The following is a 114,928-nucleotide window of genomic DNA, read 5'->3' on the forward strand; positions in this document are numbered from 1 at the left end:
GAATGGTCAGTATATGGTCATTGCCCCCCGCAAGGCAACATGGTGCAATGCGGAAATATAGTAGCGATTTCCGGGTTCTGCTCAATTTGGGCACAATTTACGGAAGGGGGCCTGCGAGATCGGGCACTTACGCCTCCCCAGGATTTTGCTGAAACCTCGGACAACCGTCCCGGGCGACCCGGAAACGATCCTGGTCCGCACACCACCCCGTATCGGCGCGCACCGACCCATGGGCCGAAGACAGGATCGCCAGCCCGCCGATCAGTTTTTCCAGGGCTTGCGGCTCTCCGACAAAATGGCGGCACTGGGCGCAGCACGCCTCCGGCGTCGCGGTCACAGCCGCGACCAGTAGTCGCCGAATATCCATACGGACAGAATGAACCCGGCAATCACATTGACCACCACGCCGATGCTGAAGGCGCTGAAGGTGCCGAAATTGACCGCATGCAGGTCGCGGAAGCGCGTGGTCAGCCCGATGGACAGGAAACAGAAAATAAAGGCCCAACTGCGCAGGGAGTTGATTGGGGCCAACAGGTTGGGTTTGACCACCTGCTCGAATTCTGCCGCCGAAAAGCCGCTGGTCAACAGGGTGACCAGAATCGAAGCGACGAAAAAGCCGAACACGAACTTCGGAAAGCGTCGCCAGATCTCGCCCGGGTCCAACTTGCGCTGGCCCTTTTCCGCCTTGTCCCAGACCGTGGTGGCGACCAGCGCCCAGACCATGGCCCAGATGCCGATCCACAAATCGCGCCCGATGACCTTCATCAGGGTGAAGGCCTTCAGCGCCGCTTCCTCGTTGCCCGCCATCTTGCCATAGGAGGCGGCGGCGGCAAATCCGGCGGCGTCGGCGAATTCCGAAGTACCGATCCAGGCCCCGGCGACCCCCGGATGCAGTCCCAGGGCCTGGGAGACAAACGGCAGAGCTATGATCATCACCAGCGCCCAGCCGACCACCAGGGTCACCGAGGCATAGACATGATCCTTGGTCGCCCCGACCGCCGCCGCGATGGCCATGGAAGCCGACACGCCGCAGACCGAGCCGCCGACACTGATCACCGCCGCCAGCCGCCGATCCAGCCCGAACCAGCGGGTGGCGGCGAAATAGATGGTCAGACAACTGAGCAATGAAATCACCGTGGCCTGCCCGATGGCCACCGGCCCGGCGGTCATCACCAGGGTGATGGGGAAGGTCGCCCCGAGCAGCACGATGCCCAGTTTGACGAAATATTCGACCCGGAAGGCCGCATCCATCCAGGCGGGCAGACGCACCGTATTGGCCAGAATCAACCCGACGATCAGCGCCACCAGCGGCGGCTCCAGATTGAACTGTGTGGCACTGACCCAGCCGCCGACGGCGAAAATAGCCATGGACAGCAGATAGAGAAAGCTGAACCCGGCGATGAAACGCCCGAAGGGAATGCCCATCACCCGACAGGACACCCCGAGAAAGGTCACCCAGACGCCAAACTGCATCATATACAGAGCGGCATTCTCGGCGAAATGGGCGCCCAGTTCAGCCGACGTCCGCCATTTCAGGCCGCCCGGGTTGACCGTGATCGCCTTCAGAAAATCGCCATGGGTCGTATAGGTGGCCAGCGCATACAGCACGAAGGTCAAGCCCAGCCAGACCGCCCACCAGTCCTCCTTGCGAAACAGCGGCGAGACGGGGGAGTCGGCCCCATTGACCGAGGCCAGCGGAATCCGCTTGAGCCCGCTGGCCACCGCCAACAGCCCGAACAGCAACAGCCCCAACGGCACAACCCCGCGCAGCAACTCCTGCACCGACCATTGCCAGTTGACCAGACCGGTCAGGCCCAGCACGAACAAAATGGCTCCAACAATGACCGTCGGCATCCCCGCTCCCCTCGAATACGGGCCGGATGTTAGCAAAACATGGGGAGCTGGGAAAGGGGCACGGCACGGCAGCGTTGTCGTGGGGGGACGGGAAATGCTAGGAGAGGGCACCGATTCCTTATTTGGGCCTTCGACTATGACCGAGATCGACGATACGGAACTGCGCGCCCGGGTGCGGCTGTTCGGAAATTTGCTGGGCGAGGTGCTTCTGGAGCAGGAGGACCCACAGGTCCTCAAGACGGTGGAAATCCTGCGCAAAGGGTTTGTTGATCTTCGGCAGGAGGAAGATCCTGAGGCCCGCAAACGGCTGACCGACCTGATTGCCGGGCTGGAACCGGAGGTGCTGTCCCATGTGCTGCGCGCTTTCAGTATCTATTTCCTGCTGTCCAACATCGCCGAGGAGGAATGGTCGCAGCTGCAACGGGTGCGGCGGATCAATCGCGGGGAACGGCTGTGGCATGGCTCCTTCGACGACACCCTGCAGGGCCTGCGCGAAGAGGGGGTGACCCTGGAACAGCTTCAAGACATGCTCGATGTGTTGACTTATCAACCCGTGTTCACCGCCCACCCCACCGAGACCAAGCGCCGCACCACGTTGGCCATTCAGGGCCGCCTGCGTGCCCTGGCTAAGGGGTTGGACGATCCCATGCTGGCCCCCTATCAGCGCCGGGCCATCGAATACCGCATTCGCAACCAGATTCAGTCCCTATGGAAAACCGACGAGGTGCGCCCCGACAAACCGCAGGTGATCGACGAGGTGCGGGCCGGCCTGTATTACTTCCGCGAGACCCTGTTCGACACCGTGCCCCGGGTCTATCGCAATTTTGAACGCTGCGTAAATAATGTCTATGGCGATCAGGGCGGGGCACAATCCCTGCACACCCCCACCTTTTTGCGCTTTGGCTCCTGGATCGGCGGCGACCGGGACGGCAATCCCTTCGTGACCCACGCCATTACCCGCACCACCGTGCGGCTGCAGGCTCGCGAGGTGCTGGTGGAATATCAGCGCCGCCTGCAAGACCTGATCAAGCTGCTCACCCATTCCTATAGCCTGGTCACCCCATCGGCGGCCTTCGAGGCCAGTCTGGTAGCCGATGAACCGCTCATCGAGGCCGCCTTCAAGGAACGGCCCCGGCAATATGTTCACGAGCCCTACCGGCGCAAATTGATGCTCATGCACCATCGGCTGGGCTGCCAGTTGAACCGTCTGGAAACCCTTCTGGCCGGACGCCCCGATCCTGGACGCGGTTGTGGTTACGACAACGCGCAGGCCTTCCTGGACGAAATCAAAATGATCCGCGAGTCCCTGATCGGTCATGGCGACCGCAATCTGGCCGACGCGGAACTGAAGGATCTGGACATTCTGGTCCAGACCTTCGGCTTCCATCTGGTACAGTTGGATGTGCGCCAGGAATCCACCCGTCACACGGACGCGGTGGCCGAACTGTTCGACAAGGCCCCCAACCTGCCCGACTACAGGTTGCTGTCCGAGGCCGAGCGGCTGCATGAACTCAATGAGTTGCTATCGCACGGCGGGACTCCCCTGCTCTATTGCGACGATATGAGCGATGAGACCCGGGAAACCCTCGACGTGCTCAAAACCATGGTCGCAGCCCGGAAAGAAATTGGCCCGGAAACCTTTGGCGCCTACGTCATTTCCATGACCCATCAGGCCAGCCATGTGCTGGAGGTCATGTTCCTGGCCAGCTTCGCTGGTTTGTGCGGACGCCGGCGCGATGGCAGTTGGCACAACGATCTGCTGGTGACGCCCTTGTTCGAGACCATCGACGATCTGGCCCGTATTGAGCCGGTTCTCGAAGCGTTGATGCAGCAACCGTCCTACCTGGCTCTGTTGGCCGAGACCGGCAACGTCCAGGAAGTAATGCTCGGCTATTCGGATTCCTGCAAGGACGGCGGCATCCTGGCCTCCAGTTGGGGACTCTACAAGGCCCAAAAGACCATTGCCCGGGTAACCGGCAAGCGCCACATCGGCTGCCGCATCTTCCATGGCCGTGGCGGCACGGTGGGGCGCGGCGGCGGACCGACCCATGACGCCATCCTGGCCCAGCCGCCGGGCACGGTGAACGGCACCATCAAGTTCACCGAACAGGGCGAGGTGCTGTCGGCCAAATATGCCGATACGGATAACGCGGTTTATGAATTGACCATGGGCATTTCCGGTCTGCTCAAGGCCAGCCGTTGCCTGACCGTGGCCTGCACCCCCGACCCGGCGGAATACGTGGCGACCATGGACAGCTTGGCCCAAGCGGGCGAGGCCCACTACCGGGCCTTGACCGACGACGACCCGGCCTTCATCGACTATTTCTACGAGGCGACCCCGGTTTCAGAAATCGCTTTGCTGAATCTGGGCTCCCGCCCGTCCCATCGCAAGAAATCAGACCGTTCCAAGGGATCGGTGCGGGCCATCCCCTGGGTTTTCGCCTGGGCCCAGGCACGTCATACCCTGCCCGCCTGGTACGGCATCGGTCATGCCTTGCAGCAGTGTTGTGCCGACAACCCCCGTGGCCGTGACATTTTGTTGCGGATGTATCGGGATTGGCCGTTTTTCCGCGCTCTGTTGTCGAACAGCCAGATGGCCCTGAGCAAGGCCGAGTTCTCCATCGCGCGGGCCTATGCCAATCTATGCGAGACCCCGGGCATTACTGATCGGGTGTTTCCAGTCATCGAGGCCGAGTTCAAGGCGACACTGGAAGGGATTCTGGAAGTGGCACAGTTGGAGACTTTGTTGGCCGACAATCCGGCGCTCAAACACTCCCTGGCCTATCGCGATCCCAACCTTGATCCGATCAACCATATTCAGGTTGCGGTGCTGAAACGCTATCGCGCAGCCCAGGAGGGCGGGGAGGCCGAACGCTGGCGACTGCCCCTGTTGCGCTCGGTCAATGCCCTGGCCACCGGCATGCGCAATACCGGATAATTTTTTTTCGCTTGTTATTCCTTTTGCTTCGTGCTTATTTTACAAAAAATAGGTGGACTCATGAACAAATTAACATATTCTATAAGTCAAATAAGCAACGATGTCCTGCCGGTCAGCCGGGAGGATGTGACGCCCCTGGTCGATGTGTCCTGGGTGGTCGATCACATCGGGGAGCCGGACCTGCTGTTCCTCGATTTGCGTCCGGCGCCGATTTTCCGCAAATCCCATGTGCCGGGGGCGGTCCCCACTGATTATGGGGAAGACGGCTGGCGGGTGATGATCGACGGGGTGGCCGGACTGCTGCCCGACATCCCCGACCTGGAGGCTTTGCTGGGGCGGCTGGGGATCAGCAATCAGACCCATGTGGTCTTGCTACCGCCGGGCAATACCGCCTGGGACATGGGCATGGGGACGCGCCTCTACTGGACCCTCAAGGTGTTGGGGCATGATCGGATTTCCCTGCTCAACGGCGGCATGAGGGCCTATTTCCTCACCCCGGACACGCCGCGCGAAGAAGGTGACGCCGTGTTTGCGCCCAGCCGGTTCGTGGCTTCTCCGCGCCTGCATCTGGTGGCGGACGGCGGGTGGGTGCGCAAGGCGCTGGATCGGGGCGTTCTGATGCTCGACAGCCGCCCGACGGATCAGTATCTGGGCCTCAACAAAACCGCCGACGTGGCCCGCTACGGCACCCTGCCCGGCGCGGTGAGCCTGCCGGGGCAATGGCTGACCCATGACGGCGGCGGTCTGTTTCGTGAGCCGGACACCCTGCGGCGACTATACGACGTGGTGGGCATCCCGCTTGAGCGGGAAACCATCACCTTCTGCAACACCGGCCATTGGTCAACGGTCGGCTGGTTCGTCCATTCGGAACTGCTGGGCCACCCGGCCACCCGCATGTACGACGCCTCCATGGCCGAATGGAGCCAATTGGACGAATCCCATCATCCGATGGAAATCAAGGTGCCGGTGGGGTAAAAGCGGGGAGCCCTTCACCGCGAAAGTCTGCCCCATGCCGCTTGAAATCTATATCGACGCCGACGCCTGTCCGGTCCGCAAGGAAGTGCTGCGGGTGGCCGAACGTCATCTTCTGACCGTGCATCTGGTCAGCAATCGCGGCTTTCGACCCTCGCAAAGCCCGCTGATTCACAATGTTATGGTCCCGGCCACACCCGACGCCGCCGACGACTGGATCGCCGAACAAATCGGCGCCGAGGATATTTGCGTCACCGGGGATATTCCGCTCGCCGCGCGCTGCCTGGAAAAGGGGGCAAGGGTGCTCGATTCCAAGGGCAAGATGTTCACCGAAGACAGCATCGGCATGGCCCTGGCCATGCGCGATTTGATGTCGCATTTGCGGGAAACCGGCGAGGTGGGCGGAGGTGGACCGGGGTTTACGCAAGCCGACCGGTCGCGCTTTCTCCAGGCCCTGGAGACCGCCGTGCAGGCGGCCGGGCGCTAATACCTATTCGGCGAGGACCTGGGTCTTTTCGCGCAGCACCTTGATCAGCCCGGCCACCGAACGTCCGTTGGCGGAAATCACTGAGCCAAATTCTGAACGCTGCGTCAGGGCCATGCTGACACCATTGACCATCACATCATAGATGCGCAGGCTGCCGTTGCCGGAATCCCGCACCCGCCAGTCGACCCGCACCGGCTGACTGCTGCCCGGCTGGGCGAGCAGGGAATGCACCAGATTATCGGTGGCATCCAGGGCTTCGGTGTCGACGATGTTGAGCTGTTCCCCAGCGTATTCGGCAAAACGGTCCACATAGGTGGCGACGATGAGGTCCTCGAACAGCGACAGATATTCCGCCTTTTCTTCCGGGGTGGCCAGATTCCAGTAACGGCTGAGAGCGTAGCGCCCGATGGCCTCGACGGCGAAATTGTCCTTCAAGATATCGCGGAAGGCGGTGATTCTTTCGGGGCGCGGCAAATTCTTGTCGGTCAGTGTTTCAATGGCGCGCTGGGCCATGGCCTCGATGAATTGCTTGGCCGCCATTGTATCCGCTGCGGCGGCCCGGGAGTCGAAGCTCCAAGGGGCCATCACCATCACGGCGACCAGCAGGTTCAGAACGTATCGTCGCGTCATCATCTTGGTGTAACCTTTGGTTGCTTATCGTTTGTTTTGCGAAACTTCATCATTCAGGATCAGGGGAATCGGAATCTCCAGCGAACTGGTGCCCGGACCGCTTCCCTTATGAGTGGCTCCATTGCGGATTTCGTCGTCACGCCGCTGGCGATAAAGACTGCGCAGGGTGGCATAATAATCCAGCGACGAGCGTTCCAGATCCTGCAACACGTCGAAGTTGCGCGCCCGGTAGTCCACCGCCCGCATGGCATTGCGGCCCCAGATGGCCCCCGGCTGATCGGCCGACTGCATGGCCCAGTTGAACGGGTCGAGGAAGAAATCCACCGCCATGCCCGCCGCATCGCGCGGATTGGAGGGGCCAAGCAGCGGCAGCATCAGGAACGGTCCCTCGTCGACGCCCCAAGTGGCCAGGGTCTGGCCGAAGTCCTCGGTGTGGGTGGCATAGCCCATGTCGGTCGCCTGATCGACGATTCCGGCAATGCCCAGGGTGCTGTTGATAAGGAAGCGCACGAAGGTTTCCCAGGCACGCTCGAATTCCCCCTGCAACAGCTCATTGACCAGGGTTACCGGGGCCTGCACGTTGCTCAACATGTTATGCACGCCTTCCTGAATCGGCGGCGGCGTAAGCGCCCGATACCAGCCGGAGGCCGGTTTGTAGAGCAGGGTATCAAATCCGGTATTGAAGAAATGAATGGCCCGGTTGGCCGGTTCCAGCGGATCGTTCATGGCCTGAAATTCGGCCAGGGATTCCGGGTCGTCGGCGGGGGGGGGCGTGGCGCAGCCGACCATCAGCACCCCAACGACGGCGAGACTGCCCAGTCGAGTAATGAGTGATTGCATCAGCACGCGGTGACCTCCCAAAAATTATTCTTTTTTGACCCGATGGCGACGCAACCACGCCAATGAACGACGGACCGATGGTCAACAGGAGAGGGGTATCATATGGTGCGCTGAATTGCCAGATGGCACCCGGGACTTACCGTTCCGGAAGCCACACCGTGTTGCAATATTGCAACATAACCTGTGGGTCTTTTCACGGCACAATGAGGCCCCCCGTTGCGGTCTATTGCCAGGGTCTTTATATCCCCTAGTTCGCCACAGGAGAACGCACCGTGACTGACCCTTCGCCCGCGCCCCGTCCCCCGGTTACCTTGGCCGTGGCCTCCCCGCTGCCCCGGGACGTGCGCGTCTCTTTCGAGTTCTTTCCACCCAAGTCGGATAAAATGGAAGCGACCCTGTGGGACTCGTTGACCCGGTTGGCCCCGCTGTCCCCGTCGTTCGTCTCGGTGACCTACGGGGCCGGGGGATCAACCCGCGAACGCACCCATGCCACGGTGACCCGCATCCTGCGCGAAACAGAGATCAAACCGGCAGCCCACCTGACCTGCGTCAGCGCCTCCCGCGAAGAAGTAGACGACATCGCCCGCCACTATTGGCGGGATGGGGTGCAGCATATCGTCGCCCTGCGCGGCGATCCGCCGGAAGGGGAGAGCGCCTACAGCCCGCACCCCGAGGGCTATGCCTATGCGGTGGACCTGGTACGCGGGCTGAAGAACGTTGCCGATTTTCAGATCAGCGTTGCCGCCTATCCAGAAACCCACCCGGAAGCGGCCAGCGCCCAGGCCGACCTGGACAATCTGAAAGCCAAGATCGACGCCGGGGCCAGCCGCGCCATCACCCAGGCTTTTTTCGATCCGGAAGTGTTTCTGCGTTTCCGGGATCGGTGCGCTTCGGCAGGTATTACCGTGCCCATCGTGCCGGGCATCCTGCCTGTGACCAATTTCGTGCAGGTGAGCAAATTTTCAGGCAAATGCGGCATGGCGGTGCCGTCGTGGATGGGCGATCTGTTCAACGGCCTGGAAGAGGACCCCGAGACCCGCAAGCTGGTCGCCGCCACCCTGGCCGCCGAGCAATGCCGGGTGCTATCCGCCGAAGGGGTTGGGGATTTCCACTTCTACACCCTCAACCGGGCCGACCTGACCTACGCCATTTGTCATATGCTGGGTGTACGCCCGACTTAGGCGCTGAGTTGATCCACCAACACCCGCACCGCCCGGGCGACCGGCGGCGACAGCCCCTCGCCCTGGGCAAAATCCGTTGCCTCAATGCCATAGACCGTCAGCCGCTCCGGCAGCAGGCCGAGAATACGCGCCATCTCCACCGCTTCGGCAACGCCCAGAACATGGCTGGTATGGGGAAAATGATCGCGCGGCATTTCCCGGTCCTGGGCCTCGAAACACAGGCAGGTTCCCGGGGCCGCGCCGGAGCGCATGGCATCAATCAGCACCACCCACACCCGGCCCTGCCAAAGGTTGATCAGGGTCATGCCGTCCCCCGCATGCTCCAGGGTATCGAAGCCCCGTTGTGCCAACAACCGCACGGCCTCGGCCCCCACGCCATCGTCCCGGCGCATGATATTGCCGATGCCGATAAAAAGGGGGCGCGCGGCACTCACTCGCGGGTGATATCCAGCTTCAGAAAATGGGTGGCGCAGGAGATGCATGGGTCATAGTTGCGGATGGTCTGTTCGCAGCGCCAGGTCAGGGCCTCGTCATCCAGATGCAGGTTGCCCTGGACCACCTGACGCAGATCCTCCTCGATCTGTTTTTGGTTTTGTGCCGTTGGCGGCACGATGATGGCGCGGGTGATATGGCCTTGCTTGTCCAAGCTATAACTGTGGAAGCAGATGCCGCGCGGCGCCTCGGTGCAGCCGTATCCGGTGCCGGGGCCTGGGGTGACTTCAACGCAGGAACGATCCGGCATCTCATAGGTTTCGATCAGCCGCAAGGCTTCCTCGCAGGCATAGAGGGTCTCGACCATGCGCACCAGGATCGACTTGTAGGGGTTGGTGACCTTCGCCCCCAGTCCGCAGTCCTTGGCCAGCGCCTTGGATCGTTCCGAAAGCTGGTGGCCGTTGTTGTTGTAGCGGGCCCAGGGGCCGACCAGATAGCGCCCCCGGGGGCCAACCCCATGCAGGGCATTGGAGTGGGCCACATGCTCTTCGCCGTAGGGGCCGAGGAAGGCGTCCAGATCCAGATACTCGCCGGTGGAGGACAAGATACCGCCCTCGCAAATGGCATATTCATCCGGATGGGTCAGCGACACGCATTCATAGTCAATGTCCAAGTCGGGGAAATCGAACCCGGCAAACGCGCGGGCGATGTCCTCGCTGGCCTCCATGCCCCATTGCAGCCGATCCTTGAGCGGAGCCAAATCCAACGGCGTCGGGAGCTTGTAGAACCCGCCGACCTTCAGGTTGACCGGATGCACCGCCCGCCCGCCGATGGCTTCCAGGAGCTGGTTGCCGAGCTTTTTCAGTTGCAGCGCCTTGCCGACCAGTTCCGGGTGCGCCTTGGCGATCAGCAGCGCATCGTCGAGCCCGAGAAAATCCGGGGCGTGCAGCATGGCCGCGTGCAGCACATGGCTCTCGATCCATTCGCCGCAATAGATGATCCGGCGCAGGTCGCGCAGCGGGCCGGTGACCTTGACCCCCAGGGCATCCTCCATGGCCTGGGAGGCGCCCATCATGTAGGCCAACGGGCAGATCCCGCAGATGCGCGCCGTGATGTCCGGGGCCTCGCTGAAGATGCGCCCGCGCAACAGGGCCTCGAAAAAGCGCGGCGGTTCATAGATGCGGAATTGCAGATCCTTGATCACCCCGTTCTTGACGCGGACGTTCAGCGCCCCTTCGCCTTCGACGCGGGCCAGGGCGCTGACTTTGATAGTGCGGGTTTGTGAGGGGCTATTCATGGGCCTCGCTCTCCTTGCGGAACGGCTCGGCATAGGCGGTGAAGGCACGATATTGATGCTTCACCTGCCGCCGGTTCCGGCCCAACCGGTCACCGGTCCAGGCGGCGAGGCTGGCCGTGTTGGGGGTCTCCTTGGGGCCGAAACAGCCGTAGCAGCCCCGATTGTGCGACGGGCAGAGATTGCCGCAGCCCGCCTGGGTGACCGGCCCGAGGCAGGGGGTGCCCTGGGCCACCATGACGCAGACCGAGCCGCTCAACTTGCATTCCACGCATTGCGAATGGTTGGGGATGATCGGCTTGCGGCCATTGAGCGTGGCATTGAGGACTTCCAGCAACTGCCCCTTGTCGATGGGGCAGCCGTGCAGGGCGAAATCCACCGCCACATGATCATGGATCGGCGTCGATTTGGCCAGCACGTCGATATATTCCGGATGGGCGTAGACGCAGCGGGTGAAATCCTCCACGTCGTAAAAATTGCGCAGCGCCTGAATGCCGCCCGCCGTGGCGCAGGCCCCGATGGTGATCAGCAATTTCGACTGGCGGCGCACCTTGTGGATGCGTTCCGCGTCATGGGGGGTGGATATGGACCCCTCCACAAGGGAGATGTCATACGGCCCCTTGACCTCGGCCCGGGTGGCTTCGAGGAAATAGGCAATCTCCACCGCCTCGGCCACCTGCAACAGCTCGTCCTCGCAATCGAGCAGCGACAGTTGGCAGCCGTCGCAGGACGAGAACTTCCACACCGCCAACTTGGGTCTTGCCCGCACAACCGCCATGATCACAACTCCCGGACCGGGAAAAGATCCCGGATTTTGTCAAAGGGGAAAACCGGGCCGTCCTTGCAGACGAACTGACCGCCCAATTGGCAATGGCCACAAAAACCGACGGCGCATTTCATGTTGCGCTCCATGGAAACGTACATCCGATCCTCGGAAACGCCGCGCATTTGCAGCGCCTGAATGGCGAACCGCATCATGACTTCCGGTCCGCAGAGCATGGCCACCGCCTCGTGCGGATCGAACCCGGCTCGCTCGATGAGCTTGGTCACCACGCCGACCCGACCGCCCCACTTGCCGGTCGCCCGGTCCACCGTGACCTCCACCGACAGATCGAAGCGCGAGCGCCATTTCTCCAGTTCCTTGAGATACAGCACGTCTTCCGGGGTGCGCGCGCCGTACAGAATGACCACCTTGCCGTAGCGGCTGCGATGGGCCAGCACATGGTAGATGGTCGGTCGCAAGGGTGCCAGACCGATGCCACCGGCGATCAGCAGCAGGTCGCGACCTTCCGCCGCCTTGACCGGCCAGGCGGTGCCGAACGGACCGCGCACGCCCACGTGATCGCCCGTATTGAGATGCCGCAGCGCCTCGGAGACGGTGCCCACGGCGCGGATGGTATGGATCAATTTCCCGGTGTCGGCGGGATCGCCGCTGATGCTGATCGGGATTTCACCCACGCCGAACACATAAAGCATGTTGAACTGGCCCGGATCGAACAGGAACCGCCCGCCCTTCGGCCGCAATTCGAGGGTGAAGGTATCGCTCAGTTCCTTGCGCCGCCGCTCAACCCGAAAGGGCACGGTCAGCATGGGATCCTTGGGCAGGGCATTGGCCGTCATGGCGGAGCTTTCCCTTACTTGGAGGTACCATACATATCGAGCAACCGCATGCGCGCCGCACTCAGACGCGCGGCCATGATGGGAATGAAGCGTTTGTAAAGCTCATAGCCCAGGGCCGGGTCGTTCTCGCATTTGCCGCGCAGGCATTCGGCATCCAGGCTGATCAGGCGGCACAGGGACTTGGCCCGCAGGTCGTAGGCCCAAACATGCGGTGGAATGAGCCAAGACCAGCCGAAAATGTCTCCTTCCTCCAGCGTTTCGAGAATCAGCGGCCCCTGCCCCGGGGCATGAATTTCCAGCGATACCTGGCCGTGGCGGATCAGATAGAACTTGTTGGCCGATTCCCCTTCGCGACCGATGTATTCGCCCTCGTCGAAGCGTTCGTTGGCGGCGCACCCGGTCATCAGCGTCCGATAGTCATCGCTCAACCCCGTGAAAAAGGGGTGTTCTTCGAGCAGCTTGCCCAATCCGTCGATGCTCACCATGTGCCGTTCTCCCCTATTTGGTCGCAGGTGCCATAAGGTTGCGGATGGCCCGCGCCTCTTCTGTGATATCTATGCCCACCGGACACCAGGTCAGGCAGCGCCCGCACCCGGTGCAGCCGGAGGTCCCGAACTGCTCATGCCAGTGAGTCAGTTTATGGGTGATCCATTGCCGATAGCGGGACTCGCCGCTCTGCCGCACATTGCCGCCATGGATGTAGCTGTAATCCAGCGTGAAACAGGAATCCCAGCGGCGCACCCGTTGGGCCTGGACACCGCTCAGGTCGGTCACATCCTCGACCGTCGAGCAGAAGCAGGTCGGGCAAACCATGGTGCAGTTGGCGCAGTTGAGGCAGCGCTTGGCCACGACGGCCCAGTGGTCACTTTCCAGATTGGCGGCCAGAACCTCGGCCGCATCGGGAATCATTTTGCGTTCCAGGGCGTCCTCGGCGGCGGCCATACGGGTTTCCGCAGCGGCCAGATCCCCCGCCTTGGCCTGCAAGATCGGCAGGCCTTCCAGCAGTGCCGCGCCCTGCGGACTGCCGACGGTGACCAGAAAGGTGTGGCGATCCTCCTCCGCCAGTTCGGTCAGGGCCAGATCGAACCCCTGCTCGACGCGCGGCCCACAGTTCATGGAGGCACAGAAACAGGTCCCCGCCGGACGCCCGCAGTTGACGGCGATGATGAAACTGCGCTGCCGCCGCAGGCTGTAGCCGGGATCGGGTGTCGCGCCACTCATGAAGACTTTGTCCTGGATGGCCAGGGCGGCCAGATCGCAGGCCCGCACCCCAAGGAAGGCATAGCGCGGCACCTCTTCAGTGGCCGCCTCGACCTTGAAACCGTCCCGCGTCCGTTCGGCGGACCACAAGGTCTGCACCGGCGGAAACAGATAACGCTTCATGCTGTGCGGACCGACCACATGGTCGAACAGGGCGTCATTGCCCGGATGTTCGAGCACGTAGCCTCCCGGTTCCTGACGATCAACGACCCCCGACGGGAGATCGGCCACCCCGTTGACCGGCGCAAAGACGATCGCGCTGTCCTGGACCGTCGGGCCGATCATCTGATGCCCGGCCTGAATCAGGCTAAACATCAACTTGTCGAGGCCGTCGAGATCAATCAGACAGTGGGATCTTTCCGATGCGTGGTTCGTCATCGTGAATCCCCCAATTCCATTATGGGGCGATGATAGCCCAAATCACGACTCATTAGTATCGCCATTCGGGGATGGCTGATATCTAAAAATGGTGGTCTTTCAATATATTAGATACATCTAATGGGCCAAAAGCACAACGCCCGGGGCAGTGCCGCCGGGCGTTGGTCGTCGGGGGGAGCAGAACGGCGATCAGTCGACGATGGTCCAGTCGCCGTTGCGGATTTCGAGCATCCGGAAAGCCGTGAGGTCGAGGCCCATATGATCCTCGGGCGACATGTTGACCACGCCCGCTGTGCCCATGAAGCCGTGGGTTTTCTCGATTTCGTCGCGCACCTTTTCCTTGTCCGTGCCGCCGGCCCGCTGAATGGCCGCCAGGGCCATCATCAGACCGTCATAGGCATGACCGCCAAAGGTCGAAACGTCGGAGCCGGTGGCGCTCTCGTAACGGGTCTTGTAGCCCATGACCACGGCCTTTTGCGGATCGTCCTCGGCCAGTTTCTCGGCCACGATCAGCGCCGCCGCCGGAAGACGCACGCCCTCCGCCGCTGCACCCGCCAACTCGATGTATTTTTTCGAGGCGACGCCGTGGGACTGGTACAGGGGCAGGTTGGTCATGCCCAACTGACCATAGTTCTTGGTGACGATGGCCGGACCCTGGCCGAAGTCGGCATTGAGCACCGCCTGCACGCCCTCGGTGTTCTTGATCTTGGTGAGCTGGGCGGTCATGTCGGAATCCTTGGGACCATAGGTCTCGTCGGCCACCACCTCGATGCCATAGGCTGGGGCCAGGGCCAGACATTGGCCCTGCATGGATTTGCCGAAGCCGCCGGTGCCGGAGATCAGGCCGATCTTTTTCAGGTCGCGCTTGTTCATGTCCTCGAAGATCTTGGCGCAGGCCATCTTGTCCGTGTGCGGGGTCTTGAAGGTCCATTTCTGCACCGGATCAACGATCACCACCGCTCCGGCCAGGGAAATAAAGGGCAGGCCCTCTTTTTCGATCAGCGGACGCACCGCCATGGTGCCGCCGGAGGTGGAACCGCCGATAATCAGATCAACCTTGTCCTGGTGGATCAGGCGCTTGACCGCAGTCTGGCCCTTCTGGGGATCACCGCCGGTATCATAATGGATCAACTCCAGCGGGCGACCCAGCACGCCGCCTTCCTTGTTGATGTCATCAATATAGAGTTGCAGGGTCTTCAACTCGGGATCACCGAGGAATGACGCCCCGCCGGTGACGGCCAGGAAGGTGCCGATCTTGATCGGTTCGGCGGCCTGCGCAGCAAAAGTCAGGCCGAGGGCCGCAACGCCAGCGACGGCACCCGTGAGCAGCTTATTGAACATTGAGTTCTCCCCTAAATTCTGTTTAGGGGTGAGAGCCTAGGACAAGGGTCTGCCATTCGTCAACGACCACTCGGGCTATCAGGTGCAATCCCCGTGACCGATAGGCCGCCAGAACCCAGTTGGCGTCGCGGCACAGGAATCCGGCAAGCACCACCCGCCCCCCCGGTGCCAGCACGTGCGCCAGGTCTCCAGCCATGGCCCGCAACGGTCGGGCCAGAATATTGGCGAGGATCAGGTCATAGGGGCCATTGCGGCCAATGACCGGATTGCGGGTGCCCACCGACTCGCAGGCGGTAACGAAGCTCTTCAGGCCGTTGCGTTGGGCGTTTTCCCGGGCCACCAGGACCGAACGCGGATCAATGTCGCAGGCCAGTACCGGCACCGCCCAGCGCCGCGCCGCCGCCATGGCCAGGATGGCCGAGCCGCAACCCATGTCGAGCACCCGGCGCGGCGGCCGCCCGGTCATGCGGTCGAGCGCCGTCAGACAGCCCCGGGTCGAGGCATGTTCCCCGGTGCCAAAAGCCATCGAGGCATCGACCCACAAAGGCAGGCAGTTGGGCGGCACCGAGTCCCGGTGATGGGCTCCATGCACAAAGAAACGCCCGGTGGAAATGGGTTTGAAGGAGGCCAGATTCTCGGCCACCCAATCGCGCGGGTCCTGGCGATGGATGGTCACTTCCGGCACATCCGCGTTGAGGCCGTTGGCGGTCAGCGCCAGCGAGGCCACCACAGCGGCCCGGTCCGGTGTCTGGCTCACCCAACCCTGGATGCTCCAGATCGGGTCCTCGTCCAGCCCCATCACCAGCACCGTGTCGCACAGGCATTCAAACAGCTCGGTGAACGGCCCGGCAAAGGCCTGCGGCACGGTCATGCTGAGGTGCCAGAGGGGGGGGATGTCGGTCATGCTTTCTCCACAAATGAATCGACAACTTTTTTGATGCCCGAGCGACCGAAATCAATCAGCAGCTTTTCGCCGTCGGCGGAGACAACCGTACCCTCGCCGAAACGGCGATGCGTCACCCGGTCGCCCGAGGTGTAGCGGCTGCTCTTGGCTGGGGGGCTGTCGACGACCGTCTCGGCGCGGGCTTCGAGAACCAGCGGATCACGCCGTCGTTGGGCCGCGTAGCCGCCGCCGCTTTGACGGCTCCAGGCATCGCTGAAGCCCCATTGCCGACTGTGGGTGGGGGTGGTCTGGTCGTCCAGGTCCACATGGGCGCTGGGCAACTCGCCGATGAAGCGCGAGGGCAGGCTGGACTGCCACTGATTATAGATCCGTCGGTTGGCGGCATGGGAAATGCGCGCCCGCTGCCGCGCCCGGGTCAACCCCACGTAGGCCAGTCGGCGTTCTTCTTCCAGGCCGTTGAGGCCGCTGTCGTCGAGCGCCCGCTGGTGCGGAAACAGCCCCTCCTCCCAGCCGGGCAGGAATACCGTGTCGAACTCCAACCCCTTGGCCCCATGCAGGGTCATCAGGGAGACCTTTTCCGTATCGTCGCGACTGTCGTTTTCCATCACCAGGGAAACATGCTCCATGAACTCGGGCAGGGACTCGAACTGGGCCATCCCGGCCACCAGTTCCTTCAGGTTATCCAGCCGCCCCGCCGCATCGGGCTTGGTGCTCTGTTTCCACATATCCGTATAGCCGGACTCGTCGAGGATCACGCCCATCAACTGTGGATGGGGCAGGGCAGAAATCTGCCCCCGCCAGCGCTCAAAATCTGCCAACAAGCCGCGCAGGGTCTGGCGGACCTTGGGCCGCAGCTCGTCGGTGCCCACCAGATCGCGGGCCACCCGATGGAGGGACAACCGTTGCGCCCGCCCATGACCGTGCAGGGTCTGCAACACCGCCGGACCAATGCCGCGCTTGGGATTGTTGACGATGCGCTCGAAGGCCAAATCATCGTCCGGCTGCACCAGCACCCGCAGATAGGCTAAGGCATCGCGAATTTCCGCCCGCTCATAAAAACGCGGCCCGCCGACCACCCGATAAGGGATACCGAGGGTAATCAGCCGTTCCTCGAACTCCCGAGTCTGGAACCCGGCCCGCACCAACACGGCGATTTGTTCCAGGGAATGGCCCTGACGGTGCAGGTCCTCGATTTCCTGACCCACCCGGCGGGCTTCCGTCTCACCGTCCCAGACCGAGGTGACGCGCACCTTCTCGCCGCTGTTTTCCTCTGTCCACAGGGTCTTACCGAGGCGGCCGTCGTTATGGGCAATGAGCCCCGAGGCGGCGCCGAGAATATGCGACGTGGAGCGGTAATTGCGTTCCAGCCGGATGATCGCCGCGCCGGGAAAATCCTCCTCGAAGCGCAGGATGTTGCCGACCTCGGCCCCGCGCCAGGAATAGATCGACTGGTCGTCGTCGCCGACGCAGCAGATATTGCGGTGCCCCTGGGCCAGCAATCGCAGCCACAGATACTGGGCGACGTTGGTATCCTGATATTCGTCCACCAGCAGATAGCGGAACTGTTGCTGATAGCGGCGCAGGATCTCCGGCTTGTCCTGAAACAGAGTCAGATTGCGCAGCAGCAGGTCGCCAAAGTCGGCAGCATTTATATCGGTCAGCCGTTGTTGGTAATCCCGGTAGATGGCCACCAGCCGCCCTTCGGCCAGATCGGCCCCTTCGGCATCGCTGACCTGATCGGGGGTCAGGCCGCGATCCTTCCAGCGCTGGATGGCTCCCAGCAGCACCCGCGCCGGCCAGCGTTTGTCGTCCACCGGATGCAGCTCCAGCACCTGCTTGAGCAGCCTCACCTGATCGTCGTCGTCGAGAATGGTGAAATTGGGCCGCAATCCGGCGGCCTCGGCGTGCGTGCGCAGAATACGCGCGCCGAGGGCATGAAAGGTGCCAACCCACCAGCCTTCCACTGGGGTGCCGAGCAGCGCCGCCACCCGGTCGCGCATTTCCCGCGCCGCCTTGTTGGTGAAGGTCACGGCTAACATTTCAGAGGGCCGCGCCCGATGCCGGGTCAGAATATTGGCCAGCCGGGTGGTCAGGGCGCGGGTCTTGCCCGTCCCCGCCCCGGCGAGCACCAGCACCGGCCCGTCGAGAGTCTCCACCGCGTCGCGCTGGGCATCGTTGAGGCCGCGCAGGAACGGCGGTTCCGGCACCGCCGCAGCGGGCGGTTTCGGGGTCTCGGAAAGGTCGAACGGATCATCCATGGCAGGTTTATAGCATTGGAGAATGGGGGGGGGAATTGTTGTTCCAGACGCCGCCTTGCCCTCCAGGCCCCTGTTGACCTGAGCTGAAATGCGCGCATACTTTGACAATAAGAAAAGGTCGGACAGAAAATGGCCGATCAGGGGGGGATGACATTTTGCAGATTAAGGGCACCAACGCCTTTTTGGTCCTGGGCTTTGCTGCGGTTCTGCTCTGCATGGCAGGAAGCATTTTCATCGGCTTCCAACATCTGGACAGCACCCGGACCGCTTGGCTGCGAGATGCCGCCTTCAGGGAGAAGGTAAGGGCGGCTTTCTTGATGCGCGAAGCAATCCGCGAGCGCTCCTTCCGCCTGACCTATGCCGCGACCTTGAAGGATTACTTCGCCCGGGACGAACAACAGGAATTATTTCAGGCCGAGGCGGCGCACTTTCTGTCGGCGCTGGAGATGCTGCATCAAATCCAGGTGACTCCACCGGAGGAAAAGGCTCTGAAGGCGTTACAGGAACGGATCCAGACGATCCGTCCGGTGGTGGAGAAATCCATGGCGGACATTGTCGAGATGGAGCCAAAGGACCGCCCCCCGGAAGTGCTGGAATTGGGATTGGAGGCACAGGCAGCGCTGATTCAAGAACTGAACGGCTTTGTGAACACCTTCGAAAAAATTTCGATCCATGAGGCATCGACGGCGTCCTCGGCCATCCAAAAAACCCAGAACAACATGATCCTGTTGAGCGTCGGGGCCCTCGTCCTGGCGTTTGCCATCGGTATCGCCGTGTCGCTCCGCGAGGGCTACCAGAAACGGCGTCTGCGCGAAAACCGCGACCAGTTGGCCAAAATGTCGAGCACCGACGCGCTGACCGGCATCGCCAACCGCCGCCGCTTCGACCAATTCTTTGATTTCGCCTGGCATCAGATGACCCGCTCTTGTCTGCCCCTGTCGCTGATTCTGATCGATATCGACCATTTCAAGCTGTACAACGATGAATATGGGCACGCGCAGGGGGATGACTGTCTGATCGCCGTGGCTCGCACCATTGATAAGGTGGTCACCCGCTCGACCGATCTGGCGGCACGCTTCGGCGGCGAGGAATTCGCCTGCGTGCTGACCGACACCGACATCAATGGCGCATTGGTGATCGCCGAGGAAATCCGGGCCACCGTGGAAGGCATGGCGATGCAGCACCGCAAATCCCTGACCTCCGCCCATGTGACCATCAGCCTGGGACTGGCCACCTGCATCCCCGACAAAAATGGCTCCCCGGCGCAATTCTTCAAGGCGGCGGATGCCTACCTCTATGCGGCCAAGCACCAGGGCCGCAACCGGGTCGTGTTCGGCAGTTGCGAGTCCACTGCCCCCGCCGCCTGATCAGCCCTCGGGCCAGAACGGCTTGGCTTTGACAAAGGCCTCCCAGGCGGAGATCATGTCTTTCTCGTGGGTGCGGAAGACATGTTCGTGCCAGCCGATCACCGCCCCCGAGGCCAGGGCCACATCGGTGGCGTCGGTGCCTTTGGCCGACCCGGCCAGGCCGCCGAGCAGATCGCGCATGACCGAAATATCGTTCATCAGGCCCAGGCCATCCTGCATGGTCTTCAGGGCGCCCACATAAGGCCCCACATCGTCCTTGGGGTATAGCGAGGACAGGAATTCGGTGGCATAGCGCAGCTTCTTCATGGCAATGCGCACCTCATGGCGGGCCTCGGTGCTCAGGCCTTCGAAACCCTTGCCAATCTTAAGGACATTTCGGTAGCGCTTGTGCAGCAGCCTGTTGGCGATCTTGCCGACGCGGAAGAACAGTTGCGCAGAAAGGGGGCTCAACTTCTGATCCTGCCAGCCCCGGACCTGTATCCATTCTCCCAGATCAATCAGCAGATCCGTGTAGCGTTTGCTGAGGATCGCCGCATTGGCCCGCGCATAGGCCTTGTCGCGCTGCGTCCCGGCGCTGCGGGAAAGCGCCGCCAGGGCCGCGTCGTCATTCATCCCCTTGGCCACCGGCGGCAGAGTTTCGTCCAGGAACACATCCCAATCCCGGGCCGGTCCCATTTCATTGATCAGCCATTTCAGTTCGCCGTTGAAATGCGCCACCTGCTCCGGCGGCAACAGCTTCTTGAACAGGGACAAAGCCGAGCGCAGCCGCCGGGTGGCGACCCGCATCTGATGCACCCCCTCGATATGGGAACGGTCGAGCACGCAGGCCTCGTTGGCCAACAGATGATCGGTGCAGGAATGCAAAATGGTGGTCAGCGATTCCTCGACCGTCATATGCGGATCGAGACTGGGAATCCCGCTTTTGGTCCAGGCGGCCCCCTGACCGCTGGACAGGGCGTAGCCGCGCGCCGCCTTGGACTGGCTGGACAGGCGGATGGGCGCGATGTGCAGCAAATGGCGGGCGATGACGAACAACTGCGCCGGATCGCCGGACACCACTTCCAGTTCCACTTCCGAAACCGGCGTCTGGCTGTCCCCGGCGATAATGGTCCCCACATCCATATCCATGTCCAACTCGGTCCCATCGTCCAGCAGCAGGCGACGGCTGGTGCGTCGGATATCGGTCTCGAAGGCCGGGGCCAGAGTACCGACCAGTTCCATGGGCAGAATGTCGCGCAAATCGGAATCGGCGAGCAGGCTGAGGTCGAAGGTCGAGCGCGGCACGATGGTCTCGTGTTCGCGGCGGGAACTGAGGCCGCCCTGGCTTTTCCCGGCGCTTTTGATGCACTGGACCCATTGCCGCCCCTCGCGGCGCACCCGCAGGGCGACCCCGGCGGCACGCAGGGCCTGATCGGGGGTATCGAAATAGATCGCCCGCAGTTGCTGGGTCCGGGCCTTGCCCTGCACGTGTTTGCGAACGATCGCCGCGCGCGCCACCCGCGCCGCGTCCTCGGGAGCCAGAGCCAATTTCAGTTCGACTTCCTGGCCATCTTTCAACAAGGTCATGGGGGTCTCCGGAAGAAAAGACGGGGGCCATGCCCCCGCCGGTCGTTATTTTTTGCTCTTGCCGCTCTTGCCGGGGGCGGTCAGCGCCTTTTCCAGATGATGACAGAGGGTTTCGATCACCTTGATGCGGGCGAACCGCTTGTCGTTGCCTTCGACCAACACCCAGGGGGCCGAATGGGGGCTGGTTTGTTCAACGATGTCATTGACCGCTTCGTCATAGAGGTCCCACTTTTCGCGATTGCGCCAATCCTCGTCGGTCAGCTTCCAGCTCTTGAACGGGGTCTCCTCGCGTAGTTTGAAACGACGGAGCTGTTCGTCCTTGGTAATATGAATCCAGTATTTGACCAGCACGACCCCGTGTTCCACCAACTGCGCCTCGAAATCGTTGATCTCGGCATAGGCGCGCCGCCATTCCTCCTCGCGGGCGAATCCTTCCACCCGCTCCACCAGCACCCGACCGTACCAGGAGCGGTCGAAAACGATCAGTCGTCCGGCCCGTGGCAGATGCCGCCAGAATCGCCATAGATAATGTTGGGCAAATTCTTCCTCGGTCGGCGCGGCGATGGGAATGACCTGCCAGTCGCGGGCATCAAGGGCAGACACCATGCGGCGGATTGACCCACCCTTACCCGCCGCGTCGGCACCTTCGAACACCAAGGCGGTGGTGATGCCGCGATCTCGGGCCTCGACGAACAGATGGGCCAGGCGCGCCCGGGCCTTTTTCAGCCGGTCGGAATAGACCTTCTTGTCCAGGGGTTCTCCCATGACCAGGGCATCGAGCACCGACGTGGTTTGCTCCAGGGCATCCTCGGCGGCGTCCTTGGATGCTTCCTTCTTGGCCGTCGCCGCCGTGCTTTTCTTGGCCGCCTTGGCCTTCTGACCGGCTTCATACTGGTCGATCCGCTCACGCAGGGCGTCGCGCAGCCGGGTCAGCACGGTCAGGCTGCGATAGCGACTGTCGGTCCCTTCGACAATCATCCAAGGCGCGTTGCCGGTACTGGTCCGCATGATGGTTTTTTCGGCTGCCGCAATGAACGAATCGTAGTGCTTCAGATTGTTCCATTGCGTCTTGAGCACACTGGGGGCCATCAGTTGCTTTTTTTCGAGCTTTTTCAGGCGTGCTTTTTGGGCATCCTTGCTCATATGCATCCAGAACTTGAGGATCAGCGCCCCGTCATCGGCCAGTGTCTGTTCGAACTGGGCGATGCGCTCCAACCGCCGGTCGAAGGCCAAGTCACCGACCGTCGCATGAACATGCTCCAGGATGGGATCGGAATACCAGGAACTGAGAAACAGTCCGATCTTGCCCTTGGGCGGCAGATCGCGCCAGAACCGCCAGTATTCGGGTCGCTCCCGCTCCTCATCGGAGGGTTTCTTGTAGGCCCGGGTGACGATCCAGCGGGGGTCCATCCATTCGTTGATCAGGTTCATGCTGGCCGCCTTGCCGGCCCCGTCCACGCCGGCGAAGACCAAAATGACCGGCACGTCGGTCGCCCGCAGTCGCTGCTGCAAATCGAGCATCTCGGTGCGCAGATCGACGGCAATGGCTTCGAAGTCCACCTTCGACACGGTGCGTCCCAGTTCCGCAGTCCTGAACATTTCGACTTTCCTCCCCAATGATCGGGCGTCCACGCTGAGCCGCCCCCCAACGGATCGGTTTTCCACCGATCACGAGGTAAAATTGTATCAATTCGTCGCAAAACTGTCACAATAAAAATTATGATGATTTCCGCCCCTGGATATTAAAGGGACACTTTATACATTTACCTCATATCAGGCAGGCTGAGCACAAGCCTCCGGCGGACGCCTTGGCTTGTTTTTTGAGAACCCCGAAGTAGGCCACGAGATCATCCACTGAAGGTCGGTCGCGCCCTGCGGGGACCTGGAGAACAGCGGCGCTGACCGAAAGCAGGGGATAGCAGGTTGGCCTGCCTTCCCGGTTGCGGGCTTCAATGCAGCCTTTTTCCCGGTCGGTCGGATTGTAGAAGCTTTCCAAGTCGTGGGCGAAGGTCTGGCAGAGAAGGGTAACCCGTTCGGTCACCTCGGCCACCGATAGCCCCACATGGCCGCTGAAAAAATCATCGCCGCCCACATGGCCCAGAAAATCTCCCGAAGCGGCCAGTTTTTTGCGCATCAGATCCCCGAACAGCAGAATCGCCCGATCCCCCTGACGGAACCCATAGGTATCGTTAAAGGGTTTGAAGTTGTCGAAATCAAAATAAACCAAGACACATTCCTGCTGCCGATCAGCCAGAGCCGTCACCAGATAATTCTGGATGGTGGCGTTACCCGGAAGTTGGGTGAGGGGATTCTGATCGCGCGCCTGGGCCAGATTTTTTTCATTGATGACCAACAGCAACGCGCCGGTGCTGAGGAAGCCGCGATAAAAGGAATCCTCGACGATCAGGATGCCCTCGGGGAAGCTATGCTGGCTGAAGGTCGCCAGGATGCTCTCGGCCTCGGCATTGATATCGGCCCGGGGACAGGAGACGATGAAGTCCCTGGGGCGCTTGCCGAACGCCCGGTTGGTGATCAGATCCCGCCCATAGAGGGAGTAGGTATACTCTTTCAAGTCCTTCTCGCGCAGAATACCCAGTGGGCGGTTCTGCGCATCGACCACCGGACAAAACGTTAATTGTTTGTGCTCGCGGAACAGGTTGAACAGCAACTGCATGTCGCCATCGGCAGGCAGGGTGGGCAGCACGTCCATATGATCGTCGATGAAGCGACGGTCGGAGCGCGCGTTGCGGTGCCGCAGGGGGGCGAGAATCTTCTGGCCCAGGCTCTCCAACGACAGGTCGGTCGGACGAAGAGTCGGAGGGGCGATCACGTAGCCTTGCCCCATATCGCACCCGACCTCCTTACAGACCGTCAATTCCAGTTTTGTTTCGATCCCTTCGGCAATGACCTGAATACCCAAGGCATGGGCCAGACTGACCATCTGCGCGACGAACAGCCGCTTGTGGGCATCGGTGTCGATCCCGGAAATATAACATCGGTCGATTTTCAGATATTCGGGGGCCAGATCAAACAGCAGCTTGATACCCGCCGCCCCGATACCAAAATCGTCGATGGCCAGGGCATAGCCCTGCTGACGGCAGCCTGCGAGAACATGCAGGGCTTCAGAAGCTCCTGGCAGGTGCTGCTCGGAGAGATCGAAACAGACCGACGCAGGTTGCAGGTCATGACGTCGCAGAATCCCTGCCGTCTCTGTTTTCCCAAACCCGGGAAAAGTCAACAGACGGGGATCGAGATTGAGGAACAACTGCATACCGGTCGGAAATCCGCAGGCGGCGAATTTCGCCACCGCCTTTTGGCGCAAATTCAATTCCAGTTCGGGCAGGCGGTTGTTCTTGCAGGCCAGATCAAACAGGGTGGACACACTATGGCATTCCGCCGTCCGGAAATGGCGCAACAGGGCTTCCATGCCCAGGCAGCGGCCCGTTTGCAGGCTGATGATCGGTTGCAAGGCGTAATCGAGGGTTTCCATGGGAATATCCTGTCCCCGTTCAGGGACAGCCAACTGATGACGGAGGCAGTCCATTTTGGTCTTCCTCTCCGTCCCCCCTTCGCACCCGAGTCGTAATCTGCCGAGGATGCGGCACAAGATCAACTCCAGAGCGTTGGCGTCATGAAACGATCATCCCTCGGACATATTTCTGATGCTCCGTTGCCCGACTGCGAATTTCGGGACATAGTAGCGACCATGGATACGACCCTGAAAACCGAGGCGGCGGACGTCGCCGTGAGTGAGCCCATGACGGACCCGCTGGAATTGCTGGCGGCGCTGAGCGAGGACTTTGCCGCCACCCAGGATCTGGACGGGGCCATGGCGCGCGGTCTGGAGCATATTGTGCGCAACCTGGGGGCCGAAGCAGGCTCGCTGTTTCTGGTCGATGCGCAAACCAGGGAACTGGTCTGTGCCGCCTGCATCGGGCCGGTGGATATTTCCGGTCTGCGGTTAAAGAGCGGTCAGGGCATCGTCGGGCAGTGCATCGACCGCAATGTTGGCGAAATCGTCCGCAACGTGGATGGCGATCCGCGCTTTCACCGGGCCGTGGATCAGAAAACCGGCTTCAAGACCCTGTCGGTGCTCTGTGCGCCGATGGTCGTGCAAGACGAGCGAATCGGCGCGGTGCAGGTGCTCAACAAGCTGCATGGCGGGGGGCTGTTCGGTTTTCAGGATCTGAATCTGCTGAAGGTGCTGACCTCTTCCATGGGGCTGGCCATCCGCAATGCCCGGCTGGCGGCGCAATTGGTCGAGCAGGAACGGATCAAACGGGAACTGGAACTGGCCTCGGAGATTCAGCGCAGTCTGTTGCCGGTCGATCCCGGCGACGACTATCCGGTCAGTGGGCTCAATGTCCCGGCGCTGGAAATGTCGGGGGATTTCTACAACTTCTTTTCGTTTGACGACGGGCGCATCTATTTCTGTCTCGGCGACGTCTCCGGCAAGGGCATGGACGCGGCCCTGCTGATGGCCAAGGCATCGAGCCTGTTCCGTGCCCTGGGCAAGGCCTGGCAGGAACCCGGTCGGCTGATGGGCCGACTGAACGAGGAAATTTGTGAAACCGCCTCACGCGGGCGTTTCATCACCATGGTCGTCGGACTGTACGATCCGCGCACCGGCATGGTGCGTCTGTCCAATGCCGGGCACGAGCCGCCGCTGATCTTTCACCGGGACGGCCGGATGGAGGACTTTCCCGCCGACGCCCCGCCGCTGGGCATCTCGCCGCATGTGGTGGACGAGCACGGGGCCTTTCCCGAGATAGAGTTCAATCTCGACGGCGGCACGCTCTATGTCTTCACCGACGGGGTGACCGAGGGTCGGCTGGCCGATGGCTCCATGCTCGACATCAAGGGAGTGACGCGCATTCTGGGGCGCACCACCGAGGAGCCGGTGGCGGCCATTCTCAGCACGGTGCGCGAGATCCTGTGCCGCGATGGCGAGGGCCTGCGCGACGATCTGACCCTGCTGGCGGTGGATGATGGCGCGGCGCGGGCGCGGCGGGGCGATGACATGCCCTCCCTGCCCCGTCGGCAAAGCGATTCCGAGCCCGGAGATCTGCTGCTCAGTCTCCGCCTGCCGGCGCGTGCCAGCCGCCTGAAACTGGTGCGGGCGGCGGTCAGCGAGGCGGCCAAGGCCAGCGGCTGTGATTCCAGGATGATCCATGACGTGGTGATGGCCGTCGACGAAGCCTGTCAGAACGTGGTACGTCATGCATATCCGGAGGGGGTTTCCGGGGCCATGCGGCTGGACGTCTATCACGACGGTCCTTCGATGGTCTTTCATGTCAGGGACTTTTCACCCCTGCCGGTGAACGTGGACAAGGTGCGCCCGCGCGATCTGGACGACCTGCGGCCCGGCGGCCTGGGGACTCATTTGATCCGCGAGGTCATGGACGAGGTGGAATTCTTGCAGCCCGCCAAGGGCAGCGGCAATCTTTTGCGTTTGGTCAAAACCATCGGGTAAGGCAATCGGGCATGGAACATGTGATTTCACAACAGGACAAGGCGGTCATCGTCGCCTTTCAAGGGGATGTGGACCTGGAAAGCTCGCCAGAAGCGCGCAAGATCCTGCTGGCGCATCTGGATAAGGGCGAGTTGCTGCTGGTCGACATGTCGGGGGTCAACTACATCGACAGTTCGGGCATCGCTTCGCTGGTGGAATCCTTTCAGACCGGACGCAGCAAGGGCCGTCGGTTCGCCCTGGTGTCGGTCAGCGAACCGGCCATGCGGGTGCTGCAACTGGCTCGGCTGGACAAGGTGTTCGACATTCATGACAGCGTCGAGGCGGCGCTGGGCAAGATCTAGGACGGGACATGGCGGCGGGGGAACGCATCAGCGCCGGAGCGCGCACCAGGGCCTTGCTCGAAAAGGTTGGTCGGTCCACCTGTGCCGGAATCGAGGAACTCGGTCACGGCGGGGCATTGCTCGGCGAATCCCTGTTCTGGCTGGTCATGGGACCGAAGCGCAAACAGCCGGTGCGCCCGGACGCCATCATCGTGCAGATGGTCGAGGTGGGTATCGGGGCCATTCCCATCGTCGCTGTGCTGACCGCCACCATTGGCGTCATGCTGGCCATTCAAGGCATCTATACCCTGCGGGTGTTCGGGGCCGAATCAAAGGTCACCATCGGCGTCGCCTATTCCATGGTGCGTGAATTCTCGCCGTTGATCACCGGCATTCTGATCGCCGGACGTTCCGGGTCGGCCCTGGCGGCGCGCATCGGCATCATGAAAATCAGTCAGGAACTGGACGCCCTGCGGGTCATGGGAATCGAACCGGTGCGTTTCATGGTGGTTCCGGCGCTGGTCGCCATGCTGGTCATGCTGCCCGCCCTGACTTTCTTTGGTGACATGATTGGATTGCTCGCTGCCGGTCTCTATATCTCCGCCGATCTGGGCATCTCCCTGTCGGCTTATGCGGACGATCTGATCTCCATTCTGTCGCCCAACGATGTCTGGCATGGCCTGGGCAAGAGCGCCATTTTCGCCGTGCTCGTGACCCTGGTCGGCGTGGTCAACGGGGCCGCCGTGGCGGGCGGTGCCGAGGGTGTCGGGCGCTACACCACCCGTTCGGTGGTCCATGCCATCTCGGCCATCGTGGTCACCGACATGCTGTTTGCCTTCATGGTGACCCGATGAAAATGACCGCCGAACAGATTCAGCAATTGCCCAAGGTGATCGAGGTGGAAAACCTGGTCACCCATTACGGGGAACGGCAGATTCTCAAGGGCGTCGACATGGATGTGCGCCAGGGCGAGATCATGGTCATCATGGGCGGTTCGGGTTCCGGCAAGAGCACCCTGCTGCGCTATCTGATGGCCCTGGAAACCAAGACCTCCGGCACCATCCGCCTGCTCGGCCAGGATATTGACCAGCTGACGCCGCTGGAATTCCAGGAACTGCGCAAAAAGATGGGCGTCGCCTTCCAATCGGGGGCCTTGTTCAGCTCCATGACGGTGGGCGAGAACATCATGCTGCCGCTCTACGAACATACCAAGCTCGACCGCAGCACCATGGAGATCATGGCCCGCATGAAGCTCGAAGTGGTCAGTCTGGCCGGGTTCGAGAACCTGATGCCGTCCGAACTGTCCGGCGGCATGATCAAGCGGGCCGCCGTGGCCCGGGCCATCATCATGGACCCCAAGCTGCTATTCTTCGATGAGCCCTCTGCCGGGCTTGATCCGGTGGTTTCCTCGGCCCTGGACGATTTGATCCTGACCCTGCGCGATGCCATGCGCATGACCATTGTGGTGGTGACCCATGAGCTGGAGAGCGCGTTCAAGATCGCCGACCGGGTGACCGTGCTGGACAAGGGTCATATTCTGTTCATCGGCACGGTGGAGGAATTGCACAATCATCCCAGTGAACGTATTCAAAATCTGTTGAACCGGCGCACGGAAGAAGAGGTGCTCGATATCGACGCCTATCTGCATCGTCTGACCGGAATGGACGTGGAGACCGAGGCCGACCGGGGGGGAAGCACGCCGCTATGAGGAACAACAAAGTCAATTATCTGCTGGTGGGGGGATTCGTCCTGATCATTCTGGTCGGCCTGATCGCCTCCCTGGCCCTGCTGACCGGACGCACCGGATCTGTGGATAGCTATTACACCATGCTGGGCAACGTCAACGGCATCAAGTTCGGCACCCAGGTGCTCTATGAGGGCTACATCATCGGCCAGGTGGAGGATGTGACCCCGGTCGAGGAAGACGGACGGATGCGTTTCAAGGTCGATCTGTCAGTGATCGAGGGTTGGAAAATTCCCGATGACAGTTTCATCCGCCCCCAGGCGTCCGGGCTGCTGGCCGCCAAGAGTCTGGGCATCACGGCCGGGGTGAAACAGGAAAATCATAAACCGGGCGCGCAGATCCTCAGTGCCGAGTCGGCGGACATGTTCGCCGTCATGGCGGACATGGCGACCACCGTCGGCGATCTGGCCGAAAACAGCCTCAAGCCACTGCTTGTTTCGTTGCAGGAGACGGTGCTTGGGGTCAACGAACTGGTGCACGGCGACGGCAAGGCCATGATCAAGGATTTCCGGGAAGTGGCCCTGCAGGTCAATACGTCCCTTCCGGCCATGGTCAGCGACCTGCAAAACATCGTCTCCAACATCAAGGCCGCCTCGGCCGATGTGCGCACTATGGCGGGCAGCGCCGATGGCATGCTGGGCAATGTGGACCAGGGGGTGACCGATTTCCGCAAAATGGCGCGCAACATGGCGGCGCTGTCCGACGAGTTGCGCGGCACTCGGGTCAAGCTCGACCATGTGCTCGAAGAGGCGGGGTTGGCGGTGGCCGACAATCGCACGGCCTTGAACGAGACCGTCGAGGACCTGCGCTATTCCATGGATTCCGTGTCGCGGCATATCGATTCAGTGAATCAAAATCTGGAGGGCGCGGCCCGCAACATGAACGAATTCAGCCGCCAGATCCGTCAGAATCCGGGTCTGCTGCTGGGCGGCAAACCACCGACGGACGAGGCGGCCAAGTAGGCGCGAGCGAATGAGAAGGGGGATATTTCCATGCGGAGACTGACAGCCTGGTGGGCGGTCCTGGGCCTAACGGTGCTTTTCACCGCCTGTGCACAACCGGACGTGCCCCGTGACCATTTCTATCGCCTGGACCCAGGCCAGCCCGTTGCCTTGTCCGCACCGCTGTTGGACGGCACCTTGGAGGTGGAACGCTTCACCGCCGTCGGTCTGGCCGCCCAGCGACCCATCGTCTACAGCGACAGCAATGATGCCAGTCAGGCCCATGCCTATCACTACCATTTCTGGGAAGAAAGCCCCGGCGCGATGTTGCAGGATCGCATGGTTGATTTCCTGCGCGCCGCCCAACTGGCCAAGCTGGTGGTCACCCCGGAATTGCGGGCCGATGCGGATTTCGTAATCACCGGGCGCATTCAGCGGCTGGAACAGGTGCTCGGCAGCACCACAAAGGGCGTCCTGCAAATCGAGTTGATCCTGCGCCGGGCCAACAACGACGAACTGCTGCATCACGGCATTTACAGCCAGGAAATTTCAGCCAGCGGCGAGTCGGTGCCCGAGGTGGTCAGCGCCCTGAACGAGAGCCTGTCCCGGGCCTATGCGCAGTTCCTGGAGGACGTGAAAAGCAAGTGAAACATCGGCCCGCGCCCCGCAAGCAACCGCTGGCCGCTCCGGTCATTGTGACCGTGTCCGGCTTAGGGGGGCGCGGCGACGGTTTGGCCGATGATCCACAGGGACGCCGCCTCTTCATTCCCCTGACTCTACCCGGTGATGAAGTGGAAGCCCGCCCGGGGGCCAAGCGCGGGGACGGTTGGGCGGCAGAACTGCTGCGCATCCTCACCCCCGGCCCGCATCGGGTCGTGCCACCCTGCCCCCATTTCGGCACCTGTGGCGGCTGTGCCCTGCAACATTGGCGGGCCGACGCCTTTGCCGCCTGGAAGCGCGATATGCTCATCCAGGCCTTTTCCCGACGCGGCCTCCCTGTGACACCGGAGCCGACCCGCTCGGTCGGACCGGGGACCCGCCGCCGGGCCAGTCTGCGTTTCGTCCGCGCCGGGGGTAAAATTCTACTCGGGTTTCACGGGAGGGGCAGTGACCGGGTAGTGGATTTGACGGTCTGCCCCTTGTTGTTGCCGCAACTGCAAGCCCTACTTGATCCGTTGCGCCAGTTGATCAGCCAACTGACCGGTCAACCCAAACAGGGCACCGTGCAGATGACCGCCTGCGACAATGGGGCAGATGTGAGCTTGTTCTGGGATACCTCCCCCGGCATGGCCGACCGCGAGTCCCTGGCGGTGTTTGCCGATCAACAGAACTTGGCCCGACTCAACTGGGGGCGCTCCGATGACAGCCCGCCGGAGCCGGTGGTGCAGCGGCGGGTGCCGTTGATCACCCTTGGCGGCGTGGCGCTCCCGTTGACGGCCGGGGCCTTTCTCCAGCCGTCAAGGGAAGGCGAGGTGTTGTTGCAGGAACTGGTGCTGCAAGGGGTCGGCAACGCCCGCCGGGTGGCTGACCTTTATGCCGGTTTCGGCACTTTCGCCCTTGCCCTCACTCAGGCCAAGGGGCGGGTGGTCGAAGCCTTCGAATCCGATCCGCTGGCCGTTTCCACCGCTCAGACGGCAGCAGGACGCGCCGACCGGGGCGGCAATCTGCGTGCCGTGGTGCGCGATCTGGAGCGCCAGCCGCTCACCGGCCCGGAACTGGAGGGTTTGGAGGCGCTGGTGTTCGACCCGCCGCGCGCCGGAGCGGCGGCCCAGGTGGCCGAAATCGCCCCTTCCGCCATTCCCCGAGTGGTCGCGGTATCCTGCAATCCGGCGACCTTGGCCCGCGATGCCCGGATTTTGATCGACGGCGGCTATCGACTTGAATGGCTGGTGCCGGTTGACCAGTTCACCTGGTCGGCCCATGTGGAAGCCGTGGCTCTGTTTCAGCGTGAAGGAATGAGCTCATGAGGGATGCCTATAATCAACTGGCCGAGCGGTTCCGCCGCATTCTGGTGCTGGGTGAGGCCGAAGCGGTGTTGCGCTGGGACCAGTCGGTGATGATGCCCGCAGGCGGGGCGGCGGGGCGGGCCGAGCAATTGGCGGTGCTGGAAACTACCCAGCACGGCCTGTTGGCGTCGCCCGACATGGAAGACTTGCTCAATGAGGCCGCGACCGAGGAACTGGACGACTGGCGCGCTGCCAATCTGGCCGGCATGCGGCGCATGTGGGTGCACGCCGCCGCGTTGCCGAGCGATCTGGTGGCGGCCAAGAGCCATGCCGCCTCGGCCTGTGAGCGGGTCTGGCGCACGGCCCGTGCCGAGTCGGATTTCAAGATGGTGTTGCCGTTGTTGCGTGAACTCCTCGCCGTGGTGCGACAGGTGGCGCAGGCCAAATCCGACCATCTCGGCGTCGGGCTCTATGATTCCCTGTTGGACGAATACGAACCCGATGCCCGTTCGGTCCATATCGACGAATTGTTCACCGATCTGGGATCTTTTTTACCCGATTTTCTGGGCCAGGTGCTGGAGCGACAGAACGCCGCCCCCGCCCCGCTGTTCCCCGAAGGCCCGTTTCCGGTGGAACGTCAGGAAGCCCTTGGGCGACGGTTGATGCGGCAACTGGGGTTTGATTTCGAACATGGCCGACTGGACATTTCCCTGCACCCCTTTTGCAGCGGCACCACTGGCGATGTGCGGCTGACCACCCGCTACGACCCGGCGGATTTCACCTCTTCCTTGATGGGGGTGCTGCACGAGACCGGCCACGCGCTTTATGACATGGGCCTGCCGGAGACCTGGGCCCATCAGCCGGTCGGCGGGGCCATGGGCATGAGTATCCATGAAAGCCAGTCGCTGCTGATCGAGATGCAAGTCTGCCGCTCGTCGGAATTCCTGCGCTATGCCGCGCCGTTGATCGCCGAGGAACTGGGCGGCTCCGGCCCGGCCTGGGACGCCGACAATCTGGCCCGGCTCTATACCCGGGTCGAGCCGGGCTTCATTCGCGTCGATGCGGACGAGGTGACCTATCCGGCCCATGTAATCCTGCGCTACGAACTGGAAAAGGCGCTGATTTCCGGCCAGATGGAAGTGGAAGATCTGCCCGGCGCCTGGAACGACGGTCTGGACCGTCTGCTCGGCATCCGCCCGCCCAGCGACCGGGAGGGCTGTTTGCAGGACATTCACTGGTACGACGGGGCCTGGGGCTATTTCCCCACCTATACCCTGGGCGCGATGACGGCGGCCCAACTGTTCGCCAGCGCCAAGGCCGCCGATTCGGAATTGCAGATCGCCCTTTCCGAGGGCGACTTCATTCCGTTGCTGACCTGGTTGCGCACCCATGTGCACAGCAAGGGCTGCCTGCTGTCGGCCCCGGACCTGCTGCGCCAAGCCACCGGCGCGACGCTCTCCACAGCCCCCTTCAAGCAACACCTGCAAGAGCGCTATTTGTCCTCAAAGGACCGGTAACGAGCCTTGCCTGAGGGGGGCGGAGGCCTCATCCGAGGGAGACCTGGATCTGTCCCTTGTCGCGGCCCTGCATCAGGCCGGACATACGTTGCAGCCGGGTGCCGACGGCGTAGTTGAGGGAGTCCAGCGGGTAGTCGCCCTGGGCATCGGGCTCCCCAGCCGGAACGCCGGTCAACAGTTCGATGCCTTCATCGACGGTCTCCACCGGATAGATATGGAACTGTCCGGCCCTCGCGGCGGCCACCACGTCGTGACGCAGCATCAGGTGTTTGACGTTGGCGGCCGGGATCAGCACCCCCTGATCACCGGTCAGCCCCTTGGCCCGGCAGACATCGAAAAAGCCCTCGATCTTCTCGTTGACGCCGCCGATGGCCTGAATCCGCCCGAAGGAATCCACCGATCCAGTGACCGCCAATCCCTGCTTGATGGGGATCTCGGCGATGGCTGAGAGCAGCACGTAAAGCTCGGTCGAAGAGGCGGAATCCCCCTCGATGCCGCCATAGGATTGCTCAAACACCAGGGTCGCGGCCAGCGACAGCGGGCGGTCGGACCCATAGCGGTGATTGAGGAAGGAGGCGAGAATCAGCACGCCCTTGGAATGCAGCGGCCCGCCTAGCGCCACTTCCCGTTCGATGTCGATGACTTCGCCGCGCCCGGGGCGCACCCGACCGGAAATCCGCGACGGCTTGCCGAACACGAAATCATGCATCTGCAATACTGCCAGACCGTTGACCTGCCCGACCCGCGCCCCTGCGGTCTCCACCAGAAGGGTGCCGCGGGCGATTTCCTCCTGGATCCGGTCGCGGATGCGGTCGGAACGGAACTCGCGGGCGTCGATGGCCTGTTGCACATGGTCGGCGCCGACCGTCCCGCGCCCCTCGTGGTGGGACCAATAGGCGGCCTCGCGGACCAGATCGACGATGCTGCTCATATGGGCGGTCAGCCGTTCCGCGTCATCGGCCAGCCGGGAGCAATGCTCAATCACCCGGGCCACGGCGGCAGCATCCAGATGGGCCAGATTTTCCTTTTCGCAGACCCCGGCAATGAGCCGCGCATAATATAGTATGTAGTCGTCGCTGCGTGGCATACGATCATCGAAATCCGCCGCCACCTTGAACAGCTCGCCAAATTCTGGATCGTTTTCACTGAGCAGATAATGCAGCATCGGATCGCCGACCAGCACCACCTTGACCTCCAGCGGAATGGGCTCCGGTTCGAGGGTCACCGCGCCGCTGAATCCCCAGGCCTCAGCAGAACTTTCGATGCGGATTCGGTGGCTGCGCAAGGCCCGTTTCAGGGCTTCCCAGGCCAGGGGTTGCATCAATAGACGGCGGGCATCGAGAATCAAAAAGCCGCCGTTGGCCCGATGCAAGGCCCCCGGCTTGATCATGTTGAAGTCGGTCATCAAGGTGCCCATGTGCGACACCTGATCGACTCTTCCGAGAAGGTTGCCAAGCGTCGGATGCTCCTCTTCGAGCACCGGCGCGCCGCGCCGAGGGCCGCTGTTGTCAACCAGCAGATTGACCTTGAAGCGCCGCACAGAGGGTCCGCCGCGTCCTTCCGTCTCTCCCGGCCCGTCGGACGTCGGCAGGAAGTCCAGCGGATTGTCCGCCACCTCGCCCCGCACCGCCTCCAGATGGGCGAGCACGGTCGGCAGATCGGCCCATTTCTCGCGCAGGGCGTCAATGAGGTGACCGACAGCAAGCTGGGTGGTTTCCATGTTCAGTTCGCGGAGTTTTTCCCGCTGCTGTTTTTCCCAGCGCGGCATCTCCGAGATCATCTCTTCCAGTTCCTCCTGGAATTTTTCCAGCCGTTCCCGATATGCCGCCTGTTGCGCTTCCGACAGTTTCTTGAAGTCCTCGGCACTCAGGACCTCGCCGTCCTGCATCGGGGCCAGGGCCAGACCCATGGGGGTGCGCATCAGGGCGACCTCCCGTTCGGCGGCTTTTTTCTGAAAGTCGCCGAACCGCTTCTCATGCTGTTCCTTGTACTGGTTTTCGATGGCCTCCTTGCGATGCTGATAGCTTTCGCTTTCAAAGGCGGCAGGCAGCGCGGCGCGCAGGTCCTCGATCAGGTGGTCCATGTCGCGCGCCAACCCCTGGCCGCGCCCCACCGGCAGGGCCAGCGCCCGCGGCTTGTGCGGATCATCGAAGTTGTGCACATAGCACCAGTCGCCGGGCACCGGGCGTTCCTCGGCGGCCTGTTCCAGATAGCGGCGCACCAGACTCTGTTTGCCGGTGCCTTGCGGACCGAGGGCGAACAGGTTGTAGCCATGGTGGTCCATATGGATGGCGAAGCGCACCGCCGCCACCGCCCGTTCCTGGCCGACGAATTCGTTCAACGGTTCCAGGTCGCTGGTGGTGGTGAAATCGAAGCGTGCCGGATCGCAGATCGTATAGAGCTTGTCCGCCGTCAGGGGGGCCGGGGCGATGGGAAGGGCACGGGTCATGGCTGTTCCTCGATTCGTTCCATATCGTCGTCGCTCAGTCCGAAATGATGACCGATTTCATGTATCAGCACATGTCGCACCAGATGCTTTAAATTCTCGCCGCTTTCGCACCAATAATCGAGCAGCGGGCGGCGATAGAGGAAGATCATGTCATTCCCATAGGGCAGATCGGCAACGCTTTTCTGATCCAGCGAAACTCCGTGATAGAGTCCCAGCAGGTCAAACGGGCTCTCCAACTGCATTTCCTGCTCAATATCGGGCGTCGGAAAGTCTTCGACCCGTAGAACGACGTCACCCAACTGATGTCGAAATGTCTCGGGCAGGGTCGCCAAGGCCGCGCGAGCCAAGGTTTCGATGTCGTCCAGAGTCGGTGCCGTCCTAGAAAGCTTTTTCATCCCATAAGTTTATACCAATATGGGGGAAAGGGTCATCCATCATAGGAGTATGCCATGAGCAAAATTCTTTCCGATCAGGCCCGGGCCGACGCCTTGGCCGATCTGCCCGGTTGGTCCGCGGTTGAAGGGCGCGACGCCCTCACCAAGACCTACACTTTCGCCGACTTCAATGCAGCCTTTGGATTCATGAGCCGGGTCGCCCTGGCGGCGGAAAAGGCCGACCATCATCCGGAATGGTTCAATGTCTATAACCGGGTCCGGGTCATCCTCAGCACCCACGATGCCGGAGGGGTCACGGAAAAGGATATCGCCCTGGCCCGGTTCATGGAGTCTGTTTCAGACGGCTGATCATGCGCCCGATCAACTCGTAACTGAGCTCGCCGGTAACCGTGATGCGCTGCTGACTCTGAAAGGCCCGGATGGCGGTGGCAAGGTCACCGCCGGGGGAATGACCAAGACGGGTCAACAGCAACGCCGCCGTTTCCTCGGCCCGCACCGGCCCCGGCGGCGGTCCGTCCTCCCCATGGCCGGGGATGGATCGGGCGAAGGTCTTGCCGGGCACCGCCAGCCCCACCGATTCACCTTTTTTGCGTTTCCAGGTCGCCACATGAATAGCCGCCACCTGAAAGCGTTTGCCGTCGAACAGAAACACCGGCGAGCCCGAATCCCCATGCACCGCGTCGCAGCGGTGATGCAGAATCGGACGCCCGTAAGAAAAGCCCTCCAGTTGGCAGCCCAAATGCACCGACAGCACATGGGCCTTGTCCTGGGAATAGCCCGCCTGGATGAACACCGCGCCGCCTTTTTGCAGGTCCTCGAACATTGTCCGGTCCAAGGCCGCGATCCCCATGAACCCGGCCTTCGCCGACAGGTCCTGGTCGAGGGTCAACAAGGCCCAATCCTGACCGGTTTTGCGCCAGGTGTTCTTGTCCCGGTAATTGTAGCCCTTGGCTACCGTCAAGGCGGTAACCTTGGCGTGGGCCAGATACTCGGACCGCGAATATCCGGCCAGGAAATCCAGCGATACCGGCGGCAGATAATCCAGCGTGCGGCTGTTCCACAGGCAATGGGCGGCGGTGAGAACGGTTTTCGGACCGACCAGCACACCGGTGCAAAAGCCCCCCGTGCGCTTGTTCAGACGACCGATGGTGCTCCAGGGATATTCTCTGTTCGGCGGATAGACCCGGTCATCGGCCCCCTTGATGCCCGGCAATAGCGGGTTGCCGGCCTCAACGGGCAGCGCCAGGAGGCAGATCAACCCCACTAAAATTCCCAGTCGTCCCATGCTCTCGACTCCTCTTGGTATCCGGGTGGCGGAAACCCTGTCTGCCCCCCTATTATTAGAATTTTTGAATATTAGAGGCATCTTTAATATCCTGAAGAGTCTTGTTTCTTTAATTCTTATATTGACTTGCAATAATTATGATATTCCGCCAAAATAATTGAAGATAAAAAATAAAAAAACGCTTCAACTTTGTGCCTCGGGAGATTTTTGAGATGAGCACCCTTTTTGATTTAAAGCGGGGAAGCCAGGATATCCTGGAAATGATGGATGTTCTACAGGTGCTGATCCGCAGTGATCATGTGCGCCATACAGCAACAGTTCAGAACATGTTTATCAACATGGGTGACATGGTCAACGCCCATTTCGCCATGGAAGAGGGCCGACTGTTCCGCAGCCTGTTGATCCATGAAGACCCGAATGTGCAGGCGACCGCCCGTCGCTTCCTGGACGGCAAGCGGGAACTGAAAAAGTTTTTCCAGAGTTACCTGCATCGCTGGTGCGAACGGGGCATGACCGAGGACGATTGCGAGGATTTCATCGTCGAGACCGATCGCCTGTTCGCCATGTTGCGCCGCTGGGTGGCCGATGTGGAGAGCCGCATTCATCCGTTGGTCGATCAAGCCGCCTGAGGGGTCTCCCACAAGGCCTGGCGGGCAGGACCACGATAAACGGTTGAACGGGCGTCCTTCGGGGCGCCCGAATTCATTGCGGAATCGCTGAAAATCCGCTAGGTCTGCCTTTTCTGCACCAAATTCAGGACGACCCATGGACAAGTTCACCAAGCTGACCGGCGTTGCGGCTCCCCTGCCGCTGATCAATATCGACACGGATATGATCATTCCCAAGCTGTTCCTGAAAACCATCAAACGGACCGGACTTGGCGTCAATCTGTTCAACGAGATGCGCTATGACGACCAGGGCCACGAGATCGCCGATTTCGTGCTCAACAAGCCCGCCTATCGCAAGGCCAGTATCTTGGTGGCAGGTGAGAATTTCGGCTGCGGCTCGTCGCGCGAACATGCCCCCTGGGCGTTGCTGGATTTCGGTATCCGGGTGATCATCGCCCCGTCGTTCGCCGATATATTCTATAATAACTGTTTCAAGAACGGCATTCTACCGATCCGCCTGCCCAGGGAAGATGTGGACAAGCTGATGGAGGATGCCGAACGCGGGGCCAATGCCACGGTCACCGTCGATCTGGAAAACCAAGTCATTAGCGGCCCCGACGGCGGCTCGATCGCGTTCGAGGTCGATCCGTTCCGCAAGCATTGCCTGCTCGAAGGGCTCGACGATATCGGCCTCACTCTGCAAAAGGCCGACAAGATCTCCGGCTTCGAACAGGGACGCCAGACCGCCCAGCCCTGGCTTTAATACCAAGAAGCATTGAGAAAAGGCCGGAGGCGTTTCCGCTTCCGGCCTTTTTTTGTCAACATTCAATCTGCGGATCAGGCAACCTTACGCGCCTTGCGACGGGCCAGACCCAGGCCCATCAGGCCGACGCCCATCAGGGCCAGGGAAGCGGGCTCGGGCACCGCCGTGGCGTTGGTGTTGACCTGATGCACGATAGTCAGCGAATACAGGTGGCCGTTGGCCAATTCCACATTGGTGGACGTCGCAAAGGACGTGGTCGGCAAGCTGTAGGTGGCCAGCGGGTTGGTCCAGACCGTGGCCAGCACCGGCAAGCTGCCGCCGGTTCCGCGGTTCAACGCACTCGGAGCGTAGTTCAGCAGAGTCTGTCCCGTGGTGTAATCCACCAGCGAGATGGCAAACCGGGTGGTCACCCGCGCCAATTCACCGGGAAGGGCGTGGGCACCGGTAATGTCGGCGACCAGCGTCATGGCCGCATCGAAGGAGAAGGTCAGCGTCCCCGGAAATTGCGAGTAGAACACCATCTGCGAGGTATTGCCGGTGTCCGCATTGGCGGAGCCGGTCAAGGCCGGCAACCGGGCGGCCAGCGAGGTCTCACTGACGACTTGGCTGGTGACCGAACTCGGAACACCGAACGAAGAGATCAAGCTCCCGCTCAGGTTGGTATCGGCGCGACTGAAAGTCGGGCTCACCGCCGCCTGGGTAAAGGTATTCTGGGCGATCCCGGCACAGGAGCCAACACAGGCCATGGTGCCGTTGCTGGAGGACGCGGACGCCCCGGAAACACTCCCCGCCGCTTCGGTGGAGTTGTTCAACAGGGTCGGGATGACGTCGAGGAAGTCCAACTGCCGAGGCCCGGATGTCGTATTCAGGGTCAACTGGGCATTGGAAATGGAAAAGGACCCGTAGGCCAGGGCATTGGCTTGGGCATCGGTGGTCGCGGCGCTCAGGGCACAAAGGCCAAGCAAGCCAGCGATCAGGCTCTTATTCGCGATGTTCATCTTGATAGTCTCCGAAACCAGATCACCCGATCCCGTTGGAAAGGGGGCCTAGAAACTCTAGACAGAAAGAAATATGCATCAGGTGTGCCAAAATTTTTTTTCTATATTTATCAGATACTTATAAGCATGCTAGCTCAAGGATGCGGTTTCACGGTGTTTTAAATGTAAAAAAATATGACTCTATGGGATTGGAAATCTTGAAAACTTTACAGACACAAAAAAGGCCGGAGACACCATCGCCTCCGGCCCTGAATGACTCAAAAAAGAAAGATTGGTCAGGCCGCCAGATGGATCTTGCGACGGGCCAGGCCCAGGCCGACCAGACCGACGCCCAGCAGGGCCAGGGAGGCGGGCTCGGGAACGCTCGAAGCGTAACTTTCCACTTGCTGGGTCATGACCAGTTCATACAGATGACCGGTGACCAGTTCGGCGGTAGAGACCTCGACGATCTCGGTGGTCGGCAGGCTGTAGACATCTTCCGGATTGGACGGATCCGCGACGACGATTTCCTCGTTCGGCGCGCCATCGGTGTTCCCGTCCGTGCCACCGCTTCCCACATTCAACTGACTCGGCGAGACGCTGAGAATGGTTTCGTCCGTGGTCCTGTCGACCAGGGAGATATTGAAACGAGAGCGAACGCCCGCCACTTCGCCGGTACGGGCATTGCCGTCGGCGACGCTGGCCGAAAGGTCCAGGGATGCACTAAAGGAAAGAGTCACCGTTGCCGGGGTCGAGGCCGTGAAGATGAACTGGGCAAGACTGTTCATATCGGCTGATGACGAGGCGGAGGCGTTTCCGGCCTCGGACGGCAGCTTGGTTTCAGCAACCAGGGTGCTGGAGAAGGACCCCAGAGATTCCTGGATGGGAAGGATCTGACCGCGCGCGCTTGTGTCGGCGCGGGTGAAATTGGTCGCGCTCGCCGCCTGGGTAAACTGGTCCTCGCTAATGGTGGCGCAGGAACTCAGGAAAACGGGAATGCCGACGCAGGTTCGGTAGCCGTTGGCATCGGACTCCTGGGCACCGGGCGCATTGCTGTTGGACTGGCTTGTGGTGTTTTCCGTCCGATTGGAGCTGTTCGACTCATCAAGCGCCTGCGGTCCAGCCACCGTGTTGAGGATCAGAAGGACATCGGAGACGCTCATGCTGCCGAAGGACGTCGGGTCCGCCTTGGCCGTCGGGACCAAAACGCCCAGGGCGCCACAGCCGAGCAGGCCGATGATCAGGGGCTTCTTGAAATCAAACATTTTCTCACCTCCGTCCCCATTCTAAAAACAACGCAGGAATGGGGCATCCACGTCACAACCTGGAATAAGCTTAGCATATATCATGCCAAAATAAAGTTATCATTTGCAATCAGCGCATTAAATGCGCCGCCTCGGCCGAATTTCCCGATACTGCGTCACAATGATGTAAAAAATTCCGACTCATGGGGGGCAAGAGTCTGATGATTCTTACACCTTCGAAACGGATGGGTCGCTCCCCTGGACCGCAGCCCCGAGATCGGGTATCAGAGGACCTTCGTCGAAGAGAAAGGATATCCAACATGACCGCCAACAAGACCCTTTTGATGCTGCCGGGCGATGGGATCGGCCCCGAGGTGATGGCCCAGGTGCGCCGGGTGATCGACTGGATGGACAAGCGCCGCAGCGTCACCTTCGACGTCAAGAACGGACTGGTCGGCGGGGCCGCCTATGACGCCCACGGGGTGGCCATTTCCGACCACGACATGCAGCAGGCCATGGAAGCCGACGCGGTGCTGCTGGGGGCCGTCGGCGGCCCCAAGTGGGACAACGTGGCGCGCGAGCATCGCCCGGAAGCCGGGTTGCTGCGCCTGCGCAAGGAAATGGACCTGTTCGCCAACCTGCGACCGGCGATGGTCTTTCCGCCGCTGGTCGGGGCCTCGACCCTGAAGCCGGAGATCGTCTCCGGGCTCGATATCATGATCGTCCGCGAACTGACCGCCGGGGTCTATTTCGGCCAGCCGCGCGGCGAGGAAACCCTGCCTGACGGCACCCGGCGCGGCTTCGACACCCAGGTCTATACGGACAAGGAAATCGCCCGGGTGTCCGAGGTCGCCTTCGAACTGGCCCGCAAGCGCGGCAACAAGGTGCATTCGGTGGAAAAAGCCAACGTCATGGAAAGCGGCATTTTCTGGCGCAAGGAAGTCACGGCCCTGCATGCCGCCCATTATGCCGACGTGGAACTGCATCACATGTATGCCGACAACTGCGCCATGCAGCTGGTCCGCTGGCCCAAGCAATTCGATGTCATCCTCACCGACAACCTGTTCGGCGACCTGCTGTCCGATTGCGCCGCCATGCTCACCGGATCGCTGGGCATGCTGCCCTCGGCCAGCCTCGGCGGAGCCGACGAAAGCGGGCGCCGCCGGGCCATGTACGAACCGGTGCACGGCTCGGCCCCGGACATCGCGGGCAAGGATCTGGCCAACCCGCTGGCCACCCTGCTCAGCTTCTCCATGATGCTGCGATATTCCTTCGACCTGGCCGAAGATGCCGACATGATTGATCAGGCGGTCACCAACCTGCTCGATAGCGGCCTGCGCACCGCCGATATCATGCAGGACGGCATGGCCAAGGTTTCGACCAGTGTCATGGGTGAATCGCTGATTCGGGAACTGGACAAAATGGCCGCCTGAGTCGAGCTATAAATTTCATAAAGTTCAACGAGATAAGTTGTTTCTTGAAATGTCTCTTGAATTCAATCTCTGCGATGTTATATAATTACATATAGAGCAGATCCCCTCCTTGAAGGGGTCTGCCGATCCGGCGGCGGCGCTTCTTTTTCGATCCATGGAAGAAGGGACGTCCCGGTTCACGAGACTGGAGGAGGCGGTTACCCCCGACCGCCTCCTTTTCGTTTCATCTTCCGGCGACCGCCTGCATATGGTCGAGCAGCAACACGGTGATGACGTTGCCCAGCACCAGCGTGAGCATCAAGACGGCCAGAATGATATAGCGGTGGATATTGCCTTCCAGCCGTGACTTGGCCTTGCGCACCTTGGTCCAGGCGGTGGACATGCGCGGTGACAGGGCGGCGATCTTGCAGTTCTCGTTATGCTGCCAGATCTGGAACAGGACCAGCAGGAAGATGCTCACCGAGACGGCGAAAATGGCCGCGCCGGTCAGCTGATTGGCGAGCAGGGCGTTGGCCTTGCCCATGCCCGGCCCCACCGCGCTTTGGTAAAAGTGAACCAGGGCGGCATCGCCGAGCAGGGTGCCCCAGACGGTGACCCACTGCATGATCTTCCCGAAGCGGATGCTGCGCGCCGCCTCTTCGTACAGGGCGATCATTTCGCGATGGGTCGCCTCGTCCAGTTCGGATGCCCGATCGGGCTCCTCCTCGCGAACCGGCTCTTCCTTGGGCGGCGGCTTGGCGGCGGGCGGCTTGGCTTTTTTGGGCTCGGCCACGACGTCACCCGTTCATCTGGCGCAGCACATAGCGCAGGATGCCGCCGTGCTTGTAGTAATCGACCTCGTTGGCGGTGTCGATGCGGCAGAGCACCGATATCTCCTCCGAGGCACCATTGGCGCGGGTGATCCTTACTGCAACATTCTGGCGCGGCGTGATGCCGTCGCCGGTGCCCAGAATGTCGAAGGTCTCGGTGCCGTCCAGCTTCAGGGTCTTGCGGTCCATGCCGTCGGGGAACTGCAACGGCAACACGCCCATGCAGACCAGATTGGTCCGGTGGATGCGTTCGAAGCTCTCCACCAGCACCGCCTTGACGCCCAGCAGGTACGGCCCCTTGGCCGCCCAGTCGCGGGACGAGCCGGTGCCGTATTCCTTGCCGCCGACAACCACCGTCGGGGTGCCCTCGGCGTTGTACTTCATGGCCGCGTCATAGACCGACATCTGTTCCCCGGAGGGCTGATGCCTGGTCCAGCCGCCTTCGGTGCCCGGGGCCATCTCGTTGCGGATGCGGATGTTGGCGAAGGTGCCGCGCATCATGACTTGATGATTGCCGCGCCGCGCCCCGTAGCTGTTGAAGTCCGCCGGAGCAACGCCATTCTCGATCAAATAGCTGCCGGCCGGGGTGTCCGGCTTGAAGCCGCCCGCCGGGGAGATGTGATCGGTGGTCACCGAATCGGCGAGAATCAACAACGGACGCGCCCCCCGAATCTCGGCCAGATCGTCAGGGGTCATGGTCATGCCCTCGAAATAGGGCGGGTTCTGCACATAGGTGCTGTCATCGTCCCAGCCATAGGTCTGACCCGGGGTGGTGGCGATGGCCTGCCACTGGGGCGGACCGGCGAACACATCCGCATAGCGGGTCTGGAACATCTGCCGGGTGACGTTGGCGGCGACGGCGGACTTGATCTCTTCGTTGGTCGGCCAGATGTCCTTCAGGTACACCGGCTGCCCGTCCGATCCTTTGCCCAGCGGTTCGGTGGTGATATCGCGGGTCATCGACCCGGCCAGGGCATAGGCGACCACCAGCGGCGGCGAGGCCAGATAGTTGGCCTTCACATGCGGGCTGACCCGGCCCTCGAAATTGCGATTGCCCGACAGCACCGAGGTGACCACCATGTCGTTGCCATCCACCGCCGCCGCGATGGGCGCATTCAGCGGCCCGGAATTGCCGATACAGGTGGTGCAGCCGAAACCCGCAATGGTGAATCCCAGCTTGTCCAGATCATCCTGCAATCCGGCCTTTTGCAGATAGTCGGCGACCACCTGCGAGCCCGGAGCCAGCGAGGTCTTGACCCAGGGCTTGGATTGCAGACCCTTTGCCACCGCCTTCTTGGCCAATAGCCCAGCGGCCATCAGCACCCCCGGATTGGAGGTGTTGGTGCAAGAGGTGATGGCGGCAATGACCACATCGCCGTCGCGCAGTTCGTAGTCGGTCCCCGCCACCGCCACCCGGCGCGTCGGGTCCATATTCAAGCTGTCCAGCAACGTCCCAAAGGAGCCCGCCGCCTTGGACAGGGCCACCCGGTCCTGCGGCCGTTTCGGCCCGGCTAGCGACGGCTCGATGGTCGAGATATCCAATTCCAGGGTATCGGTGAACAGCGGCTCCGGGCTATTGGCATCGCGCCACATACCCTGTGCCTTGGCATAGGCTTCGGTCAGGGCGATGGTCTCTTCGGGCCGCCCGGACAGTTCCAGATAGCGCAGAGTCTCGGCGTCGATGGGGAAAATGCCGCAGGTGGCGCCATATTCCGGGGCCATGTTGGCGATGGTCGCCCGGTCGGCCAGGGTCAGGTTATCGAGGCCGGGGCCGAAGAATTCGACGAACTTGCCGACCACGCCACGGGCCCGCAGCATCTGAACAATGGTCAATACCAGATCGGTGGCGGTCAGCCCCTCTTTCATCGCCCCGGTCAGCTTGAAGCCGACCACTTCCGGCACCAGCATGGAAATGGGCTGGCCGAGCATCGCCGCTTCGGCCTCAATGCCGCCGACGCCCCAGCCCAGCACCGCCAGACCGTTGACCATGGTGGTATGACTGTCGGTGCCGACCAGGGTGTCGGGATAGGCCACCGTCGCTCCGTCGCTCTCGGCGGTCCAGACCACCCGGGCCAGATGCTCGGTATTGATCTGGTGGCAGATGCCCGCGCCGGGCGGCACCACGCGGAAATTATCGAACGCCGTCTGACCCCAGCGCAGGAAGGCATAGCGTTCGCCGTTGCGCTCGAATTCCTTGGCGATGTTCTGGCCCAGGGAGTCCTTGGTGCCGTAGTAATCAATCATCACCGAATGGTCGATGACCAGATCCACCGGCGACAGAGGGTTGATCTTTTCCGGGTCGCCGCCCAGGGCGACCATGGCATCGCGCATGGCGGCCAGATCGACCACCGCCGGAACACCGGTGAAATCCTGCATCAGCACCCGCGCCGGACGATAGGCAATCTCGGCGTCGCTGCGCCGCTGTTTCTGCCAGTCGGCGACTGCCTGCACATCTGCGACGGAGACCGTGTAGCCGTCATCCTCGTAGCGCAGCAGATTCTCCAGCAGCACCTTCATGGAATAGGGCAGACGGCTGACATCGCCCAACCCCGCCTCGGCGGCGGCGGACAGGCTGAAATAGTCGTAACGTTTTCCGGCAACATCCAGGCTGCGACGGACCTTGAGGGTATCTCGACCGAATTGGGCCAAACCAACCTCCTCTTTCGGGTAGGGAACAGGGCTGCATTGGGTTAGCGCGTCTACAGATGGAAGTCCAGACTCCTTGCACTGGAAAAAACGCCCATTCCCCATGCTCCCCCCGTACAAAATTCCAAAAATACTTGTATTTCAAAAACTAAGGCGGGGTATCGCGGAACTTCTCGGTGCGCGAATAGCGACCCCCGAAGCGATGTTCCGGCAGCGATTCGGTGGGACCACCCGAACGCACGGGGCGCGGTGCAAAACGCTGGGTGCTCAACAGCCGATCATACATCACCAACGCCCCGGCCAATCCCACATTGAGACAGAAGCGGGTGGGGATTTTCAGAATATGGTCACAACGGGCGACCAGGGCTGGCGACAGGCTGGCCCGCTCCGCCCCCAGCACATAGGCCGCGTTGGCCGGATGATGAAAGCTCGGCAGGTCGATGGCGTCATCGAGCAGTTCCACCCCGACCAGGGCGCAATTTTGCGGCAGCAGCACCGAGTCGAGATCGGGGAAGCTGTAGAACGGTAACTGGGTATGGGCCTTCGAGGTATCCGTCTTACTGCCCTTGGGACGGCTGTAGGCGGCGGCGATGGTGAACACGAAACTGGCCTCGAAGGCATGGGCGCTGCGCATCAAGGCCCCCACGTTCTGGGCCTTGTGGATGCCCTCCACGCCGATTCCGAAATAGCCGCGCATGTGATGATCCTGTTTCCCTGGCCTTGAAAGCTGGTTAGGGTGGCGAAAGAACCCGTCGAAATCAAGTCACGGAGCCCCTCTCCATGCGCGCCATGATCTGCCGCGAACTGGGATCGTATGAAAAGGTCCTCCATTTGGCCGAGGTGCCGGAGCCAGCCTTGCCCGCCGGTCATCTGCGCATCGGGGTGCGCGCCGCCGGATTGAATTTCGCCGACAGCCTGATCACCCAGGGTCGCTATCAGCACCGCCCCCCGCCGCCCTTCGTCCCCGGATTCGAGATCGCCGGAGAGATCCTGGAGGTGGCCCCGGATGTGACCGGCTGGAGCGTCGGGGAACGGGTCGTGGCGATGCTTGATGACGGCGGCTGGGCGGAACAGGCCGTTGCCCCGGTGGGCCAGGTCCATCGGCTCCCGGAGTCCTTGAGTTTCAATGAAGGGGCGGCCTTTCCGGTGGCTTATGGCACCTCTCACCTGGCGCTGACCGACCGGGCCCGTTTGCAGGCGGGCGAGGTGCTGCTGGTGCATGGGGCGGCGGGCGGCGTCGGGCTGACGGCGGTGGAAATCGGCAAGCGGGCCGGAGCCATGGTCATCGCCACCGCCGGAGGGCCGGAGAAGCTGGCCGTCGCCCAGGCGGCGGGGGCCGATCACCTGATTGATTATCGGACAGAGGACATTCGCGAGCGGGTCAAGGCGCTGACCGACGGGCGCGGGGCCGATGTGGTCTATGACCCGGTGGGCGGCCAGACCTGGGAAACCTCCCTGCGCTGCGTCGCCCCGGGGGCGCGGCTGCTGATCATCGGATTCGCCGCCGGGGAGGTGCAGCAAATTCCGGCCAACCATCTGTTGGTCAAGAATCTGACCGCTATCGGGTTCACCTGGACCGGTTGGCGCAAGCATGACCCGGAAGCCGTCCGCCGCTCGCTTGACGAAGTATTGGGCTGGAACCTGCGCCCCCATGTGGCCCGGACCTTTCCGCTGGCCGAGGCGGTGAGCGCGCTGGAGACCCTGCTGTCGCGCCGTGAGAGCGGCAAGATCGTGTTGGAGATGTGAGCCGTTCATGAAAGTCCGCGCCAAACTGCTGATTCTCTTATTGAGCCTCGCCGTGGTGCCGCTGCTGCTGTCGGCCTGGATCGAGATGCGGACGCTTGAAAAGCTGGCCGACGGGTTGACCGGTCGGGCCGAAATCGCCCTGCGCGACCGGATGACCCAGGAGATGAAACAGACCGTCACCCTGGCCGCCCTCAACATGGCCCGGGAAAAGGACCTGCTGGAAACCGGCCTGCACCTGATGGCCCGGGAGACCCGACGTCTGCTGTCGCAACCCGTTGCCGAGAGCGACAGCGGCCTGATCCGCCCGCTCGCCGACTTCGAAGGGGAAGCGGCGACGGCCCCGGGATTGCGCCGTCTGGGAGGGCCTGGCACGGGGTCCCCCCTGCGCGTCAGTTCCCATGTGGCCTCCCTGCAACGCCCTGCCTCCACCGACGTGGCGAGCGACATTCGCGCCCGGCTGGCACAGCTGGTGCCGCAGTTGCGCGACCTCAAGGCGCGCCGTCCGGACTTGATCCAATGGCTGCATGTGACCACTTCGGACGGGGCGCATCTGGCGTTTCCCGGTCATGGCGGCTATCCCCCCGACTACGACGCCCGCGACCGAAGTTGGTATCGCGAGGCCCTGGCCCAGCAGGGCGATGTCTGGACCGGGCCGATGGTCGATGCCAGCAGCCGTTCCCTGCTGCTCACCGTGGCCCGGCGGGTGCTCGGCCCGCAGGACCAGCCGCAGGCCGTGGTCGCCATTGATGTGCCGATTCTGCATATCCTGTCGAAGCTGCGCGAACGGCTGGAGTTGGCCGAGGGCACGGAAGCCTATCTGGTCGATCTGTCGCCGCGCGCCGACGGCACCAACGGGGTCCGCATTCTGGCCCATCGGGCCTATGAATCCGACGACTGGCGGCAGATCATCCAACTGGGCTGGATGACCGGCCCCGAGGGCGGCGAATTCACCGCCCTGCGCGATGACATGGTGTTCGGACGGGTTGGCACCCGTCGTCTCGCCTATCAGGGCCGGGACTCCCTATGGGCCTATGCGCCGGTGCGGGGGCTGGATACCTATCTGCTGCTGGTGGTGCCGTTCACCGATCTGGTGGCCGAGACCAACCGGGCCAGGGATATGGTGCAACAGGAAATTTCCGATCTGGTGATCTGGATCGCCGCTCTGTCGCTGGGCATTCTGCTGTTGGCGGTCCTCATCTCACTGGTCGGAGCCCGGGTCATCACGGTGCCGGTGCGGGCCCTCAGTCGGGCGGCGGCGCAGGTGGCGGCGGGAGATTTTTCCGTCCGCGCCCGAGTCCACTCGAACGACGAACTGGGCGACTTGGCACGCGCCTTTAATCACATGGTGCCCCGACTGGCCGATCATCTGCGTTTGCAGCGCGACCTGGGATTGGCCGAACAGGTGCAGCGCAATCTTTTGCCCAAGGTGGCCCCCGTCCTGCCGGGCCTGGAAATCGCCGGACGTAGTCTCTATTGCGACGAAACCGGCGGTGACTATTACGACTTCCTCGGCCCCGAGGAACTGGGCCCGGGACGGCTGGCGGTGAGTGTCGGCGATGTGTCCGGGCACGGCATTCCCGCCGCTTTGCTGATGACCACCACCCGGGCCTTGTTGCGCGCCCAGGCGGAGGAGGCGAGCGGCCCGGCGGACCTGCTCGGGCGGGTCAATCGGCAACTGTGCAAGGATGCCAGCAATGGGCGCTTCGTCACCCTGTTTCATCTGGAGGCCCTGACCGCCGAGGGCGCGGCTCCGGTGCTGCGCTGGTCCTCGGCGGGGCATGGCGGAGCATTCCTGTACAACCCGCGCGACGATGCCTTTTTGGACCTGGAGGGCAAAGGGGTGCCGCTGGGCGTCATCCCCGAGGCCACCTGTCGCGACCAGGGACCCCGGGTGCTCGACCCGGGCTGTCTCGTGGTCATTGGCACCGACGGTATCTGGGAAAACCTCAATCCACAGGGCGAGCCCTTCGGTTTGGCGCGGCTGCGTGAGTTGGTGCGACGCCATGCCGAATTGACGGCCACAGATTTGTTGGAACGGGTGCTGGCCGAGACCACCCACTTCCGTCAAGGCAAGCCACAGAAGGATGATGTCACACTGGTAATAATAAAGGGACAGGATAGTTAATTATCTCATGATCCGCAGGGTCGCCGTCAGGAGCGCCGAACCCGGCTCGGCCAGGGCCTCCAAGGTCTCGAAATGGTTGGCACCGGGCACGATGAGCGTCTCCATCTTGCCCCAGGCCTTTTGCAATTCCGCCATCTGCCAGGCAAAACCGTCGCTTTCCGCCCCCCCGTAGGCCAACAGCAGCGGCGCGGCATGGATCGGTTGGTGATGAACGGGGCTCAAACGGGCTGCGGATTCCGCGTCCAGGCCGACCCGGTCATTGATCGTCGTCTGGCGCAGCGGCTCCAGATCAAACAGCCCGGACAGGGCCAGCCCGCCCCGAATCATCGCAAACTGGGTCATCAGCATGGCCGTGAGATGGCCGCCCGCTGAATGCCCGGCGACGAACAGCCGGTCGGGATCGCCCCCCAGCTCCATGGCATGATCGTGCAGCCAGACCAGCGCCCGCCCCACTTGCGCCACGATATATTCAAGGGACACGATAGGTGTTAGCGCATAGTTGACCACCGCCACATGAACCCCGGCGGCGACCAGCGCCTCAGCGACGAAGGCGTTATCGGCCTTGTCCATGGCCTGCCAATAGCCGCCGTGCAGAAACATCATCAACGGGGCATTGGGAGCCGCAGCGGGAAACAGATCCAGGGTTTCTTGGGGGCCGTCCCCATAGGCCAGATCCAGCCGCGCTCCGGGATGGCTTTGCTTGAAGGCGTCGGAGCGTTGCCGCCAACGGGCAAAGACCTGGACATGTTCGGGCACCGCCGCACGGACGTTATAGAGCCGTTCCTGTACGGGATCGACGGCCATCCTCAGACCCCCAAATAGCGATGTTGCAGGTCTTCGTCGGCCAGCAACTGTTGCGAAGTCCCGGTCCAGACGATCCGGCCCTTTTCCATGATGAAATGGCGGTCGGCGATGCGCGCCATGTCCTTGGGATGTTTGTCGATGACCAGGATCGCCTGCCCCGATTCCTTGAGATTGTATTCCAGCACCCACCAGATCTCATCGCGGATCAACGGGGCCAGCCCCTCTGTCGCCTCGTCGAGAATCATCAAGGATGGATTGGTCATCAAGGCCCGCCCGATGGCCAGCATCTGCTGTTCGCCCCCCGAGAGACTGCGTGCGTATTGGTTGGCCCGCTCGGCCAATCGGGGGAACAGATCCATCACCCGGGCCGTGGTCCAGGGGTCGGCGGTCCCGGCATGATTGCCCGCCGTGGCCTCCAGGTTTTCGCGCACGGTCAGATTGGGAAAGACCTGCCGTCCCTCGGGCACATAGCCGATGCCGCGTCGGGCGATACGATGGGCGGGCAGGCCGCTGATCTCATGATCATGGAAACGGATGCTGCCACGTTTCGGCGGGGTCAGGCCCATGATCGAACGCAGGGTGGTGGTCTTGCCCATGCCGTTGCGGCCCATCAGGGTCACCACCTCGCCCAGCCCGATGGTGAAATCGACCCCGAACAGCACCTGGCTCGGGCCATAGAAGGTTTCCACCCCATGCAGTTCCAATGCGTTCAAGTCACCCATCCCCCAGGTAGGCCCGGCGCACTTCGGGGTCGGCGCGCACTTGATCGGGCGTGCCGGTCATCAGCACCGCCCCCTTGACCAGCACCGTCACCACATCGGCCAGGGCGAACACCACATCCATGTCATGCTCGACCAGCAGAATCGTGATATCGCCTTTTAGGGGCCGCAGAATCTCCATCATGCGGCGGCTTTCGCCCTGCCCCATGCCGGCCATCGGCTCGTCGAGCAGCAATAAGGTGGGCGCGGTGGCCAGGGCCATGGCCAGTTCCAACTGCCGCTGTTCCCCATGCGCCAGTTCGGTCACCCTCAGGTCCGCCTGCGCTTCCATCCCCAGACGCTTCAAAGTGAGCCGGGCCGGGGCGCGCAATCGCGGGTCTTCGCGGGCGGGTTGCCAGAACTGGAAGCTGTGGCCCTGTTGCGCCTGGATGGCCAAGGCCACATTGTCCAGGGCGGTAAACTCCGGGAATAGGCTGGTGATCTGATAGGAGCGCTGCAAGCCCCGTTGCGCCCGCTTGTGGGTCGGCAGGCGGGTGATGTCCCGTCCCTCGAACCGCACCCGCCCGCTGTCGGGACGGATCTCGCCGGTCAATTGACCGATGGTGGTGGTCTTGCCCGCGCCGTTGGGGCCAATCAGCGCATGAATCTGGCCCCGCTTGACCGAGAACGTCAGGCCGTCGGAAGCGGTCACCGCGCCGAAACACTTTGTCAGGCCGAGGACTTCCAAAATCGTGTCAGCCATCATCGGACCCCTTGCCGACCAACCCGCCATAAAGCCCCCGGCGGGCGAACAGCACGACGAAGATCAAAAACGGCCCCAGCACCACCATCCAATGTTCGGTGAAACCGGACAGGGCCTCCTCCATCACCAGCAAAGTGGCCGCGCCGAGGACCGCGCCATGCAGGGTGCCCATGCCGCCGAGAATGACCATCACCATGATTTCCCCGGAGCGGGTCCAATGCATCAAACCCGGACCGACGAATTCCGTATGGTTGGCGGCCAAGGCCCCGGCCAACCCGGCCCCCATTCCGGCGATAACGAAGGCGACCAGCTTGTAGCGGGTGGTGGCGAATCCCAGAGCCCGCATCCGGGTTTCATTCTGTTTGCAGCCACGCAGGACCCAGCCGAAGCGGCTGTTCACCAGCCGTCGGGCGATCCACAAAAAGCCCAGCAGCAGGGCCAGGGTCACGAAATAGAACTGGCTGTCGTCGTACAGGTCCAGCCCCGGCAGTTGCGAGCGCTGCCACAGATTGAGCCCGTCCTGGCCGCCATAGGTGGGCAGGGAAACCATGAAGAAATACAGCATCTGGGCAAAAGCCAGGGTGATCATGATGAAATACACACCGCTGGTGCGCAGGCTCAGGGCGCCGATGACCAGGGCGAACAGCCCGGCCACCAAAGCGGCCAGCGGCCATTGAATCAGCGCCTGGGTGGTGCCGGACCAGTCGAAGGGCAGGAAGCCGATGATTTCATGGTTGGTGCTGTGATGGGTGAGGATGCCGACCACATAGGCCCCGAGACCGAAAAATGCCCCGTGACCGAAACTGACCATGCCGCCATAGCCCAAGATCAGGTCCAAACTGGCCGCCACCAGGGCATAGATCAGCACCCGGCTGGCGATGGTGATGAGAAACGGGTTCCCCACCGCCTCGGCCAGCCACGGAATCAGCAGCAGCAGCAGCAGCCCGACCCCATGGACCATGGTTTTGCGTGACAGGTTCATATCCCCTCAGCCCCCATAGGCCTGAAACAGGCCGCGCGGTCGCCACACCAGAACCGCGGCCATGAGCACGTAAATCGCCACGCTGGAGACCGACGCCCCGATACCGTCCGCCGCTGCCGGATCGAGAAACTGGCGCAGGAACAGAGGCATGAAGGCCCGTCCATAGGTATCTACCAGGCCGACCAGCAGCGCCCCGACCAGCGCACCGCGCACCGAACCGATACCGCCGATGATGATCACCACGAAGGTGAGAATGAGGATCTGTTCGCCCATGCCCACCTCAATGGCCAGCATCGGCCCGGCCAGGGCCCCGGCCAGTCCGGCGAGCATGGCCCCGATGCCGAACACGGCGGTGAACAGCCGGTCGATATCAACCCCCAGCGCCCCGACCATCTCGCGATGGGTCGCCCCGGCCCGGATCAACATGCCGAGCCGGGTATTGACGATCAAGTGGCGCAGCCCCAGCCCGACCAGCAAACCGACCCCAATGATGAACAGCCGATAGGTCGGATAGGGGGTATGGGGAAGCACCTCCAGGCTCCCGGACAGGGCTTCTGGCACCGACAGGAACAAGGCCTGCGGCCCCCATAGAATCTTGGTCAGTTCGTTGACCGTCAGGATCACCCCGAAGGTGGCCAGCACTTGATCCAGATGATCGCGATTATAGAGACGCCGCAGGGCCAGCCGTTCGATGACCATGCCCAAAATCGCCGCCGCCCCCAGCGCCGCCAGAACACCGATGGTGAAACTGCCGCTGGCCCGGGTCACCGTCGCCGCCACATAGGCCCCGACCATATAGAGCGAGCCGTGGGCCAGATTGATCAGATGCATGATCCCGAACACCAGGGTCAGCCCGGCGGCCATCAGAAACAACATCACCCCCTGTTGCAGGCCGTTCAGGGTTTGCTCCAGGAACAGGGCTGTAGTCATGGGCGCATCCGCCGATCAAATGGGACGGGGCCGGAGAAGATTGGACTTCTCCGGCCCCGAAGGGTTGTGATGCCTACATCTTACACTGGGCGGCGTAGGCGTCGGCATGGTCGGTGAATACTTTGCCCACCAGCTTGTTGGTGACACCCTCACCGTCCTCGACCACCTCGCGGACATAAATGTCCTGGATCGGATGATGGTTGGAGCCGAACTTGAAGGCCCCGCGCACCGAGGCGAAATCGGCCGCTTCGAGAGCCGCACGGAAAGCGTCAGTGTCCGAGACCTTGCCGCCGACTTTGGCGATGGCGGAGTCCAGCAGCATCGCCGTATCATAGCCCTGCGAGGCATAGAGCGACGGGGTGCGGCCATAGGCTTCCTTGAAGGCGGCAACAAAGGCCTTATTGGCCGGGTTGTCCAAATCATGGCTGTACTGGGAAGTATTGAACGTGCCCACGGCGGCCTTGCCGACCGCCTTTAGAATCCCCTCATCGAAGGAGAAGGCCGGGCCGAACAGCGGAATCTCCTTGGTCAGGCCCGCCTGTGCATATTGCTTGACGAAGTTGATGCCCATGCCGCCGGGCAGGAAGAAAAACACCGCGTCGGGCTGGGCGGCGCGCAGATTGGCGATCTCCGCCGCGTAGTCCACCTGACCGAGCGTGGTATAAACCTCGGCCGCCACTTCTCCCTTGTAGAACCGCTTGAAGCCGGTCAGGGCATCCTTGCCCGCCGGATAGTTGGGGGCCAGCAGATAGACCTTCTTGAGGCCCTTGTCGGTCACATATTGGCCCATGGCCTCGTGCAGGTTGTCGTTCTGCCAGGCGACGTTGAAGTAATTCTTGTCGCAGCCTTCACCGGCCAGCGCCGACGGCCCGGCATTGGGGCTGATATAAATCTTGTCGGCGCGGGTGACGGTCGGCACCACGGCCATGGCCAGATTGGACCAGACGATGCCGGTCACCACGTCCACGTTGTCTTGCTTTAACATGCGGGTCACCGCCTGCTTGGCGTTTTCCACCTTGCGGGCGTCATCGACCACGCTCAGTTCAGTGGGCACGCCGCCCAACATGCCGCCCTTTTGCTTGACCGCCAACTCGAAGCCGTCCCGGATATCAACCCCGAGCGACGCGCCGCCGCCGGATAAGGTGGTGATCATGCCGATCTTGACCGCATCGGCGGCCTGCGCCGAACCGAGAGCCAGCGCGGCGAGGGCGGTGGCGGAAATAAGGGTACGAAAGCTGTTCATCTGTCGAAAGACTCCCTGATTGGTCGTTAAAATCGAAACGGTTGATGATTGTTATGCCTCTGCGCCTCAGCGTCGTCGTTTAGCCATTAGCGCAATGCCGTATTGGCCGGTCTCGTCTTGCGCCTCGCTGGCCCAGGCCAGCGGGGCAATGCAAGACTCGCAGCCGACCCATTCCTTCCACCAGCCGCGATCCGACTTGGTACGCACCGCATAAACCGGTCCCGCGCCGCCGCATTCGGGGCAGGGTCCGGCTTGCCGGGCCGCCGCCTCGGGCATCGTGAAAGCAGCCCCCATCAGCGTACCGCCTGATAGGCGGCCAGGGCGGCCATGTTGACCAGATCGTTGACCGACGCCCCCTGGGAGACGATCTGGGCCGGTTTTTCAAGCCCCATGAGCACCGGCCCCATGACCGTCGCGCCGCCCAGTTCACGCATCAGCTTGGTGGTGGCGTGCCCCACATGCAGGCCGGGCATGATCAGCACGTTGGCCGGCCCGGACAGGCGGCAGAACGGATAGAGCTTGCGCAATTCGTTGTTGAGCGCCACGTCGATGCCCATTTCGCCGTCGAACTCGAAATCCACATCGCGGCTTTCCAGTTCCTCCACCGCCTTGTGCATGACGGCGGCGCGCGGCAGGGTCGGATTGCCGAAATTGGAAAACGAGATGAAGGCGACCCGGGGTTCATGCCCCCAGCGCCGAGCCACCCTAGCGCAATGCTGGGCCATGTCGGCCATCTGGGTGGCGCTGGGCAACTCATGCACCGCCGTGTCGGCAATGAACAAGGTGCGCCCGCGGGCCAGCAACAGGGTCATGCCATAGATTTCGTGATCCTGCCGTCGGTCGATGACCTGGGTGATTTCGTCCAGGGTCTGATAGTGGTTGCGGGTCAGGCCGCTGACCATGGCATCGGCATCGCCCTGGGCGACCATGCAGGCGGCGAAGGTGTTGCGCTCCTGATTGACCATGCGCTGGGCGTCGCGATACAGCAGCCCCTTGCGTTGCAGCCGCTTGTAGAGGAAGTCCATATAGAAGCGGGTATTGGGATGGTACTTGGAGTTGGTGATTTCCACCCCGTCCAGCGATCCCAGCCCCAGATCCTCCACCGCCCGGGCAATACGGTCCTCGCGCCCGACCAGAATCGGCTGGCCGTAACCCAGATTGCGGAAGGTGATGGCGGCGCGAATGGATTTCTCCTCCTCGCCCTCGGCGAACACCACCCGGGGCTGCTCGGCCTTCACCAGATCGAAGATGTTTTGCAGGGTCGAGACGGTGGGATCGAGCCGCGCCGACAACTCGGTGCGGTAGTTGTCCATGTCCAGGATCGGCTTCTGGGCCACGCCGGTATCCATCGCCGCCTGGGCCACGGCGGGCGGAATGGCGGCGATCAGGCGCGGATCGAACGGCGCCGGGATGATGTATTCCGGGCCGTATTTGAGATTCTGCCCGGCATAGGCGGCCCCCACTTCGTCGGGCACGTCTTCGCGGGCCAGGGCGGCGATGGCATGGGCGGCGGCGATCTTCATTTCCTCGTTGATGGTCCGCGCCCGCACGTCCAGAGCCCCCCGGAAGATGTAGGGAAAACCCAGCACATTGTTGACCTGATTGGGGAAATCGGAACGTCCGGTAGCCATAATGGCGTCTGAGCGGATGGCCTTGACTTCCGCCGGGAGAATTTCCGGGTCCGGATTGGCCATGGCGAAAATGATCGGATTTGGGGCCATGGAGGCGGCCATTTCGGCGGTCACCGCGCCCTTTACCGAAAGCCCGAAAAAGGCGTCGGCCCCGTCCAGGGCCTCGGCCAGGGTGCGCTTGTCGGTGGCCACCGCGTGGGCCGATTTCCACTGGTTCATGCCCTCTTCGCGACCCTGGTAGATGACCCCCTTGGAATCGCAGAGAATGACGTTTTCATGTTTGACGCCCATGGCCTTGACCAGTTCGATACAGGCGATGGCGGCAGCCCCGGCTCCGTTGCAGACCAGCTTGACCTCGCTCAACTTGCGTCCGGTGAGGTCGCAGGCGTTGATCAGCCCGGCGGAAGAAATGATCGCCGTGCCGTGCTGGTCGTCGTGGAACACCGGAATATCCATCAGTTCGCGCAGCCGCTGCTCGATGATGAAACATTCCGGGGCCTTGATGTCTTCCAGGTTGATGCCGCCGAAGGAGGGGCCGAGGAACTTCACCGCGTTGATGAACTCGTCCACGTCCTCGGTTTCCAGTTCCAGGTCGATGGAATTCACGTCGGCGAAGCGCTTGAACAGCACCGCCTTGCCTTCCATCACCGGCTTCGAAGCCAGCGCCCCCAGATTGCCCAGTCCCAACACGGCGGTGCCGTTGGAGATCACCGCCACCAGATTGCCCTTGGCCGTATAATCGTAGGCCAGCGACGGATCACGATGGATTTCGCGGCACGGCGCGGCCACCCCGGGGGAATAGGCCAGCGACAGATCCCGCTGCGTGGTCAACGGCTTGGTCGGTTCCACCGAAACCTTGCCCGGCGGGTGCGCCGCATGCATAAGCAGGGCTTCGCGATCCATGTCCAGGGGCGAGGATTTGTCGTCCATAATATTGTCCAGTATCGAAGGAGAAAAAACAGAGGGTGGGATCAGTCGGTTTGGCTGCCATCATGCAGATGGATATTGGCCGCCCCGTTGCGGGCCAGAATATCGCGGGCCAGGGTTTCCTGAGCCGCACCATCGACCCGCACCCAGAGAATAAGGCCCCCGGCATCCAAGGCCCGTTGGAAGTCTTCCTGATGATTGGAGGTCACTTCGTCGAGCACCTCCTTGGCCGCGATGCCGCTGACCGCCGCGCCGACCAGGGCACCGATGGTCCCGGCCACCGGGCCACCAGCCAGAAAGATGGCCCCCGAAGCGACCAACGGGCCAATGACCTTGTATTCGCCGACCAGCGCGGTGATGGCGTCGCTCCATGGCGAGTCGACGGAATCGGCGGCCTCCAGGGAGTCGTGGGAACTAAGCAGGCTGAGATCGGTTTCCGCGAATCCGGCGCGCAGCAGGTCCTGAACGGTATTGTCGAAGCTGCTTCTGTCGCGAATCAATCCAATCAGTTCGCGCTTCGAAAGGGTGGGAGTCGACTCGGTCACCTGGGATATTCCTTGTTCACGGTTGCGGGCGATATCTCATTGTGCCCCAACCGGGGGCGTATGTTAATACATTGCTTGTTCAGCTCACCACCCGGTTGCGGCCTTCGTTGCGGGCATGGGTCATGTTGACATGCACCACCTTCAACAGATCTTCCGGCATTTCGCCAAAGCCATATTCGAGCACCCCGGTGGACAGGGTGACCGACAAATCTCCGACCGGGGTCGCCACCGGATGTTTCGCCACATCGGAGCGGATGCGCTCGGCGACCATGATGGCGTCGCGCAGGCGGGTAGCTGGAAAGATGAACATGAACCGTTCATCGTCGAAGCGGAAAACATTGTCATACAGCCGCACGGCGGAAATGAATCGCCGGGCCACCTCGCGCAGCACCACCTTGACCACCGGAAAGCCGTGTTTCTTCAAGATGTCGCCATATTGATCCAGTTCCGACAGACCGATGCAGAACGGCTGGCTGGCCCGCCGTGCCAGATCGCATTGTTCGCGCAGCCGCTGGTTCATGTATTCGCGGGTATAGAGCCGGGTATGTTCGTCGATGGCCGGAGACAGATCGTCCGCATGATCGGCCAGCCGCGCCGCCACGTTGCGAAACTTGTCCTGGGCCGCCAGCCAGTGATCGTAGTCGGATCTCACGAAGCCCCCCTTGGCCGCCGCCAGGACCATCTCCTGGGCCGTTTGATGGACATCGAACAGGGCCGCCCGCACCGCTTCCACATGGGGCATCAGGTGGGGCTGCACGGTCTCCAGGAACTGGGCGAAGCGGGTCTGGCGGAACGAGGTCTCGCCGACGATATCGGGATCTTCCCCCACGCCGGTATGAATCGCCCGGTTGACCCGCCCGATCCATTCCTGGTGATCAAGCAGCGCCGACAGGAAGGCCGTATAGAACAAATCAACGCTGGCCGCTTCGTCTTCGGGTTGGTCAGTCTGGGCGCTCTGGGCGTGGGCTTCGGCGGTCATGGAGTCTCTCCTGGAATGCGATTTTGCCGACTATAGCATGATTTTCCTGGCATCAAACGGGCCGCCGCGCCTTCAGCGCCGCCGCCAGGGTGCCGTCGTCCAGATAATCCAGCTCGCCACCCACCGGCACTCCTTGGGCCAATCCGGACAACAAGACGCCGGTGGGCGCGAGGCGCTCGGCCAGGTAATGGGCCGTGGTTTGGCCATCAATGGTGGAGGGCAGGGCGAGGATGACTTCCCGCACCCCGGTCTCGGTTACCCGGTGCAGCAGACTGCCGAAAGACAGGTCGTCGGGTCCGACGCCGTCGAGCGCCGACAGCACCCCGCCCAGCACATGATAGGGGCCGCGATGGGCCATCGCCCGTTCCAAGGCCCACAGATCGCCCACGTCCTCGACCACGCAAAGCACCGATGTGTCCCGACGCGGATCACGGCAGACGGCGCAGGGGTCCTGGATATCCAGATTGCCGCAGACGGAACAGACCCGCACGGTCTGCGCCGTTTCAGCCAGAATATGGGCCAGCGGCTCCAGGAGGGTCTCGCGATGGGTGACCAGATGCAACGCCAGCCGCCGCGCCGACCGCGGTCCCAGGCCGGGCAGTTTCGCCAACAGACGGATCAGCGGATCGAGGCCGGTGGTCACGGAGCGCGATCCGTCAGAACGGCAGCGTCATTCCCGGCGGCAGGGGCAGGCCGCCGGTCAGCTCGGACATTTTGTCCTTCATCATCTGTTCGGCCTTGCCCTTGGCATCGGCATGGGCGGCGACGACCAGATCTTCGAGCACCCCCACATCCGCCGGATCGACCAGCGACGGATCAATGCGCAGGCGCTTCATTTCGCTCTTGCCGTTCAGGGTCACGACGACCATTCCGGCACCGGAGCGGCCCTCCACTTCGGCCTCCGCCAGTTCCTGCTGCATCTCCTGCATGCGTTCCTGGATCTTTTGCGCCTGTTTCATCATCTGGCCGAGATTCTTCATGGCCGGGTTCCTTCTTGGTAAACATGTCCTGGAGCATGGTATAACAGGCTGCACCTCCGGGGAGAAGACGTCATGACCCATCGCAGCCTGCTGGTTTTCGATATAGAGACCGTGCCCGACACGGACGCCGTGCCCAGTCTGACCGGATTCGACGACCCGGATATCGAGGCCCGGCGCGAGGAACTGACCCGCTATCACCTGGAAATCACCGACGGGCGCAACGCCTTTCCCCGTCAGCCCTTTCACAAGGTCGTCGCCATTTCCTTCCTGCGCGCCGAGATTGAGCGGGACGCCAAATACGAGCAGTTCTATCTGCATGAACTGCGCTCCGGCGGCGATGCGGGATCGACCGAAGCCGAACTGGTGGCCGGGTTTTTCCAGTTTATCGAAAAGCAGAAATCCCGGCTGGTGTCGTTCAACGGGCGCGGCTTCGACCTGCCGGTGCTCCGGTACCGGGCCATGGTGCACGGCATCAGCGCGCCCTACCTCTACCAATCCGGCGACAAGTGGAACAGCTATACCAGCCGCTATTCCGACGATTGGCATTGCGATTTGATGGAGGTGCTGTCCGATTACGGCGCTTCGGCGCGGGTCAAGCTGAACGAGGTCTGTGCCGTGCTCGGACTGCCCGGCAAGCTGGGCATGGACGGCTCCAAGGTCGCCGAGTCCTACGACAATGGCGATATCCAGGGCATCCGCGACTATTGCGAAACCGATGTGCTCAATACCTATCTGGTCTATCTGCGCCACATGCTGCATCGCGGCTGGATGACCCCCGACGGCCACGACCGGGCGGTAGCCGATGTGTTGTCCTACCTCCAAGCCGAAGCCGCCGAACGCCCACACCTGGGAGAATTCGTGGCGGCCTGGGCGGCCCTCACGGAAAGGCGGTAAGCAAGCGCGCCCTCACCGCCCTGACAGATAATCGCCTGAGAGGATCGGCTTCAGGCCCTCGGTGGCTCCGTTGTACAGGTAGCACCAACAGTGCCGGACGGTGCCGTCGCTCAGGGTCACGGGGACCCGCTGGCGTCGGTATTCGTGTGGGCGGGGGTGGCGCGGCGAGCAGCCTTCGTAGGCATCGAGCCAGCGCAACAAGTTCCCGAACGCCGGGATTCGGAAGACGTCGCCCAACACCCGATCCTGCGGATCGGCGGAGTCGACGACGCCGGGATAGCCGCCCAACTCGTACAAACGGCCTTGCAGGGTCCCCTCGGAGATCCATCGTCCCTGCCCGGCCAGTCGGGCGGCGAAGGGATTTTTCTGCCCCTTGCGCAAGGTGCCGTAAACGAACAGGTCGGACTCGGCAGGAGCCGGGCCGCGGGAGGGCGGAACGCTCCCCGTCAGGGACGGGGGCAGGGGCTTGAAGAACTGGCGACGGCGCATGGCGCGGCTTTAACAGGCTGCGGAAAAACGCGGAAGGTCGGCCCCTTTCCCCATCGGTCGGTGCCATTCAGTGGCCTCGGCGAGGGGGTGCGGGCCGCTTTTGCGGCCGGTTTCCCCGGACTCTGCCGATTTGAGGCAGAGTCCGGGTATCGTCATGCCGCAGCCATCAACTTCGGCAGCCTGACGAGGTTGTAGGCGGCGGCGGTCAGGGTGAAGACCCAGTCGACGCGGTCGGTGCCCTTGTGGCGGGTCTTGCGCAAATTTCCGGTGGTCTTTGCCCAGCCGAAGACCTCCTCAATCCGCTTGCGGATGCGCAAGCTGATGGCGTAGCCGGGATGGCGGGTTGTGCGGCCATCAATGGCGCTACGGCGGCGCACGTCACCGGTTTCGGTCACCTGCTCGTTCCGGGCGATATGGGGCGTGACCTTGCGGACCCGCAAATCGCGGACGAATTCGCGGACGTCGTAGGCCTTGTCGGCGCCCAGGGTGATGCGGCCCTTTGCGGCCAAGCCATCAACCAGCGACAGGGCCGCCTCGCGCTCGGCGGTGCCGGTGGCCCGGGTGACCATGGCGCCGACCACCAGGCCGTTGCGGTTCTCCATCAACACGTGGCCCATGAAGGCCATGCGCGAGGATTGGCCGTTGGCTTTGCGGTACAGCTTGGCGTCGGGATCGGTGGTCGAGGCATGGGTCTGGTTCGAGCGCTTCTCGCCGCGGAAATCGCGTTCGCCGTTGCGCCCCGGCCCCGGAGGCGGATCGCCGCCATCCTTGGGCCGGAAGCTCTTCATCGAGGCCCAGGCGTCGATCAGCGTCCCGTCCACCGAGAAATGCTCGTCCGACAGCAGGTCGCGGCCACGCGCCTGCGCCACCACCGCCGACAGAAACTTGGTCGCCACCTCGCCTTCCAACAGCCGGTCGCGATTCTTGGTGAACACCGTCACGTCCCACACCGGCGCATCCATCGACAGCCCCACGAACCAGCGGAACAGCAGGTTGTAGCCGACCTGCTCCATCAACTGCCGCTCGGAGCGGATCGAATAGAAGGCTTGCAACAGCAGGGCACGGAGCAGCTTCTCCGGCGGGATCGAGGGGCGACCCACCTTCGCGTACATCCCCTCGAAATCCGTCGACAGGACCTCCAGCACCTCATCGACGATGGCCCGGATCGGTCGGAGCGGATGGCTCGCCGGAACCCGCGCCTCGCAACTCACATACGAAAACAGGCTCTCCGTCCAAACGTCGCTGCCACGCATCTCGCCCCCCCTGTCGCTTTCAGGAGGAATCGAATCATACCCGGTCGTCAAAGGGAAGAGTTTTTCCGCAGCCTGTTAACGCCGATGCCGCCACCAATATTTCTCGTTGATGGAGAATACCGGCGTGTAATGACGGATGGAGGTGTCCTCGGTCACCTGTTTGACCTGATTGTCGAGGATGTAGATCTTGCCATTCAGATAGACGCCGAGAATGGCGTGCCCGACCTTCAGGTTCTCGTCCTTGACCGCGATGATGCGCAGGGACATCTCGTCGAAGCCCAGTTTCTTCAAGGACATGTATTTGGCGATGGCATAGTCTTCGCAGTCGCCGCGCTTGTCGAGGAACTCACCCGGCGTGGCCCAAAAATCCTTCTGGGACCAGTTCTTGGGATCGGTGATATAGCTCCGCTGGTTCATGTAGCGGTTGACTTTTTTGAGCTGCTCCATCTTGTCGAGGCCGCGGATTTCGTCCAGGTAGGCCATCCAATGGTTATAGAGGCAGCGATTGAGCTTGGTTTCGGTACAGGGGCCTTCCTTGGTCTTGGCCTGTTCCAGGTAACGCTCAATGGCCGATTGCCATTTCTTGAACGGCTTGAAGTTGCTGGAGCGAACCTCGGTGGACTTGAAAACGCCGGGCTCGGCCTTGGCCGAGGCTTCGGCGGCCGCCTTGGCCACATGTGCAAAGGGGCGCGTCGCACCTCCTCCGCCAACGAGGATCAGGGCAAGGCCGACGACAGCAATGGGATGCCATGTTCTCATGGGCTAAAAGATACACCGAAACCGCAAAGGGGCAAGGGACTGCCCACAGGGATCGCGAAATTTTGACAACCGGGGACGGTCGGGCACTCATCATACATAAGGGGTGTTTTTTCTTGTAGACACCCCCGCACAACGCCACAATCATCGTCCAGTCTCGAAGCCTGAAACCGAGGGGGCCCCTTGAAACACCATGCCGGAGCGAGCGGATTGCGCACCCTGTTGGGGCTGTTGTTGCTTCTTGTTGGTCTCCTGACGTCCCCACCAGCCCGGGCGGCCGAAATTTCCATTGGCGTGCTGGCCAAGGGCGGCATCGAGGCGACCCTGCAACAATGGCAGCCCACCGCCGATTACCTGAATCGGGTCCTTCCCGAGCACCGCTTCCGGGTGGTCCCGGTGCTGTTCGACGAAGTGTCCATGGTGGTGCGGAACAAGCTGGTCGATTTCGTCATCATGAATTCAGCCATCTATGTGAAATTATCGGTTCGTTTCGGGGTGCAGCGTCTGTTGACCCTGAAGAACCGCGCGGCGTCGGGGCAGCCGGTCAGCCGTTTCGGCAGCCTGATTTTCACCTCGCGCCAGCACCCCGAGATCACCAATCTTCGGGATTTGGCCCATCGCCGGGTGGTGGGCGTCCACCCTTCGTCGCTGGGCGGCTGGATCATGGCGCTGCGGGAACTGAAGGAAGTGGGCATCGGTGCGGACGATTTCGCCGACCTGAAATACCTTGAAACCCACGAGGCAGTGGTCGAGGCGGTGGCCGATGGCCGGGCCGAGGTGGGAATCGTGCGCACCGACACCCTCGAACGCATGGCCGCCCAGGGACGTTTGGATCTGGCCGATTTTCGAGTGGTCGGCAAACGCAGCCACGCGGACTTTCCCTTCCTGTCAAGCAGCCGCCTCTACCCCGAATGGCCGATCGCCAAGCTGTCCCATGTTTCGCGCGATCTGGCCAAAGAGGTGGCTTTGGCGCTGATGGCCATGGAGCCGACGGATGAGGCTGCCCAAAGATCGCTCATCGCCGGTTGGACCATCCCCGAAAACTATCAGCCGGTGCATGAAATTCTGCAGGAACTGAAGCTCGAACCCTACGAATGGTTTGGCCTGATTTCGCCCGCCGCCGCGTTCTGGGCCTATTGGCCTTGGCTGCTGCTGGTCGCTGCGGTATTGCTTTTGCAGACCTTCATGGTGATCCGCATCCTGGGCCTCAACCGGACCCTGCGGAGCCACCAGGAGGCCCTGCAACGGACCGAGCAGCAATACCGCTCGACCTTCGATCAGGCCCCGGTAGGGATCGCCCATATCTCCCCCGAGGGCGACATGTTGCGGGTCAATCAGGCGTTCAGCGCCCTGACCGGATTCAGCGCCTCTGAATTGAACGGCCTGAACTACAATCATCTGCCCCATGCCGAGGAACTGGCCGCCGCCATTGCCCAGTTGAACGACCTCAAGGATGGTCTGAAAGCGCAACTGGATCTGCACCAGCGTTGGGTTACCAAGACGCAGGATGTGATCCATGTTCGGGTCAGCGCCTCCACCGCACGCGATGATTACGCGAACATCCGGTTTATCATTCTGGTGGCGATGCCGACCCAGGACAGAGGGAGGTCCGCGACCTGATGATCCGCCGATTTCTGCTCGCCCTGCTGATCGGAGCGGTGTGTCTCGGTTTGGGTTCGGAGGCCCTGCTGCGCCAGGACATGCGACAAACCCAGAGCCAACTGTTCAGTGATGCCCAGTTCTTGCTGAACCACATGGCGGATCATATCCTGCTGGAATTGCATCAGGCGCGTTCGGACCTGCGCTATCTGGCCACCCAGCCCGAGTTGATCGACGCCGCAGCCCGCGAGTCCCCGGTGCCGTTGGCGATCAACCTGAACTTTCAGCGCTTCGTCGAGCAAAAAGGGATCTATGACCAGATCCGTCTGCTCGACCTGTCGGGACAGGAGCGGGCTCGGGTGGATTATCGGGCAGGATCGTCCGAGATCATCCCCCCCGAGACCCTCCAGGACAAAAGCCACCGTCCGTATTTTCAGGAGGCGGTCAAGCTGTCGGCGGGGCAAATCTATACCTCGGTGTTTGATTTAAATCAGGAGCACCGTCGTATCGAACTGCCGCTCAAACCGATGATTCGCTTCGCCCAGCCGCTGTTCGATGCCGAGGGCCGAAAGGTCGGGGTCCTGGTGCTCAACTATCTGGGACGCCGCATTCTCGATGAACTGCGGCACGCTTCCACCACCTTTCCCGGGCAGGCCCTGCTGACCAATGCCCAGGGTTTCTATATGCTTGGCCCCAACCGGGAAGATGAATGGGGCTTCATGTTCGCCGACGGTGCCGATTTGACCCTGGCCAAACAATCACCGGCTTTATGGCAGCAACTGGCTCGGGAACCTTTACTGAGAGTCAGCGACGCCCAGGGATTGCACATCATCGGACGGCTGTCTCATTTTGTCGAAAGGCGTGATGGACAGGAGGCCGAGGACTGCCGGGAATGCGGCTGGATTCTCGGGCTGCGTATTCCGGCGGCTTATCTGAAAAATCTTCGAATGCAGCGCCGAACACAGGGCATTCCTGTTTATTTTATGTTGCTTGGGGTCTATGGGCTGGGCGTGGCCCTGACCCTGCATTACGCCCGCAGGAAGCGGCTCTCGGAGACCCAGGTCGCCGCCCTGCATGCGGAAATCCAGGCCGAGCGCGATGCCTTCATCGGCGGGCCGACGGTGGTGTTCAAATGGCTCAATCAATTCGGTTGGCCGGTGGAATTCGTGTCGGCCAACGTGGAATCGGTGCTCGGCTATTCGGTTGATCAGTTCCTCAACCGCGACATCACCTATACCAGCATCATCGCCCCCGCCTTTCTGGCTCAGGTTACCGAGGAAACCCGCGCCCTGACCCAGGACGGTCAGCATTGGATCGAGCGTCAGCCCTATCAGGTGGTGGACGGCCAGGGCCGCCTGCGCTGGCTGCGCGACACCACCACCGCCTTGCGCGACCACACCGGCCAGATCACCCACTACCACGGCTATGTCAATGACATCACCGATCTCAAATTGGCGGAACTTCATCTTCGAGAAACCGGCCAATATGTGCAAAAGGTCCTCGACAGCACCCCCGATGCCACTCTGGTCATCGACACGAAGACCCACGCGCTGACGTTCGCCAATCGGGCGGCGCTGGAAATTTACGGTCCGATGACCGATGCCGAGGGGCTGCCGCTGCCTTGCCACAAGCTTTCGCACAACAGCGATCAGCCTTGCGAGGGGGCGGACGACCCCTGCCCGATCAGCACCATTCTGGATTCGAAAAAAACCTGTCGGGTCATCCATCGCCATTTCGACAGCAAGGGACATCCCCTTTATGTGGAACTGGTCGCCTCGCCGATTTTCGACGAGCACGGCCATGTGACGCAGATCATCGAAACCCACCGCGACGTGACGACCCAGGTGCAGGAACGCAGCGAACTGGAAGAACTGGCCACCAGGGACTCCCTGACCCAGACCTGCAACCGCCTGAAGTTCGATCTCGAACTGACCCGTCACATGCAGCAGAGCCGTAGCAGCGGTCAGGCTCTGGGACTGATCATGTTCGATCTGGATCACTTCAAGGAGATCAATGACACCCGAGGACACGATGCCGGGGATTCGGTGCTCCAGGAAACCGCCGATGTGATCCGCGCCCGGACCCGGCGCAGCGATGTTCTGGCCCGCTGGGGAGGCGAGGAATTCATCATTCTGACCCCCGATACCAACCTGGCGATCATCCGACGCATTGCCGAGAACCTGCGCGCCAGCCTGGAACGGCACAGTTTTCTCCGGGCCGGTCGGGTAACCGCCAGCTTCGGGGCCACCATCATGAAACCCACCGACGATTCAGAAGCCCTGCTCAAACGGGTTGACGACGCCTTGTACGAAGCCAAACATGGCGGACGCAACATGGTGGTGGTGAAAGAACCCTGATGTCCCTGCCCGTCCCGTCTTCGTCCCTGTGGCCGCTGCTGCGCCGTCGCCATTTCGCGCCGTTGTTCGTCACCCAGTTTTTCGGGGCCTTCAACGACAATATGTACAAGAACGCCTTGGCCGTGCTCATCGCCTACCGGCTGGCCGAGGCCCAGGGGGTGGATGGCAAACTGCTGGTCACCCTGGCCGGGGGCCTTTTCATCCTGCCGTTTTTCCTGTTTTCCGCCACGGCTGGACAGTTGGCCGACCGGATGGACAAGGCCCGCCTGATCCGCTGGGTCAAGGCGGCGGAGATTCCAATCATGGGCCTCGGAGCCGTGGCGCTCATCCAGGAACAGGCCCCCATGCTGCTCGGCGTACTCTTTCTGATGGGCAGCCAGTCGGCGTTTTTCGGCCCCCTGAAATACGGCATTCTGCCGGACCACCTGGAGGAACGGGATTTGATCGCCGCCAACGGTCTGGTGGAAACCGGCACCTTCATCGCCATTCTTCTGGGCACCATCGCCGGAGCCTTGCTGATCCTCGGCGATTGGGGAACCTACGTCACCGGCGGTCTGGTGGTGTTTTTGGCCGCCGTCGGCTGGTGGAGCAGCCGCCACATCCCGGACGCCCCCGCCGCGGTGCCGGAGCTGCGTGTTTCCTTGAACATCGTCAAGGCGACGGCGGATTTGCTGCGCCATCTGTTCGGGGAACCCTCGGTGTTGATGGCCGTGTTGGGGATATCCTGGTTCTGGCTGGTCGGGGCCACCTTCCTGGTGCAGTTTCCCAATTTTGCCAAGCTGCACCTGGGGGCCGACGAGGGGGTGGTGACCCTGTTCCTCAGCCTGTTTTCCATCGGCATCGGCTTCGGCTCGCTGCTCTGCAACAAGCTGTTGGGCGGGCGGGTGCGCGCCACCCATCTGCCCTGGGCCGCCCTGGCTCTATCCTTGTTTTGCGCCGATCTCTACTTTGCCAGCCCCGGCGAGACGGACCCCAGGTCCCTGATCGGGGTGGCGGCCTTTCTTTCCGAGGTCCGCCATTGGCGTATCGTTGCCGATCTGGTCGGTTTGTCGGTGGCCGGGGGCCTGTTCATCGTGCCCCTCTACGCCATCATGCAGACCCGCACCGAAAGCCGTCACCGGGCGCGGACGGTGGCGGCCAACAACGTGCTCAATGCGTTGTTCATGGTTGCCTCCGCCCTTGCCACCCTCGCCCTTCTGGGCGCGGGCGGGACGGTCACCGAGCTGTTTCTGGGGGTGGGCTTGTGCAACCTGGGTATCGCCGGGATGGTCTGGCAGTTACGCCGCCGCCTCTCCCGGGACGACCCCAACTGAGCTCTATTTGCAGCCGTGGATGATTCCGGTCACGCACAACAGATTGCGCGTCGCCAGATAGAGCATCCATCCGACCACACCGATCAGGCCGAAAAACAGAGCATACCAAATGAAAGCGGACATCTTTATCTCCTTATTTGCCGTCCGCTGGTGGGTCGGAGATCGACTCTCGGGACCCATCGCGTCACTCGTCTTATATCACTATATTAGATTATACTAATTTAAAGACGGGATGGCAAGGAAAATCTGGGATATCCTCCTGAATTACGGCTTCACCGGGGTGGCGTCGGCGGTCTGATTCTCCAGCGGCGCATGGCTTTGCAGATAGACCTGAATCAGTCGATGATCCTCTTTTTCCAACTCGACCATCGGCTTCATGGCCTTGAGCAGGTCCGGCCATTGATCGACGGCGAACCAGTCGGCGGGATAGGCCATATGGCATTGTCCGCATTGCAATTCATACAGCCGCTCGGCAAAGGTCCAGATCGCTTGCGGATCGGCCACCAGATTGTCCCGGCGCACCCAGCCTTCCAGGGTAACCGGGGTCCAGTTGCCCACCGCCCGGGCCGGTTCCACCTTCAGGTGGCTTTGGGCCGACTTGCGCAGGCCGAGGCGATAGAGACGCCGTCCCTTGTCGGCGAAGACCACCGTTGATTTGCCCATTTCCTGCCATCCGGCCACGCGGACCCGCAAGGCATCGGGGGTCTGCTCCAGGACCTCCAGCGGTGCGGCGGCGAGCACCGAACCCAGCGTCGCGGCTCCCGCCGCATCCCCGTAGAGTTCGATGGTGCGCACCGGGTACAGGGTTTTGGCCTGCGCCATGGCCTGCCCGGCGGTCTGATTGAGGGCGGCGCGGGCGGCGGCGATGGCCGGTTCGACATCCGGACGTTTATGGGCGATTCCCTTGTGACAGCCGACGCAGGTCTCTCCCCGCGCCTTGGCCTGGGCATGGCGGTGGCGGGCCTTTTCCCGTTGTTTGTCCGACAGCATGCGATCCCAGGAATGACAGTTGCGGCACTCGGAAGAATCCGTCGCCTGCATTTTCCGCCATACGTTTTCGGCCATGGACAGGCGTTTTTCCTCGAATTTTTCCGGGGTGCCGATGGTGCCCATGATCTTGTGATACAATTCCGAGGTGGCGCTGATCTTGCGCACCATCTTCGGCCCCCAGGCTTTCGGCACATGGCAATCGGAGCAGACGGCCCCGACACCCGATCCGTTGGCCGCATGAACCGAGCTTTTGAATTCCTCGTATACCGGCCCCATTTCGTGACAGCCGATGCAGAATTCCTCAGTGTTGCTGTATTCCACGAACCAGACAAATCCGCCAGTCGCGAAGACCCCCAACAATCCGCCGAAAATCAGCAGAGTCGCCGCCGCCAGCCGACTGGGCCGCCACAGCCAGCGCCACAGATTTACCTTTCGCTCGTGCTTCTGCATCACTGCTCCCCCGCAGTTTGGAGATCTGTATATTATAAATCTTTCATATTAGATAAATATAATAAGTATTCCAGTTGCTATCTTATAACTTTTCCTTGATTTCTGCGTCAATATTCATTTACCATCCAGAGTACTTTTTCCAAAGGGCCTTTTTAGGTTTTGTTGAATACTTGGTCATTAATATGACATGTTTCATGCCAACGGGGAGGAACCGAATGAATACGCTGCAAGCCAAGGCGTCCCGAATGGGAGCCCTGATTTCCTTTGTCGCGATCTTGTTGCTGTCCTGGGGGGCACAGGCCCTGGAAATTCGGGGACAGTCCGTGCCGCTCAATCATGTCTCCGCAGAGGACTGCAAGGATTGCCACAAACAGATCTACGAGCAGTGGAAAGGCTCCATGCATGCCCAGAGCACCGCGTCGGGCGACCCCATCCACAATGCCTTCTATCGCAACGTGGTCGGCGACCCGCATGCGGAAGGCGTGCTGGATAAGAAGGGCAACTACCCGAACTGCCTGCTGTGCCACGCCCCCAACGCGGCCATCGACAAGGCCACCAAGACCGATGCCATGCCCGCCTATAAGGAAGGCGTCAATTGCACGGCCTGCCACGCGCTGAGTGCCTTCAAGGGCATTCGCACCGAAGACGGCAAGTTCCGCCTCGGCATGCTGGCCTATGAGCGCGGCGACACCCTGAACGGCCCGTCCGGTTTCACGTCCGGCGGCGACGCGAACGCCCTGCCCGGAATGGACGAGACCGACAATCCCCATGTGGCCGAATCCAAGGGCCTGTACATGCCGCTGGAGGGCAAGCCGCGGATGTTCCGCACCGCCGATGCCTGCATGGGCTGCCACGACCAACGCAACAACGGCAACAACGTGCCGCTCTGTCAAACCGGCAGTGAATATGCCGAGGGCGGGTCCAAGGTAACCTGTCAGACGTGCCATATGTCGTTGACCGACGGCTTGGCCGATCACTCCATGGGCGGCGGCCACAACATGGGCATGCTGAAGCGTTCCATGGTGCTCGACGTTGCCACCGAAACCGTCGGCGATCAGGTCAAGGCCACGGTCTATCTGGAAAACCTGCAACCGCATACCATGCCGACCGGCGCGCCGTTCCGGACACTCTATATCAAGGTCGTGGCGCTGGATGCCGAGGGGGCCGAGGTCTGGAGCAACTACAAGACCAACCCGTCGGAAGAAGATCCCCAGGCCTATCTGCACTTAGAACTGCATGACGACGAAGGCAAGCCGACCCTGCCGCCGGTGGCCAAAAAGGTGGGTCCGGACAATCGCCTGAAGCCGTTCGAGAAGCGTGAACTGGCCTACAACATCCCGGCAGCCGGTGTGGCCGCCGTGCGCGCCGAGGCCCACTACAATCTGCTGTGGCCGAACCTGCAAAAAGCCATGGAGGGCAAGATTCCCGACCCCCTGCGCACCCCGCAGGCCTTCATGAAGGTGGAGCGGAAGCTCTGATCTGACGGAACGTCCTGAAAATCGAGGCCCGGCGGACTCCCTGCCGGGCCTTTTTCATGTCAGGGCGGCGACCAATTGCGGGCCTTCGGTTTTCAGGAATTCCAGAAAGGTACTGACAGCCAGCGGCAGTTGGCGCTGTGCCGGATGCACCGCGTACCAGGGCCGATGCAGCGGGAACCCCTCGCACTCCAGCACGGTCAACCGGTTCACGGCCAATTCCAGGGTCAGGCTGTGGCGCGACAGCACCGCCACCCCGAGCCCGGCCATCACCCCTTGCTTCAAGGCCACGCTGCTGCCCAGCTCCATGTAGGGGGTGACCGTGTGACCATGTTCGGAGACCAGCCGTTCGAAGGCTTGTCGAGTGCCTGACCCACGTTCGCGCAACAGAATGCGCTGGCCGAGCAGGGTTTCCAGATCCACCGGCCCGGACCCGGCCAGGGGATGGTTCGGCGCGGCGACGATGACGATCTCGTTTTGCAAAAAGGGCGTGCTGACTACGTCGATACGCTCCGGCACCTGTCCCATGATGTAGATGTCGTCGAGCAGCGATTCCAGGCGTCCGATCATGGAATCCCGGTTGGTCACCGCCATGGAAGGCTGCACTTGCGGATGACGGCGGACGAATTCTCCGAGCAGATGGGGCAAAAAATATTGCGCCGTGGTCACCGCCGAGACCCGCAGCGGCCCGGCCACCTCACCGCGCAGGGAGTCCAGGGCATTGTCCAGATCGGCCATGCGCTCCAGCACCGCATGGCTGGCCTCGAACAGCACCCGCCCGGCCGCCGTCAAATGCAGCCGCCGCCCGACCTGATCGAACAGCGGCAGGCCCGCATGTTCTTCCAACCGCTTCACCTGAATGGATACGGCGGGCTGGGTCAGGTGCACCTCGCGGGCCGCCTGGGTGATGCTGCCCAGTCGGGCCACCGCCTCGAACAGGCGCAATTGCTGTAAAGTCGCATGCAGAGCCATGGCGCTACGATACTATATACTGTTGTTCATGTGAAAACACTAATTCATAAATATAATTTATAGTATGTATGAATATTAATCAATTCCATTTTGTTTATGGCCTCCCTATACTCCCACTCAGTTGACGGGGGTTCCGGTTTGAAGTTCCGTCCAGAAGCGAATGGGGAATAGGTCGCGGCGGTTAACGTCCGACCGAACGAAACGAAGCAAACAAAGGGGATCCGTTATGGACCAGTCTAATCGTTACGCCGATTTGAGCCTCAAGGAAGACGACCTTTACAAAGGCGGCAACCATGTGCTCGTCGCCTATCTGATGAAGCCGAAGGCCGGCTATGGCTACCTGGAAGCCGCCGCCCACTTCGCCGCTGAATCCTCCACCGGCACCAACGTGGAAGTTTCCACCACCGACGATTTCACCAAGGGCGTGGACGCGCTTGTCTATGAGATCGACGAAGCGGGCGAGATCATGAAGATCGCCTATCCGATCGACCTGTTTGATCGCAACATCACCGACGGTCGGGCCATGATCGTGTCTTTCCTGACCCTGGCCATTGGCAACAACCAGGGCATGGGCGACATCGCTTATGCCAAGATGCTCGATTTCTATGTGCCGCCGAAGTACCTGCGCCTGTTCGATGGCCCGTCCAAGGACATCTCCGACATGTGGCGCATCCTCGGTCGCCCGATCAAAGACGGTGGTTACATCGCCGGGACGATCATTAAGCCGAAGCTCGGCCTGCGTCCGGAGCCGTTCGCTCAGGCGGCCTATCAGTTCTGGCTTGGTGGCGACTTCATCAAGAACGACGAACCCCAGGGCAACCAGGTGTTCTGCCCGGCCAAGAAAGTCTACCCGCTGGTCTATGATGCCATGAAGCGGGCCATGGACGAAACCGGTCAGGCCAAGCTGTTCTCCGCCAACATCACCGCCGACGACCATTACGAAATGGTGGCCCGTGGCGAATTCATCCTGGAGACCTTCGGCCCCGACGCCGACAAGGTGGCCTTCCTGGTCGACGGCTACGTGGGTGGCCCGGGCATGGTGACCACCGCCCGTCGCGTCTTCCCGAACCAGTACCTGCACTATCACCGTGCCGGTCACGGGGCGGTGACGTCGCCGTCCGCCAAGCGCGGCTACACCGCCTTTGTGCTGGCCAAGATGTCCCGTCTGCAGGGTGCGTCCGGTATCCACGTGGGCACCATGGGCTACGGCAAGATGGAAGGCGAGGCGGACGACCGCAACATCGCCTACATGATCGAGCGTGACAGCGCCGATGGGCCGTTCTTCCATCAGGAATGGGAAGGCATGAAGCCGACCACCCCGATCATCTCCGGCGGCATGAACGCCCTGCGTCTGCCGGGCTTCTTCGAGAACCTGGGTCACGGCAACGTCATCAACACCTCGGGCGGCGGCTCTTACGGCCACATCGACAGCCCGGCGGCGGGTGCCATCTCCCTGCGTCAGGCCTACGAGTGCTGGAAAGCCGGTGCCGATCCCATCGAATGGGCCAAGGAACACAAAGAGTTCGCGCGCGCCTTCGAGAGCTTCCCGGGCGACGCCGACAAGCTGTTCCCGGGCTGGCGCGATAAGCTGGGCGTGCACAAGTAAGACGCACCCCACAGCTCCCTGACACGGAAAAGCCCTCGCCTCACGGCGGGGGCTTTTTCTGTGGGGTTATTGGGCGGTGGAGAACGGCGCCCCCCTCACACCACGAAATACCGGGCCTGCGGGTGATGCACCACCACTGCGGCCGTGGATTGTTCCGGGTGCAGTTGGTCCTCGTCGGCCATTTGCAGGCCGATGCGGTCGGCGCCGAGTAGGTCCAACAGCAAGTGTTGCTGGGCCATGTCGGGGCAGGCCGGGTAGCCGAAGGAATAGCGGGCGCCGCGATAGTCCTGCTTGAGGATGCGGGCCAGATCGCGGGAATCCTGATGGCCGAAGCCCAGTTCGCCGCGAATGCGTTTGTGCAGGTATTCGGCCAGCGCCTCGGCCATTTCCACCGACAGGCCATGCAGATACAGATAATCCTGATAGCGGTTGGCGGCGAACCAGTCGCGGGCCACATCGGAAGCCCTTTGGCCCATGGTCACCGCTTGCAAGGCGATGACATCGCGCGCCCCGCTGTCCACGTCGCGGAAGAAATCGGCAACGCACAAACCATCTTGGCGATTCTGGCGCGGGAAGGTGAAGCGCCCCACCTCGGTGCTGCCGTCCTCGGCAAACAGAATCACCTCGTTGCCCTGCGAGGCGCATTTCCAATAGCCGTAGGCGGCCTGCGCCTGGAGGATATTGTCCTTTTCGCAAAGGTCCAACATGCGGTTGAGGATTGGCGTCAGTTCGGTCTTGGCCCAGGCCTTCCAGTCGTCCAGGCTGCGCCCGGCCTTTTTGAAGCCCCATTGGAACTGATAGAGCATGGTTTCGCTGAGGAACGGCACCAGGGCGCGGGGGTCCATTTTTTCGATGATCCGCGCCCCCCAGAACGGCGGTGTCGGCACTTCGGTACTGGCGTGCAGCTCCGACTTGCGGGTCTTGACCTCTTCCCAATCCACCGGGCGTTGGGATTGGTCGGGCACCTGGAGGGCGCTGTCCTTGGCCCCACGCTTGGTCTGCCGTTCGGCCAGATGGCCATCAAGGGAGCCATCTACCGTCTGATTCATCAGGTTCAAGCCATCAAAGGCATCGCGGGCATAGGCCACCCGCTTGGCCCCATAGGCATCGACGCAATCGGTCTCGACGTATTTGCGGGTCAGCGCCGCGCCGCCCAGCAGCATGGGCATGTCCAGGCCCTGGCGGGTCATTTCTTCCAGGTTCTCGCGCATGATCACGGTGGATTTGACCAGCAGCCCGGACATGCCCACGGCGTCGGCCCGATGCTCTTTGGCGGCATCGATGATCGCCTGCACCGGCTGTTTGATACCCAGGTTGATCACCTTGAAGCCATTGTTGGTCAGGATGATATCGACCAGATTCTTACCGATGTCGTGCACGTCGCCTTTGACCGTGGCCAGCACCAGGGTGCCCTTGTGGCTGCCCTCGACCTTTTCCATATGCGGTTCCAAATAGGCCACGGCAGCCTTCATGGTCTCCGCCGATTGCAGCACGAAGGGCAACTGCATTTGCCCGGAGCCGAACAGTTCGCCGACCACCTTCATGCCATCGAGCAGCAGGGTATTGATGATTTCCAGCGGCGGATAGCTTTTCATCGCCTCGGCCAGATCATCGTCCAGCCCCTGCTTATCGCCGTCGATGATGCGCTGCTTGAGCCGTTCTTCCACCGTTTCCGGGCGCTCGCGGACGCGGGCCTCGGCGGCGGTGCGGTCGGCGAACTGGGCGATGATCTCCTGCAACGGGTCGTACCCCTTGGTGCGGCGGTCGAAGATCAAATCCTCGGCCACCTTCACTTCGTCTGCGGCGATGGTATGCAGCGGCCGCAGCTTCGACACATGAACGATGGCCGCCGTCATGCCCGCTTCCAGGGCATGGTGCAGAAACACCGAATTGAGCACATGGCGGGCCGCCAGCTTGAGCCCAAAGGAGATATTCGACAGCCCCAACACCACCTGACATTCCGGCAATTCAGCCCGGATGCGGCGGATGCCCTCCAGGGTCTCGATGGCCAGCTTGCGATCATCTTCGTTACCGGTGCAGATGGTGAAGGTCAACGGATCGAACAACAAATCGCCCGCCGGCAGACCATGTTGATGGACCGCGAAATCATACAGCCGATGGGCAATGCGCAATTTCTCGTCGGCGGTCTTGGCCATGCCCTGTTCGTCAATGGTCAGGGCGACCACGGCGGCTCCGTACTTGCGGGCCAGCCTGAGCCGGGCGGCGGCGGGTTCCTCACCATCCTCGAAATTGATCGAATTGAGGATCGCCTTGCCGCCATAGAGCTTCAACGCCGTCTCGATCACCGGCAGTTCGGTGGAATCGATGACCAGGGGCGCGGTGACAGAACCGCGCATCCGGGTCACCAGGTTGGTCATGTCGGAAATCTCGTTCCGTCCGACAAAGGCGGCGCAGACGTCGATGGTATGGGACGCCTCGCGCACCTGATCGCGGGCCAGGGCGACGCAGGCATCCCAGTCCTCGGCCTCCTGAGCCTCGCGGAATTTCTTCGAGCCATTGGCGTTGCAGCGCTCGCCGATGGACAGGAAGGCGTTTTCCTGGCGCAGCGGCACCTGGGAATAGAGCGAAGCCACCGACGGCACCCAATGCACTGAGCGGGTTTTCGGGGCCGGGCGGAGGGCGTCGGACCCGGCGCGGCGGCGCAGCATGGCGTCCAGAGCCTGGATGTGCGGGATGTTGGTACCACAACACCCCCCGACAATATTCACCCCGTCTTCCTCAACGAAACGCTCGACCCATTTGGCCAGTTCATCGCCGCCCAGGGGATAGACCGTCTGCCCGTCAACCAGTTCCGGCAGTCCGGCATTGGGCTGCACCGAGATCAACCCCGGCCAGTTCTCGGCCAACCACTTGATATGCTCTGCCATCTCCTGTGGCCCGGTGGCACAGTTCAAGCCCATTAAATCGACGCCCAGGGAATGAACCACGGTGGTCGCGGCGGCAATGTCAGCCCCGACCAACAAGGTACCAGTGGTCTCGACGGTCACCTGGACAAAAATGGGAATGTTTTTGTCACCGCGCGCCAGCTTGGCGGCGTTGACGGCGGCCTTGATCTGCAACGGGTCCTGGCAGGTCTCGATGAGGAAGGCATCGACGCCGCCCGCCGCCAAGCCTTGGGCCTGTACGGCCAGCGCCGCTTCCAGCTCGTCGTAGCCGATATGGCCGAGGCTGGGCAGCTTGGTCCCCGGACCGATGTCGCCGAGGACAAAGCGTTGACGCCCATCGGTGAATTCTTCGGCCACCTCGCGGGCCAATTCGGCGGCTTCCTTGGACAACCCGAAAGCCTCTTCAGTCAGCCCGAATTCACCCAGGGTGATCGGTGAAGTGCCGAAGGTATTGGTGATCACCATGTCCGACCCGGCCTCGAAATAGCCGCGATGGACCAGCCGCACCACGTCGGGCCGCGCGCGGGTCAGGATATCGGTGCAGTTCTCATGACCCCAGAAATCCTTGTCCACGTCCAGGTCGAGCGCCTGCACCCGCGACCCCATGCCGCCGTCGCACAACAAAACCCGCTCTTGCAGAACGTCGAGAATATGCGCCATGTCACCCTTGCCTATCGGAAATTTTCAGCCATTCAGAGAGGCCGCACCCTATACAAAGTCGGCCCCCGGCGCAAATGGGGAGTCGCCGCCCCACCTCTCCTAACGGCATCGGCCCCGGTCCACGTTGGCGAAGCGGGTTTCGGTGGTGGCGAAATAGCAATCGCCACCGGCAATGGCGCGGCAATAGCGGCCTTGCCCGACCGGTCCGAGAGACAGGCCGGAGACCTTGCCATCCGGGCGCAGAACGGCGTCGAGAACCATCAGTTCCCCGGTGTCGGCCAGTTGCAGCAGGGCGGCCCCGCCGGTATCGGTGCGATGATAGCAGGCCATGCGACGAACCGACAAAGCGGCCAGACTTTGCGCCGCCTCACCCCGCTCGGCGGCCATGTGCAGCCGTGCCGCCGCGTTGCCCAACACCCCGGGCAGTTTATCATTGAGCCATATACCGCTCAGGTCGCGCAGGCGGATCGGATCGGCAAACAACTTTGCCGCCGTACCGGTGGCGCCGCCCCGCAACAGGGCGGCCAACCCGTTGAGCACCCGGTTGCGATCCTCGACCGTGGACGCACGGACGGGGACGGTTTCCGGAGCCTCGGCGCAGGCTTGGACATCATCGCCCAGGGCCGCCCGGGCCGCCATCAACGGACGCAGGGCCAGCGCCGCATCGACCGGAGACAGACCGAGGCGATCAGACATCACCCCGGACAGGGAATCGCAGGCCAATTCCAGATCGGCCCCGGTGGCGTGCAGCGCATAGGCGGTCAGGTCGCGTTCCTCGTGCAACAGTTGGCCGATGGGATGCTGTCCATCGGCAACTAAGGACAGGGGATCGGGTTGTTCCGTCAACAAGGAGGGTTGGGCGGTCAGCCGCAGATCGAAGGTCGCCACCGGAGAGCCGTCCCGGTCGGCGAAGGTGGCCTGATGAAGCGACGGTGTGTCCGGCTGATCGAACGGCAAGGTCCAGGCGGTCAGCGGCTCGATGACCAGCGATGCCGGGGTGGACAACCCCTCCATAAAGGCCTCGGATTCGCCCTGGAAGGCGGATAATTCCTCGGCGCGGGCCAGACGATCCCCCGGCGGCAACAGGGCCAGCACCCGCGCCGCCGTCTCGGCCATGCGGCGGGCCGTCTCCGGGTCCTCGCCCTCGAACAGATGAACGCTCAAGGTGATCGTCGCCGTGCCGCTGTCCCGGACGGCGGTCAGCGGCATCAGCCCCTGAAACCCGGAAGCGGCGGGAAACAGGCTGTCATAGCCCGCCCCTGCGTTGCGTCGCTCCAAAACCAGGATCGGCAGGCTGGGAAAGCCCCGCCCATCGTCCAGGGTGACCCGGGCGACCAGCACCATCGTATGGGCCACGCCGCGCAGCAGACCGGCCAGATGATGGCCGACAACGGCGGCGTCCTGCGGCCGCAGTTCGAGGCTCAGGTACTGAAAATCCACCGGATCTCGCGGCAACGGCACACTGTTCCCATCCGGCCAGACGCGGCTGGTCTTGGCAACCGATTGGCGCAATGCCGGGACATCGGTGTCTTTCAGACCGACCGACCGGGGGGCCGGTGACGTGACCGGCGGCGCGGCAGACGGAATCATCGGTTCGAGCAGCGGCACACCGACCACCAGGAACCCCCCGATGGCCAGGACCGCGGCCAGACCGCCCCACAACATCCATTTCATGCCGTTCCCCCCTGCTCCGTCCCGAAGCTAGCAGCCGATGCCCTAGCGATCAACCGCCCGGCTCCTTGTCGCGCAGCCGGTCCAGGCGCAGGCGGTGACGCTCGTCGGTGAGCCGCAGCACGCCGCCCAAGACCGCCACCATCACCCCCAGTCCGACCGCCCCGGCAATCAGAAACATGATCAGCAATTGATACTTCACCGCCTCGGTGGGGGGCACCCCGGCCAGAATCTGACCGGTCATCATGCCCGGCAGGGAGACCACACCGGAAGCCGCCATGGCATTGACGATCGGCATCAACCCGGCGCGCATGGCATCGCGCATCACTGTTTCCATGGCCTGCCACCGATTATGGCCGAGGGCCAACCGGGCCTCGATGGCGGCCCGTTCGCGCACCGTTGCCGCCAGCAGCCGGTCCAGCCCCAGCGCCACCCCGGTCATGCTGTTGCCCATGATCATGCCGAACAACGGCAACGCATAGCGCGGATCGTACCAGGGATCGGGGCGAATCTGGGTGGTCAGGGCAAGCAGCGTGACCATACTGCCAGCCAGCACCATGCTGCCCGAGCCCAACCCATGAGCCCACCAGCCTTGCAGTTTGTGGTGCTGGCGCGCCGCGATTTCCCGCCCGGCGAACAGCACCATGACCAGCGCCGCCGCCCCGGTGGCCCAAGGGGAGACCCAGGCGAATAATTGCGTGAGCACCAGGCCGATGAGGGTCAATTGCACCGCCATGCGCAGGGCGGAAACCAACAGCGTGCGTTCCAGCCCCAGACGCAGACGCATGGACAGACCGCCATTGATCAGCAGCAGCAGGGAAGCCAGCGCGATATCCAGATAATCCAGTTGCACATAGGTCATGGCCCGACCTCGCTCAGGTGACCGCTGTCCATGCGCCATCGCACATCGGTCAAGCGGCCGGCCTGTTCGGCGTTGTGGGTGACCAGCACAATGGATCGCCCCTCCCGCAACTGTGCTTGCAACAACGCCTCGACCCGCTTGGTCGAGTCTGGATCAAGACCGGAAGTCGGCTCATCGAGCAACAGCACCGAGGGTTCCTGCAACAACAGCCGGGCCAAGGCCAGACGCTGCCGTTCCCCGGTGGACAGATTGAGGATCTTGCGCTCGACGATGGCCGGGGACAGGCCCAGGGCCTCCAGCAGATCCGGGCTTAGGTTTGTAAAATGATCCCGCACCCGGAGCGCCCACCAGCCCGGCTCGGCGGGCAGATAGGCCACCCGGCGCCGCCATTCGGGGGCCGGGAATTCGGACCGCAAGCGACCCTCCAGCATGACCTGGCCGTCATTGGGGTCCAGGTCGGCGAGAGCGCGCAACAACAGGGTCTTGCCCGATCCCGAAGGACCGCTCACCCCCAGACATTGGCCGGGCAGCAGCGTCAGGTCGACCGGATGTAGGCCGGGTCGGCGGAGAGCCTGAACTGAAAGCATGGGCCCTCCGCCCGACAACTTTGGCCCGCTCTAGGCGGCAGGCAGAGCCTTGAGTTCGCGCAGGACATGGTCGCGCACCTGCGGCACACCGGCGCGATCAAACAGACTGGCGGCGTGGGAGAAATGATCCCGTGCCCGTTTGAGGTCCTGCGAGACCTCCAGCCGGGCCAAGGCCAGCAGGGCATGGGCCTCGCCGCGCAGATCGCCCATTTCGGTGCAGATGGACAAGGACTGCCCGAGGGTTTCCCGCGCCCCTTGCAGATTCCCCAGCTTGCGTTGCACCTCGCCAATCCCGGTCAGCACCGCCGCTTCGCCCATGTGGTCGCCGCTGTCACGGAAGATTTCCAACGCTTCGTCATAGGCCTCGTGGGCCAGATCCGGGCGCCCCATGCGGCGTTCGATATGGCCCACATGTTTCAACACCACGGCCTTGCCCAGGTCGTCGCCGACCGCCCCGTAAAGCTCACAGGCTTTCTGATAGGCGGTCAGGGCCTGATCCTCGCGCCCCTGGCGCCGCCCCAGATGGCCCAATCCCTTGTAGCACTTGGCCTCGCCGCGGCTGTCTCCGGTCTGTGCCATGAGTTTGCGCGCCCTGTCGTAAAAATCCTCGGCCTCGGCATAGATCTCCGCCGAGCGGGCCAGATCGCCCAATTCCAATAAAGCCTGGGCCTCGCCACGCTCGTCTCCCGAGGCTTGGAAAATGGTCACCGCCTGATCATAGGCCCGGCGGGCGGCGGAAACGATCCCGGCATCGCGCTCCAGATGGCCCATCACCATCAGCGCCTCGGCGTGACCTCCCTTGTCTCCCGCCTTCCGGTACAGCTCAATGGCTTCGGTCAAGGAGTCGCGGGCAGCGGAGGTATCCCCGGAGAGCAGCAGCCGCTCGGCTTCAGATTTTCTGATGTCCGCTTTAATCATGACGGCTTCCTCTTGTTATATTGAAAGGCCATGAGATTCTACGCCCCGCGCGCCTGCCGAACAACGACTAAAGTCTCTTTGCCACCCACTCTTCAGAGTTTTGCGAGACTTGGCCACACGCAAAGATTGACGGTAGGGACGGCACCGGGCTCAAAGCATCGTGAAGAACGTCTTTGTAGGCTGATTCAGACTTGGAATTCAGCCACAACACAGTATTGTTGGAGCTTCAATAGGTGGGGGATAACGGGTCGTGAGTCCATCCGACGACTTCAATCAGGTTGCCGAAACGGCGCGGGCGACAGTCGAGCACTTGCAGAAGCTCAAGATTGAGCCGACTCCGAATAATTTCACCGTCTGGTATCACTACCAGGTGGGGGACATGCCGGATCTCAGCCGCACGCTGGATATCCTGCTCGACAATAACCAGGAATTCACGCCGGAACGCAACGCCGACATTCATCGCAAATTCTTTACCGTCGACGACGAGCGCGACTCCATGCGCGCGGCCAGCGACCAGTTGGAAGCGCAGATTTCACTGGTCATGTCCTATCTGACCGACATGGGGGGCAATGCCAAGGACTATGGTGCCACCCTGGAAACCCACTCCCGCCAAATCAGCCAGGCCGAGGGAGTCGGCGACCTGAATTCGGCCATTGCCAGCATTCTCGAAGCGACGCGCGCCATGGAAAGCCAGAACGCGGCGCTGGAAAAACAATTGTCCGCCTCCGGCCAACAGGTCGAGCAGCTGCGGTCCGACCTGGACAAGATGCGCCATGAGGCCCTGACCGACGGACTGACCGGCATTCCCAACCGCAAGGTCTTTGATTCCGCCCTGCGCACCGCCGCCGCCGAGGCAATGGAGGTCGGCGGCAATCTGTGCCTATTGATGATCGACATCGACCACTTCAAGCGCTTCAACGACACCTACGGCCACCAGATCGGCGATCAGGTGCTGAAGGTTCTGGCCTCCGTGCTGACCGGCAGCATCCAGGAAAAGGACACCGCCGCCCGCTACGGGGGTGAAGAATTCGGCATTATTCTGCCCGGCACCTCGTTGGTCGAGGCGAAAGCGGTCGGTCAGGTGGTGCGTGAAAAAATCGGCAACAAGTCCCTGGTCAACCGCAAAACCGGCAAAAAAATGGGTCGCCTGTCGGTGTCCATCGGGGTCAGCCTGTTCCGTTACGGCGAGCCCCTGACCCAGATGGTCGACCGGGCCGATGCCTGTCTCTATGCCGCCAAGGGGCGCGGTCGGGATATGGTGATCTGCGAAGATGAATTGACGCCCGAGGAACTCGCCGTCACCGGATAGACTCGAGAAGGGTTGGTATCCATGGCATGACGGCACGGCACATTACATATTCCCATGTCCTCCGGACCTTGCGCCTGCTGTTGCGCAATGACCAGTTGCTGCTGGCCCTGCTGGCGGTGATGGTTGGCGGGCTGGTCGGCGGCGCGGTGGTGCTGTTCCGCGAATCCATCGGTTGGTTTCAAATTCTGGGCTTCGGCTCCGACACCGAATATCTGGCCGACTGGGTGCGCCAGCTGCCCGCCTGGCAGGTGCTGCTGGTGCCCTCGGCGGGAGGGTTGCTGGTCGGCTTGTTTCTCCATGTCTCGATGCCCAACGGACGGCCCCAGGGCGTCGCCGATGTGATCGAGGCCTGCGCCCTGCGCGGCAGTCGCATGTCGTTGCGGGCCGGACTCGGGGCCGCCCTGGCCAGCGCCGCATCCCTGGGAACCGGGGCTTCCATGGGACGAGAAGGACCGGCGGTGCATCTGGGGGCCAGCCTCGGGGCCTGGATCGCCGAACGTTTGCGCCTGACCCGCAGTCTGGCCCGCACGCTGCTCGGCTGCGGCGTCGCCGCCTCGGTCGCCGCCTCCTTCAACGCCCCGCTGGCCGGGGCCTTGTTCGCCAACGAGGTGGTGATCGGCCATTACGGGGTCAGCGCCTTTGCTCCCATCGTCATTTCCAGTGTGACCGGCACCCTGGTCTCCAGAGCCATGTATGGCGATTTTCCGTCTTTCGTCATCGGCGCCCATCCCATCGGCTCGTTTTTCGAGTTTCCGGCCTTTGCCGGGCTGGGGCTGATCTGTGGACTGGTGGCGGTGCTGTTCACCCTGACCACCCGCTGGGTCGAAGCGGGGTTCGACGCCACCCGGCTCCCCGGCTGGAGTCGTCCGGCGCTGGCCGGTCTGCTCTTGGGCGGGCTTGCCCTGTGGTTTCCCGAAGTGCTCGGCGTCGGCTACGGCACCACCGACAAGGCCTTGAACGGCCTGTTCCCCTTGCAGATGCTGGTGATCCTGGCCATTGCCAAATTCTGCGCCACCAGCCTGTGTGTCGGCAGTGGCTTTGCCGGTGGGGTGTTCAGTCCGGCCCTGGTGCTGGGTGCCCTGATCGGCGGCGCCTATGGGGCCGTCGCCGCCGGATTTTTCGCCGACCTGTCGGCGGGCGGCGAGGCCTATGTGCTGATCGGCATGGGAGCCATGGCCTCGGCGATTCTGGGGGCGCCCATTTCAACCACCCTGATCATTTTCGAGTTGACCGGCGACTACGCCCTGACCATGGCGGTGATGATGGCGGCCGTAATTGCCTCGGTGCTCATGCAGCAATTGCAGGAAAAGTCATTTTTTCATGCGCTGCTGGTGCGCCGGGGCATTGACCTGGAGGACGGATTCTGTCGCGGTATTCTGCGCGGCCAGCGCGTCCAAAGCGTGATGCTGGAGCGGGCCGATGTGATCGACCTCGCCGCGACCTTGACCGCCATACGGATTGCCCTTCAGAAGGCCTCGGAGGGCGAACTGTTTGTCGTCGATGCCGACAACCGGCTGATCGGCACCATCACCCTGGCCGACCTGAGCGAGGCGGCCTTCGATCCGTCGCTCAACGATCTGATCATTGCCGCAGACGTGGCGCGGCGCTTTCCGCCGCTGCTCTGTCCCGAGGATGATCTGGAACGGACTTTGCGGCTAATGCACGAGCAGAACGCGGAAATCCTGGCCGTGGTCAAGGATCGAGAAAGTCGGGATTTCCTCGGCATGGTCTGTTTGCGAGACGTGATGGATTCTTACAATCGCGGCTTGATCGAGGCGCGGATCGAGGAACGCCGGTAATCCCCATTCCGGTCTTGAGGCCCATCGCGGCTTGCAGTAGGGTGCCCTTCCCTCGATGGCGGGTTGCCCTGGGGGCCTGTAGCTCAATTGGTTAGAGCCGGCCGCTCATAACGGTCTGGTTGCAGGTTCGAGTCCTGCCGGGCCCACCAATTCGGTACAAAGCTGGGCACCGGTTCGGTGTCCGGCTTTGTTATTTTCAGGGCCGCCGCTGCCAGGGCTGATTTTGGCCCGAAGATGCGGATTTCTCCGTCATCCACTTCGACCCGGTCCACGAACAGGCGGACATAGTCCTTGCGGAAGGCTTAGAAAGACGCCCCTGATTTACTCCGCACAAACGCCAATGGTTCCATCGGCCATTTTCGCCTTGCATACCCGCGTTTCTCCCGTAATCACGTTTTCCAACCGAGCACCCGTCATATCGGCGCCGGAAAAGTCCGCGAACCGCACGTCGGTGCCCTGAAAAACTGCGCCCCTCAGATTTGCCCCTCTCAGGTCTGCATGCGTCAAGCCGGTATCCTCCAGCCGTGCACCTGAGAGATCAGCGCCCCTTAAATCGGCTTCCTGCAAATCCGCGCCCGAAAGATCCGCGTGGCGCAGGTCGGCCCCTCTGAGGTCAGCCCCATCCATTAGCGCGTTCCGCAGCTGCGCATTGTGGAGTATGGCTCCCTTCAGGATTGCCCCTTGAAAGTCGGCTTCATCGGCGGTTACCTGTTCCAGGCTGGCACCCGTGAGATCAGCAGAATCCAATTTTGCATGGCTGATGTCGGAAAGGTCGAAGCGCCCGCCCGTAGCCTTTGCAAATCTCAAGTTCGCCCCGATCAGGGAACTGTTTGCGATAACTGCTTTTTCCAGGACCGCTTTGACCAGTCTGGCTCCGTTCAAATTACAGTTTTGAAAATTGATCATCGACAGCATGCCGCTTTCGAGGTTGGCGTTGGCGAAATTCGTGCCCTCCGCATCCAGTCCGAACAGATAGGCGCCACGGATATTGGCACCGGACAAGTCGAGGTCGTTGAGGTCTCCATAGCGCAAATCACAAAACTGGCAGTCCTTTTGAGACAAAAGTTGTTCAAGACTCTCCGGCATGGCTGGGGCCGTCGCGCCACAGCCAGACACCAGGAACCCCATCAGGATCATGAATGAGCGGGACAATGTCATGGGCTCTCTTTCACCAAACAAATGGCTCAATAGTATAGAAAATCAATGGCTTGCTTGAGGCGAAAGGAAAGATCCTCCCGGGCCTCCCAGCGTTCCAGGGCGACATCGCCGGTGCGAAATTCCCGATACAGGGCATTATCCTGCATGTGCCGAAATACCGAGGCCCAGTTCGGATAGGGCTTGAACCAGTCGGCGTAGAGGGCGCGGAAATCGTTCAGTGCATCATTGTCGCCCGGTTTCGCCGCATCGGTGACTCCCTTCTGGTAAACGTATTCCGGAAGCCGAGGTGTGATCAGCAAGAGCACCGAGCGATTGAAATCGGTCGTGGTCTTTTTGTCGAATAGGTATTGGACAATGGGTATGTCGCGCAGAAGTGGGACACCGTTGTCCGTGCTCTCGGACTCTTTTTCACTTAAGCCGCTCAGGATGAGCGTATTTCCAAAGCGCATGGCTACGGTGGCTCCCACCGTCGTGCGGCTGGTCTCAAGGGTCGAGGTGAAGCCCGTAATCTTGGAATTGGGTGTATTCAAATACTTGCGTTCTGCCTCGACCTCGATCTTGACGCGGCCGTCGTCCAGAAGCGTGGGTGTGATCCCGAGCTTAACCCCCACATCATCCTCGATTGAAACGGAATCGCCGGTACCGCCTGCCGTCGAGGGAAGGGTGGAGGCCTTGATGCTCACGCCCGAGAAGAACTCCGACTTCTCGCCGTTCATCGCGACAAGGGTCGGACGGGCGAGAATTTCCGTGCGACTGTTGGCCGCGTTGGCAATGTTGATGGAATAGGTGATCGACGGAATGGTCAGGGCAGAAGAGATGGCCTTCGTGACATTGCCGACAGTCTTGCTGCTGCTGGTCGTTGCCTGAAAGGCCGCATTGCTGTTTGAACTGCCCAGTTCCATGGTCAGGCTATTGAGCAGATTGACGCCTTTCGACGTGGTTGCGGTCTCTTCGGTCCGGATGATCACCACGTCGACGATGACCATTTGGTTCTCGTCGGCGTCTTTCTTTTTCTCCTCGCCGGGACTTGCTTCGTTGGCCTCGGTGTCATCCAGCGGTCCAGTTTCTACTGCACCAGTCGGGGCGGCGGCGGGTTTAGGAGCCGTCTCGACGGAGCTGTCCTGCCAGCCGGGTTCGACATCACGCACCATGCCTTCACTGGAAATGCCGATTTCAGCCAACTGTTTTTGGTTGCGAGCATAGAAGCGGTTCCAGTCCGCAAGCCGCTTAGCAAGCGCCCCAAGGGAAGGGTCCGCAGACCCGGAGCCATCGGAACCATCGGCAAAGATTTGCGCTGCGTCCGTATCGCCGAGCCCGGCCAGCGTCATCGCAGAAGCCCGCCTTACGCGTTCACTATCCGGCTCAATCGCTCTCAGTTGGCGCAGCACCCCCTCGGCCAATGGCAAGTCGCCTACGTAATAAGACGCGACGGCCATGTTGTAGAGCAGGTCCGGGTCGGAAGCGTCGAGGTTCAGCGCCTCGGCAAAACGATTTTGCGCGGCTCTGAAATTGCGCTGGTCCAGTTCAAGCAGACCGGCAAAGTAGTAAGCCACCCAATTGGATGGATCAATGCGGATGGCCCGATCGTACCCTTGACGAGCCAAATCGTATTCACCATCGGCGCCATCGAGAGCTTGTAGGTGGTACGTTAGCGCCGTGAAGAAATTCAACATCGCGTTGGCGCCATCGGCGGCCAAGGCCTTGTTGAACGCGATAAGTGCCGCATCCAGGTCGTGACCGTCCAGATGTCGTATGCCTTCAGCGGCGAGCCGTCGAGGCTCGGATGTCACTTTGTCCTCGGGGATGGCGTCGGCGATCGACTGCGCCCCCCGGGCCATGACAGGTGAGGACGAATCCGTCGTTGCGCAACCGCCGAGTACGACCAGCCCGAACAGAACGCAGGCCGACAGCAACTTACCTGTATGCTTTTCCAACCCGGCGCAGTTGGTTATGGGTTCAGACAATGGAGACATATGAATTCCGTCGCAGCGTCATTTCCTACCGTAAACCAATCAGACGAAATGGGGAGCCCCCTTAGCGGACAGAGCTCACTTGGCGAACCAAGCGAGCTCTGACAACCGTCTCGTCATAAAGTTTATGAGTCGCTATCCATGTAGATGGTGAACTCCTGGTGTGCGGCGGAGTCGCCGCTGGCTTTGTTGACGCCATACAGCCTGAACCCCTCACCGCGCTGAACTGTCCAATAAGTTCCGAACTTATTGGAACGAATACGAATCTTGTCGCCTTGTGTGATACAGGATCCAGATTTTTTACCTTCTACAGATTCGAGAATGAATTGCTCGTTGCTCCTGGCTTTATCCGCTTTCGAGTCAACTGGGTTCTCCTTCCTATCCAGCCGCAGATATCGATTCTGGCGTTTGTCGTTGTAAACCAGGAAAGAGACATTCGATCCATAGGTGGGGCATGTATCTTCTTTTGTATCTTCATCCCCCTGGACCTGATGATACATGATGAAGGTCGCGTAGCCTTCCGGCTGATCGTTCGTGGCGTAAACGTCGTTGTTGTTGCCACCGTCCTTCACCATGACGAACTTCTCAACGTAGGACTGTAGATGAACAACGACACCAACGCTGTCGCCATCGGGACGGAAGGAATCATCGCCATCAGAATCTTTGCCCAGGCAGATATCCTGGCTCGGTATGCTGAAATTCTGTCCGAGAATTTTTTTGCTGCCACTGACCCGGAAGCACCCGCCACTGAGGTCCAGGCCCTCGTCGAGGCTGACCTTGATGCTGTCGCACTTCGACGTCTTGTGGCCGGCGAACTTCACCTTGACGCAGAACTTGGCCTTGCTGGTCGTGTTCAGGTGCCCGCCGACTTCCAGCGAGCCATTCTTGACCAACAAGGACGCCTCCACCGTGCCGTCCCCGGAGACCCTCACCGAGCCACCACTGAGGCCCAGTTTCTTGCCGTATTTATAGCTCTTGGAGGTTTTCATCTCGGTGTTCGGCCAGCCTGACGTATTGAGGGTCATGTCGCCAAAATCGAAATCGCCGAGGTTCGATACCGCCGCCAGCTTGCTGCCGCCCAGCTTGAGGTTTGTCTTCAACTCATCGAAGCCCAATTTGCCCGCGTTCAGAGACAGGCTACCAACCTTAAACACCAAATCTTCCGCGGCTTTGATGCTTGCCTTCCCCTTCTTGTTGACTTTATCGACGCCTTTGACGGCCAAATTCTTGCCAAGAATGGCGATCTTCCCGGCGTATTCGACGGCCCCCTCGGCCGCCTGACACGGCTTCACGCGAGGCGCATCAAGCTGGTAACCGAAAATCGATGATTTTCCATCGATGTCGAGCCAGCACTTGGAATCGGTGACTTCGCCTGCGACTTTGACACTGCCGAGGTTCTTGGACTTCAACGTCGCGGAAACGTCGAGACCGCTGGACGTCAGACCGAGATGCAGATCCTTGAACTTGACCGCGTTGATATCGAGCAGGCTATCGGAGTCCAGGATCACGCCGAACTTCTTTTTGTTGGTGGCATAGCCGTATATCGACGCATCCGCTGTCAACATCGGCGCAACAAAATGCAGGACGTTTTCGAGTTTCTTGTTCAGGTCCGGCGTGGTCTTGCCGAAACCGAAGCGAACGCCGGACTTGTCGATGGCGACGGATCCTTCGCCGACCGTAAACTCGGCATCGAGCTTGAGAACCTCGGTCGACAGGGTCAGGGCCCCATTGGAGCCGACCTTGCCTGAATCCGTGTTGATGCACAACTCGGTATTCATCGCGACGGCCTCGGCCAGGTCAAAGGAACCGTTCAACACCACATTGCAGGAAAAGCTCTCCGTTTCCTGCTTCGACTTGCCGGTATAGAGCGGCATCGAAGAGGTGAATTTGAACGCCCGCGTGCTGGAATAGCCGAAACCGGCGGAGGTCGTCTCGCCTTCCTTGGACGCTTTGATGAACTGGTCGACCCCTCCGACGAGTTCCTGAACCGCGGGGAGCGGCCCTTCGTAGTAGAAGGTCCCCTTGTTGAACTCGATCATCATGGTGACGTCCACGTTGCCGGTCCCCGGCACGGAAAAACTGGCGTTGTCGCCGACCGACAGGGTCACTGCGTTGCTGACCGAGGCGACCATGACCATTTCCGATTTCGAGAACTCCGCGTTGGCGGGCGCGTCTTCGATGACGTCACCCGGCAGAAGGGAAAATTCGAAACTGCCTGCGGAAATGCTGAGATCGGAAAATTTTGGCGCGACGGATACTTTGAAGCTGCCGCCCGCCTTGCCGACCTTCGCCTCGGCATTGAACAGGTTCAGTTTTCCGATCACGATGTCGGCGTTGACGACGTAATAGGTATCGTTGCCTTGCTGTTCGGTCGTCCAGGGTTTGGCGGCCTTCAGGTTCAGCGTCTGGCTGGCAAGCGAGACGGCAAGCGTGTTGTCATCTTTTAGTTTCACATTCAGGGTGCTGGCCGCCGATGCATCGTGCGGCCAACTCAAAACGACAAGACAAATGACAGTCGCAAGACGCGCAAACATACCCAACACTTTTCTCCCCATGACAACGATCAATAGCCTGCTGCCACGTTAAGGTGACAAGTGTCCGGGGAGCAACTGACACATCTGTCAGATAGGGGCCAGAATCCGGCATTGCACGTAACTGGGGCAAAAGTCCGGGCGGTCAGGCTTCGCAGCGGGCAGCAACCAATTCCGGGAGGTGCGGCACCGGCGTAGCGACGGCCGCGCCGAGGCGGGTTCCGAGGAAGTCCCAGAACGAAATACCGAGTTTGCGGCAGGTCTTGGCGAGGCCGAGGAAGGCGTCGCGGCAGTCACGTCCGGGGTCGCTGCGGGTGGTGCCGCTGACCTTGCGGCGGATGACTTGGCAGCGGATGTCGTTTTCCGATCCGTTGGTGTGGAGCGGGATTTCCGGCCGGTCGAGGACGCGCAGCAGTTCGGTCTTGTTGGCGTGAAGGCGAGCGAGCAGGCGGTCCAGCGTGGCGAAGCCGGTGCGCCGTCGGAAGAGGCGGTCGAAACGGGTCTTCAGTTCGGCCTTGCGGCGCGGGGCCGGGGCGGCGCGGTAGGCTTTGAGGTCGGCGTAGAACCACCAGATCAGGCCACGAACCTTCTCCTTGGCGGCGCGGGCCGCCTCGGTGAAGGTGTCGAGCTTGTGGACCAGCCGCTCGGCGTGGACCCAGCATAGGGCGTGCTCGCCGACATTGAACTGGCCGGCATCGTCGGAGACGATCACAGTGCCGTCGAGGAAGCCGTGGGCAGTGACGGCGCCCCACAAGGCACCCTCGGTGGCGATCGTCACCGGGGCGGGATGGACCTTGAGGGCAGCGATGCCCAGCGCACCGAGGTGGGCCTGCCACGCGGCGTGGTCGGCGAAGCGGCGCACCGGGTGCCCCGCCAGGGTGGCGATGACCGAACCGGCAAGGCGACGATGGCGCATGTAGGCGAAAGCCTGGTCGTTGAGGACATAGTCGCCGTGGCCGGCACGCAGCAGGCCGAGGAAGTTGGCCCGGCTCTTCGATCCGGTGGTGGCGAAGAAGGTGAAGGCGTCGTTGCCGATCTGGGTGCAGACGCCGTTCTTGCCCTGGTGACGGGCGCCGGTGTCGTCCACCGAGATCCAGCCGCCGTGCGTGAGCCCCGCCCGCAGTACGTCGCGGGCCTCGGCGACGAAGGCGTCGTTGGCATCGGTCAGGATGCGCACCACCTGCCGCTTGGAGATGTCCACACCGAGCATCCGCAACAACTCGACCAGGCGCGGCACCGTGGTCTGACCCTGGTGGTATTGGGCGAGGATGAAGCGCTTGATCTCGGGGCCGAAGTGGTCGCCGATCCCGGCCGGCAGCGGCGCCAGCACCGTGCGCCCGTCCGGCGTCAGCCAGCGCTCGCGGCGATAGCGCACGACCCGCGGCTCGATCTTCAGGTCCTGGATGGTGAAGTCTTCGTAGCCCTTGAACCGCGACCCCGGCGGAATGGCGGTGGCGACGACGATCCGCTCCTCGACCGGCGCCGACGGCGCCTTCGGCCCGCGCCGCCGCTTCTCTCGCCGCGACCGCTTGTCCGTCGCCTTGTCCATCCCGGACGGCGTCGATGGTGGCTTGATGTCCGGCTTGCCCTTCAGTCCTTTCAAGCGCGCGATCTCCTCGCGCAACGCCGCATTCTCCGACGACAGCCGGGCATTCTCTTCCAGCAGCCCCAGAGCCAGCGGCTTGAGCACCAACGGTGAAAACGCATCAATATCTGGGCGTGGCTTGACCATGCCCCACAGAATCATGAAACAGTGGCCGATTCAACCAATTGTGAGTCCGTCGGCCGCCGCCGCCCGGACTTTTGCCCCAGTTGCCATTGCACCAGATAACCAATTGAAACTCTTGTGGATCAGGCCGCGAACTTCAGAACCTCAGGGGATGTATCCGGTATTCGTGCGCGGCGTGAACCAGCAATTGCTGCATGGTCGCATAACCGCTCCGGTCTCTAGCTTTGTTGAGATGGTACCGGACGTTCCCGTAACTCATCCCTGTAATGATGGATATCTCTTGCAAGGTCTTGCCCGCCGCCATCCACCGGAGACATTCGAGTTCCGTTTCCGAGATGGAGAGCTGCTCTCGAGGCAAAATTGCGGACCGGTGTTCCTCTTTGTCCCATTTCACTAGGTAGGCCAGTGTGAAAGTCGTCAACTGGTTGAACAGGGCGTCGGAGGCAGGTTTGTAGAGCCCGATCACCATGAGATATTTCGAACTGTGGTGTCGATAAGGCACAAACATCAAATCCTCCAAAGGCGGCACATCTGGAGGCGAGACTATGCGCTGGACCAGTCCGCTGGTGAAAGGCACATAGCGGCTGATCCGGTACAGGGAGGTCGGGTGCTTTCGCCGAAAGAGCCAAGTGGATAACCATTTCGGGCTCCGGTCAATCGCGAGCTCGGCAATTTGCCGCGGCAGATCGGGTGCCACCTGCCCGGATATGTCCTGGGCAAAGACCAGCGTGACCGGCGAGCGATCCCGGCAATTTTCGTCGGAAGCAAGGAGCGCAATGCCTCCCACCCCATTGACGGCATACTTGTCGAACAGAATGGACAAGGCCGCATCCTGAGACTGCGCCGACAAAAGGCACTGTAACTGTTCGTGAAAGTCGTCCACGCTGGGGTCGGAATTAAGGTTCATGGTCAGCCCTACGCAGAACCCGCCAAAATCTGAGCAAACTTCTAATTTCCTATACTACGTACTTATTCTCACAATACTTAATACGCTTTGCCACTCACCCAGGATTACTTAAAATTAGCACTTCATCCCAAAAATACAACACTAAAACAGCGTGAGACGATTAGGCTGAGTGAGATTAAACATATTTAATATATTGAATTTATTGGTCCCAGCAGACCAATAGTAATGAATTTTGTCACCATATACTGCTTTGGGTCATACGCGGCAATCGCCTATGGATATTTTTATGTTCCGCTTCCACTCGAACACGGGATACAAACGCATATAACCCAGTGCCCACTTTCGTCCAAGTTGGCCCACCAATTTCCCTAGGCGCTTAAGATATTGGTCTCTCATAGGATCGAGCCCCGGACCGAACCGGGCGCCGGTTTTGTCTGATTGTCAGCCTCTTGGCCTCAATACAGATATTCGATTTCGTCATTGACGAAGGTGTAGCGGGGTTGCTTGTACCAACCATAGAGCCACGACTGGCGCGGCTCCTTATGGACCTTCGACTGGAAGACCTGCAACTCACCGGTTTTGTCGTTCATCCAGAAATCCAGGTCATAGAGTTTGTCCGGCTCGCCCACCACATGGAAATCGGTACAGGCGAAATAGGTATCGGTGCCGATCTTTCGCACCGGGTCATGAATCTGAACGAACTTCAACGCCAGCATTTCCCCGGTCTTGTCGTCACGCATATGAAAGACGCCCTCGCCGTCCACCTTGGCCTGGATATGCCTAGTCATCGACGCCTTGATGTCTTCGGAGAAATATTCACGCTTTTCCGCTTGCGGCTCCTGGACAGGCTCTTCGCCCGCCACAGCGGGTCCGGCACCCCATCCCAGGGTGCCGGACAGCCAGGCAATGGACAACAAACGTCCAATGGTTCGCCTCATGGCGGCAATGCCTACTTCACCGGTGTGCCGGCATGCTCGTCAACCTTCTTTTCCACGGGCGCACCCGCATGCTCGGCGGCTTCGGCGGCCTTTTCCGTCACCGCTTCTCCGGCCTGCTCGGTGGCTTCGGCGGCCTTTTCCTTAACCGCGTCGCCCGCATGTTCGGTGGCTTCGACCGCCTTCTTGGCCACGGGATTTCCCCCGTGCTCGTCGGCCTGGGCCGCGACTGGGACCAACAAGAACGACAGTAACGACAGGGCCAGTAACTTCTTCATGGTCATTTTTCCTTTGGTTTGTTGAATTGCGTATCGAATTATCACCCGTGACTCATTCGGGCAAGCCGGTGTTGCGGCGCATGAACGGTTCCGAGAACCATGCCCGGTACGAAAGGGTCAGCTCCCGCGCCTCGGGCAGTCCGAGGACATCGGCGGCCAGTTGGCCGTCGGGACCCTGGGGAACCTGATTGTAGCTTTTAAACATCGGGTCCCAGAAACTGAAGATGGTGGAGAAATTGGCATGGCCGTAAGCCCGTTCCACCACATGATGGGAGGTATGGAAACGCGGCGTGACGATGACGCGCGAGAGGATTCGCTCCACCGAATCGGGCAGGTCGATATTGCTGTGGTGGAATTGGGCGCACAGACTGATCAGCCCTTCGAACACGAACCAGGCCATCGCCGATGGCCCCCAGACCAATACCCATGCCGCCTTGGCGATGGAGGACAGAACCAGTTCACCCGGATGAAAGCGCAGGGCGGTGGAAACATCCATCTCGTTGTCGGCATGGTGCGCCTTGTGGAACCGCCAAAGAAAAGGAACTTGATGGTTTGCGCGGTGCCAGAAATAGTCGAACAGGTCGAGCATGACCAGCGATGCCACCACTTCCTGCCAATGGTTCAGCCCCAGCCAGCGGGACAGCCCCCAGCCCTGCTGCTCCACGTAAACGATCCACAGCAGAAACGGAACGTAGATCAGCACCCGCACCAGAACGGTATTGAAAGCCGCCACCGAACCATGAAAGACGAATCGCCTGAGGCGGCTGGTCTGCCAGCGCCGGGCGGGACGAATCGTCTCCACAAAGAAAAACAGCGATAATCCTCCGAGGAAGATCGCCAGGCGTCCACCATCCAGGTCAAGTTCCATGACTTAAAACCAATACTCCCGGAATAACACCAAACTTGCCCTCGACTGTAGCTACAAGGGCACCACCTTAAAAGCCGGAACAGTCCAAGGCGGTTGGGTTTGAGCTAAATTTCACGGCGGCCCCTTTGACTTCGGGGCCGCCGTGAATTTCAGAAAGGTCGCGCTCAGCGTCCCAGCTTGGGATGCCGCTGGATCAGCGCTTCGGCAATCTGGATGGCGTTGAGGGCCGCACCCTTGCGCAGGTTGTCGGCCACCACCCACAGGTTCAGCCCATTGGGCACAGTCGGATCGTTGCGGATGCGGCTGACGTAGACCGGGTCCTCTCCGGCGCATTCCACCGGCGTGACATAGCCTTCGCTGGCCCGGTGATCGACCACCACCACGCCCGGGGCCGCCTTCAGGGCCTTGCGGGCCTCGGTGTCGCTCAACGGCTTGGCCAGTTCAATGTTGATCGCCTCCGCATGGCTGACGAAGCAGGGAATGCGTACGCAGGTCGCGGTCACCAGGATATCCGGGCCCATGATCTTGCGGGTTTCCACCGCCATCTTCCACTCTTCCTTGGTCGACCCGTCTTCCATGAACTTGTCGATATGGGGAATGCAGTTGAAGGCAATCTGCTTGGTGAACTTCTCGTGCGGCACCGGCTCGTTGACGTAGATGCCCCGGGTCTGATTGAACAACTCGTCCATGGCTTCCTTGCCCGCCCCGGAGGTCGACTGATAGGTCGCCACCACGATCCGCTTGATGGTCGCCAGATCGTGCAGCGGCTTCAAGGCCACCACCATCTGAATGGTCGAGCAATTGGGATTGGCGATGATGCGCCGCTTGGTGAAGCCGTCGATGGCTTCCGGGTTGACTTCCGGCACGACCAGGGGAATATCCGGCTCCATGCGGAAGTGGGAGGTGTTGTCGATCACCACCGCGCCCGCCGCCGCGGCGCGCGGGCTGTGTATGGCCGACACGCTGGCCCCCGGCGATGACAGCACGATGTCGGTCCCGGCGAAATCGAACGTTTCCAGGTTCTGGACGGTCACAATCTCGTCCTCGCCAAACGAGATTTCGCGTCCGATGGAGCGATGGGAGGCCAGCGCCACCACCTCGCTGACCGGAAATTCGCGCTCGGCAAGGATGGACAGCATTTCCCGTCCCACATTGCCCGTGGCCCCGACCACGGCGACCTTGTAACCCATTGTATTCTTCCTTTCTCTATCCGGCCCCGTGTCAGATGGCCCGTTTGGCTGTTCGGAAAATATCGAAAGCCCGCGGGTGCATCCACGCGGGCCTTGAGTTGATCAGCTCAGTCCGGCCCGCGTCGCTCAGGTCGTTTTGGTCCGGGTTTTGGTGGTAACGGAAACGCGCGAGGCCGCGACCGGGCCCTGGGGGGCCTGGAAAACATTGCCACATTCGATCGCACGGAACATCATTGGTCTCGTCCTCCGTTGGCGTCACCAATAGCCCCGTGAAAAGCGGATTTCAAGTAGATTTGTCGCCCGGATGACGCCATGAGAAAGGAGTCCGCCATGCACCTATACGACTGCGCCAGCGCGCCGAGTCCCCGCCGGGTACGGATTTATCTGGCTGAAAAAGGTCTATCTGTGCCCCTCGTCCCGGTCGATTTGCGGTCCGGGGAGCACCTGGAGGCGGCCTATCGGGCCATCAATCCGCGCTGTGACGTCCCCTTCCTGGTCCTTGAGGACGGCACCGGAATCGGCGAGGTGGAGGCCATCTGCCGCTACTTTGAGGACATCCATCCCGAACCGCCGCTGTTCGGCCGGGAGGCGCGGGAGAAAGCCCTGGTCAGCATGTGGTCCCATCGCATGGAGTTAGAAGGCTTCCAGGCAGTGCAGGAGGTGCTGCGCAATTCGGCCAAGGGATTCGTGGGCCGGGCGGTGACCGGACCGGTATCCCATGCGCAAATTCCGGCACTGGCAGAGCGGGGGCGGCGGCGGCTCGACGATTTTATGCGCAACCTGGACGCCCATCTGGCGGACCGGGATTTCATGATCGGCGACAGCTTTACCTTTGCCGACATCACCGCCTTCGTCTGCGTGGATTTTGCCGCCTGGGTCAAGGTCAAACCCGGGCCGGAGCATCCCCACCTGCGGCGCTGGCACGAAACCATGCAGGGCCGGAACAGTGCCGATGCTTAACTCTTCTTGCACTCCGGCGACGGAGGGGGCAACATCGTATCAATAACCAAGAAGGATCTGAGTAGGGGAATTCGAATGCGCACCATATCCTGGAGTCCCAGGTATGCCATCGGGATGCCAAAGGTCGACGACCAGCATCAGATGCTGTTCAAGCTGATCAGCCAGTTGCGCGAGGACTACGCCGCCGGCAAGAACGGAGCCGCCCTGCGCGTGGCCTTGGATGCACTTTTGGACTACTGCCTGAAACATTTCGCCGACGAAGAGGCGTTGATGGAATCGGTGCAGTTCCCCGACCTGGTACAGCATCGCTTCGAGCACGAGAATCTGCGCATGGCCGTGGCCGACTATCACAAACATTTCGAGGCCGACCCCAAGAGTTTCGACTTCCCCGAATTTATTGATTTCGTGACCGTCTGGATTCAGACTCATGTGCTGGTCAGCGACATGCGCATCCGCGATCACGTCGCCAGTCGCAAGGGCTCTGACTGATCTCCTGGGGCTGCCCCAAATGTTTCTCAAGTACATCACCCTGCTTTTGATCTGCCAGTTGCTCGGCGAGGCCGTGGTGCTGGGGACCGGTCTGCCGGTGCCCGGCCCGGTGATTGGCATGGCGATTCTATTCGTTGGACTGATCATCCGTGGGTCTTTGCCCGAGGGCTTGCAGGCCACCGCCACCGGGTTGCTGCGCCATTTGTCCCTGCTGTTCGTGCCCGCCGGGGTCGGGGTGATGGTTCACCTGCGCTTATTGCAGGCGGAATGGGAAGCCATCCTCGCCGCCTTGCTGGCCTCCACGGTCCTGACCATCGCCGTGACCGGGCTCGCCATGAAATATCTGCAACGCCGGACTCCCTCGCCATGAACGGCAACCTGGATCAGATTTGGGTCTATCTTTCGGCCAGCCCGCTGACCGCACTGACCCTGACTCTGGTCGCCTATCAGGTGGGGGACTGGATCTATCAGCGCAGCGGGCGGTTTCCGCTGCTCAATCCGGTACTGCTGGCCGTGTTGCTGCTGGTCGCCTTCCTGCTGCTCACTGAGACCGATTACGCGACCTATTTCGAGGGGGCCAAGTTCGTGCATTTCATGCTTGGCCCGGCCACCGTCGCCCTGGCCATACCGCTCTATATTCATTTCACCCATGTGCGCAAATCGGCGTTGGCCATTGTGGCGTCGATTCTGCTCGGGTCGATCACCGCCGCCGCCAGCGCCGTCGGCATCGCCTGGCTGCTCGACGCTTCGCCGCAAACCCTAATCTCCCTGGCCCCCAAATCGGTCACCACCCCCATCGCCATGGGTATTGCCGATCAATTGGGCGGCCTGCCCAGCCTGACCGCCGTACTGGTCATCCTGACCGGCATGGTCGGGGCACTGTTCGGCGGCTTCACCCTCAACCTGCTGCGGGTCCGGGACCCTGCCTCACGCGGACTGGCCCTGGGCACCGCCAGTCACGGCATCGGCACCGCCCGGGCCATGGAGATCGACCCCCTTGCCGGGGCCTTTGCCGGGCTGGCCATGGGGCTCAACGGGCTGGCCACGGCGATTTTATTGCCATTGTTATTCGACCTTTTGTTTTAAAACCCTTTCAAATTCCGTTCCGGCCCCCTATATGTCTGGCGCCATGACCCAGACAACCACAGACAGCCGCACCGATTTGCTCGGGCTGACCCGAGACCAACTGCAAGCCGAGCTTCAGGCTTTCGGTGAAAAGCCGTTTCGCGCCAAGCAGTTGTGGCACTGGATTTATCATCAGGGGGAAACCGATTTCGGCCGCATGACCACCCTGGCCAAACCCCTGCGCGAACGCATGGCCGAGCACTATCGAGTCGGCCGCCCGATTCTGGCGCGGGAACAGAAATCCGCCGACGGCACAGCCAAATGGCTGGTGCGCTTCGAAGACGGCAACGAGGCGGAGACGGTGCATATCCCGGAGGAGGATCGCGGTGCGGTCTGCATCTCCACCCAGGTCGGCTGCACCCTGACTTGTCGCTTCTGCCATACCGGCACCCAGCTTCTGGTGCGCAATCTGAGCGCCGGGGAAATTGTCGGCCAATTCATGACCGCTCGCGATGCCTGCGGCGAATGGCCGACCCCCAATGACGGCAGCCGCAAGCTGACCAATATCGTGGTCATGGGCATGGGTGAACCCTTGTTCAATTACGAGGCGGTGCGCGACGCCATGCTGATTGCCATGGACTCGGAAGGGCTCGGCATTTCCCGTCGTCGCATCACCCTGTCCACCTCCGGCGTGGTGCCGATGATGCGGCGCTACGGGGAAGAAGTGAACACCGATCTGGCCATCAGCCTGCACGCCGTCACCGATGACTTGCGCGATGAACTGATGCCGATCAACAAGAAATATCCGCTCGACGAGCTGCTGCGCGCCTGTCGCGACTACCCCGGGGCCAGCAACGCCCGGCGCATCACCTTCGAATATCTGCTGCTCAAGGGCATCAACGATTCCGAGGCCGACGCGCGGGAATTGGCGCGGCGTTTGAAGGATCTGCCGGCCAAGGTCAATCTGCTGCCTTTTAACTCCTGGCCGGGCTGCGGTTATGAGCCGTCATCCGCCCACACCATGAAAAAGTTTTCCAATCTGCTCAATGACTTGGGCCTGTCTGCTCCGATCCGCTCCCCGCGTGGCCGGGATATCATGGCGGCCTGCGGTCAGCTCAAGTCAGAGAGCCAACGAGAGCCCAAAAGTCGACAACGGGCCCGTCTCGAAGCCGGAATCGTGGACGACAGTCACGCTTCCTGATAACTTGGTATTAAATATCGTTCAAAAACGGAATGAGGAGGGGGAACCCCATGGCACGCCCCAGGGAATTCGATCAAAACGAAGTCATGGACAAGGTCGTCGATGTCTTCTGGACCCGTGGTTTCGAGGCCACGTCCATTCAGGATCTGGAGGCCGCGACCGGACTGAAGCGCGGCAGCCTGTACAATGCCTTTGGCGACAAGGCGACGCTGTTCGATCTGGCCTTGGCCCATTACGTCGAACATTCGGTGGTGCAGCGGCACCTGAAAACCGATACCACGGCCACCGCCCGCAAAATCATCGACGGCCTGTTGGACGTCCTGGTTCAGGAGGGGGCGCGCAACAAGAAGGGCTGTTTGATCACCAACACGGTGACCGAACTGGCCAGCCGCGATGCCAATGTGGCGGAAACCATGCGCAACACCCTGAGCACCCTTGAACAGACCCTGACCGATCTGTTGCGGCGGGCCCAGGCGGAAAAGGATCTGGCCTCCGACGCCAACGTGGCGGGGCTGGCCCGTTTCCTGGTCGGCACCGTGCAGGGACTGCGGGTGATGTCCAAGATGCACAACGACCGGCAGGCCCTGCAGGACATTGCCGACGGGGCCAAGGGGGCCTTGTGGTGCAAGACCGGCGAGGAAAAGCCCGAATCCAAGGGCGGCTTCTTCGACAAGGTATTCGGCAAGGGCCACTGAACCGACGACGGGAGGCCACATGGATCGGGAAATTCTATTGGTTGCCGATCCCATGTGCTCCTGGTGCTGGGGATTCGCGCCGGTCTTCGCCGGGTTGGTGGACAATATCGGCGCGGCCGTCCCGGTCTCGTTGCGGGTCGGCGGCCTGCGCCCCTACACCAAGGAGCCGTGGGACAAGGAACTGCGCAATTACCTGCGCGAGGCCTGGGCCACCGTGGCGGCCCGCACCGGGCAATCCTTTTCCCTCGACATCCTGCGCGATCCGGATTTCGTCTATGATACCGAACCGGCCTGCCGGGCGGTGGTGACGGCCCGCCATCTGGCACGGGAGATGGCGGTGCCCATGCTGCATGCCCTGCACCGGGCCTTCTATCTGGAGAACCGCAATCTCACCCAGCCCGAAGTGCTGGCCGATCTGGCGGAGGAACTGGCCCTGGATCGCGGGGCGTTTCTTGAGGCCTTCGCCAGCAACGAGGCCAAACAGACCACCTTCGAGGAATTCAAGGCGGTGCAGTCGTGGGGCGTGCGCGGTTTTCCAACGGTTCTACTGCGCGAGGGGCGCGAGGCCAGGGCCGTCGCCACCGGCTTCCGCTCCTTCGACGAACTGTGGCCGGAAGTGGAAGCCTGGCTACAAGAATGACGGGACTTAATCCAGGTCCTCGAACGGACTGGACGACGTGCCGCGCGCCATTTTCCACAGCAACGTGAGATCAAGCAGTTCCTGACCCAGATCGCGATTCGGGCAATCATCAGCGCATTCGAGCATGCCGCCGCAGAGCAGCGAGGCATAGGCAAAGGCCTTGTCGGCATTTCCCCTGTCAATGGCTGCGACGGTTTTTTCCATCACATCAACCTGCTCGACGCAGACATAGGAACAGTTCTGCGAGCGTTGCAGCATGACTTTCAGGTCATCCAGCATATTGGCGACGGAAAGATCCAGGCGGTCGATGGGGTCGTCAGGTGTTCCGGTGGTCATGGGATGTCCCTCCCTTTATTTTATTTGACCCCTTTATGTCGTAAATATCAGCGCCCCGCTGTGACCTTCATCACAATATATAATAATTTTAAAAAGAATTTTATTCTTTTTAATTCCAATACATTAACTGGTGGAAATATGGGCTGGATTTCCGCCTCATCCGGCGGTTTTCTTGGCCTTAGAGCGGGATGAAGCCGGAGTGAATCGAAAGGGGATTCCCAAAGTCTCGCAATTCTGATTCAACATACTGGCTGGAAAAGGAGGCCAGTATGGATGACGAAACCCTATTCGAACGATCTCCGCGAGCGTGTGGTCGCCGCCGTTGAGGAAGGCGGCCTCTCTCGGCACCAGGCCGCGGCGCGGTTTGCCGTTGGTGTCAGTTCGGTCATCCGCTGGGTGACCCGTTTCCGCGAGACGGGCAGTGTTGCGCCCGACAAGATGGGAGGGAACCGGCCGAAGACAATCCGAGGAGAACACCGTGATTGGCTTATCCAGCGGTGCAAGGAGAAGGACTTCACGTTGCGTGGGTTGGTGGCGGAACTGGCCGAGCGCAAGGTGATGGTCGACTACCGCAGCGTCTGGGAATTCGTGCATGCCGAAAAACTGAGTTTCAAAAAAAAGCGTCCTTCCCAGGGAACAGGATCGGCCCGACGTGGCGCGTAAGCGTGAACAGTGGAAGGCGTATCAGGACCGGGTGGCCATTGATCGCCTAGTCTTCATCGACGAAACCTGGACCAAGACCAACATGGCGCCGCTCCGGGGATGGGCGCCGGTCGGCCAAAGGCTCGACGCCAAGGTGCCGTATGGCCACTGGAAAACCATGACCTTCCTCGCCGCGCTCCGCCACGACCGCATTGAGGCGCCCTGGGTTCTCGACGGGCCGATCAATGGCGAACGCTTCCGGGTCTATGTCGAGAAGGTGCTCATCCCCACCCTCAAGCCCGGCGATATCGTGGTCATGGACAATCTCGGCAGCCACAAGGGCGAAGCCATCCGCCGCCTCATCCGAGGCGCGGGTGCCAAGCTGTTCTTCCTGCCGAAATACTCCCCCGACCTGAACCCCATCGAGCAGGTCTTTGCCAAACTCAAGCATCTGCTGCGCAAGGAGGCCGCGCGCACCGTCGATGCGCTCTGCGAGGCCATCGGAAGGCTACTCGATGCCTTCCCGCCGCAGGAATGCGCCAACCTCGTCAGAAACGCCGGATATGGACCAACCTAAATTCATCCCGCTCTAGTTAACTTGCGCAGTATGATATTACGTTTCAGCGCCGAGATATGATCGACGAACAACACGCCATCCAGATGATCCATTTCATGCTGGATACAGGTGGCCAGCACCCCATCGGCCTCCAGGGTCTGCTGGCGCCCCTTTTCGTCCATGTAGCGCAGCGTGACCGCTTCCGGCCGGGTGACCTCCGCCCATTGGTCGGGCAGCGACAGACAGCCTTCCTCCTTGGTGCAAAGCTCTGCTGATTCGCCGATGATTTGCGGATTGATCATGCGCAGGGGGTGTCGCTCGCCATCCTTGGGCGACACATCGACCACGATGATCCGCTTGTGCACATTGACCTGTGGGGCCGCCAGCCCGATTCCATTGGCCCGATACATGGCGTTCAGCATGTCGTCCATCAACTGACGGACATCGGCTGTCACCTCTTCCACCGGGGTACATTTCGCCTTCAGGCGCGAGTCGGGGGCGACAAGTATTTCCAATTCAGGCATCACAAGGGCTCGACGGACAAGGATTGCTTTTCCGTCACATAAGCAAGAAGAGCCGCTTGGTCAAGGCGTTGTACGGACCCGATAGGTAAGCTCCATCTCCCCCTTGGGCGGCACGGTGAGCGTCCAGACGGCTTGATTGGCGTCGCGCTGGTGGGGCTGACTTTCCTCCAACATCCGCCATTCGCCGTGCAGCGACTCCTCGATTCGCAGGACCACCGGCTGCGCGCCCGCGTTGGCCAGGAGCAGCCGATGGGCGCTTTCGGATTCCCGATTCTCGCGGTCGATCCAGCGGAAATCGGTCTGTTCCCGGTGGACCGTGACATCGAAGGCCTGACCCAGGGTCAGGGTCACCTCGCCGGCCACCGGCGTATCGGGCAGCCGGTCCTCGCCGACGAACTGTAGGCGGCCCTTGGAATCCCGCTGATAGAGCCGTGCCGTTCCGGCGGGCAGCGGCACCCCCGGACGGTCCTTGTCATTGCGGAAAATGACCTGGGCTTCCGGGTGCAGCGGTCCCTGGCGCCCCGCATGGCGCCCCATCAGCGCCGGACCGCCGCGCAGCAACAGGCGCCGCTGCGATTCGACATCCGCGCCGCTCAACAGCGCCACCTGTTTGGACTGGTTCATTTTCAGGCTCACCTTGCGCCCGATGTCATAGAGGTGAAAGGTCGCCAGGGTCTCGCGCTGGGGCATCGCCTGCCCCTCCGCCAGGGCGGCCTTGGCCATGTACATGTTGGTGTCCCGCATCGGACGCGGCGGCAGGCTGCGCTGCACCGATCCGGCTACCAGTTGCAGGTCGGCCAGCGGATAATCGGCCCCGCTGAGATTGGTCACCGTGGCCCAGCCTTCCAGGTCCAGCCGGGTCATCTCGGCGTTCAGCTCGACGGTGTAATCGGCCTGCCAGTTCAGACCCTCGGTCAGATAGGCCAGATCCAACAACCGCTCGCCTTCCGTTGCCGCATCAACCGTGGCCAGCAGCGTCGGGCGCGGACGCAGACCTTCCGGCAACAGGTCATAGACCAGGATTCCCGGCGGCTCCGACCAGATTTTGCCGTCAATGCGCAGCACCGGCCCCGCGCTGCTGCTCAACACCGTCGCCCGGCGGGTCATGACCTTTCCGGTTGCCGCATCAACATGGACCACATCCAAATCCCGCCCTTCGGAACGGGCCAACAGGCTGGCCGGTGAAATTACGTCGAATTCGAAATCCCGTTCCAGCAGCCGCACCCCGACCCCGCTGACCCGCACGCTGGCGGCAATCATTCGGGTCGCCACGTCCTCCAGGGCCAGACGGCTCTCGCCTTCGGGCAGGCTCACCTTGCGGGTGTCGCGCACCATGGCCAGATCATTGGTATAGACCGTGACTCCCAGCGCCGCACGGGCCACCGCCCCGGCGGAGTGATCCGCCCCATGAGCGAGCGTGACGGGCAATAAGGCAAAGATCAACAGACCCAGTTTCCAGCGCATCGGAGTCTCCCCTTTGGACATTCAAGGTGAGTTTGCGTTTAGCCGACAAGTAAGGCAAGCTGCGGGCCACCATGTGGTCAAATTTAGATCTTTCGTCCGCCGCCGTTGTCCTGGCCGTGGGACTGGCCCTGGCCCTGGGCCTGTTGATTGCCGCCTGGAATCGGGGGCGGGATTTGGAGGCGCGTTTGGCCGCCGCCCTGGACGACGGGGAACAGGCGCTGCAACAGGCCCGCCACCAGTTGGACGACGCCCGTGCCCGGCTTGAAACCCATGCCGCCCAGCGCGCCGCCGCCGAGGCCCATCTGGAAAGCGCCGAAGCCCAGCTCGATCTGGTTCTGGCCGAAAAGCAAACGGCGGAAAAGCAGGCTGAATTGGCCCAGGCCCGGGCCGTCGAGGCGGAAAAGCAAAGCGCCCTCATGGCCCAGCAAACCGAAGACATGCGGCAGCGCATGACGGATTGGGAACGGGCCCGCACCGAGAGCCTGAACGCCGCCAAGTCGGCGGTTCTGGAAACGGCGCAACAGGTCTCCAGCAAGCTGATCGCCGATCACCAGCGGGAAAGTCTGGCGGCGCGCAAGGACAACGCGGAACGCATCACCAAGACCACCGAGGAATTGGTCGGCCAGATCAAGACCGTCACCGCCGGACTGGCCAGCCTGCACAGCCACATGGGCCAACAGGGCGAGACCCTGGATACGGTATGGCGCGCCCTGACCAGTCCCGGCGGGGCGGGCTATTTTGCCGAAATCGGTCTGGAAAACACCCTCAAGTCGTTCGGTCTGGAAAAAGGCCGCGACTTCATCATGCAATATGCGGTCAGTGAAGCCGGGGTGCGCCCCGATGCGGTGGTCTTCCTGCCCGGCGATACGGTACTGGTGATCGACGCCAAGGCCTCCAAGTTCCTGCTCGATCTGGCCGCCGCCGAGGGCAAGCCGTCCGAAGACGAGGTGCGGCGCGGGCTGGTGCGCACCATGAACGAGCATCTGCGACAACTGGCGAGCAAGAACTACGCCACCGCCATCGTCAAAAGCTACCACGATGCCGGGCGGGGCAATGCGCTGAAGCGGATCATGAACATCATGTATCTGCCCAACGAGGGAGCGGTGGAAAAAATCGGTCAGGCCGACCCGGAGTTCATCCGCAAGGCGGCCAAGAGCGAAATCACCGTTGCCGGGCCGACCGCCCTGGCCAGCCTGATCGCTTTTGCCCGGGTCGAGATCGAACTGGAACGGCAGGCCGAAAACCAGATCCTGATTGTCGAGGGCACGCAGGCGCTGATGGATGCCATCGGCACCTTCCTGACCCATGCCAAGACCATGGGCAACGGTCTGCGCACCGCCACCACCGCTTATGTAAAACTGGCCAAATCACTGAACGGGACGTTGCTGCCCCGGGTCCGGCGGCTCAACCGGCTCGGCGTGCGACCGACCCGCACCCAGCAGATGCCCGGCCATTTTCCACCGTTCGAACTGGTGACCATCGAAGAAGACCTGATCGAAGGCGAGACCGAGACCGACCCGGCGCTGGAAGTCGACACAGACCAAGAGATGTCATGACGCCAGCGGCGGGGGTATGGTAGATTTTTATCCACTTTTGTTCCCGTCGTGACCGAGGATAATGGACATGGACATCGGTTCCTTCCCTACTTTCGCCCTGGCCATCCTGGTTTTCGCCGTGGTCATGGTGGTGCTCAGCGTCAAGGTCGTGCCGCAGGGGCTCGAATTCACCGTCGAGCGTTTTGGGCGCTATATCCGCACCCTGCCGCCGGGGCTGCATATGATCCTGCCGCTGGTTGATCGCATCGGCGCCCGCATGAACATGATGGAACAGGTGCTCGATGTGCCGGAGCAGGAGATCATCACCCGCGACAACGCCATGGTGACGGTGGACGGGGTGGTATTCTTCCAGGTGCTTGACGCCGCCAAGGCCTCCTACGAGGTCAGCGAGTTGACCCGCGCCACCCTCAACCTGACCATGACCAACATCCGCACCGTGATGGGCTCCATGGATCTGGACGAATTGCTCAGCCAGCGCGACAAGATCAATGCCGAGTTGCTGCATGTGGTGGACGAGGCGACTACCCCCTGGGGGGTCAAGGTGACCCGCATCGAGATCAAGGACATCTCGCCGCCGCGCGATCTGGTCGAATCCATGGGACGGCAGATGAAGGCGGAGCGCGACAAACGGGCCGAAATCCTCATCGCGGAAGGCGAAAAACAGGCCGCCATCCTGCGCGCCGAGGGCGAAAAACAGGGGGCCATCCTGCAATCGGAAGGCCGCAAGGAAGCCGCCTTTCGCGATGCCGAGGCGCGCGAACGGGCCGCCGAGGCGGAAGCCAGGGCCACCGCCGTGGTCTCCGAGGCCATCGCCCGGGGCGATGTCAATGCGGTGAACTATTTCGTCGCCTTGAAATATACAGAAGCCCTGCAAAGCATCGCCGGAGCCGACAATGCCAAGGTGGTGATGATGCCCCTGGAAGCCAGCGGCCTGCTCGGGGCGGTCGGCGGGGTGGCCGAACTGCTGCGCAACACCGGCCGCACGACCCCGCCCAAACCGGAAGGCGGCCCGCTGGCCCAGAAAGCCCCGCCGACGCGAAGCTCGGCCCCGTCGCCGGGCAAAGATGGCCCCTGGGGAGGCTGATTCATGATCGAAGCGTTGTTTTCACAACTGACCTTCTGGCATTGGCTGGTGCTCGGCGTGGTTTTGATGGTGCTGGAGATTTTCGCCCCCGGACTGGTGTTCATCTGGCTGGGCATCGCCGGATTGATCATGGGCGGCCTGCTGGCGGCCATGCCGCATCTGTTGTGGGAACAACAGATATTGATCTTTTCGGGCCTGTCCCTTTTGACCGTCATCATCGGGCGCAAGCTGCTTAAACTGGGCCCCATGGAGACCGATCATCCGACCCTGAACCGCCGCAACGCCCAATACCTGGGCCGGGAGTTCACCCTCGAAACGCCGATCGTCAACGGCCTGGGCCGCATCCATGTGGACGATACCATGTGGCGCATCACCGGCCCCAACCTGGAGGCCGGGACGAGGGTCCGGGTGATTGCCGCCGACGGGGTTTTGCTGAATGTAGAACCGGTCAGCCCCGACGAAGGATGAAAAAATACTTCCCGCGCCCCCTCGGTGCGGTGTAACAAAGTCGGTCCTGTTGCAGTGCAACGCATCTGGTGAGGAATGAACCCGTGAACCCATTGGTCCAGGCAGTCGCCGCCACGTCCCATCTCATGTCCGGCAACGAAGCGGTCGCCCGCGGGGCCTGGGAGGCCGGTGCCCGTGTCGGCACCGCCTATCCCGGCACCCCCTCCACCGAGATTCTGGAGAGTCTGGCCCTGTACCCGGACATTCACGCCCAATGGTCGGTCAACGAGAAAGTCTCGCTGGAAGTGGCCATCGGTGCCTCGGTGGCCGGGGCACGCGCCTTCTGCGCCATGAAGCATGTGGGCATGAACGTCGCCTCGGATGCCCTGATGAGCCAGACCCTGGCCGGGGTCGGCGGCGGGCTGGTCATCGCCATCGCCGACGATGTGGGCCTGTCGTCGTCGCAGAACGAGCAGGACAGCCGCTTCTGGGGCCGCTTTGCCCATGTGCCGATCCTGGAGCCGGCGGACTCCCAGGAAGCCTATGAAATGGTCAAACAGGGCTTCGAGATTTCTGAACAGTTTTCGACCCCGGTGATCCTGCGTCTGACCACCCGGGTGTGCCACGTCAAGGCCATGGTTACCGTCGGCGAGCGGCTGGAACGACCGGAAGTCCCGTTCACCCGTGATCCGTCGCGTTGGGTGCTGGTGCCCTCCACCGCCCGGGTTCGGCTGCCCTGGCAGTTCGAGCGGGAACTGCAACTGACCGCCTTTGCCGAACAGACCGATCTCAACATCATCGAGGACGGTCCCGACAAACGAGTCGGCATTCTGACTTCCGGCCCGGCCTACATGCATGCCCGGGAAGCCTTTCCCAACGTACCGATCATGAAGCTCGGATTCTCCTGCCCGCTGCCCATTGAGCGAATCAAGGCCTTCGCCGCCACCGTGGAAAAACTGGTGGTGGTCGAAGAAACCGAACCGGTGATGGAGAACGAATTGAAAGCCGCCGGGCTGACCCTGCACGGCAAGGACATTCTGCCGCGCATCCATGAGCTTTCGGTGCAGGTGATCCAACCGGCGATCAAGCGGCTGCTTGGCGAACCGGTGATCGTCGCCGAGGCCGCCTCCGCCGATCTGGAGGTCTTCCCGCGCCCGCCGACCATGTGCGTCGGCTGTCCGCATCTGTCGGTCTATTATTGTCTGTCGAAGCTGCATAAGAACATCAATATCGCCGGTGATATTGGCTGCTACACCCTGGGGGCCGGGCATCCGTGGAACGCCCTGGATACCACCACCTGTATGGGAGCCTCCATGGGCATGGCCCTGGGCATGGACCTGGGTCGCGCCGAAGCGGACCGGGACAAGGGCATTGTCGCGGTGATTGGCGATTCCACCTTCCTGCACATGGGCATGCAGGGCCTGCTCGACATGGTTTATAATCGCGGCAACGTCACAGTTATGCTGCTCGACAACCGGGCCACCGGCATGACCGGCGGCCAGTCCCATGCCGGGACCGGGGCCGACATCCATGGCAACGAGGCCCCGGCGGTGGATTTCGCCAAGCTGGTCGAGGCCCTGGGCGTCCGCCCGGAGCGCATCCGCAAGGTCAATCCCTATGAGATGCCGACCATTTACAAGATGATCAAGGAAGAGGTGAAACAACCGGAACCCTCGGTCATCATCACCGATCAGCCCTGTGTGCTGATTCCTGAGTTCGAGAAATACGTGCCGCTGAAAGTCGTCGCCGAGGATTGCACCGGCTGCGCCAACTGCCTCAATGTAGGCTGTCCGGCGATCCTGGTGACCAAGCGGGAGATGACCACCACGGCCAAGGGCAAACCGGTGGAGAAAGCCTGGGTGACCATCGAAACCGCCGCCTGCACCGGCTGCAATCTCTGCCCGACCACTTGTGGTCCCAAGGCCATCGTGCCTGCGGGCAGTCCGTTCGACGGCATTCACTAAGGAGATCGGACATGGCGGATATCACCAATATTCTGGTGTGCGGCATCGGCGGTCAGGGGGTCATGACGGCCTCGGAGATTCTGGCCCAATGCGCCATCGCCCTGGGTCTCGATGTCAAAAAGACCGAGGTGGCGGGCATGGCCCAGCGCGGCGGCGTTGTGACCAGCCATGTGCGCTTCGGTCCCCGGGTGCTGTCGCCCGCCATCCCCAAGGGCGAGGCGGATATCATTCTGGGATTTGAGCCCGCCGAATCCATGCGCTGGACCAGCCATCTGCGCAAGGGCGGCGTGGCGATGGTCAATACCCATGCCCTGGCCCCGCCGGTGGTGTCTCTCGGCTTGTATGATTATCCACAGGACCCGGTGAGTGAAATGCGCGCCGCCGGAGTCACTGTCTACGATTTCGATGCCGGAGAAATCGCCCGCGAACTGGGGGAACTGCGGCTGGTCAATACGGTGATGCTGGGGGCTATCGGCGATCATCTGCCATTCGAGGCGGACCTGCTCAAGGAGATGATCGTCGCCCGTTTCCGGGCCCGCAAACCGGCTCTGGTGGCGCTCAATGAAACGGCTTTCGAGCGCGGGCGTCAGGCCGCCGCCGCCGCCGCCGCCGCCCGAGAATAATATGTCCCCACGATTTTTAGGGGTTCATTTCGCCTTCCGAACGGGATATGCTTTGCGCAACAAATAAGTAATGTCGGCACCAAAGCGAATGGGAGGCGCGGGTGCTCCCCCGATTGACACGCAAAGCCTTTACGGACTTGGCCATCTGGATGGTCGTCCTGGGACTCCTGGTCGGCGCGGTGTTTCCGTTTTTCGCCGTGTTGCTTGACGTCGATCCGGCGCAGGTGTTGAGCGTCCGCTTCTTCATCGCCACCTTGGGGGCCGGTCTGGTCCTCGGTCTGGTCAACTATGGCTTGGCTCATGTGGTGTTTCGGCCCCGCCTGCAGATCATGTCGCAGCGCATGAACAAGGTGGAAGACCTGTTCAGCACCCACATGTTTTCCGACGGTCCCATCGAATGCGATCCGGTGACCTGCCATGTGGCCGAGGACTCCGAAGACGAAATCGGCGAATGCGCGCGATCTTTCAACCACCTGATTCGCACCCTGACCAGTGCCCACGACGTGGAAACGGCGGTCAATACCTTCTCGCGCACCCTGTCGGAACATCTGAATTTCGACGAACTGACCACCGAGGCAGTGCAGTTGCTGCTCGAATATACCGGCTCCACCGCCGCCACCATCCTGCTCGAACAGGAAGGCCAGATGCAGGTGGCCGGAAATCACGGCATCCGCACCCCGGCCAAACTGGCCGAGAGCGACCATGTGCGCCATGTGCTGCGCACCGGAATGACCGTCACCCTGGATCTGCCCAACGATCTTCAGGTGGATGGCGCGCTGACCAATTTCCGCCCCCGGCAGGTGCTGCTGGCCCCCATCGAATACAACAAGGCGGTGTTTGGCATTCTGGTGCTGGCGGCCCCGCAATCCTACGAGACCGGCACCCGGCGGCTGCTCGATCTCCTGTTGCAGAGTCTCGGGCTGGCCTTGCAGAATTCGCTGGTCCATGCGCGGCTGCAACATATGGCGGCCATTGACCCGCTGACCGGCCTGTATAACCGCCGCTTCGGCTCCAAGCGGCTGCGCGAGGAATTCGTCCGTGCCAGCCGCAACAACAACAAGATCTCGGTGCTGATGTTCGATCTGGATCATTTCAAAAAGGTCAACGATACCTACGGCCATCTGATTGGCGACCGGGTACTGATCGCCGTCTCCAAGGTGGCGCAGAAGCTGTTCCGCGAAGGCGACATCCTGGTCCGCTACGGCGGCGAGGAGTTCTTTGCCATCCTGCCCGGGGCGGCGACCAATGATATCCGCGAGTTGGGCGAGCGCTTGCGGCGCAGCATCGAGGAAACCGAGGTCCGCGACGGCGATCTGGTGATCCGCATCACCGGCAGTGTCGGCGGGGCTGTCTATCCGGACAGCAAGGCCTACGACAACGAGGAAGAACTTCTCAAGGCCGCCGACGAGGCCCTCTATTCCGCCAAACAGAATGGCCGCAATCAGGTCGTCTTGCAGAAGTAGCTTCCCATGACCAAAGTCTTGTTCGTCTGTCTGGGCAATATTTGTCGCTCACCGACCGCCGAGGGAGTATTCCGCGCCCAGGTCGCCAAGGCTGGTCTGAGTGCGGAAATTCAAACCGACTCGGCAGGAACCGGCAGTTGGCATGTGGGCAGTTCCCCCGACAACCGGGCCACCGCCGAGGCCAGACGGCGCGGCATCGACATTTCCGATTTGCGCGCCCGACAGGCCCGCGCTGCCGACTTTGAAAATTTTGACTTCATCGTCGCCATGGACCGCAGCAATTACCGGGACCTGCTGGACATCTGCCCGCCAGGACGCGAAGACCGGCTGCATATGTTTCTGGATTTCGCCCCCCACTTGGGTGTGCGCGACGTCCCCGATCCCTATTACGGCGGCGGCGACGGCTTCAAGCGGGTCTATGACCTGGTGGAAGCGGCGGCGGCGGGATTGCTGGCCCATATCCATCCGCCGCAGGACTGACCCGTGCTGCCGCCGCGCGTTGTCGACACCATCACCCGGGTCACCGGACGGCGACCGGTGGAAGCCCGCCCGTTGAGCGGCGGCTGCATCGGCGATGTGTTCCGGGTCGCCCTGGAGGGCTCGGGGTCGCTGGTCGCCAAGGTCGGCGACTCGGCCAGCGGCCTGGACCTCGAAGGCCATATGCTGGAGGTGCTGGGGCCGCACCTGCCGGTGCCCGAGGTGCTGCATGCCGAACCGAATCTGCTGCTGATGAGCTGGTTGCCCAATGACGGCGGCCTGACCGACGAATCGCAGATGCACGCCGCCGAGCTGTTGGCCAAGCTGCACGGGGTGCGGGGTCCGGCCTTCGGGCTCGACCGCGACACGCTGATTGGCGGCCTGCCGCAGCCCAACCCCTGGACCGAAAGCTGGCTCGCCTTTTTCCGCGATCAGCGCCTGCTGCATCGGGCCAGCGATGCCCAACGGGCCGGACGGCTGCCCGGGCGGCTGCTGGATCGGGTGGAGAAACTGGCCGCCAACCTCGGGCGCTGGTTGAGCGAACCGGACCATCCGTCGCTGCTGCATGGGGACATGTGGACCGGCAATGTGCTCTGTCAGGGCCGCCGCATCGCCGGATTCGTCGATCCGGCCTGCTATTACGGCGATCCGGAAATCGAACTGGCCTTCTCGACGATGTTCGGCACCTTCGGGCGGGCGTTTTTTCACCGCTACGAACAACTGCGGCCCATCGCCCCGGGCTTTTTCGAGGAACGGAAGGACCTCTATAACCTCTATCCGCTGCTCGTCCACGTCCGGCTGTTCGGCGGCTCCTACGTGGGTTCCGTCGAGCGTACGTTAAGCCGATTCGGGTGTTGAGGTTGCACTGCCAGGGAGAGAGGCAAATCCGAATTTTCCGTTCCCGGCACGATGGGCAATATTGCGGTGGTTGAAATATGTAAATTGGTGGTCGTCACCTGGGCTCACACAGTTATGTGAGCCCCCGAGTTTTCGCTTATCAAGTTCCTAGTGTGACTTGCCATCCTTCTTAATGATGAGCGACACCGCCATATCAATACGATGGAGTTGCTTACGAAGCGGGGCGCAATCTGGATAAGCGGCTTGCAGCTTCTGTTTGAGCACACCTAGAACACGAATGAGTCCTGACTCTGATTGAGCCGCTTCCACATATGGTCCCTTGCTGTCCTTGCCGCGAGAATAAACATCGAAGAATTCCGAGCCGTTGAGTTGGTCACGACTGAACTCCAAAGCGAGCCATTCTTCCAGCGTCGTATACAGCCTGTTTAAGCGCAGGTAGGCACCATAGGGCAGTACCGACGATTGAATCGCCGCTTTGACAATCTTTCCAGTCTCAATGTGCTCTGCAATGGTCATAGAACCGGCCGGCCGTCGCTCGGAACTGCCGAACATCAAATTGTAGGGAATGGTGGACTCACTCGGCTGAGGCATCACGGTTCCCTTCGACCGAGCCCGGCGTCGGTCTTGCGGCGTTTTGGCAGCAGGACTTAGGAAGACCTCCAGTGAAGGCACTGAGTCTCCAATCCAGGTTTCTTCGGTAATAGGAGTTGGAATAGCGTCGATTTTTGCCATGAGCGCCTCGAAGTCGTAGCCTTGGCTACCATCGGTCGCAACATAGAGATCACTATTGTACGGAAAATACATTCCAGGCCAAACCGACTTTCGAAGGTGCCAGCCTTGTTGATGCGCCCATGCCTGTCGAATCTCATCGTTGTGAGGATTGCCATAGGGCTCATCGACGAGGAGAAATTGCCCGTTCTCCGGATCAACCCACCCCGTCGAGTGGTCAGAGTAGGGCAATTTGAAGATTGGATTTACATTATGGCTGTAGCTGGAGGGGCGGAGACCCGTGTACTCCATGAAGCGAAGTGAACGCTCAGCCATGCAGATGTTGCGCTGTGCACTATCCTGAGACTTGGTCAGCAAGTCGCAAACAAAGTGGTCTGCGGCGACCATGCGCATCCAGCCAAATCCGCGTACTCGCTTGAAGTCTGACTTGCCGCAAATTTTGAGTACCGGCTTGGAAAGCCTGACCTTAAGAGTTTCACGCCCACAGCGGTGGGTTTT

At 61.7% G+C, this 114,928-nt stretch carries 102 protein-coding genes and 1 tRNA gene (1 of these 103 running past the window's edge); 44 read left to right on the forward strand and 59 right to left on the reverse strand.

Annotated elements, in window-relative coordinates; translation table 11 throughout:
* Nucleotides 1-127: 127 nt before the first annotated feature.
* Nucleotides 128-337 (reverse strand): hypothetical protein, encoded by a 210-nt coding sequence (locus tag ACYQ1P_RS04715; RefSeq protein ID WP_460019191.1) that lies wholly within the window; start codon nt 335-337, stop codon nt 128-130.
* Entirely contained in the window at nt 334-1,854 is a 1,521-nt protein-coding gene (locus ACYQ1P_RS04720; protein WP_460019192.1) for a YeiH family protein, read from the reverse strand. The genes ACYQ1P_RS04715 and ACYQ1P_RS04720 overlap by 4 nt, the downstream gene beginning before the upstream one ends.
* A 136-nt stretch (nt 1,855-1,990) precedes the next feature.
* Between ACYQ1P_RS04720 and ppc the strand changes: the two genes are divergently transcribed.
* Genes ppc through ACYQ1P_RS04735 form a run of 3 tightly spaced genes read left to right on the forward strand, consistent with a single transcriptional unit; the run spans nt 1,991 to nt 6,251 of the window.
* Nucleotides 1,991-4,792 (forward strand): phosphoenolpyruvate carboxylase, encoded by a 2,802-nt coding sequence (gene ppc / locus ACYQ1P_RS04725; protein WP_460019193.1) that lies wholly within the window; start codon nt 1,991-1,993, stop codon nt 4,790-4,792.
* A gap of 60 nt (nt 4,793-4,852) precedes the next feature.
* Nucleotides 4,853-5,767 (forward strand): sulfurtransferase, encoded by a 915-nt coding sequence (locus ACYQ1P_RS04730; protein WP_460019194.1) that lies wholly within the window; start codon nt 4,853-4,855, stop codon nt 5,765-5,767.
* Nucleotides 5,768-5,801: 34 nt separating this feature from the next.
* A complete protein-coding gene (locus ACYQ1P_RS04735; protein WP_460019195.1) occupies nt 5,802-6,251 on the forward strand; it encodes a YaiI/YqxD family protein in 450 nt (149 codons plus the stop codon).
* A gap of 3 nt (nt 6,252-6,254) precedes the next feature.
* Here ACYQ1P_RS04735 and ACYQ1P_RS04740 read toward each other — a convergent pair whose 3' ends face one another.
* Both ACYQ1P_RS04740 and ACYQ1P_RS04745 read right to left on the reverse strand, forming a co-directional pair.
* Complete coding sequence (locus tag ACYQ1P_RS04740; protein WP_460019196.1) at nt 6,255-6,884, reverse strand: MlaC/ttg2D family ABC transporter substrate-binding protein; 630 nt, start codon at nt 6,882-6,884, stop codon at nt 6,255-6,257.
* Nucleotides 6,885-6,905: 21 nt separating this feature from the next.
* The gene (locus ACYQ1P_RS04745; protein WP_460019197.1) at nt 6,906-7,721 is read right to left on the reverse strand and encodes an MlaA family lipoprotein; all 816 of its coding nucleotides are present in this window, start codon (nt 7,719-7,721) and stop codon (nt 6,906-6,908) included.
* Nucleotides 7,722-8,038: 317 nt separating this feature from the next.
* Between ACYQ1P_RS04745 and metF the strand changes: the two genes are divergently transcribed.
* A complete protein-coding gene (metF, locus tag ACYQ1P_RS04750; RefSeq protein ID WP_460020133.1) occupies nt 8,039-8,902 on the forward strand; it encodes a methylenetetrahydrofolate reductase in 864 nt (287 codons plus the stop codon).
* Here metF and ACYQ1P_RS04755 read toward each other — a convergent pair.
* The 9 genes from ACYQ1P_RS04755 to ACYQ1P_RS04795 all read right to left on the reverse strand — a co-directional run bounded on the left by ACYQ1P_RS04755 (nt 8,899) and on the right by ACYQ1P_RS04795 (nt 18,389).
* Entirely contained in the window at nt 8,899-9,336 is a 438-nt protein-coding gene (locus ACYQ1P_RS04755; RefSeq protein WP_460019198.1) for a hydrogenase maturation protease, read from the reverse strand. The genes metF and ACYQ1P_RS04755 overlap by 4 nt on opposite strands.
* Nucleotides 9,333-10,631, reverse strand: a complete 1,299-nt coding sequence (locus ACYQ1P_RS04760) for a Ni/Fe hydrogenase subunit alpha (RefSeq protein WP_460019199.1) — start codon at nt 10,629-10,631, stop codon at nt 9,333-9,335. The genes ACYQ1P_RS04755 and ACYQ1P_RS04760 overlap by 4 nt, the downstream gene beginning before the upstream one ends.
* The gene (locus ACYQ1P_RS04765; RefSeq protein ID WP_460019200.1) at nt 10,624-11,406 is read right to left on the reverse strand and encodes an NADH-quinone oxidoreductase subunit B family protein; all 783 of its coding nucleotides are present in this window, start codon (nt 11,404-11,406) and stop codon (nt 10,624-10,626) included. Before ACYQ1P_RS04765 ends, ACYQ1P_RS04760 begins: the two co-directional genes overlap by 8 nt.
* Nucleotides 11,407-11,408: 2 nt before the next feature.
* On the reverse strand, nt 11,409-12,248 hold the full coding sequence (locus ACYQ1P_RS04770; protein ID WP_460019201.1) for an FAD/NAD(P)-binding protein: 840 nt from the start codon (nt 12,246-12,248) through the stop codon (nt 11,409-11,411).
* A gap of 14 nt (nt 12,249-12,262) precedes the next feature.
* Nucleotides 12,263-12,733: a cyclic nucleotide-binding domain-containing protein gene (locus ACYQ1P_RS04775; protein ID WP_460019202.1), complete on the reverse strand. Its 471-nt coding sequence runs from the start codon at nt 12,731-12,733 to the stop codon at nt 12,263-12,265.
* A 13-nt stretch (nt 12,734-12,746) separates the two neighbouring features.
* Nucleotides 12,747-13,886 carry a 4Fe-4S dicluster domain-containing protein gene (locus ACYQ1P_RS04780; RefSeq protein ID WP_460019203.1) on the reverse strand — a complete coding sequence of 380 codons (1,140 nt, stop codon included), beginning with the start codon at nt 13,884-13,886 and terminating at the stop codon, nt 12,747-12,749.
* 189 nt (nt 13,887-14,075) lie between these two features.
* Nucleotides 14,076-15,227: an ABC transporter substrate-binding protein gene (locus ACYQ1P_RS04785; protein WP_460019204.1), complete on the reverse strand. Its 1,152-nt coding sequence runs from the start codon at nt 15,225-15,227 to the stop codon at nt 14,076-14,078.
* 22 nt (nt 15,228-15,249) lie between these two features.
* Nucleotides 15,250-16,131 carry a 50S ribosomal protein L11 methyltransferase gene (locus ACYQ1P_RS04790; RefSeq protein ID WP_460019205.1) on the reverse strand — a complete coding sequence of 294 codons (882 nt, stop codon included), beginning with the start codon at nt 16,129-16,131 and terminating at the stop codon, nt 15,250-15,252.
* Nucleotides 16,128-18,389 carry an ATP-dependent helicase gene (locus ACYQ1P_RS04795; protein WP_460019206.1) on the reverse strand — a complete coding sequence of 754 codons (2,262 nt, stop codon included), beginning with the start codon at nt 18,387-18,389 and terminating at the stop codon, nt 16,128-16,130. Before ACYQ1P_RS04795 ends, ACYQ1P_RS04790 begins: the two co-directional genes overlap by 4 nt.
* Nucleotides 18,390-18,544: 155 nt before the next feature.
* Between ACYQ1P_RS04795 and ACYQ1P_RS04800 the strand changes: the two genes are divergently transcribed.
* The gene (locus ACYQ1P_RS04800) at nt 18,545-19,756 is read left to right on the forward strand and encodes a GGDEF domain-containing protein (protein ID WP_460019207.1); all 1,212 of its coding nucleotides are present in this window, start codon (nt 18,545-18,547) and stop codon (nt 19,754-19,756) included.
* Here ACYQ1P_RS04800 and ACYQ1P_RS04805 read toward each other — a convergent pair whose 3' ends face one another.
* From ACYQ1P_RS04805 to ACYQ1P_RS04815, 3 genes are all read right to left on the reverse strand, one after another.
* Nucleotides 19,757-21,322, reverse strand: coding sequence for a CYTH and CHAD domain-containing protein (locus tag ACYQ1P_RS04805; RefSeq protein WP_460019208.1), 1,566 nt, complete (start codon nt 21,320-21,322; stop codon nt 19,757-19,759).
* A gap of 45 nt (nt 21,323-21,367) precedes the next feature.
* Complete coding sequence (gene pap, locus ACYQ1P_RS04810; RefSeq protein ID WP_460019209.1) at nt 21,368-22,921, reverse strand: polyphosphate:AMP phosphotransferase; 1,554 nt, start codon at nt 22,919-22,921, stop codon at nt 21,368-21,370.
* Between the two features lie 169 nt (nt 22,922-23,090).
* The gene (locus tag ACYQ1P_RS04815) at nt 23,091-24,866 is read right to left on the reverse strand and encodes a GGDEF domain-containing protein (RefSeq protein ID WP_460019210.1); all 1,776 of its coding nucleotides are present in this window, start codon (nt 24,864-24,866) and stop codon (nt 23,091-23,093) included.
* A 162-nt stretch (nt 24,867-25,028) separates the two neighbouring features.
* On the opposite strand from ACYQ1P_RS04815, the gene ACYQ1P_RS04820 reads away from it, so the two are divergent.
* The 8 genes from ACYQ1P_RS04820 to ACYQ1P_RS04855 are packed head-to-tail and all read left to right on the forward strand — an operon-like array spanning nt 25,029 to nt 33,263.
* The gene (locus tag ACYQ1P_RS04820; RefSeq protein WP_460019211.1) at nt 25,029-26,795 is read left to right on the forward strand and encodes a SpoIIE family protein phosphatase; all 1,767 of its coding nucleotides are present in this window, start codon (nt 25,029-25,031) and stop codon (nt 26,793-26,795) included.
* A gap of 11 nt (nt 26,796-26,806) precedes the next feature.
* Nucleotides 26,807-27,136, forward strand: coding sequence for an STAS domain-containing protein (locus tag ACYQ1P_RS04825; RefSeq protein ID WP_460019212.1), 330 nt, complete (start codon nt 26,807-26,809; stop codon nt 27,134-27,136).
* 8 nt (nt 27,137-27,144) lie between these two features.
* The gene (locus ACYQ1P_RS04830; protein ID WP_460019213.1) at nt 27,145-27,969 is read left to right on the forward strand and encodes an MlaE family ABC transporter permease; all 825 of its coding nucleotides are present in this window, start codon (nt 27,145-27,147) and stop codon (nt 27,967-27,969) included.
* The gene (locus ACYQ1P_RS04835) at nt 27,966-28,823 is read left to right on the forward strand and encodes an ABC transporter ATP-binding protein (RefSeq protein ID WP_460019214.1); all 858 of its coding nucleotides are present in this window, start codon (nt 27,966-27,968) and stop codon (nt 28,821-28,823) included. The genes ACYQ1P_RS04830 and ACYQ1P_RS04835 overlap by 4 nt, the downstream gene beginning before the upstream one ends.
* Nucleotides 28,820-29,821: an MlaD family protein gene (locus tag ACYQ1P_RS04840; RefSeq protein WP_460019215.1), complete on the forward strand. Its 1,002-nt coding sequence runs from the start codon at nt 28,820-28,822 to the stop codon at nt 29,819-29,821. Before ACYQ1P_RS04835 ends, ACYQ1P_RS04840 begins: the two co-directional genes overlap by 4 nt.
* Before the next feature lie 30 nt (nt 29,822-29,851).
* Nucleotides 29,852-30,448: an ABC-type transport auxiliary lipoprotein family protein gene (locus ACYQ1P_RS04845; RefSeq protein ID WP_460019216.1), complete on the forward strand. Its 597-nt coding sequence runs from the start codon at nt 29,852-29,854 to the stop codon at nt 30,446-30,448.
* Nucleotides 30,445-31,767 (forward strand): class I SAM-dependent RNA methyltransferase, encoded by a 1,323-nt coding sequence (locus ACYQ1P_RS04850; protein ID WP_460019217.1) that lies wholly within the window; start codon nt 30,445-30,447, stop codon nt 31,765-31,767. Before ACYQ1P_RS04845 ends, ACYQ1P_RS04850 begins: the two co-directional genes overlap by 4 nt.
* Entirely contained in the window at nt 31,764-33,263 is a 1,500-nt protein-coding gene (locus ACYQ1P_RS04855) for a carboxypeptidase M32 (RefSeq protein WP_460019218.1), read from the forward strand. The genes ACYQ1P_RS04850 and ACYQ1P_RS04855 overlap by 4 nt, the downstream gene beginning before the upstream one ends.
* Nucleotides 33,264-33,291: 28 nt before the next feature.
* Here the strand turns inward: ACYQ1P_RS04855 and ACYQ1P_RS04860 are convergent, their stop codons facing one another.
* Nucleotides 33,292-35,712, reverse strand: a complete 2,421-nt coding sequence (locus ACYQ1P_RS04860; RefSeq protein ID WP_460019219.1) for a Lon protease family protein — start codon at nt 35,710-35,712, stop codon at nt 33,292-33,294.
* On the reverse strand, nt 35,709-36,107 hold the full coding sequence (locus ACYQ1P_RS04865; RefSeq protein ID WP_460019220.1) for a metallopeptidase family protein: 399 nt from the start codon (nt 36,105-36,107) through the stop codon (nt 35,709-35,711). Before ACYQ1P_RS04865 ends, ACYQ1P_RS04860 begins: the two co-directional genes overlap by 4 nt.
* Before the next feature lie 54 nt (nt 36,108-36,161).
* Between ACYQ1P_RS04865 and ACYQ1P_RS04870 the strand changes: the two genes are divergently transcribed.
* Nucleotides 36,162-36,455: a 4a-hydroxytetrahydrobiopterin dehydratase gene (locus ACYQ1P_RS04870; protein WP_460019221.1), complete on the forward strand. Its 294-nt coding sequence runs from the start codon at nt 36,162-36,164 to the stop codon at nt 36,453-36,455.
* On the opposite strand, the gene ACYQ1P_RS04875 is transcribed toward ACYQ1P_RS04870, so the two are convergent.
* Nucleotides 36,430-37,392, reverse strand: a complete 963-nt coding sequence (locus ACYQ1P_RS04875; RefSeq protein WP_460019222.1) for a trypsin-like serine protease — start codon at nt 37,390-37,392, stop codon at nt 36,430-36,432. The two genes, ACYQ1P_RS04870 and ACYQ1P_RS04875, sit on opposite strands and share 26 nt — an antisense overlap.
* A 212-nt stretch (nt 37,393-37,604) precedes the next feature.
* Between ACYQ1P_RS04875 and ACYQ1P_RS04880 the strand changes: the two genes are divergently transcribed.
* The gene (locus ACYQ1P_RS04880; protein ID WP_460019223.1) at nt 37,605-38,021 is read left to right on the forward strand and encodes a hypothetical protein; all 417 of its coding nucleotides are present in this window, start codon (nt 37,605-37,607) and stop codon (nt 38,019-38,021) included.
* 136 nt (nt 38,022-38,157) lie between these two features.
* The gene (gene leuD, locus ACYQ1P_RS04885; RefSeq protein ID WP_460019224.1) at nt 38,158-38,763 is read left to right on the forward strand and encodes a 3-isopropylmalate dehydratase small subunit; all 606 of its coding nucleotides are present in this window, start codon (nt 38,158-38,160) and stop codon (nt 38,761-38,763) included.
* 74 nt (nt 38,764-38,837) lie between these two features.
* Here leuD and ACYQ1P_RS04890 read toward each other — a convergent pair whose 3' ends face one another.
* Nucleotides 38,838-39,761, reverse strand: coding sequence for an EDSAP-1 family PEP-CTERM protein (locus tag ACYQ1P_RS04890; RefSeq protein WP_460019225.1), 924 nt, complete (start codon nt 39,759-39,761; stop codon nt 38,838-38,840).
* Between the two features lie 275 nt (nt 39,762-40,036).
* On the reverse strand, nt 40,037-41,005 hold the full coding sequence (locus tag ACYQ1P_RS04895) for an EDSAP-1 family PEP-CTERM protein (RefSeq protein WP_460019226.1): 969 nt from the start codon (nt 41,003-41,005) through the stop codon (nt 40,037-40,039).
* Between the two features lie 299 nt (nt 41,006-41,304).
* Between ACYQ1P_RS04895 and leuB the strand changes: the two genes are divergently transcribed.
* Nucleotides 41,305-42,417: a 3-isopropylmalate dehydrogenase gene (leuB, locus tag ACYQ1P_RS04900; protein ID WP_460019227.1), complete on the forward strand. Its 1,113-nt coding sequence runs from the start codon at nt 41,305-41,307 to the stop codon at nt 42,415-42,417.
* A 223-nt stretch (nt 42,418-42,640) separates the two neighbouring features.
* On the opposite strand, the gene ACYQ1P_RS04905 is transcribed toward leuB, so the two are convergent.
* The 3 genes from ACYQ1P_RS04905 to ACYQ1P_RS04915 all read right to left on the reverse strand — a co-directional run bounded on the left by ACYQ1P_RS04905 (nt 42,641) and on the right by ACYQ1P_RS04915 (nt 46,569).
* Nucleotides 42,641-43,189: a hypothetical protein gene (locus ACYQ1P_RS04905; protein WP_460019228.1), complete on the reverse strand. Its 549-nt coding sequence runs from the start codon at nt 43,187-43,189 to the stop codon at nt 42,641-42,643.
* A gap of 4 nt (nt 43,190-43,193) precedes the next feature.
* Nucleotides 43,194-45,875 (reverse strand): aconitate hydratase AcnA, encoded by a 2,682-nt coding sequence (gene acnA / locus ACYQ1P_RS04910; RefSeq protein WP_460019229.1) that lies wholly within the window; start codon nt 45,873-45,875, stop codon nt 43,194-43,196.
* A gap of 145 nt (nt 45,876-46,020) precedes the next feature.
* A complete protein-coding gene (locus tag ACYQ1P_RS04915; protein WP_460019230.1) occupies nt 46,021-46,569 on the reverse strand; it encodes an RNA methyltransferase in 549 nt (182 codons plus the stop codon).
* An 83-nt stretch (nt 46,570-46,652) separates the two neighbouring features.
* Here ACYQ1P_RS04915 and ACYQ1P_RS04920 point away from each other — a divergent pair, with 83 nt between their 5' ends.
* Together ACYQ1P_RS04920 and ACYQ1P_RS04925 are read left to right on the forward strand one after the other, a co-directional pair.
* Nucleotides 46,653-47,618 (forward strand): NADPH:quinone oxidoreductase family protein, encoded by a 966-nt coding sequence (locus ACYQ1P_RS04920; RefSeq protein ID WP_460019231.1) that lies wholly within the window; start codon nt 46,653-46,655, stop codon nt 47,616-47,618.
* Nucleotides 47,619-47,625: 7 nt separating this feature from the next.
* Nucleotides 47,626-49,743 carry a SpoIIE family protein phosphatase gene (locus ACYQ1P_RS04925; protein WP_460019232.1) on the forward strand — a complete coding sequence of 706 codons (2,118 nt, stop codon included), beginning with the start codon at nt 47,626-47,628 and terminating at the stop codon, nt 49,741-49,743.
* Here ACYQ1P_RS04925 and ACYQ1P_RS04930 read toward each other — a convergent pair whose 3' ends face one another.
* From ACYQ1P_RS04930 to ACYQ1P_RS04985, 12 genes are all read right to left on the reverse strand, one after another.
* Nucleotides 49,744-50,547, reverse strand: a complete 804-nt coding sequence (locus ACYQ1P_RS04930; RefSeq protein ID WP_460019233.1) for an alpha/beta hydrolase — start codon at nt 50,545-50,547, stop codon at nt 49,744-49,746. It lies immediately after the preceding gene.
* Between the two features lie 2 nt (nt 50,548-50,549).
* Nucleotides 50,550-51,260 carry an ABC transporter ATP-binding protein gene (locus ACYQ1P_RS04935; protein WP_460019234.1) on the reverse strand — a complete coding sequence of 237 codons (711 nt, stop codon included), beginning with the start codon at nt 51,258-51,260 and terminating at the stop codon, nt 50,550-50,552.
* Nucleotide 51,261: 1 nt separating this feature from the next.
* Nucleotides 51,262-52,008, reverse strand: a complete 747-nt coding sequence (locus ACYQ1P_RS04940) for an ABC transporter ATP-binding protein (protein ID WP_460019235.1) — start codon at nt 52,006-52,008, stop codon at nt 51,262-51,264.
* A complete protein-coding gene (locus ACYQ1P_RS04945; RefSeq protein WP_460019236.1) occupies nt 52,001-52,990 on the reverse strand; it encodes a branched-chain amino acid ABC transporter permease in 990 nt (329 codons plus the stop codon). The genes ACYQ1P_RS04940 and ACYQ1P_RS04945 overlap by 8 nt, the downstream gene beginning before the upstream one ends.
* A gap of 6 nt (nt 52,991-52,996) precedes the next feature.
* Nucleotides 52,997-53,920, reverse strand: a complete 924-nt coding sequence (locus tag ACYQ1P_RS04950; protein WP_460019237.1) for a branched-chain amino acid ABC transporter permease — start codon at nt 53,918-53,920, stop codon at nt 52,997-52,999.
* A 73-nt stretch (nt 53,921-53,993) separates the two neighbouring features.
* Complete coding sequence (locus ACYQ1P_RS04955) at nt 53,994-55,163, reverse strand: ABC transporter substrate-binding protein (protein WP_460019238.1); 1,170 nt, start codon at nt 55,161-55,163, stop codon at nt 53,994-53,996.
* A gap of 66 nt (nt 55,164-55,229) precedes the next feature.
* Nucleotides 55,230-55,457 carry a hypothetical protein gene (locus ACYQ1P_RS04960; RefSeq protein WP_460019239.1) on the reverse strand — a complete coding sequence of 76 codons (228 nt, stop codon included), beginning with the start codon at nt 55,455-55,457 and terminating at the stop codon, nt 55,230-55,232.
* Nucleotides 55,457-57,724: an NADP-dependent malic enzyme gene (locus tag ACYQ1P_RS04965; RefSeq protein WP_460019240.1), complete on the reverse strand. Its 2,268-nt coding sequence runs from the start codon at nt 57,722-57,724 to the stop codon at nt 55,457-55,459. Before ACYQ1P_RS04965 ends, ACYQ1P_RS04960 begins: the two co-directional genes overlap by 1 nt.
* A 41-nt stretch (nt 57,725-57,765) precedes the next feature.
* The gene (locus tag ACYQ1P_RS04970; protein ID WP_460019241.1) at nt 57,766-58,266 is read right to left on the reverse strand and encodes a hypothetical protein; all 501 of its coding nucleotides are present in this window, start codon (nt 58,264-58,266) and stop codon (nt 57,766-57,768) included.
* 79 nt (nt 58,267-58,345) lie between these two features.
* A complete protein-coding gene (locus tag ACYQ1P_RS04975) occupies nt 58,346-59,245 on the reverse strand; it encodes a diguanylate cyclase domain-containing protein (protein WP_460019242.1) in 900 nt (299 codons plus the stop codon).
* A 52-nt stretch (nt 59,246-59,297) separates the two neighbouring features.
* The gene (recR, locus tag ACYQ1P_RS04980; RefSeq protein WP_460019243.1) at nt 59,298-59,888 is read right to left on the reverse strand and encodes a recombination mediator RecR; all 591 of its coding nucleotides are present in this window, start codon (nt 59,886-59,888) and stop codon (nt 59,298-59,300) included.
* A gap of 13 nt (nt 59,889-59,901) precedes the next feature.
* Complete coding sequence (locus tag ACYQ1P_RS04985; RefSeq protein WP_460019244.1) at nt 59,902-60,225, reverse strand: YbaB/EbfC family nucleoid-associated protein; 324 nt, start codon at nt 60,223-60,225, stop codon at nt 59,902-59,904.
* 72 nt (nt 60,226-60,297) lie between these two features.
* On the opposite strand from ACYQ1P_RS04985, the gene ACYQ1P_RS04990 reads away from it, so the two are divergent.
* Nucleotides 60,298-61,119, forward strand: coding sequence for a 3'-5' exonuclease (locus tag ACYQ1P_RS04990; RefSeq protein WP_460019245.1), 822 nt, complete (start codon nt 60,298-60,300; stop codon nt 61,117-61,119).
* A gap of 12 nt (nt 61,120-61,131) precedes the next feature.
* Here ACYQ1P_RS04990 and ACYQ1P_RS04995 read toward each other — a convergent pair whose 3' ends face one another.
* The 3 genes from ACYQ1P_RS04995 to ACYQ1P_RS05005 all read right to left on the reverse strand — a co-directional run bounded on the left by ACYQ1P_RS04995 (nt 61,132) and on the right by ACYQ1P_RS05005 (nt 63,620).
* A complete protein-coding gene (locus ACYQ1P_RS04995) occupies nt 61,132-61,608 on the reverse strand; it encodes a gamma-glutamylcyclotransferase family protein (RefSeq protein ID WP_460019246.1) in 477 nt (158 codons plus the stop codon).
* A gap of 152 nt (nt 61,609-61,760) precedes the next feature.
* Nucleotides 61,761-62,861 (reverse strand): IS5 family transposase, encoded by a 1,101-nt coding sequence (locus ACYQ1P_RS05000; RefSeq protein WP_460018622.1) that lies wholly within the window; start codon nt 62,859-62,861, stop codon nt 61,761-61,763.
* A gap of 75 nt (nt 62,862-62,936) precedes the next feature.
* On the reverse strand, nt 62,937-63,620 hold the full coding sequence (locus tag ACYQ1P_RS05005) for a transglutaminase-like cysteine peptidase (protein ID WP_460019247.1): 684 nt from the start codon (nt 63,618-63,620) through the stop codon (nt 62,937-62,939).
* Between the two features lie 180 nt (nt 63,621-63,800).
* Here ACYQ1P_RS05005 and ACYQ1P_RS05010 point away from each other — a divergent pair, with 180 nt between their 5' ends.
* From ACYQ1P_RS05010 to ACYQ1P_RS05020, 3 genes are read left to right on the forward strand one after another with little or no spacing between them, the layout of a single operon-like run.
* Complete coding sequence (locus ACYQ1P_RS05010) at nt 63,801-65,237, forward strand: PhnD/SsuA/transferrin family substrate-binding protein (protein ID WP_460019248.1); 1,437 nt, start codon at nt 63,801-63,803, stop codon at nt 65,235-65,237.
* Complete coding sequence (locus tag ACYQ1P_RS05015) at nt 65,237-67,573, forward strand: sensor domain-containing diguanylate cyclase (protein WP_460019249.1); 2,337 nt, start codon at nt 65,237-65,239, stop codon at nt 67,571-67,573. The genes ACYQ1P_RS05010 and ACYQ1P_RS05015 overlap by 1 nt, the downstream gene beginning before the upstream one ends.
* On the forward strand, nt 67,573-68,886 hold the full coding sequence (locus ACYQ1P_RS05020) for an MFS transporter (RefSeq protein WP_460019250.1): 1,314 nt from the start codon (nt 67,573-67,575) through the stop codon (nt 68,884-68,886). Before ACYQ1P_RS05015 ends, ACYQ1P_RS05020 begins: the two co-directional genes overlap by 1 nt.
* A 264-nt stretch (nt 68,887-69,150) precedes the next feature.
* Here the strand turns inward: ACYQ1P_RS05020 and ACYQ1P_RS05025 are convergent, their stop codons facing one another.
* Nucleotides 69,151-70,326: a NapC/NirT family cytochrome c gene (locus tag ACYQ1P_RS05025; protein ID WP_460019251.1), complete on the reverse strand. Its 1,176-nt coding sequence runs from the start codon at nt 70,324-70,326 to the stop codon at nt 69,151-69,153.
* Nucleotides 70,327-70,541: 215 nt separating this feature from the next.
* Between ACYQ1P_RS05025 and ACYQ1P_RS05030 the strand changes: the two genes are divergently transcribed.
* Entirely contained in the window at nt 70,542-71,804 is a 1,263-nt protein-coding gene (locus ACYQ1P_RS05030; RefSeq protein WP_460019252.1) for a multiheme c-type cytochrome, read from the forward strand.
* A 54-nt stretch (nt 71,805-71,858) separates the two neighbouring features.
* On the opposite strand, the gene ACYQ1P_RS05035 is transcribed toward ACYQ1P_RS05030, so the two are convergent.
* On the reverse strand, nt 71,859-72,773 hold the full coding sequence (locus ACYQ1P_RS05035) for a LysR family transcriptional regulator (protein WP_460019253.1): 915 nt from the start codon (nt 72,771-72,773) through the stop codon (nt 71,859-71,861).
* A 226-nt stretch (nt 72,774-72,999) separates the two neighbouring features.
* Here ACYQ1P_RS05035 and ACYQ1P_RS05040 point away from each other — a divergent pair, with 226 nt between their 5' ends.
* A complete protein-coding gene (locus ACYQ1P_RS05040) occupies nt 73,000-74,379 on the forward strand; it encodes a ribulose-bisphosphate carboxylase (RefSeq protein ID WP_460019254.1) in 1,380 nt (459 codons plus the stop codon).
* A 95-nt stretch (nt 74,380-74,474) separates the two neighbouring features.
* On the opposite strand, the gene metH is transcribed toward ACYQ1P_RS05040, so the two are convergent.
* From metH to ACYQ1P_RS05065, 5 genes are all read right to left on the reverse strand, one after another.
* Nucleotides 74,475-77,945, reverse strand: coding sequence for a methionine synthase (gene metH, locus ACYQ1P_RS05045; protein WP_460019255.1), 3,471 nt, complete (start codon nt 77,943-77,945; stop codon nt 74,475-74,477).
* A gap of 99 nt (nt 77,946-78,044) precedes the next feature.
* Nucleotides 78,045-79,619: a hypothetical protein gene (locus ACYQ1P_RS05050; protein WP_460019256.1), complete on the reverse strand. Its 1,575-nt coding sequence runs from the start codon at nt 79,617-79,619 to the stop codon at nt 78,045-78,047.
* Between the two features lie 49 nt (nt 79,620-79,668).
* Nucleotides 79,669-80,478 carry an ABC transporter permease gene (locus tag ACYQ1P_RS05055; protein WP_460019257.1) on the reverse strand — a complete coding sequence of 270 codons (810 nt, stop codon included), beginning with the start codon at nt 80,476-80,478 and terminating at the stop codon, nt 79,669-79,671.
* The gene (locus ACYQ1P_RS05060) at nt 80,475-81,065 is read right to left on the reverse strand and encodes an ABC transporter ATP-binding protein (protein ID WP_460019258.1); all 591 of its coding nucleotides are present in this window, start codon (nt 81,063-81,065) and stop codon (nt 80,475-80,477) included. The genes ACYQ1P_RS05055 and ACYQ1P_RS05060 overlap by 4 nt, the downstream gene beginning before the upstream one ends.
* Nucleotides 81,066-81,095: 30 nt before the next feature.
* Entirely contained in the window at nt 81,096-81,983 is an 888-nt protein-coding gene (locus ACYQ1P_RS05065) for a tetratricopeptide repeat protein (RefSeq protein WP_460019259.1), read from the reverse strand.
* Nucleotides 81,984-82,233: 250 nt separating this feature from the next.
* Between ACYQ1P_RS05065 and ACYQ1P_RS05070 the strand changes: the two genes are divergently transcribed.
* From ACYQ1P_RS05070 to ACYQ1P_RS05080, 3 genes are all read left to right on the forward strand, one after another.
* Nucleotides 82,234-83,292: a GGDEF domain-containing protein gene (locus ACYQ1P_RS05070; protein ID WP_460019260.1), complete on the forward strand. Its 1,059-nt coding sequence runs from the start codon at nt 82,234-82,236 to the stop codon at nt 83,290-83,292.
* A gap of 68 nt (nt 83,293-83,360) precedes the next feature.
* Complete coding sequence (locus tag ACYQ1P_RS05075) at nt 83,361-85,091, forward strand: chloride channel protein (RefSeq protein ID WP_460019261.1); 1,731 nt, start codon at nt 83,361-83,363, stop codon at nt 85,089-85,091.
* A 72-nt stretch (nt 85,092-85,163) separates the two neighbouring features.
* Nucleotides 85,164-85,240, forward strand: a tRNA-Ile gene (locus tag ACYQ1P_RS05080).
* 172 nt (nt 85,241-85,412) lie between these two features.
* Here the strand turns inward: ACYQ1P_RS05080 and ACYQ1P_RS05085 are convergent.
* The 9 genes from ACYQ1P_RS05085 to ACYQ1P_RS05125 all read right to left on the reverse strand — a co-directional run bounded on the left by ACYQ1P_RS05085 (nt 85,413) and on the right by ACYQ1P_RS05125 (nt 96,657).
* Nucleotides 85,413-86,249, reverse strand: coding sequence for a pentapeptide repeat-containing protein (locus ACYQ1P_RS05085; RefSeq protein WP_460019262.1), 837 nt, complete (start codon nt 86,247-86,249; stop codon nt 85,413-85,415).
* 26 nt (nt 86,250-86,275) lie between these two features.
* Nucleotides 86,276-88,222, reverse strand: coding sequence for a tetratricopeptide repeat protein (locus ACYQ1P_RS05090; protein ID WP_460019263.1), 1,947 nt, complete (start codon nt 88,220-88,222; stop codon nt 86,276-86,278).
* Between the two features lie 122 nt (nt 88,223-88,344).
* The gene (locus tag ACYQ1P_RS05095) at nt 88,345-90,753 is read right to left on the reverse strand and encodes a fascin domain-containing protein (RefSeq protein WP_460019264.1); all 2,409 of its coding nucleotides are present in this window, start codon (nt 90,751-90,753) and stop codon (nt 88,345-88,347) included.
* A gap of 142 nt (nt 90,754-90,895) precedes the next feature.
* Nucleotides 90,896-92,497: an IS66 family transposase gene (locus ACYQ1P_RS05100; protein ID WP_460018633.1), complete on the reverse strand. Its 1,602-nt coding sequence runs from the start codon at nt 92,495-92,497 to the stop codon at nt 90,896-90,898.
* 118 nt (nt 92,498-92,615) lie between these two features.
* Nucleotides 92,616-93,386 (reverse strand): helix-turn-helix transcriptional regulator, encoded by a 771-nt coding sequence (locus ACYQ1P_RS05105; RefSeq protein ID WP_460019265.1) that lies wholly within the window; start codon nt 93,384-93,386, stop codon nt 92,616-92,618.
* Nucleotides 93,387-93,841: 455 nt separating this feature from the next.
* Nucleotides 93,842-94,324, reverse strand: a complete 483-nt coding sequence (locus tag ACYQ1P_RS05110; RefSeq protein ID WP_460019266.1) for a hypothetical protein — start codon at nt 94,322-94,324, stop codon at nt 93,842-93,844.
* Nucleotides 94,325-94,335: 11 nt separating this feature from the next.
* Nucleotides 94,336-94,599 (reverse strand): hypothetical protein, encoded by a 264-nt coding sequence (locus tag ACYQ1P_RS05115; protein WP_460019267.1) that lies wholly within the window; start codon nt 94,597-94,599, stop codon nt 94,336-94,338.
* Between the two features lie 52 nt (nt 94,600-94,651).
* Entirely contained in the window at nt 94,652-95,467 is an 816-nt protein-coding gene (locus ACYQ1P_RS05120; RefSeq protein WP_460019268.1) for a sterol desaturase family protein, read from the reverse strand.
* Between the two features lie 164 nt (nt 95,468-95,631).
* The gene (locus ACYQ1P_RS05125) at nt 95,632-96,657 is read right to left on the reverse strand and encodes an aspartate-semialdehyde dehydrogenase (RefSeq protein ID WP_460019269.1); all 1,026 of its coding nucleotides are present in this window, start codon (nt 96,655-96,657) and stop codon (nt 95,632-95,634) included.
* Nucleotides 96,658-96,969: 312 nt separating this feature from the next.
* Between ACYQ1P_RS05125 and ACYQ1P_RS05130 the strand changes: the two genes are divergently transcribed.
* The 7 genes from ACYQ1P_RS05130 (at nt 96,970) to ACYQ1P_RS05160 (ending at nt 101,707) form a co-directional block, all read left to right on the forward strand.
* Entirely contained in the window at nt 96,970-97,617 is a 648-nt protein-coding gene (locus ACYQ1P_RS05130) for a glutathione S-transferase family protein (protein ID WP_460019270.1), read from the forward strand.
* Between the two features lie 75 nt (nt 97,618-97,692).
* Nucleotides 97,693-98,106 (forward strand): bacteriohemerythrin, encoded by a 414-nt coding sequence (locus ACYQ1P_RS05135; RefSeq protein WP_460019271.1) that lies wholly within the window; start codon nt 97,693-97,695, stop codon nt 98,104-98,106.
* A 19-nt stretch (nt 98,107-98,125) separates the two neighbouring features.
* On the forward strand, nt 98,126-98,476 hold the full coding sequence (locus tag ACYQ1P_RS05140; RefSeq protein WP_460019272.1) for a CidA/LrgA family protein: 351 nt from the start codon (nt 98,126-98,128) through the stop codon (nt 98,474-98,476).
* Nucleotides 98,473-99,192, forward strand: coding sequence for an LrgB family protein (locus ACYQ1P_RS05145; protein WP_460019273.1), 720 nt, complete (start codon nt 98,473-98,475; stop codon nt 99,190-99,192). Before ACYQ1P_RS05140 ends, ACYQ1P_RS05145 begins: the two co-directional genes overlap by 4 nt.
* A 43-nt stretch (nt 99,193-99,235) precedes the next feature.
* Nucleotides 99,236-100,372 carry a dual-specificity RNA methyltransferase RlmN gene (rlmN, locus tag ACYQ1P_RS05150; RefSeq protein WP_460019274.1) on the forward strand — a complete coding sequence of 379 codons (1,137 nt, stop codon included), beginning with the start codon at nt 99,236-99,238 and terminating at the stop codon, nt 100,370-100,372.
* Nucleotides 100,373-100,422: 50 nt separating this feature from the next.
* Nucleotides 100,423-101,067, forward strand: coding sequence for a TetR/AcrR family transcriptional regulator (locus ACYQ1P_RS05155; protein ID WP_460019275.1), 645 nt, complete (start codon nt 100,423-100,425; stop codon nt 101,065-101,067).
* Between the two features lie 19 nt (nt 101,068-101,086).
* The gene (locus tag ACYQ1P_RS05160; RefSeq protein ID WP_460019276.1) at nt 101,087-101,707 is read left to right on the forward strand and encodes a DsbA family protein; all 621 of its coding nucleotides are present in this window, start codon (nt 101,087-101,089) and stop codon (nt 101,705-101,707) included.
* Nucleotides 101,708-101,713: 6 nt separating this feature from the next.
* Here the strand turns inward: ACYQ1P_RS05160 and ACYQ1P_RS05165 are convergent, their stop codons facing one another.
* A complete protein-coding gene (locus tag ACYQ1P_RS05165; protein WP_460019277.1) occupies nt 101,714-102,043 on the reverse strand; it encodes a hypothetical protein in 330 nt (109 codons plus the stop codon).
* Nucleotides 102,044-102,316: 273 nt separating this feature from the next.
* Between ACYQ1P_RS05165 and ACYQ1P_RS05170 the strand changes: the two genes are divergently transcribed.
* Nucleotides 102,317-103,262, forward strand: a protein-coding gene (locus ACYQ1P_RS05170; RefSeq protein ID WP_460018340.1) for an IS630 family transposase whose coding sequence is annotated in 2 segments (ribosomal slippage) — nt 102,317-102,655 and nt 102,657-103,262 — 945 coding nt in all. Because the reading frame shifts where the segments join, the coding sequence is not laid out codon by codon here.
* Between the two features lie 2 nt (nt 103,263-103,264).
* Here the strand turns inward: ACYQ1P_RS05170 and def are convergent.
* Nucleotides 103,265-103,765: a peptide deformylase gene (gene def / locus ACYQ1P_RS05175; protein ID WP_460019278.1), complete on the reverse strand. Its 501-nt coding sequence runs from the start codon at nt 103,763-103,765 to the stop codon at nt 103,265-103,267.
* A gap of 60 nt (nt 103,766-103,825) precedes the next feature.
* Nucleotides 103,826-105,229: a DUF4139 domain-containing protein gene (locus ACYQ1P_RS05180; protein ID WP_460019279.1), complete on the reverse strand. Its 1,404-nt coding sequence runs from the start codon at nt 105,227-105,229 to the stop codon at nt 103,826-103,828.
* Between the two features lie 71 nt (nt 105,230-105,300).
* On the opposite strand from ACYQ1P_RS05180, the gene ACYQ1P_RS05185 reads away from it, so the two are divergent.
* From ACYQ1P_RS05185 to ACYQ1P_RS05220, 8 genes are all read left to right on the forward strand, one after another.
* Nucleotides 105,301-106,785, forward strand: coding sequence for a DNA recombination protein RmuC (locus ACYQ1P_RS05185; protein WP_460019280.1), 1,485 nt, complete (start codon nt 105,301-105,303; stop codon nt 106,783-106,785).
* A 67-nt stretch (nt 106,786-106,852) separates the two neighbouring features.
* A complete protein-coding gene (locus ACYQ1P_RS05190) occupies nt 106,853-107,869 on the forward strand; it encodes an SPFH domain-containing protein (protein ID WP_460019281.1) in 1,017 nt (338 codons plus the stop codon).
* A gap of 3 nt (nt 107,870-107,872) precedes the next feature.
* Entirely contained in the window at nt 107,873-108,337 is a 465-nt protein-coding gene (locus ACYQ1P_RS05195; protein ID WP_460019282.1) for an NfeD family protein, read from the forward strand.
* 83 nt (nt 108,338-108,420) lie between these two features.
* Nucleotides 108,421-110,280, forward strand: coding sequence for a thiamine pyrophosphate-dependent enzyme (locus tag ACYQ1P_RS05200; RefSeq protein ID WP_460019283.1), 1,860 nt, complete (start codon nt 108,421-108,423; stop codon nt 110,278-110,280).
* An 11-nt stretch (nt 110,281-110,291) separates the two neighbouring features.
* On the forward strand, nt 110,292-110,903 hold the full coding sequence (locus ACYQ1P_RS05205; RefSeq protein ID WP_460019284.1) for an indolepyruvate oxidoreductase subunit beta: 612 nt from the start codon (nt 110,292-110,294) through the stop codon (nt 110,901-110,903).
* A 113-nt stretch (nt 110,904-111,016) separates the two neighbouring features.
* The gene (locus tag ACYQ1P_RS05210) at nt 111,017-112,366 is read left to right on the forward strand and encodes a GGDEF domain-containing protein (RefSeq protein WP_460019285.1); all 1,350 of its coding nucleotides are present in this window, start codon (nt 111,017-111,019) and stop codon (nt 112,364-112,366) included.
* Between the two features lie 6 nt (nt 112,367-112,372).
* Nucleotides 112,373-112,846, forward strand: coding sequence for a low molecular weight protein-tyrosine-phosphatase (locus tag ACYQ1P_RS05215; RefSeq protein ID WP_460019286.1), 474 nt, complete (start codon nt 112,373-112,375; stop codon nt 112,844-112,846).
* A gap of 3 nt (nt 112,847-112,849) precedes the next feature.
* Complete coding sequence (locus ACYQ1P_RS05220) at nt 112,850-113,701, forward strand: fructosamine kinase family protein (protein ID WP_460019287.1); 852 nt, start codon at nt 112,850-112,852, stop codon at nt 113,699-113,701.
* 147 nt (nt 113,702-113,848) lie between these two features.
* Here the strand turns inward: ACYQ1P_RS05220 and ACYQ1P_RS05225 are convergent, their stop codons facing one another.
* On the reverse strand, nt 113,849-114,928 hold the 3' portion of the coding sequence (locus tag ACYQ1P_RS05225; protein ID WP_460019288.1) for a DUF5623 domain-containing protein. It continues 219 nt past the right edge of the window; 1,080 of the gene's 1,299 nt are visible here — the last part of the coding sequence; the start codon falls outside the window, past its right edge — the gene reads right to left on this strand; it ends in the stop codon at nt 113,849-113,851.

It is taken from the genome of Magnetospira thiophila, assembly GCF_054657015.1.

Excerpts from the sequence above, each read along its gene's own strand:
- def (WP_460019278.1), bottom strand. The coding sequence starts at position 103,765 with ATGCCTGAATTGGAAATACTTGTCGCCCCCGACTCGCGCCTGAAGGCG.
- ACYQ1P_RS04950 (WP_460019237.1), bottom strand. The coding sequence starts at position 53,920 with ATGACTACAGCCCTGTTCCTGGAGCAAACCCTGAACGGCCTGCAACAG.
- ACYQ1P_RS04990 (WP_460019245.1), top strand. The coding sequence starts at position 60,298 with ATGACCCATCGCAGCCTGCTGGTTTTCGATATAGAGACCGTGCCCGAC.
- ACYQ1P_RS05030 (WP_460019252.1), top strand. The coding sequence starts at position 70,542 with ATGAATACGCTGCAAGCCAAGGCGTCCCGAATGGGAGCCCTGATTTCC.
- ACYQ1P_RS04940 (WP_460019235.1), bottom strand. The coding sequence starts at position 52,008 with ATGGCTGACACGATTTTGGAAGTCCTCGGCCTGACAAAGTGTTTCGGC.
- ACYQ1P_RS04730 (WP_460019194.1), top strand. The coding sequence starts at position 4,853 with ATGAACAAATTAACATATTCTATAAGTCAAATAAGCAACGATGTCCTG.
- ACYQ1P_RS05195 (WP_460019282.1), top strand. The coding sequence starts at position 107,873 with ATGATCGAAGCGTTGTTTTCACAACTGACCTTCTGGCATTGGCTGGTG.
- ACYQ1P_RS04955 (WP_460019238.1), bottom strand. The coding sequence starts at position 55,163 with ATGAACAGCTTTCGTACCCTTATTTCCGCCACCGCCCTCGCCGCGCTG.
- ACYQ1P_RS05060 (WP_460019258.1), bottom strand. The coding sequence starts at position 81,065 with ATGCTTTCAGTTCAGGCTCTCCGCCGACCCGGCCTACATCCGGTCGAC.
- ACYQ1P_RS05215 (WP_460019286.1), top strand. The coding sequence starts at position 112,373 with ATGACCAAAGTCTTGTTCGTCTGTCTGGGCAATATTTGTCGCTCACCG.
- pap (WP_460019209.1), bottom strand. The coding sequence starts at position 22,921 with ATGTTCAGGACTGCGGAACTGGGACGCACCGTGTCGAAGGTGGACTTC.
- ACYQ1P_RS04740 (WP_460019196.1), bottom strand. The coding sequence starts at position 6,884 with ATGATGACGCGACGATACGTTCTGAACCTGCTGGTCGCCGTGATGGTG.
- ACYQ1P_RS04775 (WP_460019202.1), bottom strand. The coding sequence starts at position 12,733 with ATGGTGAGCATCGACGGATTGGGCAAGCTGCTCGAAGAACACCCCTTT.
- rlmN (WP_460019274.1), top strand. The coding sequence starts at position 99,236 with ATGACCCAGACAACCACAGACAGCCGCACCGATTTGCTCGGGCTGACC.
- ACYQ1P_RS04805 (WP_460019208.1), bottom strand. The coding sequence starts at position 21,322 with ATGACCTTGTTGAAAGATGGCCAGGAAGTCGAACTGAAATTGGCTCTG.
- metH (WP_460019255.1), bottom strand. The coding sequence starts at position 77,945 with ATGGCGCATATTCTCGACGTTCTGCAAGAGCGGGTTTTGTTGTGCGAC.
- ACYQ1P_RS04795 (WP_460019206.1), bottom strand. The coding sequence starts at position 18,389 with ATGGATGATCCGTTCGACCTTTCCGAGACCCCGAAACCGCCCGCTGCG.
- ACYQ1P_RS04895 (WP_460019226.1), bottom strand. The coding sequence starts at position 41,005 with ATGTTTGATTTCAAGAAGCCCCTGATCATCGGCCTGCTCGGCTGTGGC.
- ACYQ1P_RS05160 (WP_460019276.1), top strand. The coding sequence starts at position 101,087 with ATGGATCGGGAAATTCTATTGGTTGCCGATCCCATGTGCTCCTGGTGC.
- ACYQ1P_RS05165 (WP_460019277.1), bottom strand. The coding sequence starts at position 102,043 with ATGACCACCGGAACACCTGACGACCCCATCGACCGCCTGGATCTTTCC.
- ACYQ1P_RS04875 (WP_460019222.1), bottom strand. The coding sequence starts at position 37,392 with ATGGGACGACTGGGAATTTTAGTGGGGTTGATCTGCCTCCTGGCGCTG.
- ACYQ1P_RS05120 (WP_460019268.1), bottom strand. The coding sequence starts at position 95,467 with ATGGAACTTGACCTGGATGGTGGACGCCTGGCGATCTTCCTCGGAGGA.
- ACYQ1P_RS04930 (WP_460019233.1), bottom strand. The coding sequence starts at position 50,547 with ATGGCCGTCGATCCCGTACAGGAACGGCTCTATAACGTCCGTGCGGCG.
- ACYQ1P_RS05110 (WP_460019266.1), bottom strand. The coding sequence starts at position 94,324 with ATGAGGCGAACCATTGGACGTTTGTTGTCCATTGCCTGGCTGTCCGGC.
- ACYQ1P_RS04780 (WP_460019203.1), bottom strand. The coding sequence starts at position 13,886 with ATGACGAACCACGCATCGGAAAGATCCCACTGTCTGATTGATCTCGAC.
- ACYQ1P_RS04880 (WP_460019223.1), top strand. The coding sequence starts at position 37,605 with ATGAGCACCCTTTTTGATTTAAAGCGGGGAAGCCAGGATATCCTGGAA.
- ACYQ1P_RS04720 (WP_460019192.1), bottom strand. The coding sequence starts at position 1,854 with ATGCCGACGGTCATTGTTGGAGCCATTTTGTTCGTGCTGGGCCTGACC.
- ACYQ1P_RS04790 (WP_460019205.1), bottom strand. The coding sequence starts at position 16,131 with ATGACCGACATCCCCCCCCTCTGGCACCTCAGCATGACCGTGCCGCAG.
- ACYQ1P_RS04825 (WP_460019212.1), top strand. The coding sequence starts at position 26,807 with ATGGAACATGTGATTTCACAACAGGACAAGGCGGTCATCGTCGCCTTT.
- ACYQ1P_RS05090 (WP_460019263.1), bottom strand. The coding sequence starts at position 88,222 with ATGTCTCCATTGTCTGAACCCATAACCAACTGCGCCGGGTTGGAAAAG.
- ACYQ1P_RS05025 (WP_460019251.1), bottom strand. The coding sequence starts at position 70,326 with ATGCAGAAGCACGAGCGAAAGGTAAATCTGTGGCGCTGGCTGTGGCGG.
- ACYQ1P_RS04975 (WP_460019242.1), bottom strand. The coding sequence starts at position 59,245 with ATGACCGCCGAAGCCCACGCCCAGAGCGCCCAGACTGACCAACCCGAA.
- ACYQ1P_RS05140 (WP_460019272.1), top strand. The coding sequence starts at position 98,126 with ATGTTTCTCAAGTACATCACCCTGCTTTTGATCTGCCAGTTGCTCGGC.
- ACYQ1P_RS05180 (WP_460019279.1), bottom strand. The coding sequence starts at position 105,229 with ATGCGCTGGAAACTGGGTCTGTTGATCTTTGCCTTATTGCCCGTCACG.
- ACYQ1P_RS05115 (WP_460019267.1), bottom strand. The coding sequence starts at position 94,599 with ATGAAGAAGTTACTGGCCCTGTCGTTACTGTCGTTCTTGTTGGTCCCA.
- ACYQ1P_RS05050 (WP_460019256.1), bottom strand. The coding sequence starts at position 79,619 with ATGAAATGGATGTTGTGGGGCGGTCTGGCCGCGGTCCTGGCCATCGGG.
- ACYQ1P_RS04765 (WP_460019200.1), bottom strand. The coding sequence starts at position 11,406 with ATGGCGGTTGTGCGGGCAAGACCCAAGTTGGCGGTGTGGAAGTTCTCG.
- ACYQ1P_RS04845 (WP_460019216.1), top strand. The coding sequence starts at position 29,852 with ATGCGGAGACTGACAGCCTGGTGGGCGGTCCTGGGCCTAACGGTGCTT.
- ACYQ1P_RS05145 (WP_460019273.1), top strand. The coding sequence starts at position 98,473 with ATGAACGGCAACCTGGATCAGATTTGGGTCTATCTTTCGGCCAGCCCG.
- ACYQ1P_RS04925 (WP_460019232.1), top strand. The coding sequence starts at position 47,626 with ATGAAAGTCCGCGCCAAACTGCTGATTCTCTTATTGAGCCTCGCCGTG.
- ACYQ1P_RS04965 (WP_460019240.1), bottom strand. The coding sequence starts at position 57,724 with ATGGACGACAAATCCTCGCCCCTGGACATGGATCGCGAAGCCCTGCTT.
- ACYQ1P_RS05040 (WP_460019254.1), top strand. The coding sequence starts at position 73,000 with ATGGACCAGTCTAATCGTTACGCCGATTTGAGCCTCAAGGAAGACGAC.
- ACYQ1P_RS04785 (WP_460019204.1), bottom strand. The coding sequence starts at position 15,227 with ATGTTCAATAAGCTGCTCACGGGTGCCGTCGCTGGCGTTGCGGCCCTC.
- ACYQ1P_RS04945 (WP_460019236.1), bottom strand. The coding sequence starts at position 52,990 with ATGAACCTGTCACGCAAAACCATGGTCCATGGGGTCGGGCTGCTGCTG.
- ppc (WP_460019193.1), top strand. The coding sequence starts at position 1,991 with ATGACCGAGATCGACGATACGGAACTGCGCGCCCGGGTGCGGCTGTTC.
- ACYQ1P_RS04915 (WP_460019230.1), bottom strand. The coding sequence starts at position 46,569 with ATGCGCGGCTATTTCGGAATCGGCGTGGAGGGCATCCACAAGGCCCAG.
- ACYQ1P_RS04745 (WP_460019197.1), bottom strand. The coding sequence starts at position 7,721 with ATGCAATCACTCATTACTCGACTGGGCAGTCTCGCCGTCGTTGGGGTG.
- ACYQ1P_RS04855 (WP_460019218.1), top strand. The coding sequence starts at position 31,764 with ATGAGGGATGCCTATAATCAACTGGCCGAGCGGTTCCGCCGCATTCTG.
- ACYQ1P_RS05205 (WP_460019284.1), top strand. The coding sequence starts at position 110,292 with ATGGCGGATATCACCAATATTCTGGTGTGCGGCATCGGCGGTCAGGGG.
- ACYQ1P_RS04865 (WP_460019220.1), bottom strand. The coding sequence starts at position 36,107 with ATGAAAAAGCTTTCTAGGACGGCACCGACTCTGGACGACATCGAAACC.
- ACYQ1P_RS05155 (WP_460019275.1), top strand. The coding sequence starts at position 100,423 with ATGGCACGCCCCAGGGAATTCGATCAAAACGAAGTCATGGACAAGGTC.
- ACYQ1P_RS05190 (WP_460019281.1), top strand. The coding sequence starts at position 106,853 with ATGGACATCGGTTCCTTCCCTACTTTCGCCCTGGCCATCCTGGTTTTC.
- ACYQ1P_RS05065 (WP_460019259.1), bottom strand. The coding sequence starts at position 81,983 with ATGATTAAAGCGGACATCAGAAAATCTGAAGCCGAGCGGCTGCTGCTC.
- ACYQ1P_RS05095 (WP_460019264.1), bottom strand. The coding sequence starts at position 90,753 with ATGTTTGCGCGTCTTGCGACTGTCATTTGTCTTGTCGTTTTGAGTTGG.
- ACYQ1P_RS05100 (WP_460018633.1), bottom strand. The coding sequence starts at position 92,497 with ATGATTCTGTGGGGCATGGTCAAGCCACGCCCAGATATTGATGCGTTT.
- ACYQ1P_RS05020 (WP_460019250.1), top strand. The coding sequence starts at position 67,573 with ATGTCCCTGCCCGTCCCGTCTTCGTCCCTGTGGCCGCTGCTGCGCCGT.
- ACYQ1P_RS05085 (WP_460019262.1), bottom strand. The coding sequence starts at position 86,249 with ATGACATTGTCCCGCTCATTCATGATCCTGATGGGGTTCCTGGTGTCT.
- ACYQ1P_RS05125 (WP_460019269.1), bottom strand. The coding sequence starts at position 96,657 with ATGGGTTACAAGGTCGCCGTGGTCGGGGCCACGGGCAATGTGGGACGG.
- ACYQ1P_RS04760 (WP_460019199.1), bottom strand. The coding sequence starts at position 10,631 with ATGAATAGCCCCTCACAAACCCGCACTATCAAAGTCAGCGCCCTGGCC.
- ACYQ1P_RS04815 (WP_460019210.1), bottom strand. The coding sequence starts at position 24,866 with ATGGACTGCCTCCGTCATCAGTTGGCTGTCCCTGAACGGGGACAGGAT.
- leuD (WP_460019224.1), top strand. The coding sequence starts at position 38,158 with ATGGACAAGTTCACCAAGCTGACCGGCGTTGCGGCTCCCCTGCCGCTG.
- ACYQ1P_RS04890 (WP_460019225.1), bottom strand. The coding sequence starts at position 39,761 with ATGAACATCGCGAATAAGAGCCTGATCGCTGGCTTGCTTGGCCTTTGT.
- ACYQ1P_RS04995 (WP_460019246.1), bottom strand. The coding sequence starts at position 61,608 with ATGCGCCGTCGCCAGTTCTTCAAGCCCCTGCCCCCGTCCCTGACGGGG.
- ACYQ1P_RS04840 (WP_460019215.1), top strand. The coding sequence starts at position 28,820 with ATGAGGAACAACAAAGTCAATTATCTGCTGGTGGGGGGATTCGTCCTG.
- ACYQ1P_RS05055 (WP_460019257.1), bottom strand. The coding sequence starts at position 80,478 with ATGACCTATGTGCAACTGGATTATCTGGATATCGCGCTGGCTTCCCTG.
- ACYQ1P_RS04830 (WP_460019213.1), top strand. The coding sequence starts at position 27,145 with ATGGCGGCGGGGGAACGCATCAGCGCCGGAGCGCGCACCAGGGCCTTG.
- ACYQ1P_RS04920 (WP_460019231.1), top strand. The coding sequence starts at position 46,653 with ATGCGCGCCATGATCTGCCGCGAACTGGGATCGTATGAAAAGGTCCTC.
- ACYQ1P_RS05185 (WP_460019280.1), top strand. The coding sequence starts at position 105,301 with ATGTGGTCAAATTTAGATCTTTCGTCCGCCGCCGTTGTCCTGGCCGTG.
- ACYQ1P_RS05035 (WP_460019253.1), bottom strand. The coding sequence starts at position 72,773 with ATGGCTCTGCATGCGACTTTACAGCAATTGCGCCTGTTCGAGGCGGTG.
- ACYQ1P_RS05130 (WP_460019270.1), top strand. The coding sequence starts at position 96,970 with ATGAGAAAGGAGTCCGCCATGCACCTATACGACTGCGCCAGCGCGCCG.
- leuB (WP_460019227.1), top strand. The coding sequence starts at position 41,305 with ATGACCGCCAACAAGACCCTTTTGATGCTGCCGGGCGATGGGATCGGC.
- ACYQ1P_RS05000 (WP_460018622.1), bottom strand. The coding sequence starts at position 62,861 with ATGCGTGGCAGCGACGTTTGGACGGAGAGCCTGTTTTCGTATGTGAGT.
- ACYQ1P_RS05135 (WP_460019271.1), top strand. The coding sequence starts at position 97,693 with ATGCGCACCATATCCTGGAGTCCCAGGTATGCCATCGGGATGCCAAAG.
- ACYQ1P_RS04870 (WP_460019221.1), top strand. The coding sequence starts at position 36,162 with ATGAGCAAAATTCTTTCCGATCAGGCCCGGGCCGACGCCTTGGCCGAT.
- ACYQ1P_RS04960 (WP_460019239.1), bottom strand. The coding sequence starts at position 55,457 with ATGGGGGCTGCTTTCACGATGCCCGAGGCGGCGGCCCGGCAAGCCGGA.
- ACYQ1P_RS04770 (WP_460019201.1), bottom strand. The coding sequence starts at position 12,248 with ATGACGGCCAATGCCCTGCCCAAGGATCCCATGCTGACCGTGCCCTTT.
- ACYQ1P_RS04735 (WP_460019195.1), top strand. The coding sequence starts at position 5,802 with ATGCCGCTTGAAATCTATATCGACGCCGACGCCTGTCCGGTCCGCAAG.
- ACYQ1P_RS04985 (WP_460019244.1), bottom strand. The coding sequence starts at position 60,225 with ATGAAGAATCTCGGCCAGATGATGAAACAGGCGCAAAAGATCCAGGAA.
- ACYQ1P_RS05005 (WP_460019247.1), bottom strand. The coding sequence starts at position 63,620 with ATGAGAACATGGCATCCCATTGCTGTCGTCGGCCTTGCCCTGATCCTC.
- ACYQ1P_RS04820 (WP_460019211.1), top strand. The coding sequence starts at position 25,029 with ATGGATACGACCCTGAAAACCGAGGCGGCGGACGTCGCCGTGAGTGAG.
- ACYQ1P_RS05105 (WP_460019265.1), bottom strand. The coding sequence starts at position 93,386 with ATGAACCTTAATTCCGACCCCAGCGTGGACGACTTTCACGAACAGTTA.
- ACYQ1P_RS04835 (WP_460019214.1), top strand. The coding sequence starts at position 27,966 with ATGAAAATGACCGCCGAACAGATTCAGCAATTGCCCAAGGTGATCGAG.
- ACYQ1P_RS05015 (WP_460019249.1), top strand. The coding sequence starts at position 65,237 with ATGATCCGCCGATTTCTGCTCGCCCTGCTGATCGGAGCGGTGTGTCTC.
- ACYQ1P_RS04860 (WP_460019219.1), bottom strand. The coding sequence starts at position 35,712 with ATGACCCGTGCCCTTCCCATCGCCCCGGCCCCCCTGACGGCGGACAAG.